This window comes from Lederbergia galactosidilytica (assembly GCF_017873565.1).
Classification (GTDB): domain Bacteria; phylum Bacillota; class Bacilli; order Bacillales; family Bacillaceae_C; genus Lederbergia; species Lederbergia galactosidilytica.
In genome coordinates this window covers 1-115,343 of sequence record NZ_JAGGKH010000013.1, presented here as the reverse complement: position 1 = coordinate 115,343, position 115,343 = coordinate 1, and the positions used below count along the sequence as shown (strand labels likewise).

At 36.7% G+C, this 115,343-nt stretch carries 97 protein-coding genes, 3 pseudogenes and 2 other annotated features; of the genes and pseudogenes, 62 read left to right on the top strand and 38 right to left on the bottom strand.

Translation table 11 applies throughout. The features are described 5' to 3' along the window. Positions 1 to 46 precede the first annotated feature (46 nt). The 5 genes and pseudogenes from J2Z23_RS14470 to J2Z23_RS14450 all read left to right on the top strand — a co-directional run. Positions 47 to 512, top strand: a pseudogene (locus J2Z23_RS14470) (transposase); the annotation flags it as partial. A 406-nt stretch (positions 513 to 918) separates the two neighbouring features. Continuing rightward, positions 919 to 2,193: an ABC transporter substrate-binding protein gene (locus J2Z23_RS14465; protein WP_057983539.1), complete on the top strand. Its 1,275-nt coding sequence runs from the start codon at positions 919 to 921 to the stop codon at positions 2,191 to 2,193. A gap of 41 nt (positions 2,194 to 2,234) precedes the next feature. Further along, positions 2,235 to 3,149 (top strand): carbohydrate ABC transporter permease, encoded by a 915-nt coding sequence (locus tag J2Z23_RS14460; RefSeq protein ID WP_057983538.1) that lies wholly within the window; start codon positions 2,235 to 2,237, stop codon positions 3,147 to 3,149. Next, on the top strand, positions 3,149 to 4,021 hold the full coding sequence (locus tag J2Z23_RS14455) for a carbohydrate ABC transporter permease (RefSeq protein WP_082881317.1): 873 nt from the start codon (positions 3,149 to 3,151) through the stop codon (positions 4,019 to 4,021). Before J2Z23_RS14460 ends, J2Z23_RS14455 begins: the two co-directional genes overlap by 1 nt. Before the next feature lie 73 nt (positions 4,022 to 4,094). Continuing rightward, positions 4,095 to 4,718: a YesL family protein gene (locus J2Z23_RS14450; RefSeq protein WP_209974345.1), complete on the top strand. Its 624-nt coding sequence runs from the start codon at positions 4,095 to 4,097 to the stop codon at positions 4,716 to 4,718. A gap of 70 nt (positions 4,719 to 4,788) precedes the next feature. On the opposite strand, the gene J2Z23_RS14445 is transcribed toward J2Z23_RS14450, so the two are convergent. The 5 genes from J2Z23_RS14445 to J2Z23_RS14425 all read right to left on the bottom strand — a co-directional run bounded on the left by J2Z23_RS14445 (position 4,789) and on the right by J2Z23_RS14425 (position 11,773). Then, the gene (locus J2Z23_RS14445) at positions 4,789 to 5,625 is read right to left on the bottom strand and encodes a carbohydrate ABC transporter permease (RefSeq protein ID WP_057983534.1); all 837 of its coding nucleotides are present in this window, start codon (positions 5,623 to 5,625) and stop codon (positions 4,789 to 4,791) included. Positions 5,626 to 5,638: 13 nt separating this feature from the next. Next, positions 5,639 to 6,568 carry a carbohydrate ABC transporter permease gene (locus tag J2Z23_RS14440; RefSeq protein ID WP_338018434.1) on the bottom strand — a complete coding sequence of 310 codons (930 nt, stop codon included), beginning with the start codon at positions 6,566 to 6,568 and terminating at the stop codon, positions 5,639 to 5,641. 224 nt (positions 6,569 to 6,792) lie between these two features. Further along, the gene (locus J2Z23_RS14435; RefSeq protein ID WP_238456142.1) at positions 6,793 to 8,061 is read right to left on the bottom strand and encodes an ABC transporter substrate-binding protein; all 1,269 of its coding nucleotides are present in this window, start codon (positions 8,059 to 8,061) and stop codon (positions 6,793 to 6,795) included. Between the two features lie 469 nt (positions 8,062 to 8,530). Then, positions 8,531 to 9,670: a family 8 glycosyl hydrolase gene (locus J2Z23_RS14430; protein WP_064468128.1), complete on the bottom strand. Its 1,140-nt coding sequence runs from the start codon at positions 9,668 to 9,670 to the stop codon at positions 8,531 to 8,533. A 489-nt stretch (positions 9,671 to 10,159) separates the two neighbouring features. Next, positions 10,160 to 11,773, bottom strand: a complete 1,614-nt coding sequence (locus J2Z23_RS14425; RefSeq protein ID WP_064468127.1) for a glycoside hydrolase family 43 protein — start codon at positions 11,771 to 11,773, stop codon at positions 10,160 to 10,162. A 283-nt stretch (positions 11,774 to 12,056) separates the two neighbouring features. On the opposite strand from J2Z23_RS14425, the gene J2Z23_RS14420 reads away from it, so the two are divergent. From J2Z23_RS14420 to J2Z23_RS14360, 13 genes are all read left to right on the top strand, one after another. After that, on the top strand, positions 12,057 to 12,701 hold the full coding sequence (locus J2Z23_RS14420; RefSeq protein WP_057983525.1) for a YesL family protein: 645 nt from the start codon (positions 12,057 to 12,059) through the stop codon (positions 12,699 to 12,701). A 107-nt stretch (positions 12,702 to 12,808) separates the two neighbouring features. Further along, positions 12,809 to 14,368 carry a response regulator transcription factor gene (locus J2Z23_RS14415; RefSeq protein ID WP_209974342.1) on the top strand — a complete coding sequence of 520 codons (1,560 nt, stop codon included), beginning with the start codon at positions 12,809 to 12,811 and terminating at the stop codon, positions 14,366 to 14,368. A 12-nt stretch (positions 14,369 to 14,380) separates the two neighbouring features. Beyond that, the gene (locus tag J2Z23_RS14410) at positions 14,381 to 16,120 is read left to right on the top strand and encodes a sensor histidine kinase (protein WP_057983520.1); all 1,740 of its coding nucleotides are present in this window, start codon (positions 14,381 to 14,383) and stop codon (positions 16,118 to 16,120) included. A 107-nt stretch (positions 16,121 to 16,227) separates the two neighbouring features. Then, on the top strand, positions 16,228 to 16,872 hold the full coding sequence (locus J2Z23_RS14405) for a bifunctional 4-hydroxy-2-oxoglutarate aldolase/2-dehydro-3-deoxy-phosphogluconate aldolase (RefSeq protein WP_064468125.1): 645 nt from the start codon (positions 16,228 to 16,230) through the stop codon (positions 16,870 to 16,872). Positions 16,873 to 16,877: 5 nt separating this feature from the next. Continuing rightward, positions 16,878 to 17,891: a sugar kinase gene (locus J2Z23_RS14400; protein ID WP_064468124.1), complete on the top strand. Its 1,014-nt coding sequence runs from the start codon at positions 16,878 to 16,880 to the stop codon at positions 17,889 to 17,891. A gap of 353 nt (positions 17,892 to 18,244) precedes the next feature. Beyond that, positions 18,245 to 19,225 (top strand): ABC transporter permease, encoded by a 981-nt coding sequence (locus J2Z23_RS14395; RefSeq protein WP_209974340.1) that lies wholly within the window; start codon positions 18,245 to 18,247, stop codon positions 19,223 to 19,225. A 16-nt stretch (positions 19,226 to 19,241) separates the two neighbouring features. Beyond that, positions 19,242 to 20,111: a carbohydrate ABC transporter permease gene (locus J2Z23_RS14390; protein WP_057983512.1), complete on the top strand. Its 870-nt coding sequence runs from the start codon at positions 19,242 to 19,244 to the stop codon at positions 20,109 to 20,111. 74 nt (positions 20,112 to 20,185) lie between these two features. Further along, positions 20,186 to 21,712 (top strand): extracellular solute-binding protein, encoded by a 1,527-nt coding sequence (locus tag J2Z23_RS14385; RefSeq protein WP_238482776.1) that lies wholly within the window; start codon positions 20,186 to 20,188, stop codon positions 21,710 to 21,712. 433 nt (positions 21,713 to 22,145) lie between these two features. Then, complete coding sequence (locus J2Z23_RS14380) at positions 22,146 to 24,497, top strand: helix-turn-helix transcriptional regulator (RefSeq protein WP_209974336.1); 2,352 nt, start codon at positions 22,146 to 22,148, stop codon at positions 24,495 to 24,497. 11 nt (positions 24,498 to 24,508) lie between these two features. Further along, on the top strand, positions 24,509 to 25,609 hold the full coding sequence (locus J2Z23_RS14375) for a rhamnogalacturonan acetylesterase (RefSeq protein ID WP_083492417.1): 1,101 nt from the start codon (positions 24,509 to 24,511) through the stop codon (positions 25,607 to 25,609). 115 nt (positions 25,610 to 25,724) lie between these two features. Next, positions 25,725 to 28,994 carry a glycosyl hydrolase gene (locus J2Z23_RS14370; protein WP_209974334.1) on the top strand — a complete coding sequence of 1,090 codons (3,270 nt, stop codon included), beginning with the start codon at positions 25,725 to 25,727 and terminating at the stop codon, positions 28,992 to 28,994. Continuing rightward, entirely contained in the window at positions 28,981 to 30,330 is a 1,350-nt protein-coding gene (locus J2Z23_RS14365; RefSeq protein ID WP_057987235.1) for a sulfatase family protein, read from the top strand. The genes J2Z23_RS14370 and J2Z23_RS14365 overlap by 14 nt, the downstream gene beginning before the upstream one ends. A 152-nt stretch (positions 30,331 to 30,482) precedes the next feature. Continuing rightward, on the top strand, positions 30,483 to 31,622 hold the full coding sequence (locus tag J2Z23_RS14360; protein ID WP_057987238.1) for an oligogalacturonate lyase family protein: 1,140 nt from the start codon (positions 30,483 to 30,485) through the stop codon (positions 31,620 to 31,622). 161 nt (positions 31,623 to 31,783) lie between these two features. Here the strand turns inward: J2Z23_RS14360 and J2Z23_RS14355 are convergent, their stop codons facing one another. The 3 genes from J2Z23_RS14355 to J2Z23_RS14345 all read right to left on the bottom strand — a co-directional run bounded on the left by J2Z23_RS14355 (position 31,784) and on the right by J2Z23_RS14345 (position 35,238). After that, a complete protein-coding gene (locus tag J2Z23_RS14355) occupies positions 31,784 to 32,266 on the bottom strand; it encodes a C39 family peptidase (RefSeq protein WP_057987239.1) in 483 nt (160 codons plus the stop codon). Between the two features lie 235 nt (positions 32,267 to 32,501). Next, positions 32,502 to 33,959 carry a vWA domain-containing protein gene (locus J2Z23_RS14350; protein ID WP_209974332.1) on the bottom strand — a complete coding sequence of 486 codons (1,458 nt, stop codon included), beginning with the start codon at positions 33,957 to 33,959 and terminating at the stop codon, positions 32,502 to 32,504. 250 nt (positions 33,960 to 34,209) lie between these two features. After that, a complete protein-coding gene (locus J2Z23_RS14345) occupies positions 34,210 to 35,238 on the bottom strand; it encodes a LacI family DNA-binding transcriptional regulator (protein WP_238456144.1) in 1,029 nt (342 codons plus the stop codon). 362 nt (positions 35,239 to 35,600) lie between these two features. On the opposite strand from J2Z23_RS14345, the gene J2Z23_RS14340 reads away from it, so the two are divergent. The 7 genes from J2Z23_RS14340 (at position 35,601) to J2Z23_RS14310 (ending at position 44,620) form a co-directional block, all read left to right on the top strand. Beyond that, on the top strand, positions 35,601 to 36,707 hold the full coding sequence (locus tag J2Z23_RS14340; protein ID WP_209974330.1) for a Gfo/Idh/MocA family protein: 1,107 nt from the start codon (positions 35,601 to 35,603) through the stop codon (positions 36,705 to 36,707). 178 nt (positions 36,708 to 36,885) lie between these two features. Continuing rightward, positions 36,886 to 38,262 (top strand): glycoside-pentoside-hexuronide (GPH):cation symporter, encoded by a 1,377-nt coding sequence (locus J2Z23_RS14335; RefSeq protein ID WP_209974328.1) that lies wholly within the window; start codon positions 36,886 to 36,888, stop codon positions 38,260 to 38,262. Between the two features lie 79 nt (positions 38,263 to 38,341). Continuing rightward, positions 38,342 to 39,214 carry a sugar phosphate isomerase/epimerase family protein gene (locus J2Z23_RS14330; RefSeq protein ID WP_209974326.1) on the top strand — a complete coding sequence of 291 codons (873 nt, stop codon included), beginning with the start codon at positions 38,342 to 38,344 and terminating at the stop codon, positions 39,212 to 39,214. Positions 39,215 to 39,331: 117 nt separating this feature from the next. Further along, positions 39,332 to 40,264 (top strand): sugar phosphate isomerase/epimerase family protein, encoded by a 933-nt coding sequence (locus tag J2Z23_RS14325; RefSeq protein ID WP_209974324.1) that lies wholly within the window; start codon positions 39,332 to 39,334, stop codon positions 40,262 to 40,264. Positions 40,265 to 41,103: 839 nt separating this feature from the next. Continuing rightward, positions 41,104 to 41,877, top strand: coding sequence for a carbon-nitrogen hydrolase family protein (locus J2Z23_RS14320; RefSeq protein WP_209974322.1), 774 nt, complete (start codon positions 41,104 to 41,106; stop codon positions 41,875 to 41,877). A gap of 711 nt (positions 41,878 to 42,588) precedes the next feature. Continuing rightward, entirely contained in the window at positions 42,589 to 43,506 is a 918-nt protein-coding gene (gene rbsK / locus J2Z23_RS14315) for a ribokinase (protein ID WP_064468114.1), read from the top strand. Positions 43,507 to 43,669: 163 nt separating this feature from the next. Then, the gene (locus J2Z23_RS14310; RefSeq protein WP_057987257.1) at positions 43,670 to 44,620 is read left to right on the top strand and encodes a nucleoside hydrolase; all 951 of its coding nucleotides are present in this window, start codon (positions 43,670 to 43,672) and stop codon (positions 44,618 to 44,620) included. Positions 44,621 to 44,682: 62 nt separating this feature from the next. On the opposite strand, the gene yicI is transcribed toward J2Z23_RS14310, so the two are convergent. Further along, on the bottom strand, positions 44,683 to 46,995 hold the full coding sequence (gene yicI / locus J2Z23_RS14305; RefSeq protein ID WP_209974320.1) for an alpha-xylosidase: 2,313 nt from the start codon (positions 46,993 to 46,995) through the stop codon (positions 44,683 to 44,685). A gap of 314 nt (positions 46,996 to 47,309) precedes the next feature. On the opposite strand from yicI, the gene J2Z23_RS14300 reads away from it, so the two are divergent. From J2Z23_RS14300 to proS, 5 genes are all read left to right on the top strand, one after another. Further along, positions 47,310 to 48,254, top strand: coding sequence for a formylglycine-generating enzyme family protein (locus J2Z23_RS14300; protein WP_057987261.1), 945 nt, complete (start codon positions 47,310 to 47,312; stop codon positions 48,252 to 48,254). A gap of 513 nt (positions 48,255 to 48,767) precedes the next feature. Next, a complete protein-coding gene (locus J2Z23_RS14295; RefSeq protein ID WP_064468112.1) occupies positions 48,768 to 49,907 on the top strand; it encodes an ROK family protein in 1,140 nt (379 codons plus the stop codon). 197 nt (positions 49,908 to 50,104) lie between these two features. Continuing rightward, positions 50,105 to 50,722: a chromate transporter gene (locus J2Z23_RS14290; RefSeq protein ID WP_057987265.1), complete on the top strand. Its 618-nt coding sequence runs from the start codon at positions 50,105 to 50,107 to the stop codon at positions 50,720 to 50,722. A gap of 12 nt (positions 50,723 to 50,734) precedes the next feature. Continuing rightward, complete coding sequence (locus tag J2Z23_RS14285; RefSeq protein WP_057987267.1) at positions 50,735 to 51,274, top strand: chromate transporter; 540 nt, start codon at positions 50,735 to 50,737, stop codon at positions 51,272 to 51,274. A 390-nt stretch (positions 51,275 to 51,664) separates the two neighbouring features. Then, positions 51,665 to 51,879: a binding site (T-box leader), on the top strand. Positions 51,880 to 52,017: 138 nt separating this feature from the next. Further along, complete coding sequence (gene proS, locus J2Z23_RS14280; protein ID WP_057987269.1) at positions 52,018 to 53,457, top strand: proline--tRNA ligase; 1,440 nt, start codon at positions 52,018 to 52,020, stop codon at positions 53,455 to 53,457. Positions 53,458 to 53,656: 199 nt separating this feature from the next. Here proS and J2Z23_RS14275 read toward each other — a convergent pair whose 3' ends face one another. Further along, positions 53,657 to 54,238, bottom strand: a complete 582-nt coding sequence (locus tag J2Z23_RS14275) for a DUF1836 domain-containing protein (RefSeq protein WP_209974318.1) — start codon at positions 54,236 to 54,238, stop codon at positions 53,657 to 53,659. A gap of 271 nt (positions 54,239 to 54,509) precedes the next feature. Here J2Z23_RS14275 and trhA point away from each other — a divergent pair, with 271 nt between their 5' ends. The 7 genes from trhA to J2Z23_RS14240 all read left to right on the top strand — a co-directional run bounded on the left by trhA (position 54,510) and on the right by J2Z23_RS14240 (position 63,000). Then, positions 54,510 to 55,157 (top strand): PAQR family membrane homeostasis protein TrhA, encoded by a 648-nt coding sequence (trhA, locus tag J2Z23_RS14270; RefSeq protein WP_057987272.1) that lies wholly within the window; start codon positions 54,510 to 54,512, stop codon positions 55,155 to 55,157. 324 nt (positions 55,158 to 55,481) lie between these two features. Continuing rightward, positions 55,482 to 57,215: a sensor histidine kinase gene (locus J2Z23_RS14265; protein WP_057987360.1), complete on the top strand. Its 1,734-nt coding sequence runs from the start codon at positions 55,482 to 55,484 to the stop codon at positions 57,213 to 57,215. Between the two features lies 1 nt (position 57,216). Beyond that, positions 57,217 to 58,614, top strand: a complete 1,398-nt coding sequence (locus tag J2Z23_RS14260; protein WP_209974316.1) for a response regulator transcription factor — start codon at positions 57,217 to 57,219, stop codon at positions 58,612 to 58,614. Positions 58,615 to 58,789: 175 nt separating this feature from the next. After that, positions 58,790 to 60,499 carry an extracellular solute-binding protein gene (locus J2Z23_RS14255; protein ID WP_209974314.1) on the top strand — a complete coding sequence of 570 codons (1,710 nt, stop codon included), beginning with the start codon at positions 58,790 to 58,792 and terminating at the stop codon, positions 60,497 to 60,499. A 68-nt stretch (positions 60,500 to 60,567) separates the two neighbouring features. After that, positions 60,568 to 61,458, top strand: a complete 891-nt coding sequence (locus J2Z23_RS14250) for an ABC transporter permease (protein ID WP_057987278.1) — start codon at positions 60,568 to 60,570, stop codon at positions 61,456 to 61,458. 12 nt (positions 61,459 to 61,470) lie between these two features. Continuing rightward, entirely contained in the window at positions 61,471 to 62,361 is an 891-nt protein-coding gene (locus tag J2Z23_RS14245) for a carbohydrate ABC transporter permease (RefSeq protein ID WP_057987280.1), read from the top strand. Positions 62,362 to 62,391: 30 nt separating this feature from the next. Further along, positions 62,392 to 63,000: a YesL family protein gene (locus J2Z23_RS14240; RefSeq protein ID WP_209974312.1), complete on the top strand. Its 609-nt coding sequence runs from the start codon at positions 62,392 to 62,394 to the stop codon at positions 62,998 to 63,000. Between the two features lie 34 nt (positions 63,001 to 63,034). On the opposite strand, the gene J2Z23_RS14235 is transcribed toward J2Z23_RS14240, so the two are convergent. Both J2Z23_RS14235 and J2Z23_RS14230 read right to left on the bottom strand, forming a co-directional pair. Next, entirely contained in the window at positions 63,035 to 63,715 is a 681-nt protein-coding gene (locus tag J2Z23_RS14235) for a DUF4956 domain-containing protein (protein ID WP_338018433.1), read from the bottom strand. Between the two features lie 60 nt (positions 63,716 to 63,775). Next, positions 63,776 to 64,537 (bottom strand): polyphosphate polymerase domain-containing protein, encoded by a 762-nt coding sequence (locus J2Z23_RS14230; protein WP_209974310.1) that lies wholly within the window; start codon positions 64,535 to 64,537, stop codon positions 63,776 to 63,778. A gap of 665 nt (positions 64,538 to 65,202) precedes the next feature. Here J2Z23_RS14230 and J2Z23_RS14220 point away from each other — a divergent pair. Beyond that, on the top strand, positions 65,203 to 65,757 hold the full coding sequence (locus J2Z23_RS14220; RefSeq protein WP_165589639.1) for an FAD-binding oxidoreductase: 555 nt from the start codon (positions 65,203 to 65,205) through the stop codon (positions 65,755 to 65,757). Between the two features lie 97 nt (positions 65,758 to 65,854). Here J2Z23_RS14220 and J2Z23_RS14215 read toward each other — a convergent pair whose 3' ends face one another. Both J2Z23_RS14215 and J2Z23_RS14210 read right to left on the bottom strand, forming a co-directional pair. Beyond that, positions 65,855 to 67,090, bottom strand: a complete 1,236-nt coding sequence (locus J2Z23_RS14215) for a CynX/NimT family MFS transporter (RefSeq protein WP_209974308.1) — start codon at positions 67,088 to 67,090, stop codon at positions 65,855 to 65,857. Beyond that, positions 67,087 to 67,788, bottom strand: a complete 702-nt coding sequence (locus J2Z23_RS14210) for a FadR/GntR family transcriptional regulator (protein WP_128747536.1) — start codon at positions 67,786 to 67,788, stop codon at positions 67,087 to 67,089. The genes J2Z23_RS14215 and J2Z23_RS14210 overlap by 4 nt, the downstream gene beginning before the upstream one ends. Before the next feature lie 282 nt (positions 67,789 to 68,070). Here J2Z23_RS14210 and J2Z23_RS14205 point away from each other — a divergent pair, with 282 nt between their 5' ends. Continuing rightward, a complete protein-coding gene (locus tag J2Z23_RS14205) occupies positions 68,071 to 68,631 on the top strand; it encodes an REP-associated tyrosine transposase (protein WP_057987290.1) in 561 nt (186 codons plus the stop codon). 46 nt (positions 68,632 to 68,677) lie between these two features. On the opposite strand, the gene J2Z23_RS14200 is transcribed toward J2Z23_RS14205, so the two are convergent. The 9 genes and pseudogenes from J2Z23_RS14200 to J2Z23_RS14170 all read right to left on the bottom strand — a co-directional run bounded on the left by J2Z23_RS14200 (position 68,678) and on the right by J2Z23_RS14170 (position 75,231). Then, on the bottom strand, positions 68,678 to 70,414 hold the full coding sequence (locus J2Z23_RS14200) for an ABC transporter ATP-binding protein (protein WP_064468105.1): 1,737 nt from the start codon (positions 70,412 to 70,414) through the stop codon (positions 68,678 to 68,680). 65 nt (positions 70,415 to 70,479) lie between these two features. Next, positions 70,480 to 70,587, bottom strand: a complete 108-nt coding sequence (locus J2Z23_RS22630; protein ID WP_274380118.1) for an ATP-binding protein — start codon at positions 70,585 to 70,587, stop codon at positions 70,480 to 70,482. Positions 70,588 to 70,598: 11 nt separating this feature from the next. After that, positions 70,599 to 70,886 carry an ATP-binding protein gene (locus tag J2Z23_RS22350; RefSeq protein ID WP_238456139.1) on the bottom strand — a complete coding sequence of 96 codons (288 nt, stop codon included), beginning with the start codon at positions 70,884 to 70,886 and terminating at the stop codon, positions 70,599 to 70,601. An 11-nt stretch (positions 70,887 to 70,897) separates the two neighbouring features. Then, complete coding sequence (locus tag J2Z23_RS22345) at positions 70,898 to 71,116, bottom strand: histidine kinase dimerization/phospho-acceptor domain-containing protein (protein WP_238482773.1); 219 nt, start codon at positions 71,114 to 71,116, stop codon at positions 70,898 to 70,900. Between the two features lie 447 nt (positions 71,117 to 71,563). Next, positions 71,564 to 72,178, bottom strand: a pseudogene (locus J2Z23_RS14190) (response regulator transcription factor). A 288-nt stretch (positions 72,179 to 72,466) separates the two neighbouring features. Then, the gene (locus tag J2Z23_RS14185; protein ID WP_057987300.1) at positions 72,467 to 73,099 is read right to left on the bottom strand and encodes a hypothetical protein; all 633 of its coding nucleotides are present in this window, start codon (positions 73,097 to 73,099) and stop codon (positions 72,467 to 72,469) included. Between the two features lie 13 nt (positions 73,100 to 73,112). Next, the gene (locus J2Z23_RS14180) at positions 73,113 to 73,517 is read right to left on the bottom strand and encodes a permease prefix domain 1-containing protein (protein WP_057987302.1); all 405 of its coding nucleotides are present in this window, start codon (positions 73,515 to 73,517) and stop codon (positions 73,113 to 73,115) included. After that, on the bottom strand, positions 73,514 to 73,843 hold the full coding sequence (locus tag J2Z23_RS14175; RefSeq protein ID WP_057987364.1) for a PadR family transcriptional regulator: 330 nt from the start codon (positions 73,841 to 73,843) through the stop codon (positions 73,514 to 73,516). The genes J2Z23_RS14180 and J2Z23_RS14175 overlap by 4 nt, the downstream gene beginning before the upstream one ends. Before the next feature lie 137 nt (positions 73,844 to 73,980). Next, positions 73,981 to 75,231, bottom strand: coding sequence for a serpin family protein (locus J2Z23_RS14170; RefSeq protein ID WP_057987304.1), 1,251 nt, complete (start codon positions 75,229 to 75,231; stop codon positions 73,981 to 73,983). Between the two features lie 163 nt (positions 75,232 to 75,394). On the opposite strand from J2Z23_RS14170, the gene J2Z23_RS14165 reads away from it, so the two are divergent. Further along, positions 75,395 to 75,733, top strand: coding sequence for a DMT family transporter (locus J2Z23_RS14165; RefSeq protein ID WP_057987306.1), 339 nt, complete (start codon positions 75,395 to 75,397; stop codon positions 75,731 to 75,733). A gap of 1 nt (position 75,734) precedes the next feature. Then, positions 75,735 to 76,052 carry a DMT family transporter gene (locus J2Z23_RS14160; protein ID WP_057987308.1) on the top strand — a complete coding sequence of 106 codons (318 nt, stop codon included), beginning with the start codon at positions 75,735 to 75,737 and terminating at the stop codon, positions 76,050 to 76,052. A gap of 134 nt (positions 76,053 to 76,186) precedes the next feature. Here the strand turns inward: J2Z23_RS14160 and sspL are convergent, their stop codons facing one another. Next, on the bottom strand, positions 76,187 to 76,345 hold the full coding sequence (sspL, locus tag J2Z23_RS14155; protein WP_209974306.1) for a small, acid-soluble spore protein L: 159 nt from the start codon (positions 76,343 to 76,345) through the stop codon (positions 76,187 to 76,189). A gap of 420 nt (positions 76,346 to 76,765) precedes the next feature. Here sspL and J2Z23_RS14150 point away from each other — a divergent pair, with 420 nt between their 5' ends. Further along, entirely contained in the window at positions 76,766 to 77,011 is a 246-nt protein-coding gene (locus J2Z23_RS14150) for a hypothetical protein (RefSeq protein WP_057987313.1), read from the top strand. A gap of 118 nt (positions 77,012 to 77,129) precedes the next feature. Here the strand turns inward: J2Z23_RS14150 and J2Z23_RS14145 are convergent, their stop codons facing one another. Both J2Z23_RS14145 and J2Z23_RS14140 read right to left on the bottom strand, forming a co-directional pair. Continuing rightward, on the bottom strand, positions 77,130 to 78,146 hold the full coding sequence (locus J2Z23_RS14145) for a Gfo/Idh/MocA family protein (RefSeq protein WP_209974304.1): 1,017 nt from the start codon (positions 78,144 to 78,146) through the stop codon (positions 77,130 to 77,132). A gap of 28 nt (positions 78,147 to 78,174) precedes the next feature. Then, the gene (locus tag J2Z23_RS14140; protein ID WP_057987317.1) at positions 78,175 to 79,056 is read right to left on the bottom strand and encodes a sugar phosphate isomerase/epimerase family protein; all 882 of its coding nucleotides are present in this window, start codon (positions 79,054 to 79,056) and stop codon (positions 78,175 to 78,177) included. Between the two features lie 171 nt (positions 79,057 to 79,227). Here J2Z23_RS14140 and J2Z23_RS14135 point away from each other — a divergent pair, with 171 nt between their 5' ends. Both J2Z23_RS14135 and J2Z23_RS14130 read left to right on the top strand, forming a co-directional pair. Continuing rightward, the gene (locus J2Z23_RS14135) at positions 79,228 to 80,100 is read left to right on the top strand and encodes an AraC family transcriptional regulator (RefSeq protein WP_057987325.1); all 873 of its coding nucleotides are present in this window, start codon (positions 79,228 to 79,230) and stop codon (positions 80,098 to 80,100) included. A 185-nt stretch (positions 80,101 to 80,285) separates the two neighbouring features. Further along, the gene (locus J2Z23_RS14130; protein WP_209974302.1) at positions 80,286 to 81,254 is read left to right on the top strand and encodes a sugar phosphate isomerase/epimerase family protein; all 969 of its coding nucleotides are present in this window, start codon (positions 80,286 to 80,288) and stop codon (positions 81,252 to 81,254) included. Positions 81,255 to 81,513: 259 nt separating this feature from the next. On the opposite strand, the gene serC is transcribed toward J2Z23_RS14130, so the two are convergent. After that, the gene (serC, locus tag J2Z23_RS14125; protein WP_209974360.1) at positions 81,514 to 82,605 is read right to left on the bottom strand and encodes a 3-phosphoserine/phosphohydroxythreonine transaminase; all 1,092 of its coding nucleotides are present in this window, start codon (positions 82,603 to 82,605) and stop codon (positions 81,514 to 81,516) included. Positions 82,606 to 83,020: 415 nt separating this feature from the next. Between serC and J2Z23_RS14120 the strand changes: the two genes are divergently transcribed. After that, positions 83,021 to 83,968 (top strand): alpha/beta hydrolase, encoded by a 948-nt coding sequence (locus J2Z23_RS14120; protein ID WP_057987331.1) that lies wholly within the window; start codon positions 83,021 to 83,023, stop codon positions 83,966 to 83,968. A 458-nt stretch (positions 83,969 to 84,426) separates the two neighbouring features. Here the strand turns inward: J2Z23_RS14120 and J2Z23_RS14115 are convergent, their stop codons facing one another. The 6 genes from J2Z23_RS14115 to J2Z23_RS14090 form a co-directional block, all read right to left on the bottom strand. Continuing rightward, positions 84,427 to 85,527, bottom strand: coding sequence for a sensor histidine kinase (locus tag J2Z23_RS14115; protein WP_057987333.1), 1,101 nt, complete (start codon positions 85,525 to 85,527; stop codon positions 84,427 to 84,429). Beyond that, positions 85,502 to 86,197, bottom strand: a complete 696-nt coding sequence (locus J2Z23_RS14110; RefSeq protein WP_057987335.1) for a response regulator transcription factor — start codon at positions 86,195 to 86,197, stop codon at positions 85,502 to 85,504. Before J2Z23_RS14110 ends, J2Z23_RS14115 begins: the two co-directional genes overlap by 26 nt. Before the next feature lie 11 nt (positions 86,198 to 86,208). Further along, entirely contained in the window at positions 86,209 to 86,805 is a 597-nt protein-coding gene (locus tag J2Z23_RS14105) for a TlpA family protein disulfide reductase (RefSeq protein ID WP_057987336.1), read from the bottom strand. 13 nt (positions 86,806 to 86,818) lie between these two features. Next, positions 86,819 to 87,532 carry a cytochrome c biogenesis CcdA family protein gene (locus tag J2Z23_RS14100; RefSeq protein WP_174517090.1) on the bottom strand — a complete coding sequence of 238 codons (714 nt, stop codon included), beginning with the start codon at positions 87,530 to 87,532 and terminating at the stop codon, positions 86,819 to 86,821. 448 nt (positions 87,533 to 87,980) lie between these two features. Continuing rightward, the gene (locus J2Z23_RS14095; protein ID WP_057987338.1) at positions 87,981 to 88,523 is read right to left on the bottom strand and encodes a TlpA family protein disulfide reductase; all 543 of its coding nucleotides are present in this window, start codon (positions 88,521 to 88,523) and stop codon (positions 87,981 to 87,983) included. Continuing rightward, the gene (locus J2Z23_RS14090; protein WP_209974301.1) at positions 88,520 to 89,164 is read right to left on the bottom strand and encodes a hypothetical protein; all 645 of its coding nucleotides are present in this window, start codon (positions 89,162 to 89,164) and stop codon (positions 88,520 to 88,522) included. The genes J2Z23_RS14095 and J2Z23_RS14090 overlap by 4 nt, the downstream gene beginning before the upstream one ends. Before the next feature lie 385 nt (positions 89,165 to 89,549). Here J2Z23_RS14090 and J2Z23_RS14085 point away from each other — a divergent pair. From J2Z23_RS14085 to J2Z23_RS14065, 5 genes and pseudogenes are all read left to right on the top strand, one after another. Further along, positions 89,550 to 90,053: pseudogene (locus J2Z23_RS14085) on the top strand (transposase); the annotation flags it as partial. Between the two features lie 622 nt (positions 90,054 to 90,675). Further along, complete coding sequence (locus J2Z23_RS14080; protein ID WP_057988733.1) at positions 90,676 to 91,464, top strand: sensor histidine kinase; 789 nt, start codon at positions 90,676 to 90,678, stop codon at positions 91,462 to 91,464. A gap of 36 nt (positions 91,465 to 91,500) precedes the next feature. Next, a complete protein-coding gene (locus J2Z23_RS14075; RefSeq protein ID WP_209974299.1) occupies positions 91,501 to 92,766 on the top strand; it encodes a hypothetical protein in 1,266 nt (421 codons plus the stop codon). A gap of 13 nt (positions 92,767 to 92,779) precedes the next feature. After that, positions 92,780 to 93,379 carry an accessory gene regulator ArgB-like protein gene (locus J2Z23_RS14070; protein ID WP_209974297.1) on the top strand — a complete coding sequence of 200 codons (600 nt, stop codon included), beginning with the start codon at positions 92,780 to 92,782 and terminating at the stop codon, positions 93,377 to 93,379. Further along, positions 93,363 to 93,485 (top strand): AgrD family cyclic lactone autoinducer peptide, encoded by a 123-nt coding sequence (locus J2Z23_RS14065; protein WP_209974295.1) that lies wholly within the window; start codon positions 93,363 to 93,365, stop codon positions 93,483 to 93,485. Before J2Z23_RS14070 ends, J2Z23_RS14065 begins: the two co-directional genes overlap by 17 nt. A gap of 106 nt (positions 93,486 to 93,591) precedes the next feature. On the opposite strand, the gene J2Z23_RS14060 is transcribed toward J2Z23_RS14065, so the two are convergent. Both J2Z23_RS14060 and J2Z23_RS14055 read right to left on the bottom strand, forming a co-directional pair. After that, complete coding sequence (locus J2Z23_RS14060; protein ID WP_238482779.1) at positions 93,592 to 94,335, bottom strand: sulfite exporter TauE/SafE family protein; 744 nt, start codon at positions 94,333 to 94,335, stop codon at positions 93,592 to 93,594. Between the two features lie 219 nt (positions 94,336 to 94,554). Beyond that, a complete protein-coding gene (locus tag J2Z23_RS14055; protein ID WP_064468051.1) occupies positions 94,555 to 95,544 on the bottom strand; it encodes a LacI family DNA-binding transcriptional regulator in 990 nt (329 codons plus the stop codon). A gap of 503 nt (positions 95,545 to 96,047) precedes the next feature. Between J2Z23_RS14055 and J2Z23_RS14050 the strand changes: the two genes are divergently transcribed. The 10 genes from J2Z23_RS14050 (at position 96,048) to J2Z23_RS14005 (ending at position 107,923) form a co-directional block, all read left to right on the top strand. Beyond that, positions 96,048 to 97,346: an ABC transporter substrate-binding protein gene (locus J2Z23_RS14050; protein WP_064468052.1), complete on the top strand. Its 1,299-nt coding sequence runs from the start codon at positions 96,048 to 96,050 to the stop codon at positions 97,344 to 97,346. 79 nt (positions 97,347 to 97,425) lie between these two features. Beyond that, positions 97,426 to 98,286, top strand: a complete 861-nt coding sequence (locus J2Z23_RS14045; protein ID WP_209974293.1) for a carbohydrate ABC transporter permease — start codon at positions 97,426 to 97,428, stop codon at positions 98,284 to 98,286. Then, positions 98,286 to 99,104, top strand: a complete 819-nt coding sequence (locus tag J2Z23_RS14040) for a carbohydrate ABC transporter permease (protein ID WP_064468053.1) — start codon at positions 98,286 to 98,288, stop codon at positions 99,102 to 99,104. The genes J2Z23_RS14045 and J2Z23_RS14040 overlap by 1 nt, the downstream gene beginning before the upstream one ends. Before the next feature lie 187 nt (positions 99,105 to 99,291). After that, positions 99,292 to 100,773 (top strand): glycoside hydrolase family 32 protein, encoded by a 1,482-nt coding sequence (locus J2Z23_RS14035; protein ID WP_064468054.1) that lies wholly within the window; start codon positions 99,292 to 99,294, stop codon positions 100,771 to 100,773. Between the two features lie 93 nt (positions 100,774 to 100,866). Continuing rightward, positions 100,867 to 102,540, top strand: a complete 1,674-nt coding sequence (locus tag J2Z23_RS14030; RefSeq protein WP_057988749.1) for a glycoside hydrolase family 13 protein — start codon at positions 100,867 to 100,869, stop codon at positions 102,538 to 102,540. 146 nt (positions 102,541 to 102,686) lie between these two features. After that, positions 102,687 to 102,815 (top strand): hypothetical protein, encoded by a 129-nt coding sequence (locus tag J2Z23_RS22625; RefSeq protein WP_274380117.1) that lies wholly within the window; start codon positions 102,687 to 102,689, stop codon positions 102,813 to 102,815. Positions 102,816 to 103,059: 244 nt separating this feature from the next. Next, positions 103,060 to 103,695: a YesL family protein gene (locus J2Z23_RS14020; protein ID WP_057988751.1), complete on the top strand. Its 636-nt coding sequence runs from the start codon at positions 103,060 to 103,062 to the stop codon at positions 103,693 to 103,695. Between the two features lie 138 nt (positions 103,696 to 103,833). Further along, on the top strand, positions 103,834 to 105,420 hold the full coding sequence (locus tag J2Z23_RS14015; protein WP_057988753.1) for an extracellular solute-binding protein: 1,587 nt from the start codon (positions 103,834 to 103,836) through the stop codon (positions 105,418 to 105,420). Positions 105,421 to 106,324: 904 nt separating this feature from the next. Next, the gene (locus J2Z23_RS14010; protein WP_238482777.1) at positions 106,325 to 106,951 is read left to right on the top strand and encodes an extracellular solute-binding protein; all 627 of its coding nucleotides are present in this window, start codon (positions 106,325 to 106,327) and stop codon (positions 106,949 to 106,951) included. 3 nt (positions 106,952 to 106,954) lie between these two features. Further along, the gene (locus J2Z23_RS14005; RefSeq protein WP_209974289.1) at positions 106,955 to 107,923 is read left to right on the top strand and encodes a type 2 periplasmic-binding domain-containing protein; all 969 of its coding nucleotides are present in this window, start codon (positions 106,955 to 106,957) and stop codon (positions 107,921 to 107,923) included. A 370-nt stretch (positions 107,924 to 108,293) separates the two neighbouring features. Here J2Z23_RS14005 and J2Z23_RS14000 read toward each other — a convergent pair whose 3' ends face one another. Together J2Z23_RS14000 and J2Z23_RS13995 are read right to left on the bottom strand one after the other, a co-directional pair. Beyond that, positions 108,294 to 108,653 carry a hypothetical protein gene (locus J2Z23_RS14000; RefSeq protein ID WP_064468057.1) on the bottom strand — a complete coding sequence of 120 codons (360 nt, stop codon included), beginning with the start codon at positions 108,651 to 108,653 and terminating at the stop codon, positions 108,294 to 108,296. A 76-nt stretch (positions 108,654 to 108,729) separates the two neighbouring features. Then, on the bottom strand, positions 108,730 to 110,421 hold the full coding sequence (locus J2Z23_RS13995) for a methyl-accepting chemotaxis protein (protein ID WP_064468058.1): 1,692 nt from the start codon (positions 110,419 to 110,421) through the stop codon (positions 108,730 to 108,732). 467 nt (positions 110,422 to 110,888) lie between these two features. Here J2Z23_RS13995 and tagU point away from each other — a divergent pair, with 467 nt between their 5' ends. Continuing rightward, positions 110,889 to 111,818 carry a polyisoprenyl-teichoic acid--peptidoglycan teichoic acid transferase TagU gene (gene tagU / locus J2Z23_RS13990; protein ID WP_057988761.1) on the top strand — a complete coding sequence of 310 codons (930 nt, stop codon included), beginning with the start codon at positions 110,889 to 110,891 and terminating at the stop codon, positions 111,816 to 111,818. A gap of 115 nt (positions 111,819 to 111,933) precedes the next feature. Here the strand turns inward: tagU and J2Z23_RS13985 are convergent, their stop codons facing one another. Next, positions 111,934 to 112,776, bottom strand: coding sequence for an SAM hydrolase/SAM-dependent halogenase family protein (locus J2Z23_RS13985; protein ID WP_057988763.1), 843 nt, complete (start codon positions 112,774 to 112,776; stop codon positions 111,934 to 111,936). A gap of 180 nt (positions 112,777 to 112,956) precedes the next feature. Then, positions 112,957 to 113,230 (bottom strand) — a binding site (T-box leader). A gap of 503 nt (positions 113,231 to 113,733) precedes the next feature. Here J2Z23_RS13985 and J2Z23_RS13980 point away from each other — a divergent pair. After that, a complete protein-coding gene (locus tag J2Z23_RS13980) occupies positions 113,734 to 114,816 on the top strand; it encodes a Gfo/Idh/MocA family protein (protein ID WP_057995286.1) in 1,083 nt (360 codons plus the stop codon). Positions 114,817 to 115,343: the final 527 nt, after the last annotated feature.

Below are 115,343 nucleotides of genomic sequence, written 5' to 3'. Positions count from 1 at the left end.
TGGATATGATGAGAAGAATCAAATTAATGAACGCGAACAGCTGGAAATGCTGACAATAGAGCAGTTGGTTCCTCAAGACTATCTGTCTGGTGCGCAAACTGGATGCGGCTATTGATTTCTCCTTTATCTATCCATTAGTCGATGATCTTTACTCAACCATTGGGAGACCCAGCATAGATCCTGTCGTACTGATCAAGATGACATTCATTCAGTATACCTTTGGCATCCGTTCCATGCGCCAGACAATCAAGGAAATTGAAACAAATGTGGCATATCGCTGGTTCCTTGGCTTTGTCTTTCATACAGAGGTTCTTCGCTTTTCCACGTTCGGAAAAAACTATGTGCGTCGATTTGCAGATACAGACCTATTCGAGCAGATCTTCAATAAAGTTCTAAACGAGGTGGCAAGCCGCGGGCTTCTCAGCCCCGACCATGTCTTTATTGATTCGACCCATGTGAAAGCCAGCGCGAATAAAAGAAAGTTTGAGAAGAAGGTTGTTCGTAAAGAGACGATTGAGCGTGTCTTTGCCGATGCAAAAGAAAAGCATGGCATGCGATGGACAAACCTTTTGTCTACACTCTGAAGCTTGGTAGTAAATAACTACCAAGCTTTTCTTGTTCAAAGAATCCATATCTTATTAACAAAACAATAGAATCCTTCAAAAAAATCTCCGCTTAAGATAGCGGAAAGAAGTTCCTTATTATTAAGCTGGTTCTATCTGTAAAAAAATAGAATAGGATTTTATAATAGTAAAATTTGTAAAGTTATCCATTTAGTTCGATCGATGCTCCTTAACATATAAACTAGTAAATGAAGTGGACACTCCTTAAGTAAATTGCATTTAGGAGGTGACGAAGGTATAACAAGAACCGCGACTAAAGAAAGTTAACTTATTGATAGGGTGGTGTAAAAGAAAAATGAGAAAAAACCTTTTCTTTCTATGTGCAATTGTTATTTTAAGCCTTGTTTCTATTCTCTCAGGGTGTACATCATCAACATCCAATACAAAAAAGCAGGAATTGACTATCTGGACGTTTACGGATGAGGCCAAGTATGCGGTTGAAAAATTTGAAGAAAGAAATCCGGATATAAAAGTTAATCTTCTTTTTATTACAAGTGATAATTACGTTCAAAAGTTGATTTCCGTTTTGCAGGTAGAGAAAAATGTTCCTGATATATTCTTTGTGGAAAATACGTATTGGCCACAAATTAAGGAAATACCGCGCTTAGAAAATTTGTCACAGTCTCCCTATAATGCTGAAGAGATACTTGAACAGCAATTTCAGTATATTCAAGATATCGAAAAAGATGAAGATGGGATTGTGAGGGGATTAGGCTATCAGGGAACCCCAGGTGCTTTTTATTATCGTAGAGACTTAACAAAAGAATACTTAGGTACAGATGATCCTGATGAAGTAAGCGAGATGATTAATAATTGGGATAAAATTATGGATATTGGTGAGAGGGTTTTCAAAGAGAGTAATGGAGAGGTTCACGCTTTATCTAGCTGGAGTGATATCGATATTGTAGAAAGCTCGAATATTGAAGAGCCTTGGGTCGTCGATGGAAAGCTTGTCATCGATTCCGTCCGTTTGAATGAATTGGATTTAATAAAGGAAGCAAGAGAAAGGAATGTGGAGGCAAAGTATGAAGCATGGGGGCCAGCATGGACAGCTTCCATGCAAAAGGGATCTGTCATGTTTTATGCTGAACCGACATGGGGGCTCCCTTATATTTTTGAAAAGAATGCACCTGAAACTGCCGGTAAATGGGGGTTAGCCCATGGCCCGAAATCATTTAGTGGTGGGGGTACGTTTTTAGCGATGTACAACAATAGCCAAAATAAGAATCTAGCCTGGGAATTTATGAAGTTTTATACGACTGACTCTGAATTTTCAAAGGAGTTAGCCGAATCTCAACAATATTTTCTCAGTAATAAAAATATAGACTCTGAATTGGCCCCAAAGTTGACATCTGAATTTCTTGGCGGACAAAAATACTTTGAATTTTTTGTCGAGGCGGGAGAACAAGTTCCATCTGCTCCACAATCAAAGTATGACAATGATATTAATGGACTGTGGAGTGATAAAGTAAATAATTATTTGAATGGGAGATACAAATCGCAAGAAGAAATGCTGGAGTCATTCAAAATGGAAGTTGGACATAATTTTCCTGAACTTGAGGTGGATTAAGCGATGAACGGGTTATATATTTCGGTAAAGGGGGATGGAGTATGTTTTCAAAAGTATTACGAAAGGATCATTATGGGTATGTATTTATCGCCCCATTTTTTATTATTTTTTTGATTTTCGGATTGTATCCAATTGTATACTCTTTCTATTTAAGTTTTACCGATTGGGATGGATTTGGTACTCCAGTCTTAGTCGGTCTCGGGAATTATCAACGACTGGCTGGCGATTTTTTCTTTTATAAATCATTGTTTAATACACTACTTATTTGGGGAGTTTCTGTTATCCCACAATTAACCGTTAGTTTAGTACTTGCCGTCATTTTACATGAGAAATTTGTAAAGGGAAAAAGTATTTTTCGAGCCGTATTTTTCTTTCCGAATATCGTCACAGCTGCCTCATTAGGTCTTTTGGTTGGATTGATTTTCAGTTGGCAAACAGGGAGCTTTAATCAATTTCTTATGAGTCTTGGCTTTATTCAGGATCCAATACATTGGGCTGATAAGCCGATTTTTATGAGAATACTTGTCTCATCTATTCTTTTTTGGCAATATTTTGGCTACTCTATGATCATTTATATTGCGGGTCTTCAAGGTATTTCTAAAGATTTACTAGAAGCTGCTGAAATTGATGGCGCTTCCAAAGTGAAAGTCTTTTTTCATATTACATTACCGCTATTAAGGCCGATTATTATTTTCCAAGTTATTACTTCCATCATCGGTGGGATGCAAATATTTGATCAACCATATACATTAACCGATGGTACAGGTGAACCGGATAAAGCGACTTTAACAAGCGTAATGTATTTATATGAGACTGCCTTTACAAGGTATCAATATGGATATGGATCAGCGATTGCATTCGGATTATTTATTGTGATTGTAATCTTTTCGATTCTTTCCTTTGCGATTACGAAACGTCGAACAAATACCGAAAATATTCAGGGAGGGCATAAATAATGGCACAAAAGGTAGTGCAAGCACAAGTGAGACGACCACTACGAAATTCTAAAAAGATAAAACCAAGTCATATCATTATCCATGCTTTACTTATTTGTTTATCCATTATCTGTATTGTTCCCTTTTACATTATGATTATTTACGGTACACATACAAACGCAGATATTGCTTCTAAATTCATCTTTTTACCTGGACATGCATTGATTGAAAATTATCAATCGATGAATGAGAACATTAATATATGGCGTGGATTTTTGAATAGTTTAATCATCTCAACATGTTCAACAGCACTTACGCTTTATTTTGGGGCTTTAAATGCATATGGATTTGCTAAATATAAATTCAAAGGAAATAAAGTGTTGTTTTGGTTTGTATTGGCAACAATGATGGTTCCCCAGCAGCTGGGGCTTGTGGGCACTTTCAGGATTATGTATATTTTAAATCTTTTGGACACATATGCTGCTTTAATTTTACCGGCGGCTGCTAATGCTTTTGCTGTTTTCTTTGTCAAACAATTTATTGATGGAACCATTCCAGATGAAATTATGGAATCAGCAAGGGTAGATGGAGCCGGTGAATTTAAAACGTTTAATCGGATTGTTTTGCCTATGCTTTTACCGGCATTGGCAGCATTGGGTATTTTTGCTTTTATTGGTTCTTGGAATAACTTTATTGGACCATTAGTCTTACTGTTTTCCAATTCAAAATATCCTCTACCATTGTTAGTTCAACTGCTTCAAGGTTACTATGGTACAAATTACGGTGTGCAGTATTTAGGGGTAGCGTTATCGGTCCTACCAATCATCATTGTTTTTGCGCTGTTTTCCAAGCGAATTATTGGTAGTGTCGCGATTGGAGCAGTGAAAGGCTAATAAGGCAAGGGATGACAAAAACACTGTTAGTTACTTATGGAAGGAGTGAGTTATCATGCGATTAAATGGACTTATGAAGGTAGTGTACCAAGCGGGGGAATGGGTGATCAAACTAGTATACGCCAATTTACTTTGGATGTTTTTCACCCTATTAGGGCTTGGAATTTTTGGAGTGATGCCAGCAACGGTCGGATTATTTACTCTTTTACGGCAGTGGATTATGGGAAATGAAAGAGAACCAGCTTATAAAATCTATTGGAATAGTTTTCGGCAAGAATTTTTAAGGTCAAATCTAGTTGGTCTAATATTCCTAGTGGTAGGCTATATTTTAAGAATGGATATTATCTTTTTTAAGACATCTTCTCATTTCATATTTCAAATCCTTCTTGCTGTGTTATTTTGTGTAGGTTTATTATATCTCATTACTTTATTAAACTTTTTTCCTGTGTATGTTCACTATAAAATCTCCTTTTTTGCGTATTTCAAATATGCTTTACTTATCGGTATTTCGCAACTTTCTTCAACGCTTATGATGATAATTGGTAGTGTCGTTATCTTTTGTTTATACTGGTATTTTTCTGGCCTTATCCCCCTCCTTTGTTTTAGTTTGTTTAGCTTAAATCTAATGTGGTTTGGGTATCAGGCGTTTAAAAAAATTGAATATGAACAGCAACAGACACAATTATCAAGACAATAAATTCTGTTTAGAGGACCCTTGAAAGTAATTTAATTTCAAGGGTCCTTAGTTAATTTTTAAATTTGATAAATCAATTTTTTACAGCGCCATCTGTTATACCAGCGATAAATTGGCGATTAAATATTATAAATACAATCAAGATTGGAATCGTTGCTAGGAATGTTCCCGCAAGGATCATCGAATAGTCTGTGAAATAGACATCATTCAGTGTTCTTAAGGCAATTTGAATTGTATGAGAGGCCTGGTCTTTTAAAACAACGAGTGGCCATAAGAAATCATTCCATGTTCCCATAAATGTCACAATACCTAGAGTAGCCAAACCTGGACGGACTGCTGGAATGACGATATTCCAGTAAGTTCTAAAATTACTACACCCATCAATTCTCGAGGCTTCGATTAATTCATACGGGACAGCAGATGAGATATACTGTCTCATCCAGAAAACCCCAAATGCTGATACCATTCCCGGTACAATGACTGCTTTCACATCATCTACCCAGCCTAATTTACTTATAAGCATAAAGTTAGGAATAAGCGATAGCTGAGGCGGGATCATCATAGTAGCAAGTAAAAAGATGAACATAAAATCCCTGCCTTTAAATTCCAATTTAGCAAATGCAAATCCAGCTAGAGAGCTAAAGAATAAGACGGACACCGTTACAGCAGTGGAGATAAGCAAAGAATTCCAAATGGCTCCAAAAAAGTCAATTCGTTCAAAGACAATCTGAGCATTTTTTATGAAATTTGCTCCAGGTAAAACAACTGGAGGGATTTTATTTACATCACTCGTTGTATTGGACCCCATTACGAACATCCAATAAAACGGAAAAATTGAAATAAGCGCACTAAAAGTAATAAAGCAATATAAAACGATTTGTGGTAACTTTTTTTCCCCGACTTGTTTCAAAATGGCTGCCCCCTTAATCAGTTGAATTAATTTTCCTAGTGAGCATGACGTTAGTAAGTGAGAAGATAATAATAATAATGAATAATAACCATGCAATAGCTGACGCATACCCAAATGAGAACCTTGTAAAGGCTTCTTCATATAAATAAAGTGTCATCGTCAACCCTTGATTATTGCCCCCTTTACCAAATAGTAAAGGTTCAGTGAAAATCTGCATTCCGCCTATCGTGGATTGTAGAACGGTAAAAATAATAATTGGTCTTAATAAAGGAACGGTTATATAAATTAATTGCTGCATTTTTGAAGCGCCATCAATAATAGCAGCTTCATATAAAGCTTTAGAAATGCCCTGTAAGCCAGCAAGGTAAATAATGGCATTGTAACCTACCCAGCGCCACATAACCATTGCAGAAATTACCACATGTGTCCCGACATAGGAACCTTTCCAATTAATTGGCTCAATTCCAAAAAAGGACAACACATAGTTCACGATGCCATATTGCGTCCCGAACATGGCTGAAAAAATAATCGCCACTGCAACAATTGAAGTTACGTTGGGCATAAATATACTTAAGCGAAAAAAAGCTTTGCCTTTTAAAAAAGCTTGATTTAATAAAAAGGCAATAACTAAAGCGGCGATTAATTGTGGGATGGTAGATAAAATCCAAATACTAAAAGTATTCCCAAGTGCTTTCCAAAACAATGGGTCATTTGTAAACAGAGATATATAGTTTTTGAAACCTACAAATTCAGCTGTACCTAAAATATCCCATTTATGAAATGAAAGATAAGCTGTAAATAATAATGGAAAGACACCAAAGATACCAAACAAAATGAAAAATGGAGATATGAATAAATAACCGGATCTTCTATCTGCGGCCTTTTGGCTATATTTCTTCGTTTTTATGGGAGCACTCTTATTCGTTGCCAATTCTTGTTTCACATGGATACCTCCACTCTATGAAATATTAGAAAAACAGGCTGGGACAAAAGGGCTTACCTAAGGAAATTTTCCTCATTAGCTAGAGCCTGCAAATAATCCACTTCGAATTTTATCTGCATTCTCGTCTTTAGTGTCAGTCGCTCTTGTTATGTCCCAGCCTTATTTATTTGTTCAAATATTTATCGTTCACTGCTTGCCGCTTAATCACGCGCCTTACGCGTTTCTTAACGTTCAACCTGTCTATCTATCTCATTCATGGCATTATCCCATGCCTCCTCTGGGGTTGCCTGGCCATCAGCAATCGTCTTCAACGCATCACCGATAATCCCATTAATCGTACTAGTGTCAGGGGCACGGTAGACATATTTAACTTGTTTAGCCGCTTCAGAAAATAGTGCTCCCATATCGTCACGATTGAAAAATTCATCTGAAAGATTTTGAACTTCTTCATCATCATAAACACTAGGTGTTGATGGGAAATTTCCTTTTTCTTTAAATATTTCTAGTTGAATTTCTGGTGACATAATCCAAGAAATAAATTCATAAGCTTCTTCAGGATGCTTCCCTTGGGCTGGTAGAGTGAGTAATGAACCACCCCAGTTTCCAGACCCACCAGGCATTAATGCAATATTCCATAAACCTGAAGTTTCAGGTGCATCATTTTTAATATTTTGCAGCATCCAAGGTGGAAGAAATACCGTGGCGAAATCTCCATTTGCAATTGCTGCAGACCATTCTGCTGTTTCTCTTTCAGTGTTATTGTGAATTTCAATCCCTTCCACTGAAAGATCCCATGCTTTTTTAATTAAATCACTATCTTTAACAATTAATGTACCGTCTTCATCAAAATATTGTTTTTCCCCTTGTTCTCTAACAGCAGCATATAAATCGACCACATGGTTAAACATATTTTTACCTGTTGCTTCTTTTAATTTTCGACCAGCATCCATATACTCTTCCCAGGTTCCCATTTGAGCTGATACTTCATCTGGATCTGTCGGAAGTCCCGCTTCTTCAAAAATATCAGTACGGTAAGCCATTGCCATCGGTCCGACATCAGTTGGAATTCCTAACAAAGCGGATCCGTCATTAGTCGCGGCTTCTCTCCAACGCCATTCTAGATAATCATTTTTAATATCCTCAGCACCATAATCTAGTAAATTATGGAAGTGTTGGCTATTTTCCTTAAACCTTTCGATATAACCTGATTCGACTGCTGCTATATCAGGTGCTCCTGAACCAGCTGCAAGTGTTGTAAGGAGGTTTTGATGGTGATCCGCATACTCTGTTTCCTGCACCGTGATTTTAATATTGGGATGTTCTTCTTGATACCGCTCTATATAACTTTCCATTCCCATCCCTGGCCACAGCCAGAATGTTAATTCTACTTGTCCATTAGATTCCTTTGAACCTGAAGATTCCTTGCCAGATGAGCAAGCAACCAATCCAATAAATAACGCTAAAAACATCACCATTAGAGAGAACCTTTTCATAAGACAACCCCTTTTCATTTTTTTATCTTATAAAATTCATAATCTTTGTTATGAATCTAAATAAGCAGAGTAAGTAAAATAGATATAAAACGCTTACAATAAAGGGAGAAATAAAGTATCTTATGACTTAATATGGTATACAGGCTGAAATAGGGAATTATGGGTAACTAGATTATTGTTTATTACCATACTAGTGATTAGATACTGTAATTTAATGTTGAAAGAGTATTCGGATGATCGCATGGTAAATATGAAGCGATAAGCCATCCCCGCAAATGGAATAGGCGAGACTCCTACGGGAAGTAAAAAGAGTAGGACCCTGAAGGCGAAGCTTGAGGAGACTTGACATTCTCCCATGGACAGGGGGAATATTCCATTTGCGATTTTTAAAAACTATGACTCATTTATTCCATATTATTTTCGGACTACCCTTAAAAAGGTTTAAAAGGGAGACTTACATTCCTTTAATCTAGGGCATCCAAATTTTAAAATTCCCACTTAATGCTAGTAAACTAAAAAAGTATAAACAGTTATCATAATAGCGGCGTTTTCCTGAACGTATAGGTGTATTCCAGAATAGGTCGACATATTTTTTTGCATTAGGACTTGAGGTGGCAAGAGAAGCCATAGCATTTGTTGCAATTAGACCAATGGGGTGTAAAGATTTCTCCTCAAATGCTTCACCAGCAATGGTGTATCTACGATAATCTGAAGGATTTTTATCAGCAAAAAATCTCTGGATTTTTTCATTGATCTTGATTGGACATTCTGGATCTTTAAACCATTCATAATCTAGTGCAATATTACAAGCCACTCGGTAGGAATCACTAAAAAAATGTCCATATCCCCTAATATTGTTTGGGGTCCCATCATAAAAGGCATATTCAGGGGCTAAGCCTGTTTCGGGATGAGTTGCGATTTTTAAATACTTTCTACTTGCCAAAGCAGCACTCTTCCAAAATGGTCTGTCCTCTGGGTAAGCCCATAAAGCGAATAATTCATAGAAATGTGGCAAATGGTAGGAAGGATCAGAGAATTCCACATTTGGAACGAATTTTATAAGCTTATTTTCAAGATTCCACATTGGTTGTCCTAGACCATTTTCACCTTTATGGAGACAAGTATGTAATAAGTCTTTTGCTTGCTGATTATAGTTAAATGGTGCTGGACCATCCCCCCATCTATGGGAAGCAAAAAATAAAGCCATCGCAAAATATTCTTCCCCATCAGGTGCTGGACCGTATGAAAGCTTTGTACCATCAGGCCTACATGACCAAGCAAAATATCCGGCATGTTCTCCTGTTTTCATAAACATGTATTTCTTACTCCATTTCCAAAGACGATCAAATACTTCTCTTTTATTCATTTGGACAGCCATCATCATCCCATAAGACATTCCCTCTGTCCGAACATCTAAGTTTCCTGTATCGAGCATATAGGCTAGATCATCTCCTACAGGATAATAAATCTGTGTATCTGGATATTGATCGGAAAATAGCTTATCCCAAGTTTCAATTATTCTTTCTTGGATATCAGTTTCAGAATAACCATATTCCTTCAGTAAGTTTCGATAATCCTTGCTGTGTAAAATTGCTTGATTATTCTTCACCTTTCTACCTCCTCTACATGTCTGGTTAATCAAATGGTTGTCTAAGGATTTGTCTTTCCTTTCTGGTAAAAACTTATTTACTTTTTTCATTATAGTATAAGACGTACTTGTTAAAACTTTGAAAAGTAAAGATAATCCTTTGTAAAGTAAAGCGCTTGCAAAGAACCGTATACTTGTTCTGCAATTAGTAAAGCTTTTTCCTTGATTGCGGAGAATTCACGATAAATATGGGGATACCAGAACCATTTTTTCTAGATTGGACGATCTTTTGTGCACTGTTGTGGAGGAGTATGTCAAAGAGGCTTGCTTCACTTTTCTGCATGTGATTGGCGTAGAAAGAGATATGAGACATTTCGGGAGGAAGCTCTCTGAATCGCCTTCGGACAGTGAGTTCTTCTGTGTAATTAACTACCTAATTATAAAAAATAGGGGCCACCGAAAGATCAGTTTGTTGATCTTTTCGGCAGCCGCTTACTTGAAGTGAAAAGATTATTCTATTTCTTCTTTATAAATAAAATAATCAAAGTCTGCGTATTTATTTTGTCCTGAAGTATCTTGACAACGCATTCCAACAAATGCCCCTGTAAAAAATCCTCCACCCTGAATATAGTCATCTGATAGTTTGTAAGATGGGAAGGTTACAGGAAGCAGATGCCAGTTTTCCCCATCAAAGGAATAAGAATATTCGTAAGTAGCTGTCTTGACATTGACACGTAGATATACATAATCAACATGATCAGGTATGCTAATTTCCTTTCCCTTAAGTGGTTGGCTAAAAGTAAAATTGTCACAGGTCATTAGCTCGAGAATTCTGCCTTTCTCTTCATGCCATGAGATTTGGAGCGAAGTCCAATTTTGCGTATTATAATAATTCGTCAATCCCGCTGATTGTTGGAAAGTTTCTGGATTAAATGCAACCTTGGTTTCGGCCACAAAATTGAAATGTTGCCAACGCCTTGCGACAAAAGACTGTGTGAATTTTGATGTTAATGATTCTTTTCCATACAAGCGTAGATGGCCTGGATTATCTTTTAATGAAAGAATCTCTTCATCTAATGGGATACGTAATGTTTGAAAATGAAGATTAAGTTTACCCGTATTAAAGTCATCTTTCTCCTCATAATCTTTTTCAAATTTTATTTCTTTAATATTTGGCCCTTCTATTTCAAGGGATGGTGAGTTACCACCAACTACATAAGGCCAATCATTTTTCCATTCAAGTCTTTGTATCGCTGTTTCTCTTCCAAGCGGGCAATAACCGCGTGGATCTAATAATGGCTGATTTTCTCGAGGTAAAGGGCGACCAGTTAAATGTACTAAAAACCACTCATCTGTATGAGTTTTGACGATCGAAGCATGCCCAGCCTTTTGCAAAGGATTTCTAGGGTCGGAAAAGGATGAAATTAACGGGTTTTCAGGATGTACTTCATACGGTCCTTTTAGATTTTTGGAACGTGCAATCGTAGCTTGATGGTCATACTTTGTACCACCTTCAGCTGTTAATAAATAGTAATAGCCATTCCATTTATAAAGATGAGGTGCTTCTGTTAATTTTACATCTGTGCCCTTAAAAATGATTTCTGTTTTACCAACCAATTTTTCCTCATTGGCATTATATTCTTGCAGAACAATTCCATAAAAATTATGATGGCCAACGCGATGATCCCAAAGCATATTCACTAAATATTTTTTACCATCCTCATCATGGAATAGAGAAGGATCAAATCCCGAGCTGTTTAAAAAGACTGGATCAGACCATTCACCATCAATTGTGTCACAAGTCACAAGATAATTATGGGAATCTTTCCATTGGCCTTCGGTTACTTTTACATCAGTGTAGATTAGCCAAAACTTCCCATCATTGTAAGACAATTGGGGAGCCCAAATTCCCCCAGAATCGGGATTACCGATCATATTTAATTGGCTTAAGCGATTTAATGGTCGTGAAGCTAAACGCCAGTTTTTCAAATCTTGAGAGTGATAGATTCCCACACCAGGAAACCACTCAAAAGTCGACACTGCAATATAATAGTCTTCACCTACTCGACAAATACTCGGATCTGGATTGAAGCCTGTAAGTATAGGATTACGAATTATTGCCATTTTACCACCTCTAGAATTATTTTTATTAATACTATCACATTACCATACAAGTTTTAATATAATTTTAATGCGCTTACAAGTATGGTAGAATGGTAGTATAATTAAAGAAAGGGCTTTATTAATGCTAGACTACCACATTAGTTAAAATAAAGAAACTTTTTATATTTAGAAATAGTCGTGAAGTCTCTTTATTATTGTAAACTAATTGTTGCGATAGGAAGAGGTATTATGGTAGGCAATTCCGCACTGAAAAAATGCTAACAGATATAGGAAGAGGTATAAGATGGCAAAAACGAATAATATTGGTGGATTTTATCGTTTTTTAGAATGGTTAATGTGGATTTTTTATATTAACATATTATGGTTGGTGTTTACTTGTATTGGATTTATTGCATTTGGTATATTTCCTGCTACGGCGGCTATGTATGCGGTTTATCAAGGTTGGTTCCGTAATGATGTTCAAGAGGTCCAGATAACAAAAGTGTTTATAAAAACATATAGACAAGAATTTTTTAAGGTCAATGGAATTGGTTATATCACTCTTTTCATTGGTTATATCTTATATTTAGACTTTCAATTATTGGCTAATATACAAGGGTTAATGTTGTATATTATGCAAGCGGGATTAGTCATATTAGGCACTATTTATTTCATTATGATTTTGTATATATTTCCCGTGTATGTCCATTTTGATTTAAAATTTTTCCGCTATTTTAAAAATGCCTTTTTAATCGGATTTTTTAGTCCATTGGCAACAATTCTGATGGTGGTCGCTTTAGTGGTCTTCGCCTTTTTATTTAATTATATTCCAGGGCTTTTACCTTCAATTGGTATTAGTTTGTCTGCAGCGTCAATCATGGGATGTGCTTTATTGGCGTTTAATAGTATAGAAAAAAAGCAAAGAAAATTTACAGAGAAAATAGATTGAGATTAAGGAAAGAATCGAATCAAATTAGCTAATAAATCACTATTCTTCATAGCATCGGAAGTTTAAGGAACCTGCGATTCATCATTAATCGAAGGGGGGATAAATCTGTGCATAATGTTTTTTTGGTCGATGATGATCATTTTGTTAGAAAGGGGTTACTTCGTTTAATTGATTGGGAAAAGTGTGGCTTTAAAGTTTGTGCAGAAGCTGATAACGGAGAAGACGCTCTAGAATTGATCCTAGAAAGGAAACCTGATTTAGTTGTGACAGATATACGAATGCCTGTATTGGATGGATTGGAATTAATTAAGAGTACAGTTGAATCAACCAACCTTAAACCTAATTTTGTAATTGTAAGTGGTTATAACGATTTTAAATATGCTCAACAAGCAATGCGGTATGGTGTACAAGACTTTATTTTAAAACCTATTGATAAGGATGAATTTGAAAAAACTTTAATTCGACTTGCAGACAAATTACGAACGGAGAAAGAATGGAAAATAAATAGAGAAAAAAGGGTAGCATTGACGGCGCTGGAAGAGATCCTAATTGGTGAGACGAATGAGGAAAATTGTACTATACTTCAACAAAAATTAAATATTGCGAATGCGGAAGAATTGAAATATATTATTTTAGAAATAAATAATGCAATCCACGAAATATGTAATCTGAAAGAAAAGATCAATCAAGCTATTATGTCATACTTACAAGAGGACATGATATTAACTCGTGATCATGGGATAAATAGTTTTGGACTATTGGTATCGATCCGGCAGTTACATTCTATTAAAGGTAATCTAGAACATTTTGTAACAGATTTACAAGAACAGCTATCAACACGATTGAAGACAGAAATATCCTTATTTGTTGGCAAAACAGTCAAGGGCCCTTCTGGAATTAAGGAGTCTTTTGAAACCGCGAACATGGTTTCTCAATTCAAATACACAACGGAGAGGAATGACCCGATTTATTTTGAATTAGTGCGGGAGCAATCCGTTCATTATATCGAGCTTGACCATTCTCTTTATAAAAGATTAATGGATAGAATTGAAGAGAATAATTTAAAGGCAATACTGAGTACAATTGAAGAGATGTTTCGAGAATTTAGGAAGAAGATGTTTGCCCGTGATGCTGTAAAAACGTCAATTAATCGATGTGTCCACGAGTTGATAAAAACAATTAAACAATTAGATGGTGATGAGAATCAAGTATCAACATTACACACAATGCTTCAATGGGATAAGTATCCGCTTACCTTTAAAGAAATACAAACAATGTTTACCGAGTTTGTTCTAGATTGTGCTGAACTGATTCATCTCCTACATAGTGATCATGCAAACGGAAATATTTATAAAGTGAAAAAATATATTGAAAACCACTTCCAGGAAAATATTACATTAAAAAGTCTTGCAAATGAGTTTTATATGAATCCCGTCTATATGGGACAACTATTTAGGAAGACTTATGGGATTTATTACAAAGACTTTATACTAGAAGTTCGCATGAATGAAGCGAAAAAACTTTTGAGACAAACGGATATGCGCGTGTACCAAGTAGCAGAAAGTGTCGGATTTGGAAATGCAGATTATTTTGTGACTCAGTTTGAAAAATACGAGGGAATAACACCTACACAATATAGAAAAAAAATCCATGGAAAATCTTTATAAAGTGGCGGTCTAATGAAAAACTTTCATTTTAATGATATAAGCCTGAGGAATAAATTATTACTTGTATACTTCATCTCCGTATTTATACCTATAGTTGCTACAAATATAATCTTTTATTATGTGACAAACGAAAATGTGAAAACACAAAAAATACAGGATTTATCTCTCACTCTTGAGCAAATGGCGGATGAATTTCGGCAAGGGATTGATGATGCAATCGGGATTTCTACTGTTTTGTATACGGATAATAATCTTTACACTTTTTTGGAAACCCGTTATGAATCTGTTACTGAATTTATCAGAGCTTATAATGCCGACTTTCGTGATATTGATAAATATGTACCGATTTATTCTTCAATCCATTCTATTAGTGTTTATACCGATAATGAAACGGTCATTTTTGCTGGTGGAGTGAACCCAATAGATGAACAAGTAAAAGAATCTTACTGGTATCAAAACACCAACAACTTAAGAAAATCTTATCCAGTTTTAACACGTACAAAGGGGAAATCAGATAAGTTAGATACATTTAGCGTAATAAGGGAATTAGATCATTATCACCATAATAGTACCCAAAAAATTTTAAAAATTGAATTGGGAAAGGAGTTGCTTACACAAACATTTAATAATATTACTTTTCCAGGAGATATCTACTTGGTGAATGAAGAGAATGTTATAGAATATACGACTGATTCTAGTATCCCGTGGGGGGATAGAGATTATCAATTCGATTCTATTGTGCTTCCAGATAATACTGTTGTTTTAGAGAAACAATATGACTTGCAATATATTAATCAATGGAAAGTCATTGGCGTAGCTTCTGAAAATGCATTAGTTGATGAAGTACGAAATTCACGAAACTTTATTTTTTATCTCGCCTTGGTTAATTTTGTTCTGCCATCTCTAGTGATTATCTATATTTCGAGCTCCATTCATAGACGGTTATCCCGCATTGTAAAACATATGAGAAAAGTGGAAGACCAAAATTTCGCTATGATTGAAGGACTTGATTATCGAGATGAAATTGGTGAGCTTACAAGCGCCTTTAATCGCATGTCCCAGAAAATTAAAGAGTTAATTAATGACGTCTTTATTGTACGAATCCAAAAAAAGGATTTAGAACTACAGAGAAAACAGGCACAGCTTAGTGCCTTACAAAGTCAAATCAACCCCCATTTCTTATTCAATGTATTAGAAACGATCCGTATGCGCAGTATTTTGAAAAATGAAGATGAAACAGCAAATATTATCAAAAATATGGCGCAATTATTGCGAACATCGATCACATGGGGGAAGGATATGGTTACGGTTAAAGAGGAAGTCGATTTGATCCGCTCATTCCTTGAAATACAAGAATACCGTTTTGATGACAAGATGCAATATCTGATTAGTGTTGAGGAAGAAACTTACTACTACTCCATCCCAAACATGTCATTAATTCCTTTCGTTGAGAATGCCAGCATTCATGGAATCGAGGCGCTGAAGGGGAAAGGGAAAATTGAGATAAATATTCAAAGAATAGATGGAAAATTACAATGTACAATGAAAGATACAGGAACAGGTATGGGAGAGGAGCAACTTGACCAGATCCTGCGTTCATTAGAGGCTGGGGAAGTTGTTGGAGAAAGTATCGGTATAAAAAATGTGTATCATCGTTTAAAAATGCATTATGGGGAACAATTTCAATTTCAAATGGAGAGTTTGCCAGGGGAGGGGACAACTGTGAAAATTCTTATCCCCATTCAAAAGTGAATTGATGATCATTAGATTTTTGCGGAGGATTATTTAGAGAAGGAAGAGAAAATTATTGGAACTAGTCGTTTTGTAGAAGAGAACAAAAATTAAAAAAGAGGTGCAAAATGAAAAAGGTTAAATTACTTTCTAAAATTGCAGATGCCGGGGCAGTAGCGGTTATTAGAGCAGATTCAAAGGAAGAAGCTATGAAGATTTCCGCGGCTTGTATACAGGGAGGAATCAAAGGGATCGAAATCACTTTTACTACCCCAGAAGCAGACAAGGTAATGAAAGATTTATCAAGACAATATGAAGATGACAGTAATATTGTGATTGGTGCAGGAACAGTGTTAGATGCTGTCACAGCTAGAATAGCGATTTTAGCGGGTGCACAATTTGTTGTAAGTCCAAGTTTTGATACAGAAACAGCAAGACTTTGTAATTTATATCAAATTCCTTATATGCCGGGTTGTATGACCGTAACTGAGATCAAACAGGCATTGGAATCAGGGGTAGATATTATCAAACTTTTCCCAGGCTCTGCTTTTGGACCAGATTATGTCAAGGCGATTAAAGCACCTTTACCTCAAGTAAATATTATGCCAACAGGTGGTGTCAGTCTGGAAAATATCACTCAATGGCTGGAAAATGGCTGTGTTGCTGTGGGGATTGGCGGTCAATTGATTGCCCCAGCTAAGAATGGGGAGTACGAGAAAATTACGGAAAATGCGCGCCAGTACATGCAAAAAATTCAAGAAATAAGAGGGTAGATCGTATGAAAAAAATTGTTACACTGGGTGAAATACTATTACGTCTTTCACCTAAACCCGGTGAGAGAGTCCATCAATCAAATCAACTACTAATGCATTATGGTGGTGCAGAGGCCAATGTGGGTGTGGCTCTAGCTAATCTTGGCATGCAGGTTTATTTTGTCAGTAAAGTTCCAAACAATCCACTTGGACAAGGGGCAATTAGACATTTAAATGCAAATCAGGTCCACACAGACTATGTGAAAAAAGGTGGTGAACGTCTAGGAACCTATTATATGGAACCTGGAGTAGGTGGTAGGAGCACACAGGTAATATACGATAGAAAGAACTCTAGCTTTACACTGATGGAGTATGACGAGGTCAATTTCGAGGCGATTTTTAAGGATGCTTCACTTTTTCATGTGTCAGGAATTACACCCGCAGTATCAGCAATGATGAGGGAATTGACAATCCATGCATTAAAGAAGGCTAAGGAAAAAGGAGTTTTAACTAGCTTTGATTTTAACTATCGTTCGAAGCTCTGGTCACAAGAAGAAGCAGGAGCTACAATCAAGGAAATTCTCCCCTATATTGATATTTGTTCTTGTGGAGAATTGGATGCGCTTTATTTACTAGGTCTCCCCCAAGCGGGAGAAGGAATGCAGCAAGAGGAAAGGTTGCGATATTACTATCATAGCCTTCAATCACAATATCCCAATATAAAGTATTTCACTTCTACTTTTCGAGAAGTAATCTCTGCTTCTACTAATACATTGCAAGGGAATTACTATGTTGATGGAAAACTCCATCAGTCGAAGGTCTATCATATCGATCATATCGTTGATCGAGTAGGTGCTGGAGATGCTTTTGCCTCTGGAATTTTATACGGGATCATCACAAATATATCTCCAGAACGAACGGTTTCATTTGCCACCGCAGCAGCTGCTTTAAAACACACCATTCATGGGGATAGCAATACATTCTCAGCAGAGGAAATTACCGCATTTGCTAACCAAGAGTCTGGGAAGATCGTTCGGTAAAGGAGTGAACCCTTGCATAACAGACCTGTATAATTTTTCTACTTATCTGCTTATCTAATTAAATATGAGCAAAGATAAAAATTGAGCTGATTTTTATAAAAGATTTCTTTAAGAACTATTCTTAAGGAAATCTTTTTCTGTTTAATTACTTAAAGATAATAGCCTATGAAAATAGCGAAGATGAGCATTGTGTAAAAATAAATCAATTAAATAAAAAAAGTGCAATACCTTTATTTTTCTAAGTAAAAAGAGTCTTATTGCAGGAAATCTACTTATTCAGTACTTTATAAATAACCAAATGGTACAGGGATTTTCCCTATTCATTTTATGGAATTGAAAGGAGTGAAGCAAGAATGGATAGTAAGCTACCTGTTCAAAAAACAATAAATGAAAACGTATACAAAAAAGAAGAAAATCTTCCATTGAAGCTAAAAAAGTTTGGAAGACAAATGGTTAGGGATCGCTACCTATATTTGTTAGCACTACCAGGGTTGATCTATTTTTTAATATTTAAGTATTTGCCAATGTGGGGGATAACTATTGCTTTTAAAGATTTCTCTCCTTTTTTAGGGTATGCCGATAGTCCATGGGTCGGTTGGCAACACTTTGCACGACTGTTTTCCCATGCTGACTTTTTAATGATTTTACGGAATACATTAGCGATTAGCTTTTTAAATTTAATTTTTTTCTTTCCACTTCCTATTATTCTATCGCTGTTGTTGAACGAGCTAAGAAGTCAAAGCTATAAACGGATTGTCCAATCGATCATTTACTTACCGCATTTTCTATCATGGGTTATCATTGCAAGTCTTTCGTTTATGCTTTTGTCCAAATCGGAAGGGGTGATTAATCTTTTAATTGACAATTTTGGATTGGCAAAGTTTGATTTTTTAACGAATCCTAATACATTTTGGTTTTTATTAACGGGACAATCGATTTGGAAGGAATGTGGTTGGGGAACAATAATCTTCTTAGCGGCTATCGCTGGTGTAAATACAGATCTATATGAAGCAGCAGGAATCGATGGAGCCAATCGTTTTCGCCAAATTTGGCATGTGACATTACCGGCTATTCGAAATGTCATCGTAATTTTATTGATTTTACGTCTTGGAGATATTATGGAAGTTGGCTTTGAACAAGTCTTTCTTATGTACAATGGAGCTGTTTCCGAAGTAGCTGAAGTGTTTGATACATATGTGTATCGTGTCGGTATTCAACAAGGACAATTTAGCTATAGTACGGCAGTAGGTCTATTTAAATCATTTGTTGGCCTTATCTTAGTGGTAGTGGCTAATCGAATGTCGAAAAAATTTGGTGAAGAAGGAATTTATTAGCTAGGGGTGATTAAAGATGAAAATAAGTTTTGGAGATCGAGTGTTTAATATCTTTAATATTTTTATATTGGGAATTATAGCGGCGGTTACGCTCTTTCCAATCTATTATGTATTTGTTGTTTCTTTTACAGAACCAACCGAATATCTGCAAAAAAGTCTAGTGTTATTTCCAGAGAAATGGTCATTGGCTTCCTATAAATATCTATTATCAGCGGATGCTTTTATCCGCTCGTTAGGTGTAAGTACATTTTTAACGATCGTTGGTACTTTTTGTAGTCTATTAATCACTTCTTCCCTTGCTTATGCCTTATCGAGGAAGAAATTTAAAGGTCGAAAAGCTCTCTTATTATTAATCTTATTTACGATTTTATTTAGTCCAGGAATTATTCCCAATTACTTACTTGTTAAAGAGCTTGGCTTGTTAAATAGCCTTTGGTCCGTCATTCTTGTTTCTCTTTCCAATGGCTGGTTCGTAATATTAATGAAAGGATTTTATGATAGTATTCCTAATTCTTTAGTTGAAGCAGCAACCATTGATGGGTGTAATGATATTACGGCATGGGTGAAGATTATTCTTCCTTTATCATTGCCATCAATCGCTGCCTTTGGTTTGTTTTTCGCTGTAGCTTATTGGAATCAATACTTTAATGCTCTATTGTATTTGAATGATGCGAGTAAATGGCCTATTCAGGTTTTATTGCAGAATATGTTAATTGATGCCTCTGGTAGTAGTTTAGGGGATGTGGATCCGCTCATAAAACCACCTCCCTCTGAGACTTTGAAAATGGCTGCCGTCGTGATTGCGATTGTGCCAATTTTACTTGTCTATCCATTCTTGCAAAAGCATTTTGCTAAGGGGGTGATGATCGGATCGATCAAAGAATAAGTAAGTTACTTATTTGATTGTTTCTATAATAATAGGCAAAAAATTAAACTTAATGTAAATGGGGGAGAGGTTTGATGAAAAAGGGATTTATACTATTAAGCGTTCTTTTCATAATGTTATTGGCAGCCTGTAGTGGGGGCGGTGAAAAAACAGCGACTAAGAAAGAAGAAAACGAGGGAAAAAATATTGGAGCAGGTGGACCGACTAAAGTTCATATTATGAGTCATTTCTTTAGTGCCACTCCACCAAGCAAAGATTCGCCAATTAAAGAAGAAACCGAAAAGGCAACGAATACTAAATTAGAGATTGATTGGGTTTCCGCTAATAATTACGGAGATCGGTTTAATGTTACATTGGCATCAGGAGAACTACCAGACTTAATGTTAGTCCCGGATCCGTTTAGTCCTGTTTTCAGACAAGCAGTAGATCAAGGTGCTTTTTGGGATGTGTCACCTTATATTGACGACTATCCCAATATTAAAAATGGAATTGAAGAGATCGCCTGGGACTTAACCAAAATGAATGGAGCTAATTATGTTATTCCACGACCGCGGCCTGCTGAGGGTGAAACATTCTTTATTATTCGACAGGATTGGTTAGACAATGTGGGAATGGAAGTACCAACGAATACAGATGAGTTATATGAAGTGATGAAAGCATTTAAAGAGAAAGATCCTGATAAAAATGGTCAGGATGACACTTTTGGTTTTATTGGTGAGATCGGTGATGAAAATATGGGAGCAATGGGAAATTTCGAAGGGATCTTTACAGGCGTGAATGGTGAATGGAAAGAAGAAAATGGAGAATTAACTCACACGGTATTTCTCCCTGAAACCCGTGATGCTCTTGAATATTTAGCTAACGCTTATAAGGATGGATTATTAGCAGAGGACTTTGCCTCTTTACAGAATAGTCAAGCCAAAGATATGTTCAAGGCCGGTAATGCGGGAATTATTAATGAGAAGGCAGGAGCATTGCAAGATTATTATGAACAAATTATCCAAATCGAACCTGAGTTAGAATTCACAGATCTTTTGCCAATTACAAATATAAATGGCTTTAATCCGCAAGGACCGGGATTTGCTGGTGGTAACGCTATTCCAAAATCTGTACCTGAAGAGAAAATGAAAGAGATATTAGCCATGATAGATCGTTGGATGGAAGACGATGTCTTTATCTTGCACAAACAAGGTATTGAGGGTGTCCATCATAAGGTTGAAGGTGACGAAGTTGTCATTGATACAGAAAAAATGGAGAAGGATGCAGTTGGTGACTTTAATCAAATTGTTTATGTTTCCGATCCATATGCTAGCTCAACGAAACCGACTTTCCCGGAAGATGCCCAGAAATTATATGAGGAAATCCAAGACGAAAGAGCGAAAACAAGTGTACCGAATATTGGTACAGGGCTTTATTCAGAGATAGGTAATACTTACTTGCCTGAGTTTAGAAAAAAAGTACAGGATTTAAAAACAAAAATAATTTTAGGCAAAGAACCTATTACTGCATGGGATGATTTGGTAGAAAAGCTAAAAGATGATGGAGACATGAAGACGTTAACAGAAGAAATCAATGAGTCTTATCAAACTAGAGAAAGTTGAAGTGAATTTATGACGTGAACGAGGCTGGGACAAAAGTGTTTTCGCTTAAGTAAAGTCCGAACTATTAGCGTGAAAATAATAACCCACTCCGGAAATATACTTCGCTTCCGAAGGCCTACAGGATGTGGGTCATGCAGGCGTTGCGCCAGGACGGCGCGAACTTAGCCTGCTTTCCCTAGTGTCAAGCCTCCTCAGGCTTCGCCTTCCGGGTCTTGTCGAACTCTTACTTCCCATAGGAGTCTACGTATATTTCCTCCGCTAAGGTAATGCAATATTCGCTTTTGAGGCTTAGCATTTTAGTTATGTCCCAGCCTCGATTTTTTTGAAAGTATATTTTCAGTAGAGATTTTTGAATGGTTGGAAAACACCTCTCAAATTATTTAGAAATTATGGTAAGCTAATTGAAAGTGCTTACAATACAGGGGTGGAGTGATTGGGAAATTTATTCACTAAAAGATTTGCTAGCCATAACTTGCAATTTACTGGTCATTATCGAAGAAATTTAATTGTATTTCTCTTGATAACAAGTCTTCCAGGCATACTGATCGGAGTAATATTATTTTTCGTTAGTAAATCACAGATGGAAAAGGAATTGCACACAGTTCATCAAAATCATTTATATAAAACAATGGATTCTATCCAGGAGCAGTTTTCTTATATAGAATTCTTGCTAGCCAATTGGGCAACAGATGTTAATTTCAGCAAAGACTATGAAAATATAGATTTGAAGAATGATTATAAGAGAGTACGCCAAATATACAAAACATTACTTTATCTTGAGAACTCCAATCCATTTATCGGGTATGTTGAGCTATTTATTAATCAGGAAGAGCCAATTGTTTTTTCAAAAAGTGGCTATCGTTTAATAAACGATACAAAAACCTTAAATTCCTATCAGCAGTTTTTAACGAATGATAATAGTTTATTTTGGAGTCCAACACTGTTAGAGGTAGAGCAGGGATATAAAGACCGCTACGCACCACTTGGATTAGTTCATAATTTAGCGAATACAAGATTCACTTCCTATGGATCAATTCTTGTTTATATGGATAAGGATAAGCTTGCTGAATTACTAAAATCTCCATATGAAGCTGGATCTGTCTTTTTAATAAGTAATCAAAACCATTGGGTTTTCGCAGATCCCGAACAAGTAAGGCCAAGCGAGTTAGAAAAGGCGATTTATGATGAGATAGAAGGAAGGCCAGGAAAAAAAGAGCCACTTTTATTTTATTTTGACAAAATGGAATATACGGTAACCTATGATTCATTCTCCCGACTTGGGGAGCAATGGTACTATGTTTCGATTGCTCCGCTAACAACGATTACAGCGCCAGTTGTATTTATTTCTAAAGTATTCATTATTCTTTGTTCAATCTTATTATTGGCAGCTATTTTCCTTTCCTTTTTTGCTTCTAAAAAATTATACAATCCGGTTGAGACTTTGCTTAAAAAAATTAATAACGAGGGAAAAACAACAAAAAATGAGTTTGATTTTATTGAAAATCAGTGGAATGATCTTTCAAGTGAAAGTGAAAATTTACGAGGTCGTTTGGAAAGACAACTGCCAGATTTAAGAGAAGGCTTCCTACTCCAACTTTTTCAAGGCTATCTACATGCTTTTACTGAAAAGGAATTACTAGAGCGGATGCAACATTTTGGTTTGAAAAAAGGGCAAAAGTATTTAATTTTATTTATTCAATTGTTTGGATTATCTAAGTTACAAGGGAAGTTTTTAGCGGGCGATGAGGGCCTTGTCACTTTTTTAGCTGGAAATGTAACAAAAGAGTTGATGCACCAAATGAATATTACTGGACAAATTATAAACTTTTATGATCTATCCCTTGGTTTATTTATAACGATTCCACAAGAGGAGACACAGGAGGAGATCGAAGCTAAAACTCATCAGCTTAGTGAAACGATGATTACATCGATAAATGGGATTTGCCATATGGATGTAGTGATCGGCATTAGTAGAATAACTAATACGATCCAAGAAATTCATTCTATTTTCGAAGAAACCAAAAATGCTCTAAGTCTTCGTAAATGGAAAGATTATAATCAAATTATTGTGATTGAGAAAATGGATCACTTGTTTCAGCAAGAAGATACAGTCGAATTTCCATTTGCTATAGAAAAAGAAACGATCCAAGCGATTCGATTGCGAAATGAAGATGAAGCAATTAAACGATTAAGAGCATTTTTCCAAACATTATCGGAAAAAAACGTTAGTACGGCTATGGTTAAACAAAGTGCTCTTCAGCTTTTAGGAAATATTCATCAGATTGCCTTGCAGGCTGGATTGATGGATGAAAACATTATGAATAAAGGTGTTCAGCTGTATAAAAAGCTTTGGGAATTAAATGATCCTCTTGAGATGAGTCAATGGTTTGAAGCAAAGGTTGTTCGATCAATTATTCAGGAACTTTCACAAAAGCAAGATCAAAGGATGAGAATAGTAGTAGAAGAAGTTGTTCATTATCTACAAGAGAATTATATGAAAGATATTTCTTTGGATTATTGTGCGGATCAGGTGAACTTACATCCAACTATTTTGAGTCGTGTGTTTAAGGAAGTATCTGGTTGGAACTTTATTGACTTTCTCACCAATATTCGTCTTATGAAAGCAAGAGAACTTCTTATTAAGACAGATACGAGAATCAACCAAATTGCTGAACATATTGGGTATAAACCAAGCTATTTTAATCGACTTTTCAAAAAGAGTGAAGGAATTACACCTAGTGAATTCAGAAAAGTAAATCAAAAGAAAAAAAGCTTTATTTCATAATTGTAGAAAGGATGAGCGAAAACATGGAGTTTGGTTATTCATTTATCCCGAGGGTTGAAAATAAATATGACAAAGAGAAAGGATATGGTTTTTCTGTTCCGCCAAATTCATCAAGATATGAAGATTTGAAAGATTCATGGCCTGGTGATTATTTCCTAACACCGGTGCCAACGCTTTTGATGGATGTACCGAATGGGAACTACAAGGTTACCCTTACTTTGGGCTCTTCCGATCAACCGGCGATCACGACGGTGAAGGCGGGATTAGGGCATCTGAAGCTACATGAGGTAAGGACAGAGATAGGGGAATCTTTAGCTAAAACCTTTGCGGTACATATTGATGATGGGCAATTAAAGCTTGCCTTTGGTGGGGAAGCCCCTGGTGTACAGCATGTGGAAGTGAGAAGGATGACAAGCATCCCCACAATGTTTCTCGCTAGTGATTCTACGGTAACAGATCAGCCATCGGGCCAATTTCCCTATTCTGGTTGGGGGCAAATGATTGGCTTGTTTCTGGATGAAAGTATTGCTGTTGCGAATCATGCACGCTCTGGTAGAAGTAGCAAAAGCTTTATTGCGGAAAGTCGTTTAAATCGGATTGCTAAAAAGTTGTGTAAAGGTGACTATCTCCTTGTTCAATTTGCCCATAATGATGAGAAAGATAATGCAGGCGGCACCAGACCCTTTACAACGTATCAGGATTATTTGAAGCAATACATTGATCTTGCCCAAGAGGCCGAAGCCTATCCGATACTTGTTGCTCCTATGCATCGCCGTTTCTTTGAAAAGGATGGAAGTATCAAGAATACCCATGGGGATTACATCGAAGCCATGAGACAACTAGCTCAGCAAGAAAAGGTACCGTTTATCGACTTAGCTTCATTAAGCAAAGTATATTTTGAGGAACTAGGGACTGAATGTACTAAGGAAGTGTTTTTGTGGGCTGAACCTGGACAATATAAAAATCTTCCAGAAGGTGCGGAAGATAATACTCATTTTTCCGAATCAGGTGCGATTGAAATTGCAAGGCTGGTCGCAAAAGGTATTCTGGAGGCGGGGGCTGAGCCGTTATGCTCTCATATACTTAAAGATATGGCAACATCTTTGCCTTAGATAAAGGTTTAATAAAAATGATGACAGATCAAGAATAATGGGAGGAGGACATTTTCCCGCCTTCAGTATTTGTGTAGATGTTAGAAAATATAATCTTAATCTATGAGGTGACAAAATGTTAGATATGAATACTTTTCAAAATCCAGATGCGAAATATGGGATTCACCCATTCTGGTTCTGGAATGGGGAGATGGCAGAAAAGGAAATAGAGCGACAAATTGAAGAGATGGCAGACAAAAGAGTAACAGGCTTTTTCTTATGTGCCAGACAAGGGATGAGTGTTCCTTATCTCTCTGATCAATGGTTTCAAAAAGTAGAGTACGCGGTTGACATAGCAGCGAAGCATCATATGGATGTTTGGTTGTATGATGAATATCCCTATCCAAGTGGGATGGCTGGTGGAGAGGTGACATTAGAGCATCCAGATGCAAAACAATCCATTCTCCATCATACGGTTAAGAAGGTTGATGGCAGCAAGAAGGCGGAGGTAGAACTGCCATGGGGGAAAGTGCTATTTGCGAAGGCTGTGCCCCTGGATGCAGAATCGGGGGAGCGTAAATGGGCTCATGCGATAGATGTGAAACAATCGATTGGAAATCTCCAAGTTGAACCAGTTTATCAAAAGACTGGACTTACGACTTATAACCAAAAGCGTTTTTTCACTTATAACCCGAAGAAAATAGTGAATTGGATCGCTCCTGCCGGGGAGTGGGAAATCCATTGTTTTCTTGAAGGAGAAATCAATGATTTTAAATATTATGGGACATTTGTGGATCCTTGCCATACGGAGGCAATGGCAACATTTATTAAAATGACACACGAGCGTTACGCACAAAAACTTAAAAAGCATTTTGGGAAAACAATTAAAGGAATGTTCACTGATGAGATTCATTTGCTAGGAAGATATCCTTGGTCACCACGATTTGTACCCTTTATCAAACAAAAATATGGTTATGATATTCGTGATTATTTACATTTGCTTCTTTACCAAGATGGGGATTTAGCTCCGAAAATCCGCTATCATTATTTCCAAGCAAATCATCTTCTATTTAGGGATGCGTATCATAAGCAAGTCCATGATTGGTGTGAACAATATGGCTTAGAATATGTTGCAGAGGTTCCATCTGTAAGAATGGCAGCGCAAACATATAGCCATATTCCTGGCGGAGATAGTGCTCATGAAAAGCTAGGTCGCTCTTTAGACTGGATTTTAAAACGCTATTTTTATAGTTTACGAGCAAATCCAAAAATGATTAGTTCTTTAAGCCAGCAGCTTGGAAGGGAGCGAGCTTTAATCGAAAGCTTCCATAGTGTCGGCTGGTCAATGACTTTACAGGATGCAAAGTGGATGATTGATCGTTTAGCTGCATTTGGGGTTAATTTCTTCAATTTTCATGCATTCTTTTATACATTGGACGCAATGGTCAAGCATGATGCCCCACCATCTCAATTTTTGCAAAATCCGTACTGGCAACATTACCGGAAATTAGGAGATTATACGAGAAGAATGAGTTATATTATGAGTGAAGGGACGCCTGTCCGGCCAATTGCTGTCCTCGATCCAACCACAAGTTTGTGGACCCATTTGGCAAATCCTTTTACATCTTTTACTTATACAGGGAAAGATGAAGCAGAGAAAGAGAAATTAGAAAAATTGAAGCAACATTGGGCAGATCTTTGTTTTCAATTAACAACCCATTACAAAGATTATGATCATCTTGATCCAGAACTATTAGCAACTGCGAAGATTTCTGATCGACAAATGACTATTGGAAATGCCACATATTCTCTTCTAATTATACCGCCAATTACAAATTTAGAAACGGATGCTTGGCAGAAAATCAAGCAATTTATTGAGGCAGGTGGAACAGTAATTGCTAATGGTCTTCTCCCATATGAAAGAATCGATGAGGAGGAGGAAATTTTTGCAGAAATTAAAATGACCTTTGGATTAGCTTCAGAAGCAAAAATTAATTTCTGGGAAGGTGAGCAGCAGGATTTACTCACATATTATATGAAAGGGGAAAGAAATGCTATCTTCATCCCTTGTACAGCGGATCATCCTTTACAAGACAGAATACAGACCTTGTTTAAAATTGTTGATCAATATTTGCAGGAAGAGATCCAGTTCAAGGTTAAGAATGATGCAAAATCCTTTTTACTACAACAGCGTCGCTATGATGATAGGACAGAAATCGTCTTTCTAAGTAATCAAGAAGGGGATCCACATCAAGCAAAACTTTATATGAAACGAAAAGATATAGTGATCACGAAATTGAATGTAGAAACTGGAGAAGAAGAACCATTGCTTGCGACTTGGATAGACGATCATTGGTGTCTTGAGCTAGATTTTGCTCCTTATCAATCCCAACTGATTAAGATTTCAGAAAATCAGATAGAAAATAATGAGAGTTTCCAAAAGAGTGAATCCACTGTTTGGAAAATAAATGCCGAGGATAATTGGGACGTGATGCCACTGCAAGCGAATATGTTACGATTGGCTGAATTTGATCTGCAGCTACCGGCGCACGGAGAGGCTAATTGTACTGTACAAGCAAAGACTTTTATTGATCAATGTGAGGATCTAGCGAATAAACATTCATTGCCAGTACAATTTAAACAAACATTTGGCACACCGATGAATGTAAAGATGGCTTATCCAATCAATGTCTCTTATCGAGCAACGTTTAAAGTTGAGACACGACCTTCACGTTGTTCACTAGTAATGGATCGTCACGCAATTCAGGGGAAACTTGATATTCTTATTAATGGAGCAATTGTTAATCAAGCTCATTGTCACCAGAAATTTGTATACGATCATAATAATATTGTCTGTGATATTGGCCCAATGATAAAGCAGGGAGAAAATATTGTTGAGGTAAAAGGAAAGATTCAACATGATTGGGAAGGTGTCGTTGATCCGCTATATGTAAAGGGAGACTTTGGTGTTGATTTTTCTAATGATCTTCAGCCAATTTTGTCAGATCTTCCTAAAAGTGCGCCAACGATTGTTGGACCTTATTGTAAATTACCGTATTACGCGGGAACCATTCATTTCCAAAGGAAGGTTAAAATTGATAGATTACCAGAAACAGCTAGTTTTACATTGCAATTTTCCCAGTTTGAGTATTTTCATGAATGTGCTGAGGTCATAGTGAATGGCCATTCTCTTGGTGTTAAAGCATGGTCCCCTTATAATTGGGAGGGGAAAACTAGCATCTTATCTGAAGGAAAAAATATCGTTGAAGTGAAAGTGACCAACACATTAGTCGGACTTTTAGAGGGGAAATATTTTGATGATGCTACACATACACTAAAAGATGTCCGAAAAATCGATAGAGAAAAACTTCGTAGGAAAGGATGGGAAACGATTGAGCAAAAGTAAAAGGCCCAATGTCGTCGTTTTTTTTACTGACCAACAACGTTGGGATACGACAGGGGTACATGGAAATCCTCTTGAGCTAACACCGAATTTTGACCGGATTGCCCAAGAAGGAACCCACCTTTATAACACTGTTACTTGTCAGCCAGTTTGTGGGCCAGCCCGTTCTGCATTTCAATCAGGGCGTTATCCGACCCAAACAGGATGCTATCATAATAATGTGCCATTGCCTCATACTACGAAAACACTAGCCAATCAATTCCGAGATGGTGGTTATCAGACAGGCTATATTGGCAAATGGCATCTTGCTGCAGAAGAACCAGTAAGTGAAGAAAGAAGGGGAGGGTATGATTATTGGTTAGCTGCGAATGCATTAGAACATACATCAGAAGCCTATCAAACAACTCTTTATAACAATAATTGTGAACCTGTGGAATTGCCTGGATATCGAGTAGATGCACTCACAGATGCAGCAATCCGTTATATCGACAAACATAAGGAAGATCCATTCTTTCTATTTGTCTCTTACCTTGAGCCTCACCATCAAAATCGGATCGATGATTATCCAGCACCGGTTGGTTACCGTGAGAGATATACAGCTAGATGGACACCACCAGATCTTGCCGCACTTGGTGGTACGGCACATCAGCATTTAGGTGGTTATTACGGAATGGTGAAACGACTGGATGAAGCGCTGGGAAGATTGCTGGACGCGTTGAAAAGTCTTCATTTATATGACGATACAATTATATTATTTACTTCTGACCATGGTTGTCATTTTAAAACTAGAAACAAGGAGTATAAGCGTTCTTGTCACGAAAGTTCCATTCGTATTCCTGCCGCAATCACTGGACCTGGATTTAGGCAGGGGGGACAGAAAAAAGAATTAGTAAGTTTAATTGATTTTCCCCCAACATTAATTGATGCAGCTGGTCTGGACGTTCCTGAAGAAATGATGGGGTCTTCAATTATGCCACTTATTCATGGAAGAAGTAAGGGGTGGCAGGAGGATGTCTTTATCCAAATTAGTGAGGCACAGGTAGGCAGGGCGATCCGTACACAGAAATGGAAATATAGTGTTTCTGATCCAACGAAGGACCCTGTACATGATTCTAAATCCGATCATTATACCGAGGAATTCCTTTATGACTTAGAGGCAGATCCGTATGAATTAACGAATTTAATTGGTCTAAAATCCCATCAAGAAGTGGCGCATAAGTTGCGCGAGCGTCTATTGCGAAGAATTGAAGAAGTCGAAAATGAACGACCGCTGATTGAACAGGCACCAATCAAAGGGAGTGGGCAACGCAGAGTGACAGAGAAAGAAGTCCTTTTGTAACACTAATGCTTAAAAGAGAGTAGAACAATGTTCATAATTAACTTGAGTAAATCATGCTGCAAAATCATTTTCTAGCTGACGAGAGTTTGACAAATGATAGCCGAATTTTTATAGTAAACCCCTATTTTTTAAAAATAAATTGGAGGTCAACGATGACAAAAGGAAAGGTTTGGTCCCCAGAATGGTCATATTATACTGATCGATTTACAGGTGTTCAAATTACGCAATTAACAAATTACACAGGACATAGTCATCATTTATATTTTACAGAAAACGGCTGGTATGATAATGGAAGAAAAATATTATTCTGCTCAGATAGGGAAAATAAAACAAATTTATTTCGAATAGATTTGCAAACAGGTGAGCTGCTTCAGTTAACTAATTATGACACTACATATGATATGTCGGCTTGTTTGCATCCTGATGAAAAGAAAGCTTATTTTAGAAGGAAAAACAAAATTATGGAAATCGATCTGGAGACATTGAAGGAAAGGTTGATCTATGAGGGATCCGAATCCCTTATTGGAGGAAATATTAATTGTACAGCTGATGGTCAATATGTCATTACCTGTGTGCGTGAAGACTTTTCCGATCAAATCCAAATTGATTTAAAAAATGGCTATATTGGCCATCGAGAATTAATGGAGGCAAAGCCAAAATCACAAATTCTTCAAATCTCAATCGCAGATAAGACGGCTAAAATAGTGTTTGAGGAAGAAAACTTCATTACCCATATTAATACATCACCAACAAAGAAGGATTTGATTACTTTTTGTCATGAAGGGCCGTGGCAATTGGTGGACCATCGTATTTGGGGTTTGAATCTTCAAACAGGAGAAGTATGGAAAATTAGGGAGCGAAAAGAGCCTATGGAAATGGTTGGCCATGAATATTGGTATGCAGATGGAGAGACAATTGGCTATCATGGCTTTCGCGCCAATGGAACTGCCTTTTTTGGAAAAATTCAATATGATAATCAACAGATGAGAGAGGTAGAGTTTCTTTTCCGTAATTGGCATGCTCAATCAAATGATTTTTCTCAAATCGTAGTGGATGGTCGTGCGCCACTAGATAAATTGATTGTTTGGCGCCAAGAGAATGGAACATTTACGAAGCCTAAAGTCCTGTGTGAACATCGCTGTAGTTTTCACGTTCAGAAAGTTCATGCCCATCCAAGATTTAGCCCAGATGGAAATAAGCTATTATTCACTAGTGATAAAAATGGCTATGGAAATTTGTACTTAGTTGACTTACCTAACGATTTTAATTCACTGCCAGATTATGAGAGATAAATTGGAATGGCTTATTAATTTTATCTTGTTGTTTGATACTATTTAGAACTCTTAAAATAGTTTTAATGAATGTTCAAATATTTTGGAGATAATTAGAGTTATATTGGGGACAAATTAGCGCTTGCTAGACTGCTCTAGTTGAACACAGTTTAATTGATCCTTCAATAAGATATCGCTCTTCTTTCTTGATTTCCCCAGATCTGGAGGAAATCTTCTTTTTTTATTTTTTCCTTTTGATTAGACCAACAGTCATTGTAATAGTAATAAATTTGGTCAAAACCGGTTAAAACGATGGCATGGACAGTAAAACCATGTAGAGGAGAAACCCAGGCAACAACCGGTTTTTCTTCACTTAATTGTTGTTCTAATGCGCTGAGACTATGACCGGTTAAGTCTTGGACACTTCCCGTATATTTTTTGATCAATTTTTGTAGAGCCTGAGGATAGATAGTCCAGCCTGATTTATCATAGGGATTGCCGACATAGCCTTGATGGGGATCAGATTTATGCAGGGGCATTTCCTTCACTACGGTCAACTTGTCAACCACAATTCCTTTGAATCGTAATAACATCGTGACTGCCGTGATTTCGCAGCCTGTCGGTAATTCTGGTAATTGGCTAATAAGAGGAACATTCAGTTTCAAGGAAATCACCTTTCTAGTGAGACATTCTGGACAATAACAAAACAAAGATAGTGATTTTGGCTCATTTATCAATGAAAGTAATCTTCTGTAAAATTGGTCACTTATATCTATACTTATTCACCATAACGGATGAAAATCCTCTAATGTAGTTAATTATAATGGAAAGAAAAAAATCACTGAAGGCGAATTTTGGTGAAAAAAGAAGGCCTCCATTTGGGCAGGCCTTCTTTTGATGCTAGCTATTTGCGTCCCACAATTTATTCATCCGTTCACTCCATTTATTCACTCGCTCAATAATTTGTTGACGTTCTGCTTCATTTTCTTCCCTTTTCTTTGTATCTAACTCTTTTTTCACATGTAATGTCAGTTTATTCTTTTTTTCAATCCGCTCTTTTAATTGTTCATATTGTTCTGAGGTAATCATCTTTTGCCCTCTCATAATATTAAGAGCAGAGAAAAAACGGCTTTTTTCATTTAAACCAGCATAATGGATTCGATCCGCTAATTTTGCTCGGGCTGTCATTTCATCAAAGCTTTGCCCCCAATGCTTTAATAGCGAATTTGATTTGCTGGCAACTTCTAAAAATGACGGCACCCATGTTTTCTTAATGGAGTTATTTAGATCTTCGATGGTTTTAGCAGAGATATATTCACCATTCCCAGCAGCTGCTACTTCTTTGAGAGAATTTTCACCAGCTTGATCGACATCAAACCCAATAATGTTTACAGAGCGATTACCATCTTCAGAGGCAAATGCTTTGGCTTCTGCTACAGGATCACCATCACAAGTCTCCGCCCCATCACTAATAATATAAAGAGTAACATTTTCGGTGGTACCTGCCATTTTCTCCCTTGCTGTTTTAATGGCATTGGCAATCGGGGTCCAGCCTTTCGCTTCAACTGAATCGACAGCTTCTGCAAATTTTGTACTTTCATATGTTTGGAGAGGGTATACTTCATCGATGGTTGTACATGATAATTGCTTATCTTCATCATTTTGTGTACCAGCATGACCATAGACAATTAAAGAGATGTCATGATTCGTTCCGATAGTCGTGGCGAATCGATTAGCAGCTGTTTTGGCAACCGCCATTTTTTGCTTTCCTTCCACATTTAATAACATACTTGAACTGGCATCTAGAAGAATAAGGGCTTTCCCTGGATCAACAGAATGATCCTCTCCCTCCATTTCTTCAGGTTCAGGTAAGTATGGTTCATACCAGTTTACTGTAAATTCATTCAGCTCTTGGATGGCTTGATGATAAGCATTACTTCCAACATAATAATGTAAAGCTTGAAAAATAACGTCAGGATCTTCGGTAATCCCTGTTACCTGTGCTAGTTTCTCGGTCAATTCATCTTCATAGTTTCCAAGTCCAAACTGCCCCCAAACCTGTTTGGTTTCCTCGGTGTAGGGGATATCATTTGTGAAAAAACCACCTGCTTGTGCCATCAACTCTTCTTCTGTTGTCGGGATAAGAAGGTTTTCGATATCAGCCCACTGGGAATCAAAAGTATGATCAACATTCGTTTTTTCTTTAGAATCTTCCTCTAATATCTCTTTTTCAGGTTCCTCTTTTACCACGTCCTTGACAGGTGTTGGTTCTTCTACAATTTCTGCTTGTTTTTTTACATCATTTGCACACCCACCAAGCAAAGATAAAAACAATATCCCAATTATCCATTTATACATTCTCTAATCTCCCTACTTGTCAACCGATTTTCTTTCTTATAAGTCTAGCAAATATCATTATAAAAACGAGTAACCTTGGTAGGATATTTTCATGCATTAGGAGATAGTGAAAAAATGAAGAGTAGCTATTGTGGAGACCCTAGACCAATTGGCGGCAAAAATATATTGTTGTGGTTTGCTTAAAGCCCAATTGCTATAAAAAAGGGACTCTACATCAATAGATGAATGAGTCCCTTTACGTTATTATGCTTCAAATGGTACGAACAGATTCCCGCTCCACGATCTGATGTGGCATGTAAAATACCCCTGTCTCCATTTGCATTTTTGGTTCTTCTAAAATTTTGATTAGATGGTTCACACTTTCAACCCCAATTTTTTCGAATGATTGGGAAACAGTTGTTAATTTAGGTGTGATCATATTAGAGATCGATAAATTGTCAAAACCAATAATGGACACATCATCTGGCACTTTTAAGTTGTGATCATGTAGACTTCGCATGGCTCCAAACGCCATTTCATCTGTTGCACAAAACACAGCAGAGAACGGGAATGTCTCTCTAGTTTCTAGCAATTGAGTCATCGCACTATAACCACCTTCGTAACGAAAGTTATTTCCGACTGCCACATGCTTTGCTTTAAAGGGAAGACGATAAAAGTCGATGGCATTTTTAAACCCCTGATATCGAGGTTCCCCGACAAGTTTATCCTCTGTCGGGGATGAAGTAACCATGCCAATATGTTTATGTCCTCTTGAAACCAAATAAGAGATTGCATCAAATGAGGCTTTGATATCATCCGTTTTAAAAGAGGAGAACTTTAGTTTTTTATGCTCACTTAAAGCTAAAACAATCGGAATTCTAAGGCGATTTAAGACTTCATCATATTCCTCAGTCATTACTCGGCTAGAAATGATAATGCCAGATACACCATGCTTTTTCAAAGAGACCATTCCATCTAGAATTTGTTCTTGTAAAGGTCCCTCATCATCTAAATCCCGTAAAATCAAATCAATACCAGAATTTTTAGCTGTCCTACTAATTCCCCTATACAACTCACCAAAATAAAAAGTAGTAATATCGGGGATTAACAATCCAAGTGATACATTCTGTTTTTTAGAACTTAAAGATTTTGCCTTTTCATTCGGATAGTATCCGAGTTTTTCGATACTTTTTAATACCCGTTCCCGTGTGTCGGGTGTAACAAGATCAGGATTATTTAAAACTCTAGATACTGTAGAAATCGAACATCCAGAATCTTTGGCAACGTCTTGGATTTTCACCAAAGCAATTCAACACCTTTTACATTTTATCTCTTAATTCTATTAAATATATTGTTAAATAATCGGTTATCAGTGAAATTTAATCTTTTTCAGAAAAAACTTCTCATAAACTCAATGTTTATAATAAAAATATAGCATAAAATGACTTCTTTATAAAATGACAACGGTTTTATTTTTTTGAAATTTCTATTGACAGGGCATACATTTTCATTTATTCTGTATTCAAGTTGTTTCTGAAAACGTTTCTTGAAAATAAATCAAATGTTTTCAGAAGAGGTTAAAATTGAAGAGTAAAATTCAGTGTAAAAGAAAGCGATTTTAATAGAAAATCCTTTCATTATTAATAGGAAAGAGGGAAAACAATGACAGATCAACAAAAAGTAAGAATTGGAATCATTGGCTGTGGAGGAATTGCAAATCAAAAGCATTTACCATCTTTAGTAAAGCTAGGTGATACGGTGGATTTAGTTGCGTTTTGTGATGTACTAACAGAACGAGCGAAAAAGGCTGCCAGCCAATATGGAAGTGATGAGGCAACCGTTTATACAGATTACAAGCAGCTGTTAGAAGACACTTCAATCGATGCTGTTCATGTTTGTACACCAAATATATCTCATGCTGAAATTACAATTGCAGCTCTTGAAGCAGGGAAGCATGTCATGTGTGAGAAGCCGATGGCGATTAACTCTAAAGAAGCGAAAGAAATGATTGATACAGCGAAACGAACAGGAAAGAAACTAACAATTGGCTATCAAAATCGTTTTCGAAAAGATTCGCTTGCTCTACATAAAGCATGTGAAGCAGAGGATTTGGGAGAAGTCTATTTTGCGAAAGCACATGCGATTCGCCGTAGAGGGGTACCTACTTGGGGTGTTTTCATGGATAAGGAAAAACAAGGTGGCGGACCATTAATCGATATCGGCACCCATGCACTGGATTTGACGTTATGGATGATGAACAATTACAAACCGAAATTGGTTGTCGGTTCTACTTATCAAAAATTGACAGATAAAAATGAAGGAAATGTGTTTGGTCCATGGAATCCAGAGGAATTTAATGTAGAAGATTCGGCTTTTGGCTATATCAAGATGGAAAATGGTGCGACGATTATGCTTGAAGCTTCATGGGCATTAAATCTGCTTCATGAAAAAGAAGCACAAGTGACTTTATGTGGAACCGAAGCAGGTGCCGAAATGTTCGGAAATCCTGATACGAATGAAGGCTATGTCACATTTAATACAACGAAATATGGTGAAAGAATTGAATCATCCACTACCAAAGCAGGTGGGGTTGCTTATTTCGGTGAGGAAGAAGTGGATATGGGCTATCTTGAAGCGAAACAATGGATTGATGCAATTTTACACGATGCGGAACCATTGGTGAAACCTGAAGAAGCCTATGTTGTGACCCAGATATTAGAAGCAATCTATGAATCTGCTGAAACTGGAAAAGCGATTGAATTAAATTAGGAAAAGGGAAGCTGAGACAAAACCTAAATGCTAAGCTCCAAAGGCGAGCAATTTATTATTTTAACGAAGTGTATTTCCAAAGCGGGTATATATACCGTAGTAGTTCGTTTTTTCTTTGGTGAAAACATTGATGTCTCAGCCTCAGCCAATTCCAATAACTGTTAAATGGAGATTAGAAATGAAATCAACTACCATACCGAAAACAGATGTGAAACCAACAACTATGAAGTTAAGTATGAAAGAAAAAATTAGTTATGGTTATGGGGATTTGGCTTCCAACTTCGTATGGGGAATGGCCACAAGTTATTTATTGTTTTTCTATACCGATATTTTTGGCATTTCAGCCGCAGCGGTAGGGACGTTGTTTTTGATTACAAGAATTTGGGATGCACTGAATGATCCGATCATGGGAATAATTGTTGATCGAACAAAAAGTAAACATGGAAAGGCACGTCCCTATCTATTATATTTAGCGGTACCATTTGGCATTTTAAGTATTTTAACGTTTATTACCCCCAATTTTTCTGATGTTGGGAAATTGATTTATGCTTATGTCACCTATACATTACTAGGGATGATTTATACGGGAATTAACCTACCATATGGTGCATTGATGCCAATGATGACAAGGGATTCTGTTGAAAAGGGACAATTAAGTAGTTTTCGGGCCATGGGAAGATCAATCGGGGCCATTATTGTGGCAGCGTTAACTTTACCACTTACAAATTTACTCGGACAAGGTAATCAACAGCTTGGTTTTCCATTGGTTATGACGATTTATTCCATTATTGGGGTCATCTTATTTTTAATAACTTTTAAAAATTGTAAAGAAAGAGTTACACAGACGATAAAACAGGAAGTAGCGCCTAAGGTCAAACATTCTATACGTGATATGTTTAAAAATAAACCATGGGTGATTGTAGCACTTAATTCATTGCGATGGTTTACAAGATTAGGATTGATGAATGGTGTCCTTATTTATTATGTGAATTATGTTCTCGATAAACCTGGAATGGTACCGTTTTATCTGACTTTGTTAAATATAGCAAATTTGGTTGGTGGAGCGATTGCACCGTTCTTATTAAAACGCCTAGGGAATAAAATATCGAGTGTAAGCATGTATACGATTGTTGTTGTTTTATTAATCTCTTTATATTTTGTAGAAGGATCATCGCCTATTATATTTGCAACTTTGTTTTTCTTCGCCAATGTATTAATTGGTTTTGGCGACCCAGCGAATTTGACGATGCTCGGGGATGCGATCGATTATCAAGAGTGGAAATTCGGTCATCGAGTGGAGGGATTGCTTTATTCTGCCTATAGTTTTGCAACGAAATTCGGCGTGGCGATTGGGTCTGCTTTTGTTGCGTATGCTTTAGGTTGGGCTGGATATAATCCGGACGCTTTGACGGACCAGGCAATTAACATGATTAGAATATTAATGTTCGGTGCTCCGATCATTTTGACTGCTTTGCAAATTGTCGTACTAGCTTTCTATAAGCTTGATCAGAAGCATGAGCAAATCGCCAAAGAGTTAGCGGAAAGAACGGTTTAATGGCCGAAAAAAACATTTTGGAATAACAGCAATAAAGACTATGAGTGAGAAAGTAAATCTATTTTGAGAGGAAGCGATTATGTTGGCATTAAAAGTAGGAATTCAATTATATTCTGTTCGACAGGCATTACAGGCAAATCCATTTCAAACATTAGAAAAGGTGGCTGAAGCAGGATATAAATATGTAGAAGCTGCGAATCATAATGCCCTCACAGATGATGGCGTAGGATTTGATTTATCTGCAAAAGAGATGAAAAAGGCGCTTGATGAATTAGGTTTGCAAATTGTTGGTTGTCATGTCAATCCATTGAAAATGGACCGCCTTCCAGCTGTTCTCGATTACCATCAAGAATTAGGAAACAAACAAATCGGCTGTGATATCGAATTTTATCCGTATCAGGATATGGATTATCTATTACGACGTTGTGAATTATTCAATAAGGTCGGAGAAATGTGTAAAGAACGAGGTATGCGCTATTACTATCATAATCATTATCAAGAATTCCAGAAGTTTGGCGATAAAACTGTTTATGAAATTATTATGGAAAATACAGATCCAGAGCTTGTTTTTATTGAAATGGATACGTACTGGATTACACGAGCTGGCCATGATCCATTGAAGTTAATGGAAAAATATCAAGGCCGTTTAGTGCTTCTCCACCAGAAAGATTTTCCAAAAGAATCTCCACAACCGATCGTAATGTATGACGGTGTCATTGAGCGCAATAAGGATATTACCTATCCAATGTTCGAAGATACAAAAGATCCGCAGTGCTTCACTGAAATTGGCACAGGGGTCCTGCCAATCCAAGATATTATCAATACAGCACTTAAAGCACCAAACTTGGATTATATTATTTTAGAGCAAGATCACACTAATCTTGATGAAATAGAGTCTATCAAAAAAAGTATGCAAGGTTTTAAAAAATATTCTGGAGTTAAATGGGAATAAAAGAAATGGAATCAGAAGATGAAAGGGGTTGTCTAATCTGGAAAATGAGGGATTAGCCAGGCCCTTTCATTGAATCTAATAATAAATTTAGAAGTGAATAAATTAGGAGGGATACATATGAAATTAGGATTCTATGCTAATTATTCAGAAGATACAGTACGTTTTGCTGCAGAGACGGGTTTTGAGTGTCTAGAACTTTCTGCATGGCCGAATTCGGCATTAAATGCAGATCTTATTACAGATGAGCGCATAGAAGAAATGCAAAAGAACTTGCAAAAACATCATATTGAGATTTCAACGCTTGGTTTTTATCCAAATTATCTTGATTGTAATCGTGAAAATGGAGTAGAAGCACAGCGTTATTTTTTAAAGGTATTAGAATTGGCGGAAAAAATGAATGTCAAGACAGTCTCTACTTTTGCAGGTAGAAATCAAAAGAAAACAGTGGAAGAAAATATTCCCTTATTTAAGGAGGTCTTTTCGAGGTTCTGTGAGGAAGCAGAAAAAAGAGATATTCAGATTGCGATAGAAAATTGTCCAATGGTGAATCATATTACTCAAGAAGGTTTAAACATTGCCTATAGTCCAGAAATTTGGGAAGTTCTGTTTGAAACAGTGCCTTCAACAAAATTAGGTCTGGAAATTGATCCTGCGCATATGGTTTGGCAAGGGATTGATTATGTAAAAGCTATCCACGAATTTGGTGATAAAATTTTCCATGCCCATGCGAAAGATATGGAAGTTTTATACGATGTAAAAGCACGTACAGGGCAATTTGGACAATTGTTTAGTAAGGTGAACGATCTAGGTCATGGTTGGTGGCGAGCAAGAACTCCGGGTTGGGGAGAGGTCAAGTGGGATAAGTTTATCACTGCTTTACTTGAAGTTGACTATAAGGGAAATCTTGTGATCGAACATGAGGATGATGTTTTTGCTAAGGCGATTGAAATGAAAGAGATACAAGAAGAATCAGATATTGTTAATAATTATGTACAAGATCGAAATGGTTTAATTTTAGGCTATCGTACATTAAAAGCTTTAATTCCATAAGAGAATGGGGATAAGCTTTATACCATCAAGCTAACAAAAGTGGAATTTAGAAATATACCTTTTGTTGGCTTTTATTATATTCGAAAACAAACGTGATGGGCTGAATAATAAGAATAGAATCAGCAAATAAAGAGATTTTCCCTCCCCTGAAAAAATCTCTTGGAATTTACTTAATATCTTCCTATATAATAGAAAGGAAAAGTAGTAGATCATAAAAAATTTGACAAAGTTTAGAGGATTACACTTATGAATGACGTTCTATTCAATGTATCTTATTGTAAGCGTGATCATTGCGGGCTAATCAACTAGTGTTCATAAGTAGATATATAGTTAGGATCGATTGGCTAAAATCCTGTATAGTGAGTTAAACTCTAGTGAATCTCGTAAACATATAGCGGGGCATGGAGTACTTACCTACCGTTTGCACTTTAGAATGGCAAAAGGAGCACATACCTTGAGGGTTAGTGGATTAATCACAAGGTTTCTTTCAATAGTTTACGCAAGTAATTGAAGGGATCAATTTCATAATTTAAGGCAACTTGCTGGAAGGCCTGTGGGGATAGTGAATATGACGAAGAGGGGCTCGGTTTAGTGCTCGATCATACATAAATGCGACCATTCTCATAATGGCGCTCAGACCTGATTTGATGCAAATAAATACCGCCAAATGGTTGTATACCTGTTGAGTTGGCAAGAAAGACACCCTTGTCCACGCAAATAGAGAATTAGGAGATCGGATTTTTACTTACCAGTGCGGAGAATTGTGGAGGTCCTTGATAATAAATTAGAAGAACCATCACATAATGCTAAAGTAAAAAAACTTATTGGAGTGATATCGAATGGTTGGAAAAATAAAAATAGCTATGGGACAAATGTTGGTTGAAGCGGGTCAGCTTGATGCCAATCTGTCGCGTGCTTGCGGAATGATTCGGGAGGCGGCTGAAAAAGGTAGCCATATCATCGTGTTGCCAGAATGTATGGATTTAGGATGGACCCATCCTGGTGCAAAAGAACTTGCAGAACCAATTCCAGGAAAAAGTAGTGAGATTCTTTGTCAAGCTGCCAAGGATGCGAATATTTATGTCGTTGTAGGTCTTACTGAACGTTTAGATAAGAGAATTTATAATTCAGCTATTATCATATCGAATGAGGGGGAAATCATTCTTACCCATCGAAAGATCAATGAATTGTCTTTTGCTTTAGACTTGTACACGATTGGTGATAAAATCAATATTGTTGAAACCGAATTTGGAAGAATTGGACTAGCGATTTGTGCCGATCTACGGCCAGAAGGTGATCCGATTGGGCATTCATTAGGATTAATGGGCTCTCGACTACTTCTATCTCCATCTGCTTGGGCTGTTCCAGCTGATCATGATAATGAACAGAATCCATATGGACAAGAATGGATTGGTCCCTATAGTGAGATTGCCAAAAAATATCAAATGACGGTCGTTGGAGTGAGTAATGTAGGCTTAGTAGAGGGGGGAGAATGGGACGGCTGGAAGTGTATTGGCCGTTCTGTTGCAATCGGCCCTAATGGAAAGATTCTTGCTCAAGGTAATTACGGTGAAAAGGCGGAGGAATTAATAATTATTGAAGTCCCTTATTAAAAGGGAATATTCCAAATTATTAATGACTGAATCAATTTCATAATGGCTTATGAATGATAATACCTGAACTTTATTGTTAAAAAGATTAAATTGTTCGCTAATGTATTTGCCTAACTCAGTTGATTGGAGCGAAGGATGGCTACTCCTTGAGGATTAGCGTGACAGGTGAGATTCCGGAGTGCAAATGAGGATCACAGGCAAAGTACGCACCGTCCCGGCGACAGGCTCAAAGCGCAACTTCCTGTTGCTTCACCTACACTAGTACTTCCTGGTACGTCGCAACGCCTGTATGCCCCACATCCTATAGGCCTTCGGAAAGCGAAGTATATTTCCGAAGCGGGTTATTTTCACGCTAGTAGTTCGGACTTTACTTAACCGGAAATACTTTTGTCCCAGCCCCATTTAAATGTATTTAAGTATCTTTTATTTGAAAGAAAGCTGAAATTTATCTCTGAAAGGCTTATCCGCTTAAAGAACTTTTGGATGTGAAAGCTAAGGCAGAATGGATTTTCTTCTGACGGCGCTTCATAACGCAACTTCCTGTTGTCTCGCCTATACTAGCACGTTCCGTAGAACTACGGAAAGGGAGCATATTTTATTTGCAGTATATTTCATACCACACTATTTTCCGATTACTTGAGAAAAATAGCATTAATAGAAAGTGAATGATAAACTATAGGGATAGATCATTCATGTAAAGGAATGTGGATAATGACCCAAAGAAAAATTACGATTATTGGTAGTATGAACATGGATATGGTCGTGGAAGCTCCGCGTTTTCCAAATGGCGGGGAGACTATTATTGGGAATAAAATAAGCTTTATACCTGGAGGAAAGGGAGCGAATCAGGCGGTCGCCGTTGCTCGTCTTGGTGCGCCAACTACGATGATTGGAGCAGTTGGAGAGGATGCATTTGGTCAAACGCTTATGGATTCTTTAAAGGAAACTGGTGTGGATGTTCATTATATTAAACAGTCACAGACTGTATCCACTGGAACGGCCTCCATTACTTTAGTCCCGGATGAGAATACAATTGTAGTAGTTCCAGGTGCCAACCATGAACTTAAGGCAGATGATATTGAAAAATTAGAGTCTGTGATTTCCGAGTCCGATATTATATTACTTCAGTTGGAAATACCTCTTGAAACTGTAGAAGCCGCTGTGGATGTTGCTTTTAAACATCACAAAACACTAATTTTAAATCCAGCTCCTGCTCAAGAATTACCAACAGAATTATTAAAGAAAATCGACTATATCACTCCAAATGAATCTGAACTGGAAACCCTAACTCAGATGAACCGCTCTGAGTATTCATTGGATGAAATGATGGATGAGTTGTTGGATAAAGGAATTCGCTGTGTAATTACAACATTAGGTGCCGATGGAGTCGCCTGGAAGCAAAAAGATGAACAGGTAAGACAAATATCATCCCATCAAGTTTCCGTCGTCGATACAACAGGAGCAGGTGATGCCTTTAACGGAGCGCTTGCTTACTTTCTAAGTCAAGGGAATTCTGTTGAACAAGCAGTATCATTCGCGAATCAGGTATCAGCTCTTGCTGTCACGAAATTTGGTGCACAGGGTGGGATGCCAACATTAGAAGCCGTTAAAGAATATTTCCGCGAGTAAATAGATTTCCCGCTTACTTAATATTAATGGATAATTGGGAGTGAATTCCTGCACTTTAAAGGATCACATGTTGACAGTCCTTTCAAATTGTGACAGAGAACCCTTTACTTATAGCATCGAGAAGTTAAATGACCTAATATAGGGATGCAGAAAGGATTGACTTATGGATTTAGAAACAAAGAAAGTAATAATAGATGTAGATACTGGTATTGATGATGCGGTCGCGATTTTATATGCTCTAAAATCACCGTCACTACGGATTGAAGGGATTACCACTGTTTTTGGGAATGTTGGTGTCGAGCAAGCTACCGAAAATACATTAAGAGTCATTCAACTGGCTAAGCCAACTTATGAGGTGCCAGTTGCTCTTGGGGCAGATAAACCCTTAAAAAGAGAGTTAAATGCCTTTTCGAATGTACATGGACATAATGGTATCGGAAATGTGGAACTTCCTGTTTCGACTCAGGAACCTTTAAAAGAAAAGGCTGCCGACTTTATCCTCAGGAAATCACATGAGCTTTCAGGAGAGTTAAGCATTATTACATTAGGCCGACTTACAAATTTAGCTCATGCCTTACTTAAAGATCCGTCACTAGCAAATAGAATCAAACATGTATATGTTATGGGAGGAGCTGTTCAATCGGCTGGAAATGTCACTCCTGTGGCAGAAGCTAATATTTGGGGAGATCCCGAAGCTGCGGACCTAGTTTTCTCTTCGGGAATGGCCATTACGATGGTTGGCTTAGATGTTACGATGAAAACGAATATAACGAAGGAGCATTTGGAAGATCTTAAGCAGCACTGTCAAAAGGAGAATCAAGAAATGGTCGCATTTATTGAAAATGCTTTGACCTTTTATTTTGATTTCTATCGAGCAAGCAATTATTTAAGAGATGCAGCTCCGATGCATGATCCATTGACTGTCTTAATGGCGATCGATCCATATATCATGAAAACTCAACAAATGAAAATAAAAGTTGAATGTGAAGGAGAACTTTGTTTAGGGATGACAGTTGCTGATCGTCGACCTAACCCAGCAATCGGGACACCTATTCAAGTTTGTGTGGATGTGGATGCTGATTTAGCTGTTCAAAAAATGCTAGCCGTGTTTTAACTTAGCTATAAAAGGCAAATAAGAAGGAGAATAATGGGTTGAAGTTCTCCTTCTTATTTTTATTAAAGCTTAATTGTTAATTGAGTTGCAGCTGATTCAGGGGTAATTTTTACACCTGTTTCATCTTTGTTCCAATCCCCACTCGAAATAGACTGAATAGATGTTACTCCTACGATATTGATAGAATACGTTTCTTGTAAATCCGTCTCTATCGTTATGTCTTGCCCTGAACGGGTTGCTTTGAAGGTTCCAATAACTTCACCAGCTATATTAGGAATATTGACAGAGGCTTCTTGACCATCTTCCAATTCATATATGCGGAAAGTAATGTCTTTTGCATAATGATAGTCAGGAATCGAGTCATTTGCTCCGATTGGTAGTATAGTATTAGGCTTTACAAATAATGGAAGACTTAAATAATCATAGTACTCTTTTCTCCAACTACCTCCAGCGACTACCTCTCCAGATAATAGATGTGTCCATTTTCCTTTTGGAAGATAGTAGGAAGCCATCCCATCTTCATTGAAAATAGGCGCAACTAAAATTGAGTCACCAAGCATATATTGGCGATCAAGTGGCTCGCAAGCTGGATCTTCAGGGAATTCCAATAGCATTGATCTCATAACAGGGACACCTGTTTTGTTATTTTCCACTGCAGAACCATACAAATAAGGCATTAAGCGATTTTTTAGTTTAGCAAAATGACGTGCCACATCAACTGCTTCCTCATCAAAATTCCAAGGTACTCGATAAGAGGTACTACCATGGAAACGGCTATGACTGGAGAGAAGACCAAAGGCTGTCCAGCGCTTAAATACATCGGGTGTCGCGGTGTTTTCAAATCCACCAATATCATGACTCCAGTATCCGAACCCAGACGTGGTTAAGGATAGACCGCCACGTAAACTTTCTGCCATCGCTTCATAAGTGGAATCACAGTCACCCCCCCAGTGAACAGGGAATTCTTGTCCACCTGTAGTAGCGGAGCGAGCGAAAACGACTGCTTCTTTCTCTCCTCGTTCCTCTTTCAATAGGTCAAAAACAACCTTATTGTAAAGGTAGGCATAGTAATTATGCATTTTCTCTGGATCAGAACCATCATAATAAACAACATCTGTTGGAATTCTTTCACCAAAGTCTGTTTTGAATGAATCTACACCCATATCCATTAAAACTTTAAGTTTGTCTGTAAACCATTTGCAAGCTTCAGGGTTTGTAAAATCAACGACACCCATACCAGCTTGCCATAAATCCCATTGCCAAATGTCACCATTAGTTTTTTTCAATAAGTAGCCATTTTTTGCGCCTTCTTCAAATAGGATTGACTTTTGAGCAATATATGGATTAATCCAAACACATATTTTAAGCCCTTTGTCTTTAAGCCTCTTTAGCATTCCTTCTGGATCAGGGAAATTCTCTTTATCCCAAATGAAATTACTCCATTCAAACCCTTTCATCCAGAAACAGTCAAAATGAAAGACACTCAATGGAATTCCGCGTTCTGCCATTCCATCGACAAAGTGATTTACAGTTTCTTCATCATAGTCTGTTGTAAATGATGTTGATAGCCATAACCCAAATGACCATGCTGGAGGTAAAGCTGGTTTTCCAGTTAAGTCGGTATAGCGGCTCACAACCTCTTTTGGAGATGGACCGTTAATAATATAGTAATCTAGATACTCGCCCTTCACACTAAACTGGGATTTTGAAACGGTTTCAGATCCAAGCTCATAGCTTACCTTTTCAGGATGGTTGACAAAGATACCATAGCCACGGTTACTTAGGTAGAATGGAACGTTTTTATATGATTGTTCTGAACTTGTTCCACCATCTTCGTTCCAAATATCAACAGATTGACCATTCTTTACATAGGCAGTAAAGCGCTCTCCCAAACCATATAATTGTTCACCAACCGTAAGGACGTGCTGTCCTCTCATATAGGTAGAATCATTAGGTCCAGTAATCCAAGCAAAACTTTTCGCGTCCATTGAGGTTAATTTGCGATTTTCGTCATAGATTTCCAATTTAAAAGGTTGCTTTTGAATTTTAGCTTGTAAAGAACCATTAGAAAATATGATTTCTTCTTCATTTTTGTCTAGCTGAAAGGCTAAATTTTGATCCTTAACAGCAAATTTCGGGAATTTATCTACTCCACCTTGATAATGCCAAGTTTGAATTCGAATGACGTTTTCCTCAGGTGCTGTTAATTTTATTGTAATTAATGGACAATTTAATGTGGCTCCCCGATGGACGATATCTCGAGTTGGTGCATATAAAGTCAAAGCATCTTCGGTCACATCAACATCATAAACCATATGTGGGAAATGAATTTCATAACCTTCACGGACCATCCAAAGACCATCTGTAAATTTCATGATTGGTTACACTCCTCTTCGTTTTTAAGCACTAGCACAATGCGACAACTTATGGTTTTATCTTAGTACGGTGCTTAAACAAAGTATAGATTCAAGTGAAAACGATGTCAATATAAAAACGTTTCACCAACAAGATTATCTTCAAATTTATGACAATTTTCTTCATAAAATTAATAGGAAACTTATCTCAAAGTAGAAAAACTAATAATCTATCATACTGCACTTTCCAGTATTGTGGATAGTGCTATAATGAAAGGACTCTCATTTTTGGTAATGTTATGAAAATAAAACCTATTGGTATAGGAGGTGCAGGAATGAAATCCTGTTGTCAAGTTCAAAACCATGATGGAAAAAAGACCTATTCAATCAATACAACTATCAAAGAGAAAAAAGATTTTTTAAAGGAGAATATGGTCCTTATTGAAGGTGGTGAATTTTTAATGGGGACGGAAGATAAAGAAGGTTTCCCTGCTGATGGGGAAGGACCAATCAGAAAAGTGAAGCTAGATCCATTCTATATGGATCAATATGCAGTAACAAACGAGAAGTTTGAACAGTTTGTAAATGAAACAGGATATGTAACAGAAGCTGAGCAATTTGGATGGTCATTCGTCTTTCATTTATTTTTATCACAAGAAACATTAAATAAGATAACACAACGTCCTGTAGAAGTTCCTTGGTGGGTACCGGTAGAAGGTGCTTACTGGCGACATCCAGAGGGACCAGGTTCATCCATTCAAGACCGAATGAATCATCCTGTTACACATGTATCTTGGCATGATGCGGAAGCTTACTGCAAATGGAGTGGAAAAAGGTTACCTACAGAGGCAGAGTGGGAATATGCTGCTCGTGGCGGTTTAACCCAAAAAAAGTATCCTTGGGGCGATGAATTAATTGTAGATGGGAAGCATCAATGTAATATTTGGCAGGGGAAGTTTCCGGTGAAAAATACAAAGGCAGATGGATACCTAGGTACTAGTCCTGTCGATAGTTTTTCTCCAAATGGCTATGAATTATACAATGTCGTTGGAAATGTATGGGAATGGTGTGATGATTGGTTTTGTCCCACTTATCATTTAAAACATAGTGCGCATAATCCTCGCGGTCCTGAAAAAGGAAGTAGTAAGTCGATGCGAGGTGGTTCGTATCTATGTCATAAATCTTATTGTAACCGTTATAGAGTTGCTGCGAGAAGTTCGAATACTCCTGATAGTTCTACAGGAAATATAGGATTTCGTTGTGTCGGGGATGTCAACTGAACTTCTTCTAAATAAGTGAATAATCATAAAAGCTAACCTCCAGAAAGTGTTTTATTAGAACACCGTTTCTGGGGGTTAATCACGTGGGGGGATAAGTAATTAATGTAGTGCTTTCAAGGCTAAAATTCAAAACGATTGCAAATCATTCATAGTGTCGGGCTATCATAAATGTATCCAAAGATAAAGATTGACCTTTGTACAGTAATAGGCATCAGCCTGTAATAAATCGGCCTTTTTGCTGCCTATTTTGGGTTTCCCACAGGAAAAAGCTAGAAGTACTTTCAGTTTTGAAGGCTTATGTCACGCGGACGTTGTTCGGATTTGAATGCGAAAATCTCTATTATGAAATTGATTTGGAAATATAATTAATGGAAAAAGGCTTTTTCTTTCAATGAAAAACGTTAAACTTAAACCGGATATGTCTTGACATAATTAAAATATATTGGGTACTATCATATTAAAATGTATAAAGTAGATAGGAATACATGGTTTTGTGGAGGGGAGGAGAAGAGGGTGCAGGATTTTTTCAATGATCAAAGTGAGAAGAATCACTCTAAAAAATCATTATACAAGTATATTCATCGAAAAATAAAAGTATCGAAAGCCGAATTACTTAAGGAATTTCACGTGCCAAATACGACGATGACACGGATATTAGCGGAATTGACGGATCGAGGCTTAATTCACCAAGCAGGATTTGGAGAACCAACCGGGGGAAGACCGCCAGTATTATACGAAATTGTTTCAGAAGTTGCCTATATGGTTGGTATTGAGATTGCTCGTACAGATGTAAGAGTTATGTTATTAAATCTGCGTTATGAGGTTATTGGTCAAGATCGCTTTCCGTTAACGAAGCAACATACCCCTCAAGTAACAATTGAAATGATCATCAATATGATTGAGACATTAATGGAACGGTACCAAATTTCTTCCCTACTTGGTATTGGAATTGGCGCTGTTGGTCCGATTGATCGGGAAAATGGTGTGATATTAAATCCTGAATCTTTTCTTGCTACAGGATGGAATGATGTTCCCCTTGGACAGATTTTGCAGAAAAAGTTTTCTGTGCCTGTCATTTTAAATAATGGGGCAAATACAGCGGCTGTTGCGGAATACTATGCAAGAAATAAGCAAGAGGAAAATATTTTATACTGTATTAGTGGATATGGCATTCGTTGTGGCTATATCCAGGAAGGGCGTTTATTTAATCAAAAACAAGGTGATGCCACTTCCTATGAACATATTATTGTTGAGGCAAATGGCAGGGAATGCACATGTGGTAGTAAAGGTTGTTTGAAAACATACGTTTCCTTTGGAGCAATGCTCAGTCACTTGCAATCCCAAGGGTTCTCAGCGACAATCGATGATTTACTAAACAGTGATGAACCATTAGTTAGAAAAACTTTAATGCAATCAGCCAATTATTACGGAATAGGCATTGCCAATATGATTAATATATTACATCCTGATACTGTCGTATTACATGGAAAATTAATTTACAATGACTCAAAATATTACAGAGAAATAATTCAATCCATCAATAAGCATAGTTGCTCCCGAAATCACAAGATCACGATTCGGAAAGGAGTACTTGGAGAAAAGGCCACAAGTATTGGCGCAGCCATCCAAGTGTTCAACCATTTTTTTGAATGAAAAGCTGTAAAAAGCAAAATATTGAAGATGATCTTTACTTGACGATATGTCATACTGTATTCGAATAATATACTTAATTCAATATAAGGTGAGTCCTTTGTGTCTCACCTTATATTTTTTTAAACTTTAGTCCATTTTGGTATAAAGTATGTTAGAATAGAGGTAACATACGAGAAACACAGAAAGCTGGGTGTAGTTTGAAAAAGTGGATATTAATTTTGCAATTATTTTGGACCTTTCTTAAAATAGGCCCGATTACTTTTGGTGGCGGATATGCCATGATTCCTTTAATTGAACGTGAAGTAGTTGAAAAAAGAAAATGGGTGGATATGGAGGAAATCGCGGAAATATTTGCTTTGGCAGGAACAGCACCCGGAGCAATCGCGGTAAATGCGGCCACCTTTATTGGACATAAAATTGCTGGAATACGGGGAGCGATTGTTGCGATGATCGGTGTTCTTTTGCCGACTTTTCTTATTGTTTTGATACTAAATTTAATTTTCCTATCGATAAAAGGCAATCCACATGTGGATGCGGCTTTTCAAGGAATTCGAGCGGCAGTTGTAGCTTTAATTGCGTATGCAGCTATCAAAGTTGCGAAAACATCTATTTTAGATGTATCAACTTTAATATTAATGGTATCGATGGTTGTGATGATGGTTGTTTTTCATTGGCATCCGATCCTTGTCATTGTCAGTGGAGCCTTATTAGGTATCTTCATTGTGAAGATTAAAGAATTATTCTCCATGAAGCTTCCCTCCGATCGTCAAAATAAATCTCAGATTAAAAGCCATAATGAAAAAATGAGTTCTTAGGGGAGGGAGGATATGATCTTACTAGAATTATTTCTTGTATTTCTCGTAATTGGGGCCGTTTCATTCGGTGGTGGTTATGCCATGATTCCAGTGATAGGAACGGAAGTCACAAGTCGAGGATGGATGACGACCTCTGAATACACAGATATTGTGGCATTGGCGGGAATGACGCCGGGCTCGATTGCTTCCAATAGTGCCACAGCAGTTGGCTATCAAGTTGCAGGATTACCTGGAGCGCTTGTTTCCTCGATAGCGATCACGCTACCGTCAGTTCTAATTGTGCTTATCATTGCAATGTTTTTTTATAAAATGAATCAGAATAAATGGGTTCAGTCAGCTTTCTATGGTTTGCGCCCGATTGTGACAAGCCTGATTATTTATGCTGCCATCGATTTCGCCATATCAAATGGAGTTATTGGAATACAAATATCATGGCATATGGTTACTTTATTCTTAATCTTTGTCGCTTCTTTGATTGCTTTATCGTATTTTAAAATTCATCCAATCATAGTTATTTTATTCGCAGGAATGATTGGCAGTGTAGTGTTTTAGTGAATCGTTTTCCCTGCTAGGATGAGTAGCCAGAACGGAAATCAACATATCTGTGTCAGTCTATAATCCCTTAAGATGTATCCCAAAGTACATTTGTTTTGTCATGGCAAACTAGAATTTTGGGTAATCAATAAACAATGTGGAATGAGTTATCGTATTTTGGATACCGTAAATGGATAGAAGCTTCCTTTCCGCTCTCCTTACTTCTCGCAGGAGTCTCGTTCCTATTCTATTTCTAGGGTGGCGTATCGCTTCATATTTTTTACATGATAACCGAATACCTAAAGCTTTTTCAATCATTGTCCTTTTGAATGAGAATCAGTAAACTCACAATCAAGCGATATTTTGTTATTTTCCTTTTTTCTGTTATAATAAATTCACTTTTATATTAAAAAATCGATGATAAGGATTAGTATAATTAGCCGTCTTTTTTAGAGAGGAAATGGGTGGTGTAAATTTCCAGAGATGCTAATTAGAACCTGCCTTGGAGTTCGCCTCGGAACTAAAGTGAAGATGTGCGCGGTTTTGGCCGTTATTCAGTTGAGTGTGCATGATTTCTTAAACCGTGTAAATAAGGGTGGTACCACCGGTCCCCGGTCCTTTTGGAGTGGGGGCTTTTTGTGTTTCAAAAATAATATTCGAATCATCGTGTAGAAGAAATAAGGGGAATTGCGAGATTAAAAGGCGCTATCATATTCAAGGATATTTTTCGAATACCCAAAAATAAATAAGAGGTGTTGCAAATGGGAAAAAGGAATAAGCAATTTGTGGAAAAAATTACTGCGATGGAAGAAGACTTTGCCCAATGGTATACAGATGTTGTAAAACAGGCCAATTTAGTTGATTATGGTCCAGTTCGTGGAACGATGATCATTAAGCCTGATGGGTTTGCGATTTGGGAACGGATTCGAGATGAATTAGATCGACAAATAAAAGCGACTGGTCATTCCAATGTCTCTTTTCCTTTATTTATTCCCGAAAGTTTATTACAAAAAGAAAAAGATCATGTAGAAGGCTTTGCCCCTGAGGTTGCTTGGGTAACACATGGAGGGGAAAATGAATTAAGTGAACGATTGGTTGTACGTCCGACCTCTGAAGCCTTGTTTTGTGAATATTATTCAAAGAATATTCATTCCTATCGTGATTTGCCGATGCTGTATAATCAATGGAGTAATGTTGTTCGTTGGGAAAAAACGACACGTCCCTTTTTACGATCATTAGAATTTCTTTGGCAAGAAGGCCATACTGCTCATGCAACGTATGAAGAGGCTGCAGAGGAAACAGCAAAAATGTTAAATGTTTATACGGATGTGTTAGAAAATTATTTAGCTATTCCAGTGCTTCGTGGACGAAAAACTGAGAAAGAAAAGTTTGCTGGTGCTGATTATACATTAACGATTGAAAGCTTGATGCATGATGGAAAAGCTTTACAATCAGGCACATCTCATCATTTTGGTTCCGGATTTGCTCAAGCCTTTGATATAACGTATTTAGATGAAAATGGGGAAAGCCAATTTGTTCACCAAACTTCCTGGGGAGTAACAACACGTTTGCTTGGTGCCCTTATTATGGTGCACGGAGATAATCGCGGCTTGGTTCTACCGCCAAAAATTGCTCCGACACAAGCTATTATTATCCCTATCGCCCAACATAAAGAGGGGGTATTAGATAAAGCTTATTCCCTTCGTGATCAAGTAAAGAATTTAGTCCGGATAGAAATGGATGCAAGCGACAAATCACCAGGATGGAAATTTAACGAGTGTGAAATGAAAGGAATCCCAGTTCGAATTGAAATGGGTCCAAAAGATATTGAGAAAAATCAAGTTGTTCTAGTTCGTCGAGATACAGGAGAAAAGGAATTCGTTGCTTTACAGGATTTAGAATCTCGTTTACCTATTTTAATGGAGGAAATTCAAGAAAACCTCTTTAAGCGCGCGCTTCTCCATCGTGAACAAAAGACAGCCATCGCTACGAATATGGACGAATTTAAACAAATTCTTGCAGAAAATCCAGGTTTTATAAAAGCAATGTGGTGTGGAGATATTCATTGTGAAGAGAAAATAAAGGAAGAAACACAGGCAACATCACGTTGTATTCCCTTTGAACAGGAAAAGATAGCTGATACTTGTATCTGTTGTGGAAATGAAGCAAAAGAAATGGTCTATTGGGCGAAGGCGTATTAAGAGAATCAGTAGTTGAGACACCTATGGATAGGTGTCTTCCACAAGTAAAGAATAAATTTATAAGTAGACGGAGGGCTCCCGAAAGTAAGTGATTGTTCTAATTTTATTTAATGATTTGATTCTTTTTGATAAAATGCTGTGCTCCCTTAAGGTAAACAGATTAAAACTATGAAATCTGTATTGCCCTAGGGAGCTTTTTTTATGATTTGTCTTCTTCATCGCTAATTTCATCGACTAACTTTTCTGCAGCTCTTCTATAAAGATTACTTGTACTAACTAAGGAAGCGATTAGTAACGTTCTTTCCATCTCTAATTTGTTTTTTTCATCGATTGAATCCAATTTTTCCCTCACTGCTTCTGCTTTTTCTTGCAGGTCATCTTGGAAGGTAGAAACATTGTTAAAATAAAGTTGTAAATAGCTTTCATAAAATTCCCCAAGATTAAAATCAGATTCAACAATTTCTTTATTGAGAATTTGCAAACAATCTTTAATATCTTTAATCGATAAGGCGCCTTTTAGCTGATAAATTAAGCTCATGAGCATGATATGTTCTTTTGAGTACTTTTTATTTTGGACAGGAAAAAAGAGCTTTCCTTTTGCGTAATTATTGACCATCGTTTTGGTCAATATTTTTTCTTTTTTATCTCGCTTTGTTTCTTTAAATCCCTCTTCAAATAATTCAATCACTTGATCAATATACAGATCCATTTTAGGAATATCCTGAAGAGAAATATGGTTCGTAAGGGAAAGACTGCTTAGCAGCTCATCTATATTTTTCATGATAATCTCCACCGTTTTCTCCGTATTGTTTGTCCCACATTAACGAGGGTAAGAGCCCGACTTCAAGTGTGATAAGTGGGGAGCAACTCTCGTAAAGGTCCGATTCGTTCAACTAGGAATCAGTGAGGGAGTTAGGCATCTCTCTACTGAAATGAAGTTACTCTTTATTCTATCTTAAAGTGGATAATTGGTAAACCATTGACTACTTAAATGAATAGTAGTATCATTGTATGTAGTTATTGAAACTACGTAGAGGGATGAGGGGATTTTTATGACACAGTATATTCGCGAACCGTTTAATGCTTTATCACATTTGTTTGGAGCGATTCTATCGGTCATTGGTTTGATTGCAATGGTGCTAAAAGTAGTTTTTAATGGAGGATCTGGTTTGCAATTAGGTGCTGTAATCATGTTTGGTATTTGCTTGATTTTATTATATTCTGCCTCAACTGTTTATCATATGGCTGTTGCAAGGGATCGAGTGATTGCACTGTTAAGGAAACTCGACCATTCGATGATCTTTGCCCTAATTGCTGGTTCGTATGCGCCATTTTGCTTAATTGCGTTAAATGGCAAGTTAGGTTGGACAGTCTTTTCAGTCGTAACGGTGGTCGCTGTAAGTGGGATTTTATTTAAAATGATCTGGTTTCGTTGTCCGAGATGGCTTTCGACAGCTCTTTATATCGTTTTAGGTTGGATTATTGTTATGGCCATTGTGCCATTAAGTTCAAACCTTGGGGCAAGTGGTTTATTCCTACTCATTTTTGGGGGGATTTTATATACTATTGGAGGAATCATCTATGGTGTTAAACCAAAGTTTTTAGAGTTCAAGCATCTTGGTTTTCATGAAATCTTCCATTTATTTATCCTTGCAGGAAGCTTATGCCACTTTTTTTCGGTTTATTATTTTGTCATTTAAAAGTAATACGGCATCATTCGATCATGTCTATTTAATCATGATCATTCTATAGATAAGATGGAAATAAGGAGTCGTCACTTAATAGACCATAGTATAATGATGGTCCATTGAGATGGCGACTCTTTATTTTTATCTATTAAGAGTAAATTTAGCCATTAACGATACTTGGCAAAATCTGTTCTGAAACATTCTGTTTACGTTAAATTTGTTGTTTAGTAGACTTATGATACAAAAAGAAGGAGAGGGGGACTCCGATTCATTTAAAGGTTATAGATGTTACTAGCTTGCAAGAATTTTAAACTGTTGCAAAAGAGAGGAGAGCTTATGAACAGATGGATAAGCCGCTTAATTTATTTTCTACAGTCTTTAAGTTTAAAAATTAGGATTACTTTAGTATTTGCGATCAGTACATTGTTACTGCTGCTAGTTACGATCTTTTTCTCGTATCACTCCATGGCTAATATACTTACTAATAACTTACATGGAACCGTGAGTAGTAATTTACAACAAATAAGATTATCTTTAGAAAATACGATTGATGATCTTAATTATGTATCACAGCAAATTAATTTCTCTGAAAATTTAAATTATAATTTACAAACCTATTTAGAATTACCCCAGTCCTATGAGCGAGTAAAAATTTCCGAAGATATTCGTAAAGAACTAAATGTCATTACATTTAGTAATCCTGGTATTGGACTTTCTTTAATGTATTGGGAAGATCAACAGGAATTTTTATTTAATAATCATGGGGTAAAGCAAGAATTTACATTGCAAATAAAACCATTGCTAATTGAAGGTTATAATATAAACACTTTTGGCCCTCACATCAGTATGGAAAGATATAAAGATAAGTATGTGTTGTCTACGATTAGAAAACTAGATTCCATTAATTCTAATCATCTTTATTTCTATTTAGAGTCTAATCTTGATTTAACGAAGGACCTATTAGAAGTTGATAATGTACTAGATGATGCGAGCTATCTCATATTGGATAAAGACAATCGCATTATCTATAACGAAAACTCTTCTTTTAAGCAAGGGGATATATTTACAAAAAATAAACAGGGTTTTGGTAGACAAAATGGCTATTATTGGTTTGAAGAACCGACTAGAAGAGGCTGGGATATAATAGCATTAATCCCAATTGCTCAATATGATCAAGAAATAAATCAATGGATTATCTTAATGTTGTATATAACTATTTTATTCGTATGTATTAGTTTAGTGATGGCCTTTCTCTTATGGAAGACCTTTTATAGACCGCTAAATGACTTTCAGCATGAAATTAAATTAATGGAAAATAGTAATTTTCATTCTGAGGTAGTAGAAACAAATATTCCCGAATTTAAGAATTTAATTAATCAATTCCGCAGCATGAGAAAACAGATCGTTCAATTAATTAAAGAAATAGAGGTGAAAGAAAAAATAAGAGCAGATTTGGAAGTAGAAAAGCTTATGCATCAAATCAATCCCCACTTTTTAATGAATACATTAGATACGGCAAGATGGTTATCGGTGTCAGGGGAAAAAGCAGAATTGACTAATCTTTTAACATGGTTAAATAAGATTCTCTACTATAATATGGGAAAATTGGGGACTCTCTCTACCCTGAATGAAGAATTAGAGGCGATGGAACAATATTTAAAATTACAAAAAATACGATATGATTTTGAATACTCGACAACAATCAATGTAAAGGAGGGTGTTTTACAATCGCCTGTACCGAGATTTATTTTGCAGCCTTTAGTAGAGAATGCTATCTATCATGGATTGGGAGACGAAGGAGAAATCAGAGTAATCATTAATCTAGTGAACAAGCTAATTGTTATTGATGTAATGGATAATGGTAATGGTATGACACAGGAAAAAATAAATATGCTTTTATACCAAACTTCGGAACAACATTCAAGGGCAGGTACCGGAATTGGACTTAATTATGTGAGAAGGATTATTAAACGAACATATAATGATCAGGCGACAATTACTATTCAAAGTGTGATAAATAAAGGAACAAAAGTAACATTACAAATCCCAATTACAAAAGGGAGCGAATAAGATGATCAAAGTTTTAATTGTAGAAGATGACAAATTAGTAAGGAGAAGTTTGATCCAGTCGTTCAATTGGGAGAAGTTTGATATGAAGGTAGTTGGGGATGCTAAGAACGGGCAAAAAGCTTTAGAGTTTCTAGAAGGGACAAAAGTAGATTTAATCATCACAGATTTGGCAATGCCGATTATGTCTGGCATTGATCTTATCCGACAGGTTAAAAATCAATATTATAATATCTTTATTGTTGTTTTATCCCTTCACCGTGATTTCGAATATATTCAAGAAGCTATGCGGTTAGGAGCAATTGATTATATTGCAAAGGTAGAATTAGATAATAAAAATATGGATCAAACTTTAGAAAGAATCCAGAACAGAATAAAAAAAGAGGTCCGAAATACAGCTTTATCAATTTTTCAATCTTCCAATGAGCTTGAACAGGGATTTCTTCTATTAGCGGAAAAATCTTTAGAAAATACTATTGTCCCTTTTTATGATCAAAGGGTAAGAGGACAGGATTTACTCTATTTTTCCTTAGAAGCTTTACTAATCAAAACAAGAAACAGACAGCATCATCAGGAAATAAAAGAAAGCTTGTTTAATTTGCCGAAATGGCCAATATCCCTTTTGATTCTCGAATTGTATGAAGGCACCTACCATTATACATTCGATGAATTAAAGAATCTGGTACTCCAGCATAAAGATAGTTTATTATTTTATGAATTATCCAACAAGCAAAAGGTTAAGATTATTGAACTAAATGATCTTAAAGTGCCGGATATACAGTCTGAAAAAGGAATAGCAAAGATAAAGGATCGATTAGTTTCATTAGATTGGATTATAGATAATCATACACTCCAAGGCATTTTAAGCGAATTAAAGGTACTTAGGCTTAGCAAAAGCAAGATAAATGAACTTTTATTTTTAACGGTAAATAAATGTAACAGAGTCTATTCCGATGTATTCCCTGTCGATCTTGAATTACCGCCAATATTTGAATATTGGACGGATGTTGAAAAATGGTTCAACCACACGAAAGAATGGATTCACTTTCATGTGTTTAGTCAATCTTTTACATCTGAAACAAATCAAAGTGTTTTAAAAGCTATTTCAATCATTGAACATGAATTAAATAAAGCTCTTACTGCTAATGATGTGGCTAGAAAGGTAAATATGAGCCGAAGTTATTTTTCTGTTTGTTTTAAAGCGATCAGTGGATATACCTTTAACGAATATTTACGAATTGCCCGAGTAAATAAAGCAAAACATTATCTAATAAATACAAGGGATAAAGTCCGAGTCATATCGGAAAAAGTAGGCTATGTGGATATAAAATATTTCAGTAAAGTATTTCGACAAGAGACTGGTTTACTGCCGAGTGAATATCGAAAAATGAATAAAGTATGATAGATGTCTTCCATTTTGTATGAGAACTGTTTGCTTCAATAATAGGGTGGGCCATTTTACAGATTTTTGTAGACATTTATCCCTTTATTTTCAGAACATCCACCTTATTGAAAGCGTATCCACAATTGATACGATAGAAATGTATTATTCATCATAATGAAAGAGGGGGAAGAGAATGCGTTTCAGACAGCCATTATTGCTATTATTTTTACTTGTAGTCTGTTTGTTGGTAGCTTGTGCGGAAAATAGTTCAACCAAGGATGGAGGGAAAAGCGAAAGTGAAAATGAAAATGAAAATGAAGTATCTTCTGAACCAGCAGATCCATTTGGTAAGTATGATGAGACAATTACGATTGCAATTGGTCAAGAAGTAGACCCGAGTGATACAAGCTTACAAGATGGAGATACACCTCTTGATAACCAGTATACGAGACATGTAGAGGAACATTTGAATATTAAAGTGGAGCACGCATTCACTGCATCACCTTCCAATTATGATCAAAAAGTGAGTTTAGCGATTGCAGGGAATGATTTGCCTGATGCAATGGTCGTTGGTCCTGTGGAGCTTCGTCAATTGGTAGAGGCAGATCAAATAGCAGATTTAACAAAAGTCTATGAAAATTATGCTTCACCAGCCATTAAAGAAATTATTGACAGTACGGATGGTGTTGCTCTGGATAATGTTACATTTGATGGAAAAATAATGGCAATACCCAACTCGCAGGCTGGAGCAGACGGAGTACACAATTTGTGGATCAGAAAGGACTGGCTCGACAAGCTTGAGCTTGAAGTACCAAAAACTATTGAAGAGTTGAAAAAGGTAACTAAAGCATTTGTTGAACAGGATCCTGATGGGAATGGGAAAGATGATACGATTGGATTGGCTGGACCAGACACATCAAATAAACTATATGCTAATTTCATAGAATCGACTAATAATCTGTATGGATTTGACGGGATTTTCTCCGCTTTACATTCTTATCCAGGTTATTGGCTAAAAGGAGAGGACGGAAAACCAGTATATGGTTCAATCCTTCCCGAAACAAAGGAAGCTTTATCTGTTCTAAGAGATATGTATAGTGAAGGTTTAATTGATCAGGAAATGGGCGTTAGGGAAGATTCAGGTGAATCTATTATTAGTGGAAAAACAGGGATGTTTTTTGGGCCATTTTGGATGCCTTATGCCTCACTGACTGATGCAGTTAAGAACGACCCTGAGGCGAATTGGCAATCATATGCATTACCGTTGGATGCAAATGGTGACTTTACTCCTCACTTAAGTACAACAACAACGCAATATGTAGTTGTTAGAAAAGATTATGAGCATCCAGAGGCGGCAATGAAAATATTAAATAATTTATTAGCACATGAATCAGAATTTGATCCTAGTAAGGGGGGACCAGGGTTCTACCCATTAAGACTTGTATATGCTCCTGCTGACGAGATGGAAGTCACGACTGTAGCACTTAGAGAGGTATTAGCAGGTACGAAGGAACCAAGTGATTTTTATGATATGCCAGCATATAAGTTATTGAAATCAGATGTAGATACTATTCATGATGTTAAATTAGAACCTTATGATAATACTGATATCCAATATTGGGATTTAGATAATCTTGGCCAATGGACACGGGCGTACTCTGCATTAGTAGGCACCGCACCTCTAGTAGATACGGAAATCAAAGGGGTAAAGAGTCTAATTTATTCACAAACTGAAACAATGGAAAATCGTTGGGTGAATTTGAAAAAACTAGAGGACGAAGTTTTCTTGAAAATTATTATGGGGACAGAACCGCTTGATGCTTTTGATCAATTTGTAAAAAATTGGGAGAAACAAGGCGGGGAGCAGATTACTGAAGAGGTTGCAGAAGTAGTGAGTGAATAAAGGCCAAGGCGTCGGTATAAATCGGCGCCTTTATTAACAATTGGATAGCAGGAGGGTGAGGGGGATCTATGAAAATAAAAAGTTTTACAAAGCATTATTATTTAATGCTACTTCCAGGTTTCGTTTGGTTAATCTTATTTAGTATTGTCCCAATGTTTGGAATTATTATTGCTTTTCAAGATTTTAATCCTGGAAAAGGGATCTTTGCTTCGGAGTTTACTGGATTGGAAACTTTTAAATATATGTTCGAATTGAATGATACGATGAATGTCTTTTTTAATACAATCTATATCGCGGTTATGAAAATTATTGGAAACTTAATTGTTCCTTTAGTCTTTGCTTTAATGTTGAATGAAGTCAGGTATATGGGGCTGAAACGAACGATTCAAACGATTGTCTATTTACCACATTTCTTGTCATGGGTTATTTTAGGGGGAGTGTTGTTAGATATTTTTGCCTTTCAAGGACCAATAAATCAACTTTTGGGAGTATTTGGTGTAAAGCCGATTTTATTTTTTGGGCGGGCCGATTTATTTCCTTTTCTAGTAGTTGGTAGTGATATTTGGAAAGAGTTTGGCTTTAACACGATTATTTATTTAGCAGCCTTAACAGGAATTAACCCAGCTTTATATGAGGCAGCAGGAATGGATGGAGCATCAAGATTACGGATGTTATGGCATGTAACTTTGCCTGGCATTCGCACAACGGCTGTCTTGCTGGCTGTTTTAAGCTTAGGAAATGTGCTAAATGCAGGCTTTGATCAAATCTTTAATTTGTATAATCCACTCGTATATTCAACTGGGGATATTGTTGACACTTGGGTTTATCGTGCAGGCTTATTAAATTTGCAGTATGAATTGGCGACAGCAGTTGGTTTATTAAAATCTGTTGCAGGCTTTATACTGATCAGTTTGTCTTACTTTTTAGCTTATAGATTTACCAATTACAGAATCTTTTAAGGGGGTGCAATGATGATCAAGAGCAAATCATTATTATCCAAAATAGTAGATGGGGGTTTAATCGTCATATTGATTATTATCGCCATTACATGTATTTTGCCATTGTGGTATACATTATCACTCTCATTAAGTTCAAAGGCAGCTGCGGCGGCTGGAGCTGTGACACTTTGGCCAATAGATTTTAACTTTAATTCTTATAAGCAATTGTTGCAAGATAGTCAATTTTTTAAGTCATTTTGGATTTCTATTCAACGTGTCGTGTTCGGAGCGGGACTTAATTTTATTATTGTCCCCTTAATGGCCTACCCGCTTTCAAAAACGGTAAGGGATTTTAAAGGGCGCAATGTATTAATGTGGACCTTGGTTTTTACAATGCTTTTCAATGGCGGATTAATTCCGTTGTATCTAACTATTAAAGGCTATGGCTTAATGAATAGTATTTGGGCTTTAGTATTGGTTGGCGGGGCCCAAACAATTGTCTTTAATATTATTTTAACGATTAACTTTTTTAGAAATCTGCCAAAGTCTCTAGAAGAAGCTGCTTTAGTTGATGGGGCAGGACCTTGGTATATCCTGACAAAGGTATTTATACCATTATCTATACCTGTGTTGGCAACCATTTCCCTTTTTAGTATTGTCTATCATTGGAATGAATTCTTATATGGTTTAATTTTTATGACAAGAGAAGAATTTTATCCTCTTCAAACATATATCCAACAATTGGTTGTATCTGTTGATCCTTCGACTATGACAGAAGATCAATATAAGCGGTTGAGTGAGATGTCTAATCGGACATTAGACGCAGCAAAGATATTTATCGCAATGATTCCTGTTCTTGTTGTTTATCCATTTTTACAACGCTATTTCATTCATGGAATTACATTGGGCTCAGTGAAAGAATAACGGAGGTGGAAAGAGAGGGAACTAAAAGGAATGGAAAGAATCTATTATTTCACCGATTTTATTTTAAGAATGGTCTATTTGAATATTTTAGCGATAATTTTTACGATTGCTGGAGGGGTTGTATTTGGCTTTTTCCCAGCGTTCGTAGCGACTTTTTCTATTTCTCGCAAATGGCTGATGGGATATAGTGATATAAAAATCACTAAAAATTTTTGGCTTTTTTATAAAAAAGAATTTGTTCGAAGTAATGTAGTTGGCTGGATTCTAATCGTACTAGGGAGTTTACTATATGTGAACCTGTCTATTGCCGAAGTAGTCAATCAGGCGATAATTCAAGCAAGCTATTATCTTATATTAACAGTATTTTTGCTCTTTTCCTCTGCCTGTTTGTTTATATTTCCAATATACTTACATTACAAAACATCCATCCCGGCGATTTTCAAAAATGCTTGCTTACTATTATTTGTCCACCCAATCAACACCCTAATGCTGATTGGCGCTGTCATCCTTTATCATTACGTAATGACTATCTTACCGGGATTAATCCCATTTTTCAGCATCAGTTTGTTTTCGATATTAGTGATGTTCTTTAGCCTAAGAACATTTCGAAAAATCGGGGACAGTCCCTCGCTAGATTAACGCTTTAGCGCGGTGGGGGACTGTCCCCCAAACATTACTCTGCACTTTCTAAATAAGTGATTGAAACTTTTAGGTTAGCGTTTCTTTCGCGAATGCGATCTAGTAACTCTTTATCATTGGTTGTATTTTTACTGCGGATTGCATAGGTGTATAAGATCATTGTACCTAGGTTGGTAGTTTCTACTTGTCTAAGGGAATGGCTTAGAGTGTATTGGTGAAATACCTCGTCTAGTAAATTTTCATGATTCAAATTCTCTGGAACGGTTACTTTTAAAATTTGGGTATCTTTTCCTTTTCCATATTGCAATTTATAAAGCATGTAAAATATCAAACTAGCAAATAAAGTTAGCATGATCGCCAAACCAAATTGGAAGAGACCTGCCGTCATACCAACACAAAGGCCAAAAAAGATATAAGCAATATCTTTGGCGTCTGTCACAGCACTTCTAAAGCGTATTAATGAAAAGACTGCAAATAAGCCAAAAGCAACACCGGCATTGCCACTTACAACATTCATGACGACCGACACGACGACACTCATCATGATAATCGTATGGACAAAAGATTGCGAATAACGTTCACCTGTGAAAGTGATTTGATAAACCTTTGTAATGATTAAGCTAAGTATAAGGGCGAGTGCCATTGCAACAAGACTCATCCATATATTCGTTGCTCCTAGCCCGTCCAATGTAAATAAATTCTCTAGTACATTCACTGTTTATTCCTCCATATTTTTCTATTTTCATATTTGTTTCTTCCGTATAAAAAATGATTGTTACATTACACCGATCAGAACATTCTCCTGTTCCACGCCATTGGGCAATGCCTCGCCCCTTAAACATTCCAGACTCGTGCAAAACTTAGAAGCACTGCGTTGTTCACATTCTAAATCTTGTAAAATACGAGTAAGCCAAAGCGGTATACTATGGCTTACTTTTACCTCTAGAACAACTAAGTTTGGATCGATAAAATATTCACCAAATGGTCCATGTTCAATCCGTAGATCATGATTCCGGCAACGTAAATTGAAATCAAAAGTTACGCGTAAGTCTGGATCATCGAGATGATGAAAAGCATGCCGATCATAACTTACAACCATTTCCGGATAGAGTTCATACAATTTACGATACCGGTCAATCTCGCGAAATACTTGTAAGTTAGATGTCTTGTAGTCGTTTAAAGACAAGGCTGCTTCTTCGGATAAATATCGATAAGCCTCTGACAGAGGAAGAACCATTCTACGTTTGTTTACTACTTTCTTATGTTTTTGTTTAACCTCGAAAAAGGCGTTTCCGTCTATATCTGTATCATCATAAATTCGTAAACGGAGTTTTTGCCGAAATTTTAATTTGTTTTTTGTCTCAAAATAAATCTTTTGATCTTGGCTTTCAAAATATAATGTAGTGATCGTATACTGTCCATCAATGCCATTTCGATCCGGTCGCATATGGGGCAGCATTCGTTTTACTAATTCCCGATATTGATCGATAGTGATCAAATATTTCTGCTCTCTCCTTTGGAAAATTTCAATGGCCATGTTGTCATCTCCTTCATGTCGATATCTGTATAGTACCCGACTTATCTTAAAATAAAATTTAAGCTAGATTAGAATTGTATGAGAGTTTGCTGAGAAACCTAGTTTAACGTACTTCCGGAAGAGGTCTCCCTCTTCAATCGTGTGAAGGGCGCAGCCCCAACGATAAGGGGGAGATGAATTTCGGTTGACGCAAGCCAGGGAAAGGGCTTTTGTTTATGGAACGAATGTTCTGTAATAGAGTTAGATATAGCAGAGGAAGTGATGGCCGTGTTGGTCAATCAAAAATATGAGGTTTTCCCAACAGAAAAACACAAAATGCGGAACGATACTTGATCGTGACCATAATGCTAGTCGAAACATTTTACAAAAAGGATTAGATGAGTTACTTACCATAACGGAATAACTATAACTGTAGGGCAAGGTTGTGTCCGAACAGTATAATCTACGCCTGTGAAGACTGTGTAAGACATATTGGTACATCCCCATTATGCGACGGTCCATGAAACAGGAAGCCCCTTCTTAAACAACCCGATAGGGAGTTAAGGAGGGGTCATTCACTTGATTAAATAGCTCTGATTCGAAAAATGATGGGGGATATTCAACCTTTTGTTATAGTCTGAGTTGGGGCGATTTTTTATACTATTTGGTTGGGAATGAGCTTAAGCATGGTAAGAAGAACATCCTTTAATAAAAGATTAATAGTCCTTTTGCTCATCTTCTTCGGTTTATTTTATGCCGCCTTTTTTCTGTACTCTTTACAAGCGAAAGGTAAAGGGGATGTGTTAATGACAGATGCAAGGAGGCTTGTTCCCGTAAAGGTGAAAAAAGTAGTAGCAACAAAGGAAATAGAGCAAATTAAGCAAATCATAATAGAAACGAAGGACGAGGATTTGAAAATTTTTATTGCAGGAAAACAACATAATCAAGGTGGACAGACCTATTATAAAGAGGCGATCGTACTTGATATGACTACATATAATAAGGTTATAAATATTTTACCAGAAGAAAAGCTAATCACAGTACAAGGCGGAGCCACTTGGACAGATGTGCAGGAAGCTATTAATCCATATCAGCTTTCTGTTAAAACAATACAGACCCCAAATATTTTTACGATTGGCGATTCGATGAGTGTGAATGTCCATGGGAGAGATCTCCGCTTTGGCCCTATAATAGAAAGTATTCGTTCTTTTCGATTGATGAATGCAGAGGGAAGATCTTAAATGTAAGTAGAACCGAAAATGAAGAGCTTTTTAAAATACCTGAAATAGGCAAGGGATGAACGCATCTATGATTGCGATCATCCCTGTTTTTTTTATCTTATCGTGCTATTTTATTTTGTACACTAGAATCTGAGATGACAGTATTTTTCCCGGCATTTATTCCAGCTATAAAGATGATAATTGCTATTAATAATAGTAGGAGAAGAGGAACATTCCAACTATGAAATAAATCATGTAAACCACCAAATAACATCGGCCCTACAGCGGCCAGGAGATAACCGAATGACTGAGCCATACCCGACATTTCGGCGGCTTCTTGCCCATTTGAAGTTCGTAAACTGAAAAACATCATAGCTAAGCTAAAGGCACTTCCAGCTGCCATTCCAATCAAAATCACCGAAATAGGTATTAAAAGTTTACTACCTAGAAATAAACCGATAATACCAGCCAGAAAGAAAATAGCCGTAATTCCAGATAATATTCTTTGGTCCTTCATTTTTTCTGCTGTGACTGGGATGACAAAGGTGATCGGGATAAGAGCAAATTGCATGAGGAAGAGCATCCAACCAGAGGCATTTGAGCTATATCCATGTATTTGGAGAATTTCAGGTAACCATGTTATCAGAGTATAAAAGATCAATGATTGTAATCCCATAAAAACAGTAATATGCCAAGCTAATGGAGAGCGCCAAATACTTTTCTCTTTCTGACTATGAGCCTCTCCGACCTTAACCGATTCAGTGGATTTTCTTAATTGTGGGATCCAAAAAAGCAAAGAAATGATCGCAGGAATCGCCCAAAATGCGAGTGAACCTTTCCACCCAAATCCTTTAATGGCAGCGATCGGTACACTCAAACCGGAACCAAGAGCACCAAATAGGTTCATAAAAACAGCGTAAATACCTGTTACAAAACCGATTTTTAAGGGGAAATTCATTTTGATAAACCCAGGCAGAAGCACGTTTCCAATAGAAATCGCCATCCCAATCATAAGGGTACCTATAAAGAGAAAGCTTGTCCCAAAAAGAGAACGCAAAATTAATCCAATCGTCAAAAGAATTATGGAGAGAAAAATAGTTATTTCCATTCCCAATCGATTAGCTAATTTCGGTGCGAATGGAGAAAGGAAGGCAAAAGCAAGTAATGGTAAAGTCGTGATGCTTCCTGCTAAGGCATGGCTCAAATCTAAATCATCGCGGATAAACGAAATTAGAGAGCCGACTGAAGTTAAGGGAGCTCTTAAGTTCGCCCCTACAAAAATAATTCCTAGTAAAAGCAACCACTGAGCTTGATGGCTTGGTGAATATTCTAATGTTGTGTTTTTTGTACTCAAGTGTTTCCCTCCTTAGTCTCTAGCTCTAATCCTTGTTTAAAGTTATGAATATATTCATTGACATATTTTGTAGCATCTTCGAGATTTTGTTCTCGAATAGCTTCTAATAACTCGCTATGAATCACTTTTTCACAGGCGAGCGGTGTATTAGTGATCATTAGTTTACGAATAGAAGCATATAAAGGGGCTGTCATATATTCGTAAAGCTCTTGAAGCAGTTGATTATGTGAAGCTTTTACCATTGCTTTATGGAAGGCCATGTCTGCAGTAATAAAATCCTCTATGGCCTCTCTATTTAGGGCGTCTCGACATTGATCCATACAGTTTTCAAGTTGCTGAAGATCTCTGCTAGTTCGATGAACCGCTGCTAGTTGTGCAGCCTCTCTTTCTAGTGCTAATCTAACTTCCAACGTTTCCATTAAATTAGATTTTTCAATATGTCGTTCCATCGCCACACCTAGTGAACTCGAAGAACGAACAATTGTCCCACTACCTTGTCGTGTTTCCAATAAACCAGCATGAACTAATGCACGAATCGCCTCTCTCAAAGTATTACGACTAACATCAAACTCCTCCATAAGCTCCAATTCTGGCGGTAACTTATCACCAATCTCCCAATGCCCCTTTTCAATCAAACTCTCAATCTGCATCACAACCTGCTCCACCAAAGATACCCGACTCGTTTTCTTAAACAAAATAAAGACCCCCCTGAAAATTTGTAGGATGATTGGCATATCGGATATCTTAACATATTAGTAGTGAAGTGTAAATCTGGGGACAGTCCCCCGCCGAGTTAAAGTAATAAAGTGTCTTTTATATAGAAAACTATGTTTTTCAGGTATAAAAGTTAGTGATTTTTAAGATTTATGTATGAAAGAATGGAGTTTTTAAGTTTTTAAAATGGCAAAAATGTCAATTTGTTCATTTGATAGGAGTTTTTATCCTGACTATAATGTGGCTAATATTAGGGAGGGGATTATATGGCGCGAAAACTACGTGTTTGGTATCCAGGGGCAACTTATCATATTACTGCGCGTGGGAATAGGCGTGACCGAATTTTTCGAGAAGCTCTGGATTATCAACACTACTTAAATCTTATTAAATCTTGTAAGAAACATATTTCTTTCAATCTTCATGCTTACTGCCTCATGCCAAATCATATTCATCTATTAATGGAAACAAAGGATAAGCCTCCTGGTCCTATTATTCATTATATTCATAGTCGTTTTGCGACTCGATTTAACAAGCGTTATGAATTATCAGGACATCTTTTTCAAGGGCGTTTTCATGCACAATTAATTAAAACAGATGATTACTTTCTTACCGTAAGTAAATACATCCACCTAAACCCAGTTGAAGCAAACCTCGTCAGCAGACCAGAAGATTATCCATGGAGCAGCTATGCGAGACTAGTCAACAACAAAGAAGATTCTATTATAGAAACGAATAGAACTTTATCATTGTTCCAGGAAGCAACCATCAAAGCATACTGTGAATTTATGAAAGAAGAAAAGGGCCAGTCCCCCATCACGTTAAAGTGACGGGGGACTGGCCCCGAAGTTAGGCCCCGAAGTTAAGTCCCCGAAGTTAGGCAAGTTGTTGTTCAGCAAATTCCCGGTATAATGGATGAGTATGGGCGAGTTCTTGGTGGGTGCCGCTACCCGTTATTTTTCCGTTTTCGATGAAAAGAATTTTGTCGGCGTCAACGATAGTGGATAGTCGATGGGCGATGACAAAGGTTGTGCGACCTTGCATGAGTCGAGTTAAGGCTTGTTGAACGATGCTTTCTGATTGGCTATCAAGGCTAGCAGTTGCTTCATCCATCATAAGGATTTTGGGATCTCTTAAAAAGGCGCGAGCAATGGCAATTCGTTGTCTTTGACCACCAGATAGTTTTACACCACGCTCACCAACTTCAGTATTCATCCCCTGTGGAAAGGCCTTGATAAATTGGTCGGCATAAGCCATTTTCGCGACTTCCCATAGACGTTCTTCTGGAATAGCCTCCGCATTTTCTAATCCATAACAAAGGTTTTCTCGTATTGTTCCTGCCATCATCGCACTTTCCTGCGACACATAGCCAATTTGACTACGCCAAGATTTCATAGACAATTTATAAATAGAAGTATCGCCAATATAAATGTCCCCAGAGGTAGGTTGATAAAATCTTTCCATCAACCCGAACATCGTCGTTTTCCCTCCGCCACTTGGTCCGGCGAAAGCAATCATTTCTCCAGGATGTGCTTCAAAAGAGATGTTTTCCAAAACAGGTTCATCCTCACTGTAGGCAAAAGCAATATTTTGCACAGAAATAGGTTGAGCACTGATATTCTTTTCAATTCCTTCCTGACCTTCTTCTAAGGGTAATTCTAAAATATCAATAATTCTTTCAGTTGCTCCTTTAGCCTTTTGCAACTGAGTAAAGAAAGTAGCAAAAGAGGTAATTGGCATAATGATTTGGAAAAGATAAAGCAAAAAGGCAACAAGTGCTCCAGTCGACATCGTACCACTTGCTACACGCATTCCGCCATAGCCAATTATCATAACAATGACGACCATGACTACTAAATACATGATAGGTGCAATAAGAGCGAAAATTCGTGCTTCCTTTAAGCCGTAACCTAATAGTTTCTGGATGCCAAGCAAGCCTTTTTGTTCTTCGTTTTGCTCGGCATTGGAAGCTTTCATTAAGCGGATTTCGCCAAGAGTTTGTTGAATATGCCCTGTGAAGACAGCTGTTTCATCCTGTAACCCCCGCGAAATTTTAGCCATTTGTTTTCCTAGTGGTATCATAATCACTATAGTTAAGGGAACAGAGAGGAGCATAATCAAGGTCATCTTCCAATCCATAACAAGTAATATGGTAATGGCGCCAATAATGGAAATAATTCCAGTAACAAATTGTGGAAAATGTTGTGAAATCAAATCTTTGACAATACTTGTATCATTAACAACTCGACTTACTGTTTCTCCACTTGAATTTTTATCAAAATAGCTGACAGGAAGGCGAATCAACTTTCCCCACATGGAATCGCGGAGTTTTGCGACGATTTTTTGTCCGACAGCTGTTAATAAATACATCGAGATCCCGTTAATTACAGCTTGAACGATAAATGCCACCACAATAGCGCTGATTAGTGGGACGCTCAAAGAAGAAACTGAAAAGCCATCAACTAGGTTTTTGGTGAGTAATGGAACGACTAATCCAGCAAGGGTGGTAATCATACTGGTTATAAGTCCCATCGTCAGAGCCAGCTTAGGAATATTGGTAGATAATATTAATGATATAAAAGGTTTGAGACTGTTTTGTTGGGTATTTTTCATACATAAACTCCTTTTGCAAATGAATAATCGTTTTGATATAAGAGGCAAACGCCGATGTTAGACGTTTATTTGTCTACAACTTCAGGATGGAATGTAAGTACAATGGTTGTTCCTTCGTGAAGTTGACTGTTTACTTGAATATCGCCTTTATGCAAATCCATAATCTTTTTCACAATGGAAAGCCCTAATCCACTGCCACCAGTTTGGCGAGAGCGAGCTTTATCAGCTTTCCTATACCCGTATCAGTAATTTGTACGATGGTCTTCTCCAGATGGCTAGTAATACTTACCTGAATCTTTCTGCCCTCTGGTGTAAATTTAATCGCATTATGGTGTAAATTCATCCAGACTTGATTAAGTAAATCTTTGTTCGCCGTTATCCATATTTTTTCCGAAAAAAACTCCATTTCAATTTGCTTCTCCAACCATTGAGGCTCACAAGACAAAATCGCTTGTTGGATTTGTATATCCAATCGATACTCAGTTAATTCAAAGAAAGTTGTGCTGATTTCAAGTATGTTAATTTTAATAAATTATCACTAAGTTTTGATAAGTGATCACTTTCTGTTTCAATGATCGAGAGGTAGTGCCATCTCTCTTCATGCGACAAATGTCCATTTTTCAATGCCCGAGCAAATCCACTAATGGAGGTAAGGGGCGATTGAATTTCATGGGATACATTTGAGACAAATTCTTGGTGCATTTTTTCCATTTGCGTAATTCTTTAGACGTATAATGAATATTGTCAACGATCTCCGCAAAAGGGTTACCGGGATGGCAATTTCCACTGATATTTGGTAGGCTGACATTAAAATTGACTTGGGCAATTTGTTTGATTACATGATTAATGGATTGATAAAACTCGGCTTGCTTTTTTCTTTGCCGTGGGAAAAGATGTGTCACTAAAAACATCCCACAGCCAAATAGAAAAAATCCTAACAAAGAATTGAGTAACTGGACAATATAAGCATGTAAATGTATCGAAAAGAAGGAATAGAGCCAGTTTGTTAAAAAAATGCTACTGACCAACATATCGATAGCGAGAGAACAATAATGGAAAGGCCGAGTAATATTTTTAGACGAATTTTCATAATAATGGTGACTCCAACCGATAGCCTAATCCGCGAACGGTCTTGATGATAAAATCTTGTTATTCATTAGGGAAACGACTGCGGAGCCGTTTAATATGAACATCCACTGTCCGTTCATCTCCTTCATAATCATAACCCCAAATAATTTCAATTAATTGTTCTCGAGTAAATTTTTCCCAGGGGAGCTTCCCAGCTGGTAGAGCAGGTCAAATTCCTTTCTGGGTAAATCAATGGAGTGATTCTGATAATGAGCTTCAAATGTTCTACGATTCAGAACAAGACTTCCTATTTGGAGCTGCTGTGAAACAGAGATTTGGTATCGTTTCAATAATGCTTTTACTCTTGCTACTAGTTCCAATGGTTCGAATGGTTTTACTAAATAATCATCTGTCCCCATATCAAATCCTTTTAGTTTATCCGTTGTTTCTCTTTTGGCCGTTAACATTAATAGTGGGAAATCATAAAAGCTGCGAAGTTCACGACATAATTCCTAGCCATCCATATGGGGTATCCATAATGTCTAAAATGACCCAATCTACTTGAGTGGATTCCATCATTGTAAGAGCTTCTATTCCATCACAAGCTTCATAGACTTGGAAGCCTTCGTTGCGAAGGAGAAGGCAAACGAGTTCACGGATATGCGGATCATCGTCAACCATCAATATTCTTGTCATAATGCTCATTCCTTTTATTCTATAGCCATTTGTAATATTTGATGTGGGTATCATCTTTATTTTAGCTACATTAAGATCATAATATAAAAATATGAACTGTATATAAACTGTTTAGATTGAGAAACAGGCAATTTTATTGAATGAAGTAAGGGGGAAGCGGTGTTTAAAAAATAGAATGGAAAGTATTAAGGCAGCGTATTTTCTACTGATGTGTTAGTGCGAAAAATGGGGCCAGTCCCCCAATGCTTTAACGCTTTACTTGAATGGGGGACTGGCCCCTTAATAGGATTAATTTTCGACTTTATATGCAAAGTAATACACACTTAACGGCCACCATAGTACACAAAAGATCGGGTATACTGCCCATATCGTGTGTGGGGAAGAAATGACATTAACACAGATAAAAAATAAGCTTATGAGTAGACTGGCATGAATGGAATATTGAAAGTAAGTTTTCCTTTTAGCGTGATACAATGAAAGTGGCCACCAAATTACAACAAAAGCTGGATAGATGACCCATAAATATTGAGGTGAAAATATCATATTTAAAACAAAGTAATATATGATAATACTAGTGCTACCAATGAGAGCTGTTGACATCGCTGCAGCTTTATCGCCTAAAAATGCAAGGATTGGCCACCATAGAAGTGGATAAATCGCAAATAGGACCCAGGGATAGTCAGGGGTGTTTAGATAATTTGTTAAAATTAGAAATAATATAATCAATAGACTATAGAAGAGAGCAAGTTGTTTTTGCTTGCCATTTCGAATAAAATAGTAACCCACTGTCCACAGAATTAAGGCAAAGGCAGGGTAAATGAACCAAGGATAATTCGATCCTGTGATAAGATTGACAATGATTAAAAAAACAATGGTCATAAGGCTGCCTACTACGACGAAACCAATATCATAATACTTCAAACGTAATCACTCCTTATTTGTTTCGAAGCCAGCTAAAATACATAGTTAACGGCCACCAAAGTATGACGAAGGTTGGATATACAAACCAAATCGTATGTGGGGTATAGTATAGATTAATAAAAAGCACAAGCGCAATGATCAACGAACTTCCCCATAGAGAATAACCTAAATTTAATCTTCTCATTTTATTCTTTCGCGGTTTTGTTTCTACTACACCTAACTCTTGTTTTAAATCTTCAATATCCCCAAAATCAACAATGGCTTTATTAACGGCATCTTCTTCTGCTTTGCCTTGTTCCATTAAATCCCATACCTTTTCCTCAAGGTTTTGTAAAACCTCATCCATCAAAGCTTCTTTTTGTTCACTATTCGGAATATCCCTAAATAAACTCTGCACATGGTTTTTCAATACTTTCACTTTAATCCCCCCATAAATAGATCAATGATTTCCTTTGTGATTTCCCATTCTTCTGCTGATTCTTTCAAAAAAGCCTTACCTAATGTGGTGATTTTATAATATTTTCTTTTGCCGCCAAGAGAAACACTACCAAAATAAGACTCGATTAATTCCTTTTTTTCTAACCGCTGGAATACAGCATACAGTGTGGCTTCTTTAATTTGAAAACGATTATCCGTACGTTGACTAATTTCTTTTGATATTTCATATCCGTATCGATCCTCTTCCAAAATTAAACGCAAAATAATCGAATCTAAATGTCCACGAATAATATCACTTCTGATCATATTGACACTTCCTTGTAACATAACTATTCTACCTGATGGAGTAATAATATCGCATATTACTCTATCTGTCAAAGTAATTTTTAAAAAACGGGGCCAGTCCCCCATCACGTTAACGTGGTGAGGGACTGGCCCCGTTTTTACTGTGGATTAGAGATGCTCCCCATAAACAAGATTGTATCTGTTGAATGGTCTGTGATCATGATGATGAATGGTCGATTTATTTCCATGATGAACGGTTGTCCGATTGGGGCGGATGTGGTTTCCATTTGGACAGAAGTAGCGGCGGCCGCTTCGGTTCCTGTTTCGTTTACGTCAAGGAATGTTTTTTGCTTTACTTCACTGATCCATAGAGGTTGATCTTCTTGCAGCATCTTTTGAAAGTTTGCTTTTTCCTTGTCAAAAGCAGTTTTCATTCCTAGCTTTTCCAAACTGTTATTAAGGGTGATTTCGTATTCGAGTTGAAATTTTGGTAACATTACCGTGCCTTCTTGGGAAGTTAATTCTTCTTGCCAGACATTCCAGGTTCCACTATCCATTAACGAAATAACCTTCTCCAAACCTGTATCTTCTTTTGGTAATATGACATTCATGCTCATATTTTCCTCATCACCATATGGGAGAGTCACGGCTTGAATATGTTCATTTTCCATATATGCTAGCTTTTCATTGAGTGTCATGGTCAGCACATCTTTTGTGGTCCCATCTTCTAAATGAAAGGGACGATCCTCAGTTAACTCCTTCTTAAATTCATGTGTCCAATTTCCATTAAAATAAATCGTGTTGATTAGAATGGAAGCAAGATTTGGATTTAATGGTGAATCCACGATCTCGTCAATTTTTTCATTTGTTGCCTTTTTTACCCAATTATTAATGGTGTCGCCTGCATCTCTATCATTCACATCGATTTCTTGAATCATTGCATTGAAATAATCCTCAGTATTTTCCTTAAACTGGTCTTGGAAATGAAAGTGATCATTCAACCAAATAGAATTGGCTACATTTAACTCTACATCTTTAGAACGATTATGCAGCTTAGACATGAGGGATGCGTTCGCTTTATTTAAGTCAGCTACCTCAACCCCTTCCACTTGTAAAGCCTTTGCTATTTCTTCCTTTGTTTCACCATCGGCGCCATTATAGACCATTGAAAGAGCCATCAATAAACTAGTAGGTGAAATAAAAATATTCCCATGATCATCAGGATCTACTTTAGACAATAGATGAAAACCTAATTGATTATTTGCGGAATTAACTTTTGTATAATCCCCCTTCCCATAGTCAACATTACTTTCAATCGCTAAACCATCTTTTTCTGCCTTTGTGCCACATCCAGTCAGGAGTAAAATAAATAATACAATGAATGTAAAAATTATGCTTTTGTTTCTCAAAGAGGGTCACCTTCCTTTATAGATTAGACTGTATCTGTGGAAAATAGTTACAGCATTTTTGAAATTTCTCTAGCGACAAGAGGGTATGGAGTATCTTCAATGATTTTTCAAGGCGGAGATAGTAGAGATATGCTAAAATGCTAGGGATAGAGGAGGGGTTTTTATGGCTTGGATCTATGTACTTCTAGCTGCAATTGTCGAAGTATTTTGGGTAATTGGATTAAAATACTCTAGCTCCGTTATTGAGTGGATTGGTACGGGGATTGTCATTGTGCTCAGTTTCTATTTTATTATTAAAGCATGTGAAAAATTACCAGCAGGTACCGTCTATGCTGTTTTTACGGGATCAGGAGCGGCCGCGATTGTTGTGATTGATTTTCTTATTTTTGATGCCGAATTTTCACTCGCAAAGATTTTGTTCATTGGTTTAATTATCATAGGGGTTATTGGCATTAAGGTTACAACTCCGGATGCAGAGCCAGCAACAAAGGGAGGGGAGTAAAATGGCTTGGCTTTATTTAATCATTGCAAGTTTCGGTGAAATTTTTGGTGTGATGAGTATTAATCTATATTTACGGAATAAATCGATTGGCTGGCTCCTTGCTATTATTGGAACCTTTGGTGGTGGATTTATATTTCTTTCTATGGCGATGCGAGAGATTCCATTAGGAACAGCTTATGCAGTATGGACGGGCTTAGGGGCCGTTGGGGCTGTTCTTATTGGGATTATCTTTTTTAAAGAATCAGCTGGCTGGAAAAGAATCCTATTTTTGTTCTGTATTATTGCAGGCGCCGTTGGCTTAAAAGTATTAGGAGGATAATATTCGCCATTTCGTTATAGAAAAATTGCATCTTATTCTGGACCGTACCCCAATTGTTAGAAAAAAATCTAACTATTGGGGTGCAGTTTTACTTGATTAAGCATAGACAACTTAAGTCAGCATCAATCTTATCCTTATTTTGTGTTCTTTTTCTTTGCAGCACTTTCTAGTTTGCTCTTTGGTTCTTGCGCGAACTCGGTATCAGCGTAGCCTTGTGGGGTTACACTTGTAGCATTTCTACCCCTATTTTTAGTGTGCAACTTTTTTCTCGGAATATTTTTTTCCCTTGTCATTGTTTTTCACCTCATTTAATAAAATTCCCCTGTTATTCTTTCCTATGGTAGGAGATTTATGAGCGTTTTAGATGTTATGTAATAATGCCATTGGCAACAGCTTTTTAAAGTTAAACTTTTCCAATAGGTTGAGTGTGAATAGCCTCGGTAAATAAACTATAAATGTTCAGCTAAGGACTTACACTATAAACATATTCCTTTTGCATGTAATTAAAAAATAATGATGTTTTTTGATAAATTGGAAATTTTTATGTCAATTTGCCCAGATATACATATCCTGTAAAAGAATCGTTAAGATAAAGCTGGGGGGATATTATTTTTAAATTATCTTGTTATATGAGATGATCATAATAGAAGAAGCACCTGTTCATTTGTTTACTGGTTTTTGGGAATAACATAATGGAAGGGAAGCTGATATCGATGGGGAAATTTGGAAAAATAATTGGTGTGGCCGGAGCAGTGGCCGGTGCTGCCTACTTATCAAGTAGTGAAAATCGAGAAAAGATTAAAAGCCAATTTACAAAAGCGGTGAATAAGTTTAATTCATCCTACTTAAAAGATTTAGGAAAGCCTTCTGAATTAGAGGACGCGAAGATGGTGGATGAAGGCGCGATGACGAGCGTTCAATATTACAATAAATTACAAGAAAAACCGAAAGAAGAATAAAGATAATAATTAGATCACCAGTTGAACTTGAGCAACTGGTGATCTTTTGGTGTATGGATAAGGTTAGAAAAACTTTTTAAAAGCATACTAGAAGATTCAAGAGTTCTTTTAACATTATTTAAAATACAACTTTTTTCTTTGATTTCGCACTTTCAATGGCTCCAAAGACCATTTTCATACTTTCAATATTGTCGCGGCAATCAGTCTCAGCAAATCGCTTTTCTTTGAGCGAAGCAAACATTTCATCCAGGCAGCCCCAATGTCCTTCTTGCCCAGTCCAATCGCTTTTCACTTCGCCTTTCTTCATTGGATTAATAAAGCTAGCCTGTTGATCGGAATTAATCACTTCATACACAGGTAACTGTTGTCCATCCCAACAGGCTGTTCCTTTGCTGCCTGTGACACGCCAGTCCGCTTCCCATGAGGTATTCATCCCTTCAGCACACCAAGAACCATTATAAGTGAAGACAGCTCCATTACTCATTTCGAAAATACAAACGGCTGAAGCATTGCCTTTATACCAGGATCCTGGTGGGTTGTACTCATGACAATAGACAGATACAGGCCTAGCCCCGCTAATGAAACGGGCTTGATCAAAGGTATGAATGGCCATATCTAATATTAGTGGATGATCCATTAGATCACGAAATCCACCGAAATGGGCGCCAATAAAGAAGTCCGCATGAATAGAGCCGATAGAGCCGATAGTTCCGGTGGCTAGAAAATCCCGAAACGCTCGTATCTGTTGTAAATATCTACGGTTTTGCATAACAGTATATTTGTTTCCCGTTTGCTTGGCAACTTCTAACACAGCTTGGGCATCTTCTATTGATTCTGCCATTGGTTTTTCTCCAAAAACTTGGCAACCAGCATTTAATGCAGTCGTGACAATTTGTTTGTGGGCAGCAGGAATGGTTACATCAAAAACCAAGTTTGCATTGGTTGTTTCGATACCTTCAGATAGGTCAGTAAAGACAGGAACATTTAAACTTTTCTGCTCTGCCATTTTTTTGGCCGTCTCTAGGTGAACATCTACAAGTCCTACTACTTCGGCATCTGTCCGTGTTGCTACATAATCTATCCATGTATTTGCCATGCTGCCACAGCCGGCTACAATAATTTTAAATGGATCCATTTTTAATAACTCCTTTACTGTTCATAATTTATACTGGGTTAGGAACGAAGTCTCCTCCACGACATTGTTTTAAATAGTTCAGTCCATGAACCTGTCCTGTCATTTCCAAATCACCAGAGTAAACAGGATCATGAAACCCCTCAATATCAATACTTCCTTTGTAACCATGCTGTCGTAAAATTGAGATAATATCTGTCCAATTTGTATCACCAAAACCAGGAGTGCGGTGCCAGACAAATTGTTTTGGCCCATGGATTCCATATTCTTTTACAATATCCCATGCAATCGTTGCATCTTTTCCATGAACATTAAAAATCTTCCCTATCCATTTACGTAGCTGGGGAATGGGATCAATAAGACTGACCATTTGATGACAAGGCTCCCATTGTAAGCCGATATTTTCTTTTGGAACAGCATTAAACATCATTTCCCAAGCTTGTGGATTGTGGGCAATATTCCAATCACCCGTTTCCCAGGAACCACCCATATCACAATTTTCAAAGGCGATTTTTACACCCTTATCCTTCGCTCGATCGGTCAGTTCTCCAAAAACTTCAGCAAAGCGAGGTATCGATTGATCGATAGAACCAGGCATTCTCCCTGTAAATCCAGTAACTAAATCAGTTCCAAACTCTGGTGCTATATCAATGAGTCGCTCCCAACTCTTTAATGTATCTGCATTATTTCCTTCTCCTGTTAACGGGTTACCGAAAACACTTAGGCTGGATATTATGATATCTTTTTCAGCAATAATCTCTTTTACTTGTTTTGCCAATTCCGATAAGTCTACACTCCCCGTTGTTTGCCAAAAAGTTAAGCTAAATGACTCAAATCCATGGGGGATAATTTGTGGAAGAATTCGGACAGCATCTCCGCCATTTACAAGTGTACCAATTCTAATCTGTGACATGATTATTTACCTCACTTTTTTTCGATGTCTTGTTTTTATCGTATAGGAAAGGAATTTTACTTTCTACAGCGAATCTTACTAGATAATCGAACAATTTTATGATTTACCAATGCAAACTAATTAACAATAAGCAAGGCACTGACTTACCTTTGAAATACAGGAGGTTTATAAATGATCCGAAAACAATTGAAAGAATCCACTGTTATACCAGATAAGACTTTTCCCATCAATGTGTTTTATATTAATGGAATCCACTTGCACTGGCATGATCATATGGAGTGGGTGATGATTAAAGAAGGAGAAGCGGTCGTACAAATTGATGATGTTTATGTACATTTAAAAAAAGGGGAAATAGCTCTATTCCATCCTAAACAACTTCATGCAGCCCGCGTGATAGGAAAAAACACAAAATTGATTGCTATCGTGTTTAATGAAGCGATTATCCGAAATAGCGGTTTGGATAATACGGAAAATCTTTATTTTTCTCCTTATTTTAATGAGCAGATAAAGCTACCAAACTTTTTAAGGAAAGAAGATCCGCATACGGAGCAAATTAGACATTCTATTTCAAAATTAATTGATGAATTTGAACGAAAAGAAAAAGGTTATGAATTAATGATAAAGGCAGAGCTTTATCAAACTTTTGGCCTGATATTTAGAGAGTATAGCTACTTAAAGGAATTACCAGCTTCGCGAATTGAAGAGAGATATAATTTAACGGTTCTATTGAATGATTTGCGAGAAAATTATCATGAAAGTATAAGTATAGAAAATGCCGCAAAAATGGTTAATTTGAGTCCAAATCATTTTTGTAAAGTGTTTAAGAAAGTAACTGGCAAGACTTTGATAGAATATCTAAATATGCTTAGAATAAATGAGGCTGAAAGAATGCTTGTGGAAACCGATTGGCCGATAATGGAAATTGCAGAAAAAGTAGGTTATGAGAGTGTTACTTATTTCGGAAGGGTTTTTAAACAGATAAAGAGTATGCCTCCTTCAGCTAAAAGAAAAATCTTACGTGAACAAGAGAAAAGTCTCATATAATGAGGAGATGGATAATAGGATTGTGCGAAAAATAAATAATTTCATGTGTGTGTTATTTGCTAATTTTAAAGTATATTTTGAATGAACCCGTAGTTATCTCTCACTGAGATAAGACCTTCACCTCATGCGATAAAGTTTGCATGATTTTACTCTATGGATCTAATCTAATTAAAGGAGCGATTTATATGAAACTAGGTGTTTTTGCTGTTTTATTTTCCAGTAAACCATTAGAGGAGGCATTGGATTATATTCAGGAACAAGGATTGGAAACAGTTGAGATTGGGACAGGCGGATATGTCGGTAATGCTCACTGCCAACCAGCGGAGCTTTTATCAGATAAAAATAAATTAAAAGAGTTTAAGGAAGTCTTCCAAACAAGAAATCTTGAAATTAGTGCGTTAAGCTGCCATGGCAATCCTCTGCATCCAAACCAAAATATTGCCATTGAACACCATCAAGTTTTCCAAGATACGGTACGTCTTGCTGCAAAACTTGGAGTCGATACAGTCGTCACCTTTTCGGGATGTCCAGGAGAGTCCAATTTTTCACTAAATCCAGTGTGGATCACATGTCCTTGGCCAAGTGATTTTTCTGAAGTAGTTAATTGGCAATGGGAGGAGAAAGTGATTCCATATTGGCAAGAACAAAATGAATTCTTAAAGGAACATGGAGTAAGAGTTGCGATTGAACCGCATCCAGGTTTTGTCGTATATAATACAGAAACGGCCTTGCGTTTACGGAAAGAATGTGGAGATCAGATTGGTACTAATTTTGACCCAAGTCATTATTTTTGGCAAGGAATGGACCCAGTTGCATCCATTAAGGCACTTGGAAATGAAAGCGCATTATTTCACTTCCATGCAAAAGATACTCGTATTGATCAACAAAATAATGCCTTAAATGGTGTATTGGATACGAAATCTTATAGTGATATAGCGAACCGTTCCTGGATTTTTAGAACAGTAGGCTATGGTCATAGTGAAGAGACATGGAGAGATATCATTAGTACACTACAAACGATTGGATATGAAGGGGCTATTAGTATTGAGCATGAAGATGGTTTAATGGGAATAGAAGAAGGGTTTACTAAGGCTGTATCATTCCTACAAGACAAAATCATTAAGGACAAAATTGCCGATATGTGGTGGGCTTAAGTGATAAGTAGGAAAGAATGATAGACTGTCTTCCTAGAGGAAAGACATATACCTGTATTGTCATGAATCTTTTTTACAATGTAATATCTGAAAGTGAGTATGCAAATGAGCCAAAGTTTTCAACCATTTAGCTGTTAATTTTGGGAGACGAAAACATAATGGGACGCTTTCTGGTCATAAAATAATTGAATTATGCATGTTAAAAAAACAGAATGTAAATGGAAGGAGGGAGAAGTCAAAACACTTCTCCCTCTGCTTCTCAGCTGTTTTTTTGTTGAAACTCTCTCATAAATTCGCTTAATGCTTTGCATGCTTCAAATGGTACAGCATTATAGGTAGATGCACGACAACCGCCAACAGAACGATGTCCATTTAAACCAACAAACCCAGCTTCTTTGGCTTCTGTTAAAAATTTCTTTTCTAAATCTTCGTCATTCAGGCGGAATGTTATATTCATTAGCGAACGACTACCCTTTTCGGCATGACCATAATAGAAACCATGGCTTTGATCAATCGTATCATAAATAATTTTGGCTTTTTCTTCATTTTTTTGCGTAATGACATCAATTCCGCCTTGTTCTTCAACCCATCTCAATACTTCACCCAACATATAAATGCCGAAAGTAGGAGGGGTATGGAAAAGAGAATTAGTTTTTGCATGGGTGCTATATTTCAACATCGTTGGGGCATCAGAATTTTCTTTTTCTAAGAGATCCTTACGAATAATCACGACTGTTACTCCTGATGGACCGAGATTTTTTTGGGCACCTGCATAAATAAGAGCAAATCGACTAACATCAATCGGTCTAGAAAGAATATCACTAGACATATCCGCGATTAAAGGAATATTCCCTGTTTCAGGAAACTCCTTCCATTGTGTCCCATAAATCGTATTATTAGATGTTAAATGGACATAGGCATCCTGTTCATTAAAAGTTAATTCACTTAGAGCAGGAATTGTCCGATATTGATTCTTTTTTGAACTTGCAATATGATATGGTTTCCCAAATAACTCTGCCTCTTTAATTGCCTTCTCAGACCATGATCCTGTCATGATATATCCTGCTTGCTGTCCGGCACTTAGGAAGTTCATTGGAATCATTGAAAATTGTAAACTAGCACCACCTTGTAGAAAAAGCACCTCATATTGATCAGGAATCGAGAGTAATGATTTTAAGCGCGAAATCGCTTGGTTATGTACCTCTTCATATGCGGCACTACGATGACTTAGTTCCATCACAGACATGCCAGTTCCTTGGAAATCAACAAATTCCTTTTGAGCTTTTTCCAATACTGCGAGAGGAAGAGCTGATGGTCCCGCATTAAAATTATAAGCACGTTGTTTCAATATGTATCACTCCTGATATTTTTATCTTGATTGCATTATACACCTTTCAGACGAAAGAGCGGACAAAAATTGACAAAAAATATAGATTTCATTATTTAGCCAAATCCTTAAGATGTAGAAATATAGAAAACCCCAGTCACAGTTGGATTAAGAGATGGGGTAATTTTATTCTAATTTATTTTCATTTAATTATATCGGCTAAGAGATTGATCATCTTATACACTCTAATGCATTGTAGATAAAGAAAGTTTTTTAAGTTTGTTATGTTGGTAAGTAATCAATATAGAATTTTCTTGATCTTGTTATTGTTTAACCGTGATATAATTAAAAAGCATAGAAAAAGAGAATGCAATAATGGGAAGATTCTTATTTTATTTTTGGGAATGAAGGATAAAGGGCTAGACTAGGGGGTAGGAATTTGAAAAGAAAAATATGGATTACACTAGGAAGTGTCGTTGGGATCTTTCTCATAGGGCTCATTGTGGCAGGTCATTATTTTTACAGCCAGGGTGTAAAGAGAGGGACTGAGATTGAAATCCATAAGGAAGCAACGACAGTCAATGCTGTAGCCAGTGAAGGAGACCAAGTTCTCTTAGCGGAGGCAAAAGCATGGTATGATGAACAGAATCCTGAATTACTGGAAACGATCTCATTTGATAGCCTCAGACTAAAAGCGAAATATATTCGGAATGAACAAAGTACAGGAAAAGCTGTAATCTTAGCCCATGGATTTCGTAATACTGGGGATGATATGGGTAAATTAGCGAATTTTTATTATCAGGAAGGCTTCGACATTCTGTTGCCAGATGCTCGTGGCCATGGAGAAAGTGAAGGAAATTATATTGGTTATGGTTGGCATGAGAGACTTGACTATCTTGATTGGATTCAACTTTTAATTAAGGAACATGGGGCGACAGATATTATTCTACATGGAAATTCTATGGGGGCTGCAACTGTTCTTATGACAAGCGGTGAAAATTTACCTGACGCAGTTAAAGGGATTATTGCTGATAGTGGTTATAGTTCAGTCAAGGCTGAGCTTCAACATCAATTGAAAAATATTTATCATCTTCCGTCTTTTCCATTGCTAAATGTGACGAGTGTCATTACAAACATAAAGGCAGGGTATACCTTTGAAGAGGCTTCAACTGTGAAACAAGTGAAAAAGAATACTCGGCCATTACTCATTATTCATGGAGATGCCGATGACCTTGTTCCAACCTCAATGGGACACGAACTATATGATGCAGCAGGTGGAGAAAAAGAATTGTGGATTGTGCCAGACGCTGGTCATACGAAAGCATTTGACAATGTGACCGAAGAGTATGAAAAACGCTTAAAAGATTTTCTGGATGGGATCTTTTAATGAATGATTAAATACCGATAAAAAATATTGGTCTGATGAATTAAGTGCATTTTTAATATTGAATTATTAAAGGGGAAGTCTTTTCACTAAAGAAATTTAGGTGCATATAACCTGCTCCAGAAATATACTTTGTTTTTGCAGGCGGCTGGTGAGATGCAGGCCAACAAGAAGTTGATCATGAAGGCGTTGCGACGTAGAAGGATGTACTAGTGCAGGTGAAGCAGCAGGAAGTTGCGCTTTGAGTCTGCCGATAAGGATGCCACGGTTTTAGCCTTCCATCCTTAAGTCGCACCCTGGAATCTCACCAATGCCTTTTAACGAACATGATGTTCCAATGTCGGAGTTGGTCACAGGACGTGATCGTCACTAGCCCTTCCACAGAAGTCTACGTATATTTCCTATGCTATGGTAAGTGCCGTTCGCCTTTGAGCCTGAACATTTTAATTATGTCCAGACTCTTATTTATTTTCCGTGAGAGGAAATTCAATAATGAATTGATGATAACTTCCATCCGATTCAAGCCAAATACTACCGCCTTGACGTTCAACTAGTTCTTTGGCAATGGCAAGTCCAAGACCATTGCCACCAGTGTTTCTATTTCTTGATTGGTCCACACGATATAAGCGTTCAAATAATTGTTTCTGTGCTTTTTTAGGAATGGATTGCCCCTTAGCTGCTAAGGTTACACGATAATGCTGATTATATGTTTCCCCACTTATAAATAGTCTCGTATCCTTTACAGCATAATGGATCGTATTATCTAGCAGATTCCCCAATATTTGATTGATTGAACCTACTTCAAGATTTAATTCCGCTGCTTCCATAGAAATATTATAGGGAATAGAGTGTTTTTCGAATTCCATTTTATATAAGGGAATAATGCCTTCAACGATATTCTTAATGTCAATAGACTGCTTATTTTGTGGGGTAAAGGATTCCATTGTCCATTTTTGTTCAGCGAGATTGTATAGTTGATCAATCAGTTTGTTTAATCTTTTAGACTCCTTATGTAAAGAAGCTAATAGCTGTTGTTCAGGTTCGATAACCCCGTTTTTCATGGCTTCCAAATAACCAGTAATATTAGAGAGTGGAGTTCGTACTTCATGAGCTAAATCGGCAGTCATTTGATTTCGTAACTCTTCACTGCGTTTCAATTTTCGAATTAACTTATTAAAGTTTTCTGTTAGTTGACCAATTTCATTGTTTGCCCCTACTGAAACGAATTGCATAGCTTCCCCTTCACTAATTCGATTTGTCACATCTGAAAGGGTTTGGACAGGAAGGATAATCCGTCTAATCCAGAAATAATGAATAGTGACTGCTAGAATAAAAGCAATTAAACTAGCACGAATTAAATAATAGTCCATCGTTTGATCAAATGATTTCTGTTTAAATTGGCCTGTAATATTCATTTCATCAGCTAAAAAGCAAGCAAACTCTTTTACGGAAAATCCGGCAATGACAATGACGGTTATGATGACAACTAAATTAATGGTCGTTAATTCCCAAAATAATTTAGTTTGCCACACTTTTTTAGAAGGGCTTTTCCTTGTGGACAAACTTATATCCCACCCCTCTGACCGTTTGGAGCCCAAACAAAGAATCGTCTCCAAGGCTTATTTTTTCACGAATATTTTTCACATGGACATCAATTGTTCTTTCGAAGACTTCTTTTTCATGAAGAGGATAAAGCGTTTGAACAAGTTGTTCTCTAGATAATACTTGATTGGGATGCAACATCAGTTCTTTTAAAATAGCAAATTCTGAAGAAGTTAGCTGAAGTTTTCGCGTCCCTTTCCAAATTTCATGCTTTCTTGGTTTTAAGACAAGGTCACCAAATTGGACTTTTTGACAAAAATGTCCTGCTCGTCTTAAAACAGTCTCAACTCTTGCAACTAATTCATCGGGACTAAATGGCTTTGTTACGTAATCATCAGCTCCCATGTTTAGCCCCTTGATTCTTTCTTGCTCATGGATTTTTGCTGTCACGATAATAATAGGTACTTCGCTTTGATGAGTTTCACGTATATATTGACAGACTTCTTCACCAGATCGATCTGGAATCATTAAGTCTAAAATAATAAAACAAGGGGCAGCTTGGTGAAACATATCAATCGCCTCTGTTCCTGAGACAGCTGTGACTACTTGAAAACCAGCTTTTTTAAAATAAATGGTCATCAAGTTTAAGAGCATTAGATCATCTTCTACTATTAAGATTGTTTTTGACATCTGACCACCTATTAGTGCATTTTTTCTATTTCTTGTTCTAGCCATTGATAGGTCATTGGACCAATAATCTTTTGGTGAATGGTCCCATCACGATTCAATAAATAGCTTGTTGGAATGGAGAAGGCTCCATACGTTCCACCTACTTCTCCAGATATATCAAGCGGGATTGTAAAATCAATATTAAATTCGTCAATGAATTTTTGAATGTTTTCTTCATTTCTTTCTGCGGACGTGAGATTCACGGCAATGATTTCTACACCATCTTTTTGATAATCTTCATGGAATTTTTGCATATCTGGCATTTCCGCACGACATGGGGGACACCAACTGGCCCAAAAATTTAACACCACTTTTTTTCCTTTATAATCTCTTAGTTGAAAATTACCTTCGGTTAGCGTGTTTAATTCAAAGTCAGGTGGCGTTTGGCCTGCTGAAAGGCCGATTTGATCACCCAATACACTTTTGTCGGCGTTTACTTCGTTGTTTAACAGTGTCTGCATTTGGTCCTCATCAGGTAAAGGATATGCCTCTTCTTTGTTATATTCTTTATACAGGAAAATACCAATAAAAGCTACAATCCCGATTAGTAAGATGATTTTCCATTTCATTTATAGCATCCTCCTATAAGTCAAACAATGTGAATTGAGAAAAAAAGGCTGTAATTTTTGTCATTTGTCCTGTGAAAATCATTAGTCCAAGTAAGATCATAACTGAACCATTTATGGTATTAAATTTCCCCAAATATCGATTAATCGTACGAATAATTTTTAGTGATTTTGTCATTAGAAACGATATTAGCAAAAATGGAATAGCCATTCCTAAGGAATAAAAGCCCAATAGGACAATACCTTGGTTAAAAGTCGTAGTGGCACTGGCTAATAATAATATTGAAGACAAGGTTAATCCCACACAAGGTGTCCAACCACTACCAAAGGCAATTCCAATAAAAATAGAGGAGAACCAACTTTTTGGTTTTTGTAGCTTGTAATCCCATTTTTTATCCTTCATTAAAAAGGAGAAATTAAATACACCAAGCATTTGCAAGCCAAAAACGACAATAAAAATCCCACTCACATGTTCAATGATCTTTTTATTTGCCTGAAATAGTTGACCAAGAAAGGTAGCTGAAGCTCCCATCATCATAAACACCAAACTAAAGCCGATAACAAAAGCGATGGAACGCTGGATCAATAAACTGGATTTGACTTGAAACTTTTGGTCTTGTACATTTCCCCCGGTTAAATGCGATAAATAAGCAGGTAAGACTGGGAAAATACAGGGAGAGAAAAAAGATAGTAAGCCTGCTCCTAAAGCAATCCATAATGAAATTTCCATAAATATCACTCCTAGCTGTAAACTCTCATTCTATTGTGGGCTTGGTTTGTTAAGGATATATGAAGAAAAAATCAAAACCTGTAAATGGCACAGCTTTGTCAAAAATAGTTAATCTCAAAAAGCATAATCGTCACATCTTTGAACCACGCAAATGAAATACCACCCTTTTCCCTTCACGACTAATAGGCTACAAAGTAACGGAATATATTGGTGTAAAGTGTTGCAATACAGGATGTAATCGTACGGGGGAAGCGACAAAGCATCGCCGAATAAGCCTAGCGTTAAAAAACGGAGGATTGCTTTTTGGGCCTCAATCCTCCTACGAGATCTTCTGCTTCAATCAGCAAAAACTGTAAGAAATTAAGAATGTAGTTGCCATTTCTTTTGCTAGAAACATCTATTGTTTAAATAGATGAGTTTGTTAATGGAGTCCAAATCAGCGAGATTATTATAAATCAGGATAAAGCTGTTGAAGTCTCTCCTTACTAACCGGTCCAACAATTCTATGGCGAATTTGACCTTTCTTATTAATTACTAAACTTGTAGGTACAGTTTGTGCCTTATAGATGGCATCGACTGTACCTTCTAAGTCATAAATAACCGGAAAGGTGAGCTGATTATCTTCAACAAATTTAGCAGCATGCTCCATATTCTTCTCGAGATGAGTCAAATTCACTGATAAGACAACAAAGTCATTTTCCTTATTTTTTTCATAAAAAGCTTGTATATGAGGCATTTCCGCCCGACATGGTGGGCACCAACTGGCCCAAAAATTAATAAATACGTTTTTGCCTTTTAAATCAGATAGAGCGATCGTTTTCCCTTCTTTAGTTTGTAACTGAAAGTCGATAGCTTGATCCCCAGCCTGAATTCCAAAATCTGTCTTCGCGTTAAATTCTTCTGTTTTCTGATCACTATCATGAGTTAATTGATCATACAAAAAAATTCCAATAGACAATGTTAGTAAAATGAACAGCGTTTTTTCTTTCATAGTTTCTCCTTCTTTATCGCAATAGCTTGTAAAGATATAGTTAGAAATGGGAATAGGAGAGGAATAGATAAATCCATCCATGAAGTCTCTCTAGAAAATGGCCAGATAAAGACATAGATTAAGAATACAATTCCTGCTTTACTTTGGCGTTTTTGTATTTGATCTTTATCTTGTAACCAAAGCCAAATAGTTAAAAGAATGATAATGAATAGAGTGGAGGCAAGGGATAGGAAGCTTTCTTCTTGTAGGTAGCTAGTAAGTAAAAAGTAGAATCCGTAGCCCACCGTACCAAAATGTAAAATAATCATACTTAATGGCGCCCATAGCTCTTCTTTTTTAACTTTCCAAAACAAATAAAGTATGCTTACAATCATGCCTAGATAAAAACCTTTTGAGCCTCCAGAAAAATATAGAATCGCGAAGAGATGCCCTTTTACGGTTGGGAAGTCAAAGAGGATCATGCTTAATTTCCAAACTACTCCCCATAAAAATAATGTGTTCATAAGTATTTCGATTGCTGTAGTAGAAAGTGAATTTCTTTTCGAGAAAATTTTTATTTCGATCCAACCAATCAAAAGTGACAATAACGCTATAAGCCAATGATAAGGAATAGTAAGAGAACCAAATTGCAAAAAATGCAAAAGAACACCTTCTTTCTATCGATCATTTAAACTATGCACTGTGATTGTTAAGAATATATGAAGAAAAATACCTCTAAAATAAAAATGCGGGAATGTGCGGAAAGTTGAAATTTTATATAGAATATACAACTAATAAACACCATTAATCAGACTGTAGACAAACACCATGAATTTTGGTGTTTGCCTACAGTTTTTTTCTTTTAAAATAGAGATAAAGCTAGAAAGGTTGATTTCCGCTGCGAGCGGACGCTTTCCGCAGGCACGGCTTCAGCCGCTTTCCTCGCTGCGCTCAGTCCAGGGGCTTCAGCTCGCGCTGTTCCCGCTGGAGTAGCCGCTCTCCGCTCCAATCAACGGTGTTTCCTATTAACTGAATGAGGTGATGGATATGATGACGAAGAATCAAAATAATGGACGCGAACAGCTAGAAATGCTGACAATAGAGCAGTTGGTTCCTCTAGACCATCTGGTGCGCAAACTGGATGCGACTATTGATTTCTCCTTTATCTATCCATTAGTCGAAGATCTTTACTCAACCATTGGGAGACCCAGCATAGATCCTGTCGTACTGATCAAGATGACATTCATTCAGTATACCTTAGGCATCCGTTCCATGGACCAGACAATCAAGGATATTGGAACGAATGTGGCATATCGCTGGTTCCTTGGCTTGGGCTTTCATACAAAGGTTCTTCGCTTTTCCACGTTCGGAAAAAACTATGTGCGTCGATTTGCAGATACAGACCTATTCGAGCAGATCTTCAATAAAGTTCTAAACGAGGTGACAAACCGCGGGCTTCTCAGCCCTGACCATGTCTTTATTGATTCGACCCATGTGAAAGCCAGCGCGAATAAAAGAAAGTTTGAGAAGAGGGTTGTTCGTAAAGAGACGAATGGGCGTGTCTTTACCGATGCAAAAGAAAAGCATGGCCTGCGATGGACAACCCATTAGGGGACTTAAAAAAATGTCCATGCAGGCGATGCTGACTTTTGCTGCCTTACATCTTAAGAAGCTGGCCAGCTGGACATGGAAAACGCCAATTATGGCGTAATAGAAACGATAAGGAGAGCATTTATGGCTCTTTTTCATAGAATGATCCTGTATGAATAGCAAAAGGGTTGGAAATCATTTTGATTTCCAACCCTTTTGTCTACACTCTGAATTTCTATTACAATACAAATATAAGGAAATTTGTAAAAATTTTTAGGTAGTCGACGATTTTCGACGGCCTTTTTAAAAAATGTGTTATAGAATTGTTTTAGAGGCATAAATACTACAAAAAAAGAAATTGAAGATCGAATGAACATTCGCTACATGTTGTATTCTACCTTCATCGATTAGTCCATATTGGTATCTAAGATATTGAAGCCTTAACCGAGCATAAGAGGTAGTTTCACTCATTATAGAAGTTTAAGGGCATAAACGAAGCACAGAAGAAAATTTTTAGTGGAACAGGAGTATCGACTTTGATTTTTGAGTTACTAAACAATCCCTTAGGAGAGTATAAACCTCGATGAACACTTGGCCATTTTTTAATCAAATAATTTGGAAAAAGATGAGACCGTTTAAGAAACAGAAGAGTGAATCGGAGATACTGGCAAAAGAAGAAAAGAATGAAAATCAAAATCATGACGAAATTATTGGACGTTTAGCTGCATTTTTTGCCCATGAAATTCGCAATCCTTTAACTTCTATCATCGGGTTTACTCAATTCCTTGAGCAAGATCAAGCGGTAAAGTCGAATCAGAAGATAAGTCAATACCTTTCCATTATTAAGGACGAAGCTTTGCGAATGGAGTCTTTAATTCAAGAGCTTCTTATTTTAGCAACAACAGATTTTCATAAGGATCATTTATCGATTATTAACGTGAAATGTATGGTGGAGAAAACAATCGCCATCTTTAAAATGCAGCCTGAATATGAGAATGTCCAATTCTCTACAGACTTGCCCGATGAAATTTATATTACTGGTAATGAATCACGGCTTAAGCAATTACTCGTCAACTTGATGAATAATGCGATTGAAGCATCGGAAGGGGAATGTCTGATCCATACTCGCTTAAAAAAAGAAGACACAGATGTATGGATTTTCATAACAGATAATGGCAAAGGGATTCCCGAAGATTTAATTGAACACTTATTTTCGCCATTTTTCACAACCAAAGAGGAGGGAACCGGTGTGGGTTTACCGATCTGTAAAGCGATTGTTGAAACTCTAAATGGAGAAATGTCTATTCAAAATCAACAACCTCAAGGTACTCAGGTTCGTATCCGACTTCCATTAATAAAGAATACACCTTGAAAAACATAAATCATTAATATGTAAAAGGAGTTCAGTATGGATATAATCATTACGCTCGTCCTCTCCTTTTTTGAATGGCTATGTTTATTTCTATTTCCCATTATGATATTGGGATATTCCTTTAAAGGAAGTTATAAAGCGATGGCTTTAATTGCTGGAATGATGAGTATTTTTTCATTACTTCTACATCATAGTCCACTTCTTATTCCCTATATCATCATTCTACAAATTCTCTCAGCCCTTCTTTTAGTTAGATGGTTTTTTGCTAATAAAATGTTAGAAGCTTTTGTCATTACAAGTATTGGCTACGGTTTTTACATTTTCATTCAAATGATTTTTATGGAAGTTCTTGTAAGGGCATTTACATGGGACCATTTTCATTTCTTTTTTGATTTTTTAAATAAGACGACAATTCAAGTGTTAACCATTATAAGCCTATTTGTAATCAGCATGATAGTAAGATTTTCTACCTATCAATTGAATGAGGTTCGTTTCATTATTAGAGGCCCTAGAATGAATAAGAAATATAGAACACTCATTACGTTGATCTCCATTTCTACGATTGCTTTTATCTGTTTAACGGTTTACTCTCTATTAGGCGAAGAAGCTCCACATAAACAATTGTTAATTTTGTTAGTCATGATTCTAGGTTTTATCATTTTATCTTTCTACTTGTTTCTTCATATTCAGTTTCAAAAACAGCAGTTTTTGGAGGCGAAACAACTTTTCCTTGACCAAGAGCAACGGATAATCGATCGAGTTGAAAATTTAAAAGAAGAAAGCACCCAGCATTTTCAGGCAATACTAAAACTTACTGAAAGACAAGCCTACAATCTGATTACTGATTATATTGAATCTAATCAATTAGATAAAGCACCATTAAAACTTTCTTCTGTTTCCCAAAATGTGACTCCGCAACTTGATGAATTGTTATATAGTTTCTTAATTAACAAAAGAAAGTTAGGTCAACTATTTGGAGTATCTATTAAGGTTTCCGGAGAGGTACATGGAGGAGTGTCTATTTCACTACAACAAATTGTTTGTATTAGTAGAGTATTGGATGATCTTATTTACATACTTTTCCGAGCATCAGAAGAACAAGAAAAAACAATCAATTTTCATATGGATAGCGGGGGAGAAGAAGCCATTTCTTTTACTATCACAAGCCCTTTCCATATTGAAGAAAAAGTTGATGAAAACTTAACTTATTATGATGCTATACTACATTTAAAGCATCTTGGAGCTATCATTCAATCGGATTTTCAACCTATTAAGTTATCGATTCGCTCTCCGATTTTATAAAGGATGTGGTCAGATGTTTGAGAAATGGGCTGTGGTCTTTGCGGATCGTTTAAAAAGAGTTAATCCTCAGGAAACAGCTCCACATGATGTGCTTGTTTTTGGCTTTACAATTATTTTTAACTTGCTCTTTACAATCCTATTAATTATGGTTGTGGGTTGGATATTAAATGCTTATATCTTAATTTTACAAGTAGGTCTATCTTTTATGATTCTTCGTATCCTAACTGGAGGCGCTCATCTACAACAATCTCTTGCTTGTTCTATTACAAGCCTGCTGTTATTGACCACGATCATATGGATACCAGGAAAAGAAATATATATCTTTTTTTATTGGGTGCTAAGCCTATTTTTAATTTTAAAATTTGCGCCATATTATGAGGAACATCAGCTGAAACATTCAGCACAGTGGGAGAGAAAAAAGAAGATCTTTGCTTTTGTCTGGTTACTTATTGCTCTTTGCTTTTATCTCTATTTGGAACAAGAAGGTTTTATAATTGGTGCTTTTCTCCAAGCACTGTTATTAACCCCAATTGGAATAAAGTCCATTCGTGGATTGGATCATATATTGATTCAACTCTTTAAAGGAGGTGATAAAAGTGAGAAAACTGGCTAAACATGTTTCTAAAGCTACTCATGCTGTTGCTTCAACATTTGTCTCCGCATCTAGTCCCTTGGTACACGCACCTAAGATTCCAGAAAGCTTAAAGAAAACTAAATAATTGGTAGAAGAAAAGCTCGTTCCAGAGTTTAATAGCTTATGGACGAGCTTTTTGTTATTAATATTCTTTGGGATTCACGTTGTAGCAGAGTTTTGTTTGGGGAATACTAAAAAAAGAGGATAAGAGCAGCAGCAAGTGGAGTAGCAATAATCCCAATTTTGAGAAGTTTTTGTGGGGCACGTTTTGTGAGTTTAGCCCCGAGATAAGATCCAGTCATAGTTCCTACAAGAACGGTAAGTAAGAGTGGGACATCTAGACTATCTGCCCAATAATACCCAGCTCCTCCTGCCGCAGCGATTGGTAAAATAATCAGCATGGAAGTACCAGCAGCTAAACGCATTGGTAATCCAAGTAACAACATTAGCCCTAATTGAATAAATGGAGTCGCACCAATACCAAATGTCCCTGATAAAAAGCCGGTTATTAATCCGAGACTAACGACTGCTAAGGGATAACGAATGGTCTTTTTCTTCAATGGAACAGAATCACCTGTTGCTAAAACTAAACGCAAAAACAGAGCAATACTAGATAGAGCTAACATGCTAGCTGTTAACCAAGTGATTACAGACTCTGGAATGCTAAGTGCAATACCCGCTCCGAACCATGCTGCCACAGCCCCGACTATACCAATTAACAGGCCACTAATAATATCAGTATTTCTTTCCCGAATATGGCTGATTGTGCCAGACAATGAAGTAAACATCATAGCTGCGAGCGCTGTTCCCATAGCTAGATGAATAGGGTATCCAAATCCCACTGTTAAGATGGCTATCATAAATCCAGAGCCACCTGCCCCAATAAAACCGAGTAATAAACCAATGAAAAGCATTACGAATATCAATTCAACCATTTGCAAAAAGTCCAACCCCTATAAAAACGATCTATATTTATAATAGTTTTTCTTCCCATGGAGAGCAATGGTAGTTTAATAAGATTAGTAAGCTCAGACACTATGAACTGTTAGCAAGGGGAGGCTTTACTACTCTTCACCATTTCAATATAAAAAATTTGTAGCACACACCATCATGGGTGGCGCTACAATTACCGCCATAGTTATGAAATTTGACAATTAGGTAGTATCTCCTCTAATAAGCTCAACATCAATCACAATGTTATTCTTATCATCTATTTTTTCATTTTCAATTTGATCGATTAAAGAAGAACAGAGGGCTTTACCGATCCGATCTAAAGGCTGTTTGACGGTGGTAAGTCGTGGTTGTTGAAGCATTCTTGTAAAATTATGATAATCATAGCCAATTATCTTTAATTGCTCAGGGATTTGAATCCCATGTTGTATGGCATAAACATAAAGAGTGTAGGCCATAATATCATTGCTACAAAAAACACCATCGAACTTAGTAAGTTGATTCGCTAATTCTCTTTCAATAAATTCCCAGTTGCTTTGAAAATCGGCTTTTACATGTGCTCCCTCAAGGATCGTAAATTGGACGTCCTTTTTCATACAGGTCAATTGAAATGCGTCTGTACGGCGATTAGCTAATAAATCATACTGTAAGGGACCTGAAATATGAAGGATTTTATTGCAGTTTTTTTCTAGTAAATGTGTTGTAGCTAACTCTCCACCCTTATAATTATCGCTGGCAACATAGGGAATAGAAGGAGAAATAATCCGATCGAAAGAAACTATAGGTAAAGATAGTTTTAAATATTCCTCCACTTCTAAGGAATGGCTACACATAATAATTCCATCTACTCGATTTTGCCGTAACATGCTGATATAATTGCTTTCTTTTTCAGATTCTTGTAAGGAATTACAAACTAGAAGCTTATAATTCTTTTCATTAGCAAATGCTTCTACCCAATGAATCAATTCAGAGAAAAGTGGGTGGCTTAGATCAGGGACAATCATTCCAATAAGGTTAGATTGGTTTTTCAGGAGTGCGCGAGCAATTTGATTTGGTTGGTAGTCTAATTCCTTTATCGCCATTTCTACCTTTTGGCGTGTTTCATTCCCAATATATCCGCGATTATTTAATACTCTTGAAACGGTCGTAACAGAAACCCCTGCCAATTTTGCTACATCTTTTATACTGGCCAATTCATATCACCCCCATAACAAATTTATCTTTCTAAAGTAATTTAACTACTTATCAAAGCCCACAATGGCGACGAAATAGGAGGATCTTTTATCTTTAGCCGCTTATCCATCAAAACAAGGCGTTTCCGTCTATTAGTAAAACGTTTTAATTTATGTAAATAAGGTATAGAACAAGTAAGCTTTACTTCTTTTTAATTTTATCTTACACTCATTATATAATATGTCAAACGTTTCCATAAAATATAATATTTCAAACACTAACAATACAGTTTATTTCATGATATTTAAGAAATATGCTGTGAAAAAGTCTGTTTTTTCATAAAAAAAAGATGTGAAAACGTTTGACACATAAAATGGGTGATAGTATAATCACTGGCAGAAAGGTAATAGTGAGAAAGGACTTTTTTTCTTTCTTGCATATTTAAAGAATTTGCAATGAATGCTGTCTAGAATGAATGGACATAATTCATGCGTTACATACTATCAAAAGAGGAGTGAGCAGAATGAAAGGAAAAAAAGTTTTATCAAAAGTTGTCGCAACATTGGCTGTTTCCGGACTATTATTGGCTGGATGTTCATCAGGTGATGAAGGAGGAGCGAAAAAAGAATCTTCCAAAGATAAAGTGACGATTGATATTTTTCAAGGAAAAGTAGAGTTTAATAAACAATTTAAAGATTTAGCAAAAAAGTATGAAGAAGAAAATCCAGATGTGAAAATTAATATTACGAGTGTTGGTGGTGGAACAGACTACATTAGCTCATTAAAATCTCAATTTTCATCTGGTGATGAACCAGACATTTTCAGTATTGCTGGTCCATCTGAAGCGGCACAATTTGAAGGAAATTTAAGCGATTTATCTGATACAAAAGCAGCAAAGGCAGCCCTAGAAGGTACATTGGATGCTGTGACAAAAGATGGGAAAGTACAAGGGTTACCATTTAACCAAGAAGGTTATGGTTTTATCTATAATAAAACCGTTTTTGAAAAGGCGGGCGTAAATGCCGATGAGATTTTGACATATGACGATTTAGAGAAAGCGGTAAAAACGATCGACAGTAAGAAGGACGAGCTTGAAATTGAAGCAGTCTTTGCTTTACCAGCAAAAGAAAAATGGGTGCTCGGCAACCATCTTGCGAACGTTTATTTTGCCCCAGAATTTGATCATCAAGTTCTAAATGCTTATGAGTCAGACACTGTGAAGTTTGACCGTGGCTCTGAAATGCAAAGAATGTTGGACTTGGAAAATAAATACTCTGTTCAACCATCTCTAAGCCTTGATTATTCTCAACAGGTAGAAGAGTATTTCTCACTAGAACAAGTAGCGATGATTCAACAAGGGAACTGGATTTATCCATCTGTATCCGAAATGGATTCAGATTTTGCTGAAAATAATATCGGAATTCTACCAATTCCTGTAGAAGGATATGAAGGTAGTCTTCCAGTAGGAATTCCAAATTATTGGGCTGTTAATAGCAATAGTGATGATGAGACTGTAGAAGCTTCTAAAGATTTTCTAGATTGGCTGTATACTTCTGACGAAGGGAAAGAGTCTGTACTTAATGACTTTAAATTCATCCCTGCTTATGAAGGTTTTGACACAGACAAAATTTCTGATCCACTATCTAAAGAAATCTACCAATATGCTTCTGATGGCAAAACAATCGGTTGGGTATTCCTAGGTTATCCTGATGGCTGGGGAGATGAACTTGGCGCTGACATGCAAAAATATCTAGACGGAAAACTGTCTTGGGAAGACGTAGAAGCTGATTCCACGAAAAAATGGGAATCAAAGCGTAAATAATTCGTAACCAAGGAATAACAGCTGACAAACGAAAAAAATATGTCAGCTGTTCTTCCGGTTTTGATTCGGAGGGGTGAGCATGCGAAATAAAGATGTATCATTTTGGCTTTTTTTAGGACCAGCTTTACTGGCATTAGGTCTTGTGGTTTTTGTCCCTCTCATTATGGGAGTGTTTTACTCCTTTACGGATTGGGATGGATTATCTTTTAGTCAATTTATTGGTCTTGAGAATTATGTTACTGCATTTAAAGATAACAGTTTTTTACCGGCTCTTTGGTTTACGATCAAATTCGCGGTTGTGACAGTGATATTACTGAATGTACTTGGCCTTGGGTTAGCTCTTTTAGTAACAAGGCAGTTGAAATCTAGTAATTTCTTAAGAACAGTCTTTTTCATGCCTAACTTAATTGGAGGGCTTATTCTCGGATTTATTTGGCAGTTTATTTTCATAAGTGTGTTTAGTAATATTGGGAAATCATTAGGGATTGAAGGACTTACTGGTTGGTTGTCTACGACAAACACTGGTTTTTGGGGCCTTGTCATCTTAACTTGCTGGCAAATGGCAGGTTACATTATGATTATTTATATCGCCTATTTAGAAAGTATTCCGCAAGATCTAATTGAAGCAGCACAAATTGATGGCGCTAATAGCTTTCAGCGGTTTAAGAATATTACATTTCCACTTGTTGCCCCTGCCTTTACAGTGAGTTTGTTTTTAACTTTATCGAACTCTTTTAAAATTTATGACCAAAACTTGTCTCTAACGAATGGGGGACCATATGATTCGACCCAAATGGTCGCGATGGATATTGTAAAAACTGCCTTTTCACAAAATGAGATGGCACTTGGACAAGCAAAAGCTGTTATTTTCTTTATTATCGTTGCAATCATCGCCCTTACTCAGGTTTATTACAATAAGAAACGGGAGGTAGACCTATAGTGAAGAGCAAGAAGCGAAATTTATATTTAATAGAAGCTTTTGGAATTTTGCTTGGATTAATCTGGCTCTCCCCGTTTTATTTGATTCTTGTGAATGCCTTTAAAACAAAAAAGGAAATTTTTACGAATGTTTTAGGATTGCCTACTGAAATGGCAACTGAAAACTTTTCCAGGGCTTTTGAAGACTTGGATTTTATTAAATCATTGGGGAATTCCTTATTAATTACGGTTTGTAGTATTATCATTATTGTTGTTTTCTCATCGATGGCTGGATATGCATTAGCACGAAACAAAAGTAAATTAAGTGGACTGCTCTTACTGATTTTTGTTGCAGCTATGCTTATTCCTTTCCAATCGGTAATGATTCCACTCGTTTCCTTATTTGGAAGTGTGAACATGTTAAATAAAGCTGGGCTAATCTTTATGTATTTAGGATTCGGTTGTAGTCTATCGATTTTCTTATATCATGGTGCCATGACCGGAGTTTCTAAATCGCTTGATGAAGCAGCTGTTATTGATGGGGCTAATCGTTTCCAAATTTTCTGGCATATTATCTTCCCTTTGTTAAAACCAATTTCTGTGACAGTAGGGATTCTCAATGTCATTTGGATATGGAATGACTATTTACTTCCATCCTTGATTTTGGGAGAATCAAGAGCAACGATTCCAATTAAAATGTTCTTCTTCTTTGGACAATATACGAAGCAATGGCATTTAGCACTAGCCGGATTAACCCTTGCAATCATTCCTGTTATTATTGGTTATTTCTTTGCCCAAAAGCAAATCATTAAAGGTGTGGCAGAGGGAGCTGTTAAGTAAGCAGAATGCCTGATTTTTAAAGGGAAATTCGGAACTGGAATTTAAGTACAAGCTGAATAAGTATTTAAATTTATGTGCTTCATTATTAAATTGAGTCGATGTAGACGTGAATTTTCTACAAAGGCTCAATTTTCATATGGATGATCGTGTGTGGAGTAAAGGGAGTAGTGAGATAGGGGTTATTTAAATGGGAAAACATCAAAAGGAACTTGCCAAGGCACAGTCTGCTATCAATGAAGTAAAACAGACAGTAAGCCAAGATGATTGGCGTTTGTGTTACCATGTTACACCAGAAGCCAATTGGATGAATGATCCGAATGGTTTTTGTATGTGGAATGGGGAATATCATTTATTTTATCAGCACCATCCATACACTCCTGAATGGGGACCCATGCATTGGGCTCATGTAAAAAGTAAAGATCTCGTTCACTGGGAAAGAATGCCGATTGCTTTGGCTCCTAGTGAATGGTATGACAAAGATGGTTGTTTTTCAGGAAGTGCTATAGAAAAAGATGAAAAATTATATTTGTTTTATACAGGGAACCAGTGGACAGGTCCTAATCAAGATACGGATCTTAAGCAAGTTCAATGTATTGCGATAAGTGAAGATGGGATCCATTTTGAAAAAATTAAGGAAAATCCAGTTATTTTAGAAGTACCTGAAGGAGATATTCATCCTTTCCATTTTCGTGACCCAAAGGTATGGAAAAAAGGTGATGTGTACTATTGTGTTCTCGGTTCACAAACGAAGAATCGGATTGGCCAAGCATTACTGTATCGGTCGAGCGATTTGTTTGACTGGGAATTTGTGAATGTTCTCGCGAAAGGACAAGGAAATCAGGGATATATGTGGGAATGCCCAGATTTGTTCCAGCTGGATGATAAAGCCCTTTTGGTTATGTCTCCACAAGGTGTTCACCCTGAGGGAGATAACTATCATAATTTGCATCAATCCGTAGCTGTCATAGGGCATTTAAATGAAGAAAGTGGAAAATTCACTTCTGAGCAATGGCAGACTTTAGACCACGGATTTGATTACTATGCTCCGCAAACTTTGATAGACGACCAAGGGAGACGGATAGTCATTGCTTGGATGGCTATGTGGGAGAGCGAAATGCCCGAACAAAAGCGAGAGTGGGCAGGAGCAATGACCATTCCTCGTATTTTATCCATGGAAAAAGAAAAGCTGAAAATTGAGCCCATTCCCGAATTAGCTTCTCTCCGTTATGATCCTATCATGTACCAAGAAATTACTGTTGATCAAGACAGGCAATTGGATGGAATTAATGGAGATTGTTTAGAAATGAAAGTCACTATTGCTGCGAAAGAGGCAAATAAATTTGGCTTAAATTTACGTATGAATGAATCAGGGACTGAATATACAACCTTAGCTTATGATGTGGCTGAAGAAAAAATCCTATTGGATCGTTCCCACTCAGGAAAGGGACCAGGTGGGATTCGGAAGGCGCCACTTGCCTTGCAGAATGGACAGCTTCAACTTCATTTATTTATAGACCGATCTTCTGTGGAAATTTTTATGCAAAATGGAGAAATGGTTATGAGTGCACGTATCTATCCTGGGCAAGGTTCTACAGGAATCGAATTTTTCTCGGACACAGCAATTGAAATTGTGCAACTTGAAAAATGGTCATTGAAACAAAGTGTGTAGTAACTAAAAGAAGAATTAGCGGTATGATTCCCTAGTTTAACAACAATGAATAGACATCATAAGAAATATAGCTGAAAGAGAGAGGGATAATAAATGAAAAAGAATTGGTGGAAAGAAGCAGTAGCATATCAAGTGTATCCGCGTAGTTTTATGGACTCTAATGGTGATGGAATAGGCGACTTACAAGGAATGATTTCAAAATTAGATTATATTCGTGATTTAGGTATCGATGTCATTTGGATGTCGCCAATGTATAAATCGCCAAATGATGATAATGGTTATGATATCAGTGATTATCAAGATATTATGGATGAATTTGGTACAATGGCTGATTTTGATCAGTTATTAGAAGAAGTACATAAAAGAGACATGAAATTAATTATTGACTTGGTCATTAATCATACAAGTGATGAACATCCTTGGTTTATTGAATCTAGGTCTTCAAAAGATAATCCAAAGCGGGATTGGTATATTTGGCGCGATGGGAAAGACGGCAAAGAACCAAATAACTGGGAAAGTATTTTTAGTGGTTCAGCATGGCAGTATGATGAGCAAACGGAACAGTATTATATGCACATCTTTTCTAAAAAACAACCTGATTTAAATTGGAGAAATCCAGATGTTCGTCAGGCTTTATATGATATGGTCAATTGGTGGTTGGACAAAGGGATTGATGGATTTCGTGTTGATGCAATTAGCCATATTAATAAAGAAGACGGACTTGCGGATATGCCAAATCCAGATGGGTTAAAATACGTGCCATCATTTGATAAACATATGAATGTCCCAGGAATCCATAAGTATCTTCAAGAATTAAAGGAAGAGACATTTTCAAAATACGACATCATGACAGTTGGAGAGGCTAATGGTGTTAAAGTAGAAAATCAAGAAGATTTATATGAATGGATCAGTGAGGAAAAAGGAAAGTTTAATATGGTTTTCCAATTTGAACATTTAGATTTATGGAATACAGAAGGGCAAACAAATTTGGATATTATCGGTCTGAAAGAAGCTTTAACGAAATGGCAGAAGGCTCTTGAAAACAAAGGCTGGAATGCTCTGTTCATTGAAAACCATGATCAACCACGCCGTGTTTCTACATGGGGAAATGATCAAGAGCATTGGTATGAAAGTGCGACCGCCCTTGCAGCTATGTACTTCCTTATGCAAGGAACACCATTTATTTATCAAGGTCAAGAAATTGGAATGACAAATGTGAAGTTTGATTCAATTGAAGAATATAATGATGTCGCGGATAAAAATATGTATCGAATTAAACGTGAAGAAGGAGTACCACATGAGGAAATCATGAAGGAAATCTGGCTTGCTAGCCGTGATAATTCTCGTACACCTATGCAATGGTCAGATGATCCACAAGCGGGTTTCACAACAGGTACACCGTGGTTAGGAGTTAATCCTAATTACAAAACCATTAATGTTGAAAAACAGCTGCAAGATGAACATTCTATTCTGCATTTTTATAAAAAGATGATTAAGCTTAAAAAAGAGCATGAACTCTTTACTTATGGGACATATGATCTTCTACTATCAGATCACCCACAAATTTATGCTTATACCCGAACATTGGAAGAGGAAAAAGTCGTGATTCTTGCTAATTTAACAGGTGAAGCAGCTCAGATGAATGAATCTTTACCTTTTGCAGTCACCTCAAGTCAATTGCTATTGGCGAATATTGATGTAGCTGATCATGATCATATAAAAGAGATCCAATTAAAGCCATTTGAGGCGCGAGTATATCGAGTTTAATATCAAAAATCAATTAAACCAATGAGCACCCACTTGTTGAAAACAAGGGGGTGCTTTTTTGATCACAAAATTAAGAAAACTGTATTTTTAAAAGATTGAAAAATATATCTAATCGATATATAATTTCGATATATGGAGGCGGTGAAATGTTGGAATTCATCCTCTTAGGTCTGCTACTCGAACAGCCTATGAGTGGCTATGATTTTAAAAAGACAATTGATTATACAGTCGGCTTTTTCTATCAATCTAGTTACGGTAGTCTTATCCTGTCTTAAAAAGACTGGAGGAAAAAGAGTATGTGCTTAAAACAGGATGCTTTAAAAAATAGCGTGCAATGAAAAAATTACAAAAGAATTTCCGGGGAAATAGTCGTATTATATGCTAGATAAACATTTTTTCTGCGAATATTGCTAACTTATCAATTTATTTAGGGAAATGAATAGAAAGTCGGAAGTGTAATAAATTTAAGCTGTCAAAAAAGATGAATATACGTATATATCAGGTAAGGGAGATGACTTTATGCAATCTGAAACTTTAATGAACTGGAGTCAGATCGGAAAAAGAGTGATGATTTTACAAGTATTATTCATGACTTTTACTGTTCTAGGTTTAGGGATAATTGGTTTCTTACCAGCTCTTCTAGCTATTATGGCAGTAGCCCGGCAATATTTACGAGAGACAGCAGAGCCATCGATCGTAAAGATGTTTTGGCGTTCTTATAAAGAAATGTTTGTAAAAGTAAATTTATTTGGGCTGCCTATAATCGGAATTATCCTAGCTATGTTCATGGCCATCCAGCATTTTCAACAAGTAGATGGGGTGTTTAGTCAAGTCCTCATATATGGCGCTTATTTTGTGATAGCTATTTTAGTTATTCTACTTATTCATGGATTACCATCCCTTGTACATATGGAAATTTCGTTTGTTCATTTAGTAAGAGGTTCTTTTCTAATCACTTTAATTCGGCCTTTTCATACCATCGTGGTGGCTTTAATGCTGATTACAGTGTGCTGGGTGAGTTATAAAATGTCTATTATTCTCGCTGTATTTCTGATTACCCCCGTAGCATACTTCTGGATTAAAATTGCCTTACATGCCTTTCTCGGTTTTGTAACAGAAACAGAGACGGAGCATGATAAAATAATGGAAGCATGAATGATCGTTTCCTTTTTTATCGCTAGTTGAAAACAACTACTAGTAATCTTCTCTGTAAACGAATACAAATGAATTATTACGTAAAACGAAAGAGAATATAGATTTAAAATCTATTAATTTAGCAGGAGGAGTACAGGGATGAAGAAACCATTATATGGACTTATGATTCTACTGATTATCTTTCAAACAGCCTGTAGTAAAGGCACAGAAAGCAATAACGTAGAGGAAGGACCAGATGAAAACTTTAATGAGACAGGCATGCCGATTGTTAATGAACCGATTACGATAAAAATGTTTGCAGGAATGGGTGCTAAGACGCAAAGTAACTGGGATGATATTTTAATCTGGAATACGTATGAGGATATGACGAATGTGCATATTGACTGGGAGCAGGTACCTCAAGAAGGGGTAGATGAAAAAAGGAATCTTGCTTTAGCAGGTGGTAATCTGCCGGATGCCTTTTATGCGGCGAATATGCCGACTTTAGATATTTTTAAATATGGCCAACAAGGTCTTTTTCTGGAATTAAATGATTTAATTGATCAATATGCCCCAAATGTAAAGAAACTTATGGAGGAAAATCCAGAAATACGGAAGGCAATTACTTTTCCGGATGGAAAAATTTATTCACTTCCCGTCATCCTTGATCCGGAATTTACATCTGTCAGGACTCACCCACTCCCATGGTTTAACCAAGAGGTACTTAATAAAGTAGGAATGGACATACCTGAATCCACAGATGAGTTTTATCAATACCTTAAAGCTGTTCAAAAAGAAACCCCTAATATGACACCATTTGGTGGGCGAGATATGAATGGAATGATCGGTTGGTTAAAAGGTTCTTTTGGAGTTGGAACGACAGGACGGGATTTTATTGATAAGGATCCAGAAACAGGTGATATTCGCTTTTATCCGATTACAGATGGATATAGAGAAATGCTTGGGTATCTCAACAAATTATATAGTGAAAAATTAATTGAACAAAATATTTATACGATTGAATTAGCGAATTTTTTAGCAAATGGAAAAGATGGTAAATATGCAAGTACGGCTTTCTATGCCCCGGTTGAACTTTTTGGGGAAGAAGCAGGCGAGCAGTATGTGGGTGGACTGCCGTTAAAAGGACCTGATGGTGAACAAAAATTTGCCCAAGTAGCGAATCCGGTAGGACATATTGGGAAATTTGTATTAACTAATGAAAATCCTAATCCAGCTGCCACAATTAGATGGGTCGATTATTTCTATAGTGATGAAGGTTCCCGTTTGTTTTATATGGGGGTGGAAGGAGAAACTTATGAAGTTACAGATGATGGAGACTATAAGTATGTAGATAAAATTACTCAAAGTGAAGATGGGATATCAAAGGATGAGCAAATTACTAATTATCTTGCTTGGCTTGGGATTGGCGCACCTGGAATCTTGAAAGAAAAATATTTTGATGGTTCGGAGGCAGCTGATCAAGCCCTTGAAGCTGCAGCAAAGATGGAACCTTATCTTATTGAAGAAGCTTGGCCACCTTTCACTTATACGGATGAAGAAGCGAAAAAGCTTGCAGCTCTTTCGGCTGATATTGAAAAATATGTGAATGAAATGCAAGATAAATTTATCGTGGGCGAGGAATCTTTTGGAAAATGGGATACATTTGTTAAAAATATCGAAAAAATGGGCTTAGAGGAATATATGGAAATTCAGAAGACAGCTTATGAAAGATATCAAAATAATTAACAATAAATCAATGAAAACAAGTTACTCATTAAAGAGTGGCTTGTTTTTTGCGTATGCGTTTATATTGAATTTAGAAAATCCTTTAGTACGATCGATAAAGGATTTTTGCATACTCGGCAATACAATATTATATGTTTTTAGCACCAATAGCAAAGAGACTCATTAGACGCTAGCCCCTAGCCCTAAAACTTGTTTCACAGTAAACAATAAAAAACGCAATTTTCGTTTGTTTCTATTTTCTTCTGTAATGATTCTACATATTTTTCCGAGCGGCTTTTAAAGGATATAAGAAGAAATTGTCGGTAACACTCTAAGAAGAAATTTATGAGAAAATAACTATAGGCTCAACTGGTTCTATCTGGTATAGTTGATAATATAACTAAATGTCTTACGGTATTAAAGTGGAAATATAAATTATTTTTTTAATTCGAACGTCTTGACATAAAAATAAGCATGGTGTAATTTGAATGAAAGGATAGTACACCAAAACTACATTATATGTAAAATATAGTTTTAAATATTTGCTGATTGAAAGCGCTTAATAAAAATTTGGTAATGTTATAACTGCAAGAGAAAAAGAACTAAGAAAATATAAAATTTATTTTTTTCCACGTTTTTTCAAAGAAAATTATATAGAAACTACATTCAGAAGAGGAAAGTTGATTCACCTATTCAGTCAATTTTGAAAACGCTCTACAACGAAGTTGGTATAGATGTCGTTCTAAGTAAGGTATTTTCAATTATTATTGAAACTGAATGAATTTAGATGAATCGAGGGGAAGCCCTTGTGAATCAATACTTATATTAAGGGGGGATGAGCAGCATACATTTAATCTAAGAAATTCGTAGGAATGCAAGTTTTACCCTTTTTAAAACTTACAATCTAGGGGGTCTTCCTTTGAAAATGAAAAAGATTTTATATGTATTTATGACTTTATTATTACTGTTCCTTGTAGCATGTAGCAAAGATTCGGGAGAAAAGGCGGGTACAACTGATAAAAGTAAAGAAGTAACAGATAATTTTAATGAAACTGGTATGCCGATTGTCGATGAACCGATTACACTTAAAATGTTTGCTGGAATGGGAAATAATACTTTGAAAAATTGGAATGATATTCTCGTTTGGAATACGTATGAAGAGATGACGAATATCCATATTGAATGGGAACAGATTGAGGCGGAGGCGATTGAAGAAAAACGAAACTTAGCATTGGCAAGTGGTTCCTTACCTGATGCCTTCTATGCAGCAAATATGCCAACTCTAGATATCTTTAAATATGGACAACAAGGTTCTTTCCTTGAGTTAAATGATTTGATTGAAAAATATGCCCCGAATTTAACGAAGTTAATGGAAGAGAACCCTGATATTCGTAAAGCAATTACATTTCCGGATGGAAAAATATATTCATTGCCATCTATATATGATCCAGAATTTACTTCTGTCAGAACTCACCCTTTAATGTGGTATAACTCTGAATTATTGGATAAGTATGGGATGGAAGTACCAGCTTCAACAGAGGAATTTTATTAATATTTGAAGAAGGTAAAAACGGAAGATCCTGATATTACTCCATATGGTTCTTATAACGGTACTTTAATGGTGAATTATTTACGCGGAGCTTTTGGAGTGGGGACAACTGGGCGTGAATTTATTGATAAGGATCCAGAAACAGGGGATATTCGTTTTTATCCTATTACAGATAATTACAAAGAGTTATTGCAATATATGAATAAATTGTATTCTGAAAAATTGGTTGAACCTAATATATACACAATTGAATGGGCGCAATTTTTAAATAATGGAGCAGAAGATAAGTATGGTAGTATGATTTTCTATGCTCCTGAAGAGCTTTTTGGTAAAGATATTGGAGAGAAGTATGTCGGTGGATTACCACTTGAGGGGCCGAATGGGGAGCATAAATGGTCTAATGTTGTAAATCCAGTTATTCATATTGGAAAATTTGTCTTAACAAGTGAAAATCCAGACCCTGCAGCGACAATTAGATGGGTCGATCATTTCTATAGTGATGAAGGGTCAAGATTATTCTATATGGGTGTAGAAGGTGAGACCTATGAAAAAACAGATGATGGCAAGTTTAAGTATATGGAGAAGATTACAAATAGTAGTGAAGGATTAACGAAGGAACAAGAAATCGTTAAGTATCTTGGCTGGGTTGGGATTGGTGCTCCTGGTATCCTGATGCAAGATTACTTTGATGGCTCTGAGGGGTCTGATCAAGCTGTCGAAGCTGCAAGTAAAGTAGAGCCTTATTTGTTAGATGAAGTATGGCCACCATTTACTTACACAGAGGAAGAAGCAAAAAGATTATCCGCTCTTTCAGCAGATATTGAAAAATACGTAAACGAAATGCAAGATAAATTTGTTGTCGGAGAAGAATCTTTTGATAAATGGGATAGTTTCGTAAAAAATATAGAAAAAATGGGCTTAGAAGAATATATGGAAATTCAAAAACAAGCCTTTGAACGTTATGAAGCTAATTAAAGCTTAATTGTTTTAAAATAGATCTGTCTGAGGCAAAAGAATAATCATCGGTGTAAAATACGAACTAATGTGATATGTGAGGATGGATGAACGAGCTTCAGAAATAGACTTCGCTTGCCGCGAATGACTGGTGCCCCTTTTAGGCAACAGAAAGATGGTCATAAAGACGTTGTATAAGCGTAGATGAACCCAAAGGGGCATCGTACATTGGGCGATGAATATGGATTTTCCCTTGGTCCTTAATGGGCATTGTGGGTTCCCGACGATGCCTTCCGAAAAAATAAGACGTTCTAGCTGGAGGTGACCATCATAAGCCAACTTCAGCTAGAACCCTTATATTAAACTCGAAAAATTGCAAAGACCTCGTGCACTATGAACGAGGTCCTTTATAATGGGCTGACAAATCTTTCCACAAATTGCTGTTTAATAATGATAGATCAGGTTTTGGCGTTTTTCTGAAATGAGGATCTTTGATTAATAAGCTATAGAAAACTTTGATGTCTTTAATAGCTTGCCTAAAGGAAATCGATTGAAAATCATTGTCTATATGATGATGTATATAGTGAATCAATGTCTCTGAACCAATTTGATCATTATAATGAATATGTTCCACTTCACAAAGATATCTTAATAGACGCTCTAATGATTGTTGTTTTTGATTAGATAAATTAAACGTCGTTTGAAAATGTTGAGTGTATTGTTCATAATAGAATGAATTTCTTTGTTTCAAAAGCATCTCTCCTTTTAAAGTTATTTGAAAAAAGTAGACTCCATATACAACGAATAGTTATATTGGAGTCGTAATTTTAGATTTTAAATTTTTTCACTAAAGCATTTAATTCTTCCGCCAGATTGGAAAGATCTGCGGAGCTTACAGAAATTTCTTCCATTGAACTGCTAACTTGTTGTGAAGTAGCGGAAGTTTGTTCAATACCAGCGGATGATTCCTCCGATACTGCAGCGATATCTTGGATCGAAGTATGGATTTCCTCGGTTTCTTCCGTCATACTGGATAAATTGTTTGTAATCGTTTGGATGTATTTAACCATTTTTCCTAGACTTATTTGAATTTGGTCAAATGTCTCAGCGGTTGTTTGAATTTGATTTGTTCCTTGCTCCACTTCTTTATAACTATTTTGTAGAGATTGAGTGACAAGCTGTGACTCTGAATGGATATTCGTTACTATTTTAGTAATATCCGTGATTGAATGAGAAACCTGTTCTGCCAATTTTTTTACTTCTGAGGCTACAACAGAGAAGCCTTTTCCATGCTCTCCAGCACGTGCTGCTTCAATAGCTGCATTTAAAGCAAGTAAATTTGTCTGATCCGCAATCTCCTCAATAACGGCTATTAATCCGTTTATTTCATTGGATTGTTTCTCTAATCCTTCTACCTTTTGCACAGCGTCTTGAACAATCTTGTCAATTTTGCCCATCTGGTTATTAGAAGACTGCATCAATTGTCCGCCTGTTTTAGCAAGTTGCACCATCTCTTCGGAACTAGTATATATTTTCTTACTATTACTATTTACCTCATGAATTCTCTCCATAAACTGACCAATAGTAATAGAAAGATCGTTTGTACTGTTTGCTTGTGTTTCTGCCCCAGTCGCCAGTTCCTGCATGGTGACAGAGATTTGTTCTGAACCAGATTTTACATCACCGGTTGCTTGAGTTAAATCTTCACTATAGCTTGTCACTGTACCAGAGGCTGTTTGAATTTCCATTAGTAGTTTTCTTGTATGGTTTGTCATCTCATTCATAGCTAAGATTAATTGCCCGGTTTCATCTTTTGTATTAGTTTGCAAAGGCTCCCCACTAAGATCCCCATTTGCAAGGGATTTCATTCGATTCGTTGCTTTTTTTAGAGGGGAGGCAATAATATGGGAAGTCGAGAATGCCGTTACTATTACAATAATAAAAACAATCACAGTTAGAATCACAACAGTAAGTAAAATTTTCCCGCCTAAAGAAATATTGGTCTGTCCTTTATCATAAATATTTGTTGCCTGATTATCTGCCAATTCTTCGAGACTGTTTAAAATGTCTTGGGCGATTGGCTGGATATACTCTGAATTTTCTAATGCCTGATCTGGAAAATCTTGATCATATACATCAAATACATCAGAAATAACTAGATCTGTCCATTTTTCATTACGATTAAGCATCACATCAATCTCTTCATGATTACTTTTTTGGGAGATTATATTGCTATACTCTTTGCTTTCTTCAGCCAATTTTAAAAACTCTTCCTTAAATTGTGGATCGCCATATAAAAGATAACTACGTTCCATCATAATTCTTTTGGAAAGGTTTAAAGCCAATTTGTCATCAGCTGTTAGAAGAGGTAGTTCTTCATTATTAATGATTTTGGATTTTTGATTCATTTGATTAATAGAAAGGAAGTTAAAAATACCTAAAACCAACACTAAAAGTAAGACGAGTGAAAACCCTGCCAATAACTTCGATGTGATTGTACGGAAATGAAACTTTTTCATTGTAGCTACACCTCTTATTTTGTACGGTTTATACGTATAGTCGAAAAATTAAAATGGAGAAAAAGGAATAATATACCGTTACTTTTGTAATGTAAGCGTAAAATATTAGGATAAGAAAGACAATGAGTTTGTGGGAAAATATAAGTTAATTGCATATAATGTTATATTTTTCCATAAAAAGAACAGGGATTTAGCTACTAGAAAATAATACCTACAAGTAAAAAAAGCTAGAATGGCGTGTTGTTACGCAGACGTAGTTAACTAGGACACAAATTAGACAAAAATAATATTGAATTCACCTTGCAAAGTTTCGTATAATTAAGGATATGCTTAAAGTTTAAAAAAATGGTCGAAATGTAACTTATTATGACAATAGACGTCTACTTTTGAGACAATCTTACTTAATGCTTATAAAAGATGGACAAGCGAAGTAGGATTATAACTTTAAAGGGAAAGGAAAACTAAGAATGCAAAGAGCAAAACAAAAAAAGAAAAGGACAGGTTTAAAGATATTTCTCTCTGTTCTATTAGTGTTGGTATTAGGAGTCGTAGGGTATGGATATTCGATTTGGCATAATGTAAATAAGGCTGCGAACACTGTTCATAAACCAATTGAACGGACACCTGAGGTAAAAAGACCCTCTGAGTTATCATTGCAGAAGAAAGAGCCTTTTTCCGTTCTGATGTTGGGAGTAGATGAACGACCTGGAGATAAAGGCCGTTCTGATACTATGGTAGTGATGACAGTAAATCCACAAAAAAATTCAATGGAAATGTTAAGTATTCCACGTGACACTCGTGTTGAGATTGTTGGACGCGGAACAGTCGACAAAATTAACCATGCATATGCTTTTGGAGATGTAGAAATGTCGATGAATACAGTAGAAAAATTCTTGGACATTCCGATTGATTATTATATTAAAATGAATATGGATGGTTTTAAAGACATCGTTAATGCGGTTGGTGGAATTACTGTGAATAATGATCTCGATTTTTCACAAGGTGGTTACCAATTTGCTAAAGGTAAGATTGATTTAGACGGAGATGCTGCTCTAAGTTATGCTAGAATGCGTAAGCAAGACGCTCGTGGTGACTTTGGAAGACAAATGCGTCAACGTCAAGTCATTGAGGGAGTTATGAATAAGGGAGCAAATATTACAGCCCTTTGGAAATATGATGATGTGTTAAAAGCATTAAGTAATAATGTAGAGACCAATTTGTCGATGGATGATATGGTTGATATTCAGAAAAACTATGCTGGTGCTCGTCATAAGATTGAGCAATTAGAAATAAAAGGTAGTGGTTCGACAATCGGTGGAGTATGGTACTACGTTGTTCCAGAGGAAGAGCGTACAAATATTCAAGCTCACCTTAAAGAACATTTAGGGTTGAGCTAAAGAAAAGAGAGGAAAAGGCTACTCAATATAGTCTTTTCCTCTTTTTAATTTTAGTAAATTTAGCCAAGTTAAGTCATGAATAGTTTTCTATTATAGGGAGAAGTAATGGAGGGACCTAATTGAACTTCCTAAAAGTAATTTGCCAATTAGCCCCGGTTTGAATATGATAAGCTTTGGCGAAGGAACCTTGATTGATGGCGATGCCCATTTTATCTAGGGAGTTCACATAAATTAAAGGCTCACCTAGACGACTATCGGCAAAAGAGCGCCCATAGGTCATAATATTTTTGTACACTTGTCTAGTATCATTATGAATTGTCACTTCTAGGGCATCTCCGTGCTGAACTTGTAGTTGTTTGAAGAGAGTGCGATCAATATTAGTCCATAGATTACCAAAGCGGATATCAAGAATATCGATATGCCCTGTAATCAAATGATCTTGAATTTGGGCTTTTGGTTTAATAAGTTTGACGACAGAGTGCACAGGGATTTCGGGCCCTACTTCTTCAAAAGATATCAACCTTGAAGCCAGTCGTGCAGCAGTATATACATAAACATCTCTGCCATGAAAAGTATATGATTCACCTGAACGTGGAAGACGATTGATCGTTTCATCAATCACTCTTACTTCTTCCAATCCCACTTCATCATCAATATGTGTCAAAGTCCCATTATCAGGCGTTATAATATATTGATTTTCTTTCGTTTTTGCTACTATACTCCGTCGGTCAGAACCAACACCAGGATCAACGACAGAAACAAATACCGTGTTTTCAGGCCAGTATGAAACGGTCTGAAATAGTCTGTATGAGCCTTCCCATATATTATATTGAGGAATATCGTGGGTTAAATCAAAAATTCTTAATGTTGGGTCGACAGAAATAGCAACCCCATACATGGCGCTAACAGCACCATCACCTAAACCGAAATCTGTTTGTAATACGAGATTGTTTTTCATTCGACATTCCTCCAAATTATATGTTTTAGTTATTCTTAAATTACCCTTTTTATTCTGATATAACAGAGATGTGAAAAGTTTATTAAGAGGCACTGTCTCCCGAATAGAATTCCGGCATCCAACTTTTGCTTGTTTACTTTTAAGAACAACAAAAAAACCACGCCCATATCTATGCATCTAGATAAGGACGTGGTTGGAATTCACGTGGTACCACCTTAATTTACTGTCTTACTCACGTAAAACAGCCTCAGCAAGTACGAAAGTCGATGGAACTGACTCTTATACTGTGGTATAGATAACGAGTACCAAATCTCGTCGTAACCTACTCGAATAAATAACTTTCAGTCCGCAACTCCGAGGCCATTGTTCAGATGATGATTTTAACTTCTTTTCAGCTACCGAAGCTCTCTGTTCTAAAATCAATTCTCTTACTTTTTCTCTTCACCGTCTTTATTATTAAATTATCTTAAGTATAAATTGGAATTATCAAAAAGGCAAGAAAATTGAATGAATAATCTTTTCTCCGCATTGATTACAGAGAATTTCTGAAAAAAGAAAGAGATTTAGTGGAAAATTAAGTAAGAAGCTGTTTCAAAGGTTGCAAATCATCAAAAAGGCTTCCTTACCGCGGGTAGTGCTTCGATCCTCATTGCTAGCTAAAGATCTCCAGTTGCTGCTAATCCTGCAGGTTTGTCGTCGTTTTTGGGCTTTCCTCCATTTTATATATAGATAAAATATGGAGGAAAGATTTATTCCTTTTTCTTTAAAAAAATTCCATTCTCTCCATAGGTGCAGAGAAAAAAAGCCCTTTCAAAAAAATGTGAATTGAAGAGTTTTTTATAGACTTCTATCTTCATAAGTTTTTGTTCCTATTAATTCTATCTAAAAGATCTTCTTGACTATTTTGATAGAAACGTTTAAATTATAGACGAAGTTTAAAAAAAGGGGATGAGATGGATGTCAGAGAAGTTGAAAGTGGCTATTGTTGGTTGTGGTGGAATTGCAAATGGTAAACACATGCCAAGTTTATCTAAATTAGAGCAAATTGAAATGGTTGCTTTCTGCGATATTATCGTGGAAAAAGCGGAAGAAGCGGCTGCTAAATTTGGAGTTGAAGATGCGAAAGTTTATGAGGACTACAAAGAATTGTTAGCGGATTCGTCCATTGATGTTGTACATGTTTGTACACCTAACAGCTCGCATGCTGAAATTTCGATTGCTGCACTGGAATCTGACAAACACGTAATGTGTGAAAAGCCTATGGCTAAAACATCAGAAGAAGCAAAACAAATGGTTGAAGCTGCGAAACGTACAGGCAAAAAATTGACAATTGGCTATAATAATCGCTTCAGACCTGACAGCCTTCATTTACATAATGTTACCACTCGTGGAGATTTGGGTGAAGTTTATTATGCAAAAGCCCATGCAATCCGCCGACGTGCTGTTCCAACATGGGGTGTCTTCCTTGATGAAGAAAAGCAAGGTGGGGGGCCATTAATTGATATTGGTACTCATGCATTGGACCTTACATTGTGGATGATGGATAATTATAAACCAAAAGCGGTATTAGGAACTACTTACCATAAACTTGGGCATATGGAAAACGCTGCAAATGCCTTCGGTCCTTGGGATCCTAAAGAATTTAAGGTAGAAGATTCTGCATTTGGTTTCATTACAATGGAAAATGGTGCAACGATTGTTTTGGAATCAAGCTGGGCGCTTAATACATTAGATGTGGATGAGGCGAAGGTTTCCCTAAGTGGGACACTTGCTGGAGCAGATATGAAGGATGGCCTTCGTATTAATGGAGAGGAATTTAGCCGATTATATACAAAGAAAGTTGATTTAGGTGCTGGTGGTGTTGCATTTTTTGATGGGAAAGCGGAAAGCGACTCCGATATTGAAGCACGCCAATGGATTGATAGTATTATCAATGACACAGAGCCACTTGTAAAACCGGAACAAGCTTTTGTGGTAACACAAATTCTTGAAGCAATTTATGAGTCAGCTAAAACTGGAAAAGCAGTATATTTTGATTAATAGATTTACCTACTACTATTCCGATCTATCTTAAATAGATCGGAATTTTTTTTCGTGAAAAAGTTGTAGACAGTTTACATAGAAGTCATACGTGCATTTTTGGACAGAGGTGTTCCTATGAGAGATCTGCTAGTAAATAACTACTATTTGTGACTCTTTATGACTAATGCCGTGTTGCTCAGAAGCTCACCATATTTCCGCGGAAAGTGAAACATATTTTCAAAGTGGATTATATACACTATAGAAGTTTGTCTTTGCTTTGGTGGAACCTTTTCCCCAGCTTCTTTTCTTTCTACAAATCCAATCGAATAAGAGTTGAGTCAAAAAACGGAAACAGGTATGATTAATAAAGATGGACAATATGATGCTTTAATGATGAAAATTTAGGAATGCTAGGCAGTTGGTAGTGTCAAAAATTCTATGAAAACAAATGCCTAAACGTAGCTCTACGGTCTAAATGTGGTGGTAAGCTACCGCAATCGCTCTTGACAAACACGCCAATGGTTTGAATTACAAGTAACAAGGGC

What these genes read in the sequence shown, in the direction of transcription:
- J2Z23_RS14465 (WP_057983539.1), top strand. Translation starts at nt 919, where the DNA reads ATGAGAAAAAACCTTTTCTTTCTATGTGCAATTGTTATTTTAAGCCTT.
- J2Z23_RS14460 (WP_057983538.1), top strand. Translation starts at nt 2,235, where the DNA reads ATGTTTTCAAAAGTATTACGAAAGGATCATTATGGGTATGTATTTATC.
- J2Z23_RS14455 (WP_082881317.1), top strand. Translation starts at nt 3,149, where the DNA reads ATGGCACAAAAGGTAGTGCAAGCACAAGTGAGACGACCACTACGAAAT.
- J2Z23_RS14450 (WP_209974345.1), top strand. Translation starts at nt 4,095, where the DNA reads ATGAAGGTAGTGTACCAAGCGGGGGAATGGGTGATCAAACTAGTATAC.
- J2Z23_RS14435 (WP_238456142.1), bottom strand. Translation starts at nt 8,061, where the DNA reads ATGAAAAGGTTCTCTCTAATGGTGATGTTTTTAGCGTTATTTATTGGA.
- J2Z23_RS14425 (WP_064468127.1), bottom strand. Translation starts at nt 11,773, where the DNA reads ATGGCAATAATTCGTAATCCTATACTTACAGGCTTCAATCCAGATCCG.
- J2Z23_RS14420 (WP_057983525.1), top strand. Translation starts at nt 12,057, where the DNA reads ATGGCAAAAACGAATAATATTGGTGGATTTTATCGTTTTTTAGAATGG.
- J2Z23_RS14410 (WP_057983520.1), top strand. Translation starts at nt 14,381, where the DNA reads ATGAAAAACTTTCATTTTAATGATATAAGCCTGAGGAATAAATTATTA.
- J2Z23_RS14405 (WP_064468125.1), top strand. Translation starts at nt 16,228, where the DNA reads ATGAAAAAGGTTAAATTACTTTCTAAAATTGCAGATGCCGGGGCAGTA.
- J2Z23_RS14400 (WP_064468124.1), top strand. Translation starts at nt 16,878, where the DNA reads ATGAAAAAAATTGTTACACTGGGTGAAATACTATTACGTCTTTCACCT.
- J2Z23_RS14395 (WP_209974340.1), top strand. Translation starts at nt 18,245, where the DNA reads ATGGATAGTAAGCTACCTGTTCAAAAAACAATAAATGAAAACGTATAC.
- J2Z23_RS14390 (WP_057983512.1), top strand. Translation starts at nt 19,242, where the DNA reads ATGAAAATAAGTTTTGGAGATCGAGTGTTTAATATCTTTAATATTTTT.
- J2Z23_RS14385 (WP_238482776.1), top strand. Translation starts at nt 20,186, where the DNA reads ATGAAAAAGGGATTTATACTATTAAGCGTTCTTTTCATAATGTTATTG.
- J2Z23_RS14375 (WP_083492417.1), top strand. Translation starts at nt 24,509, where the DNA reads ATGAGCGAAAACATGGAGTTTGGTTATTCATTTATCCCGAGGGTTGAA.
- J2Z23_RS14370 (WP_209974334.1), top strand. Translation starts at nt 25,725, where the DNA reads ATGTTAGATATGAATACTTTTCAAAATCCAGATGCGAAATATGGGATT.
- J2Z23_RS14360 (WP_057987238.1), top strand. Translation starts at nt 30,483, where the DNA reads ATGACAAAAGGAAAGGTTTGGTCCCCAGAATGGTCATATTATACTGAT.
- J2Z23_RS14350 (WP_209974332.1), bottom strand. Translation starts at nt 33,959, where the DNA reads ATGTATAAATGGATAATTGGGATATTGTTTTTATCTTTGCTTGGTGGG.
- J2Z23_RS14340 (WP_209974330.1), top strand. Translation starts at nt 35,601, where the DNA reads ATGACAGATCAACAAAAAGTAAGAATTGGAATCATTGGCTGTGGAGGA.
- J2Z23_RS14335 (WP_209974328.1), top strand. Translation starts at nt 36,886, where the DNA reads ATGAAATCAACTACCATACCGAAAACAGATGTGAAACCAACAACTATG.
- J2Z23_RS14330 (WP_209974326.1), top strand. Translation starts at nt 38,342, where the DNA reads ATGTTGGCATTAAAAGTAGGAATTCAATTATATTCTGTTCGACAGGCA.
- J2Z23_RS14325 (WP_209974324.1), top strand. Translation starts at nt 39,332, where the DNA reads ATGAAATTAGGATTCTATGCTAATTATTCAGAAGATACAGTACGTTTT.
- J2Z23_RS14320 (WP_209974322.1), top strand. Translation starts at nt 41,104, where the DNA reads ATGGTTGGAAAAATAAAAATAGCTATGGGACAAATGTTGGTTGAAGCG.
- rbsK (WP_064468114.1), top strand. Translation starts at nt 42,589, where the DNA reads ATGACCCAAAGAAAAATTACGATTATTGGTAGTATGAACATGGATATG.
- J2Z23_RS14310 (WP_057987257.1), top strand. Translation starts at nt 43,670, where the DNA reads ATGGATTTAGAAACAAAGAAAGTAATAATAGATGTAGATACTGGTATT.
- yicI (WP_209974320.1), bottom strand. Translation starts at nt 46,995, where the DNA reads ATGAAATTTACAGATGGTCTTTGGATGGTCCGTGAAGGTTATGAAATT.
- J2Z23_RS14300 (WP_057987261.1), top strand. Translation starts at nt 47,310, where the DNA reads ATGAAATCCTGTTGTCAAGTTCAAAACCATGATGGAAAAAAGACCTAT.
- J2Z23_RS14285 (WP_057987267.1), top strand. Translation starts at nt 50,735, where the DNA reads ATGATCTTACTAGAATTATTTCTTGTATTTCTCGTAATTGGGGCCGTT.
- proS (WP_057987269.1), top strand. Translation starts at nt 52,018, where the DNA reads ATGGGAAAAAGGAATAAGCAATTTGTGGAAAAAATTACTGCGATGGAA.
- J2Z23_RS14275 (WP_209974318.1), bottom strand. Translation starts at nt 54,238, where the DNA reads ATGAAAAATATAGATGAGCTGCTAAGCAGTCTTTCCCTTACGAACCAT.
- trhA (WP_057987272.1), top strand. Translation starts at nt 54,510, where the DNA reads ATGACACAGTATATTCGCGAACCGTTTAATGCTTTATCACATTTGTTT.
- J2Z23_RS14265 (WP_057987360.1), top strand. Translation starts at nt 55,482, where the DNA reads ATGAACAGATGGATAAGCCGCTTAATTTATTTTCTACAGTCTTTAAGT.
- J2Z23_RS14260 (WP_209974316.1), top strand. Translation starts at nt 57,217, where the DNA reads ATGATCAAAGTTTTAATTGTAGAAGATGACAAATTAGTAAGGAGAAGT.
- J2Z23_RS14255 (WP_209974314.1), top strand. Translation starts at nt 58,790, where the DNA reads ATGCGTTTCAGACAGCCATTATTGCTATTATTTTTACTTGTAGTCTGT.
- J2Z23_RS14250 (WP_057987278.1), top strand. Translation starts at nt 60,568, where the DNA reads ATGAAAATAAAAAGTTTTACAAAGCATTATTATTTAATGCTACTTCCA.
- J2Z23_RS14245 (WP_057987280.1), top strand. Translation starts at nt 61,471, where the DNA reads ATGATCAAGAGCAAATCATTATTATCCAAAATAGTAGATGGGGGTTTA.
- J2Z23_RS14240 (WP_209974312.1), top strand. Translation starts at nt 62,392, where the DNA reads ATGGAAAGAATCTATTATTTCACCGATTTTATTTTAAGAATGGTCTAT.
- J2Z23_RS14230 (WP_209974310.1), bottom strand. Translation starts at nt 64,537, where the DNA reads ATGGCCATTGAAATTTTCCAAAGGAGAGAGCAGAAATATTTGATCACT.
- J2Z23_RS14220 (WP_165589639.1), top strand. Translation starts at nt 65,203, where the DNA reads ATGGTAAGAAGAACATCCTTTAATAAAAGATTAATAGTCCTTTTGCTC.
- J2Z23_RS14205 (WP_057987290.1), top strand. Translation starts at nt 68,071, where the DNA reads ATGGCGCGAAAACTACGTGTTTGGTATCCAGGGGCAACTTATCATATT.
- J2Z23_RS14200 (WP_064468105.1), bottom strand. Translation starts at nt 70,414, where the DNA reads ATGAAAAATACCCAACAAAACAGTCTCAAACCTTTTATATCATTAATA.
- J2Z23_RS22345 (WP_238482773.1), bottom strand. Translation starts at nt 71,116, where the DNA reads ATGCACCAAGAATTTGTCTCAAATGTATCCCATGAAATTCAATCGCCC.
- J2Z23_RS14175 (WP_057987364.1), bottom strand. Translation starts at nt 73,843, where the DNA reads ATGATCAGAAGTGATATTATTCGTGGACATTTAGATTCGATTATTTTG.
- J2Z23_RS14165 (WP_057987306.1), top strand. Translation starts at nt 75,395, where the DNA reads ATGGCTTGGATCTATGTACTTCTAGCTGCAATTGTCGAAGTATTTTGG.
- J2Z23_RS14160 (WP_057987308.1), top strand. Translation starts at nt 75,735, where the DNA reads ATGGCTTGGCTTTATTTAATCATTGCAAGTTTCGGTGAAATTTTTGGT.
- sspL (WP_209974306.1), bottom strand. Translation starts at nt 76,345, where the DNA reads ATGACAAGGGAAAAAAATATTCCGAGAAAAAAGTTGCACACTAAAAAT.
- J2Z23_RS14150 (WP_057987313.1), top strand. Translation starts at nt 76,766, where the DNA reads ATGGGGAAATTTGGAAAAATAATTGGTGTGGCCGGAGCAGTGGCCGGT.
- J2Z23_RS14145 (WP_209974304.1), bottom strand. Translation starts at nt 78,146, where the DNA reads ATGGATCCATTTAAAATTATTGTAGCCGGCTGTGGCAGCATGGCAAAT.
- J2Z23_RS14140 (WP_057987317.1), bottom strand. Translation starts at nt 79,056, where the DNA reads ATGTCACAGATTAGAATTGGTACACTTGTAAATGGCGGAGATGCTGTC.
- J2Z23_RS14135 (WP_057987325.1), top strand. Translation starts at nt 79,228, where the DNA reads ATGATCCGAAAACAATTGAAAGAATCCACTGTTATACCAGATAAGACT.
- J2Z23_RS14130 (WP_209974302.1), top strand. Translation starts at nt 80,286, where the DNA reads ATGAAACTAGGTGTTTTTGCTGTTTTATTTTCCAGTAAACCATTAGAG.
- J2Z23_RS14110 (WP_057987335.1), bottom strand. Translation starts at nt 86,197, where the DNA reads ATGTCAAAAACAATCTTAATAGTAGAAGATGATCTAATGCTCTTAAAC.
- J2Z23_RS14105 (WP_057987336.1), bottom strand. Translation starts at nt 86,805, where the DNA reads ATGAAATGGAAAATCATCTTACTAATCGGGATTGTAGCTTTTATTGGT.
- J2Z23_RS14100 (WP_174517090.1), bottom strand. Translation starts at nt 87,532, where the DNA reads ATGGAAATTTCATTATGGATTGCTTTAGGAGCAGGCTTACTATCTTTT.
- J2Z23_RS14095 (WP_057987338.1), bottom strand. Translation starts at nt 88,523, where the DNA reads ATGAAAGAAAAAACGCTGTTCATTTTACTAACATTGTCTATTGGAATT.
- J2Z23_RS14080 (WP_057988733.1), top strand. Translation starts at nt 90,676, where the DNA reads ATGAACACTTGGCCATTTTTTAATCAAATAATTTGGAAAAAGATGAGA.
- J2Z23_RS14075 (WP_209974299.1), top strand. Translation starts at nt 91,501, where the DNA reads ATGGATATAATCATTACGCTCGTCCTCTCCTTTTTTGAATGGCTATGT.
- J2Z23_RS14070 (WP_209974297.1), top strand. Translation starts at nt 92,780, where the DNA reads ATGTTTGAGAAATGGGCTGTGGTCTTTGCGGATCGTTTAAAAAGAGTT.
- J2Z23_RS14060 (WP_238482779.1), bottom strand. Translation starts at nt 94,335, where the DNA reads ATGGTTGAATTGATATTCGTAATGCTTTTCATTGGTTTATTACTCGGT.
- J2Z23_RS14050 (WP_064468052.1), top strand. Translation starts at nt 96,048, where the DNA reads ATGAAAGGAAAAAAAGTTTTATCAAAAGTTGTCGCAACATTGGCTGTT.
- J2Z23_RS14045 (WP_209974293.1), top strand. Translation starts at nt 97,426, where the DNA reads ATGCGAAATAAAGATGTATCATTTTGGCTTTTTTTAGGACCAGCTTTA.
- J2Z23_RS14035 (WP_064468054.1), top strand. Translation starts at nt 99,292, where the DNA reads ATGGGAAAACATCAAAAGGAACTTGCCAAGGCACAGTCTGCTATCAAT.
- J2Z23_RS14030 (WP_057988749.1), top strand. Translation starts at nt 100,867, where the DNA reads ATGAAAAAGAATTGGTGGAAAGAAGCAGTAGCATATCAAGTGTATCCG.
- J2Z23_RS22625 (WP_274380117.1), top strand. Translation starts at nt 102,687, where the DNA reads ATGTTGGAATTCATCCTCTTAGGTCTGCTACTCGAACAGCCTATGAGT.
- J2Z23_RS14020 (WP_057988751.1), top strand. Translation starts at nt 103,060, where the DNA reads ATGCAATCTGAAACTTTAATGAACTGGAGTCAGATCGGAAAAAGAGTG.
- J2Z23_RS14015 (WP_057988753.1), top strand. Translation starts at nt 103,834, where the DNA reads ATGAAGAAACCATTATATGGACTTATGATTCTACTGATTATCTTTCAA.
- J2Z23_RS14010 (WP_238482777.1), top strand. Translation starts at nt 106,325, where the DNA reads ATGAAAAAGATTTTATATGTATTTATGACTTTATTATTACTGTTCCTT.
- J2Z23_RS13995 (WP_064468058.1), bottom strand. Translation starts at nt 110,421, where the DNA reads ATGAAAAAGTTTCATTTCCGTACAATCACATCGAAGTTATTGGCAGGG.
- tagU (WP_057988761.1), top strand. Translation starts at nt 110,889, where the DNA reads ATGCAAAGAGCAAAACAAAAAAAGAAAAGGACAGGTTTAAAGATATTT.
- J2Z23_RS13985 (WP_057988763.1), bottom strand. Translation starts at nt 112,776, where the DNA reads ATGAAAAACAATCTCGTATTACAAACAGATTTCGGTTTAGGTGATGGT.
- J2Z23_RS13980 (WP_057995286.1), top strand. Translation starts at nt 113,734, where the DNA reads ATGTCAGAGAAGTTGAAAGTGGCTATTGTTGGTTGTGGTGGAATTGCA.